Annotated in this window: 99 protein-coding genes and 1 pseudogene (2 of these 100 cut by a window edge); 46 read left to right on the top strand and 54 right to left on the bottom strand. The window is 60.5% G+C overall.

Translation table 11 applies throughout. The features are described from left to right. Positions 1-874 (bottom strand): annotated as a pseudogene (locus Aeroheme_RS12400) (electron transfer flavoprotein-ubiquinone oxidoreductase) (it extends 896 nt beyond the left edge of the window). A gap of 126 nt (positions 875-1,000) precedes the next feature. Here Aeroheme_RS12400 and Aeroheme_RS12395 point away from each other — a divergent pair. From Aeroheme_RS12395 to aroG, 5 genes are all read left to right on the top strand, one after another. After that, positions 1,001-1,753, top strand: coding sequence for an electron transfer flavoprotein subunit beta/FixA family protein (locus Aeroheme_RS12395; RefSeq protein ID WP_411165939.1), 753 nt, complete (start codon positions 1,001-1,003; stop codon positions 1,751-1,753). A gap of 103 nt (positions 1,754-1,856) precedes the next feature. Beyond that, complete coding sequence (locus tag Aeroheme_RS12390; RefSeq protein ID WP_411165938.1) at positions 1,857-2,786, top strand: electron transfer flavoprotein subunit alpha/FixB family protein; 930 nt, start codon at positions 1,857-1,859, stop codon at positions 2,784-2,786. A gap of 224 nt (positions 2,787-3,010) precedes the next feature. After that, complete coding sequence (serC, locus tag Aeroheme_RS12385; RefSeq protein WP_392417191.1) at positions 3,011-4,099, top strand: 3-phosphoserine/phosphohydroxythreonine transaminase; 1,089 nt, start codon at positions 3,011-3,013, stop codon at positions 4,097-4,099. 310 nt (positions 4,100-4,409) lie between these two features. Next, positions 4,410-5,690, top strand: coding sequence for a 3-phosphoshikimate 1-carboxyvinyltransferase (gene aroA / locus Aeroheme_RS12380; protein WP_408846881.1), 1,281 nt, complete (start codon positions 4,410-4,412; stop codon positions 5,688-5,690). A gap of 208 nt (positions 5,691-5,898) precedes the next feature. Then, the gene (gene aroG, locus Aeroheme_RS12375) at positions 5,899-6,954 is read left to right on the top strand and encodes a 3-deoxy-7-phosphoheptulonate synthase AroG (RefSeq protein WP_411165937.1); all 1,056 of its coding nucleotides are present in this window, start codon (positions 5,899-5,901) and stop codon (positions 6,952-6,954) included. An 83-nt stretch (positions 6,955-7,037) separates the two neighbouring features. On the opposite strand, the gene Aeroheme_RS12370 is transcribed toward aroG, so the two are convergent. Then, positions 7,038-7,760: a TerC family protein gene (locus Aeroheme_RS12370; RefSeq protein WP_404835121.1), complete on the bottom strand. Its 723-nt coding sequence runs from the start codon at positions 7,758-7,760 to the stop codon at positions 7,038-7,040. Positions 7,761-7,869: 109 nt separating this feature from the next. On the opposite strand from Aeroheme_RS12370, the gene Aeroheme_RS12365 reads away from it, so the two are divergent. The 3 genes from Aeroheme_RS12365 to Aeroheme_RS12355 all read left to right on the top strand — a co-directional run bounded on the left by Aeroheme_RS12365 (position 7,870) and on the right by Aeroheme_RS12355 (position 11,135). Then, on the top strand, positions 7,870-8,985 hold the full coding sequence (locus Aeroheme_RS12365; protein ID WP_163137017.1) for an ATP-NAD kinase family protein: 1,116 nt from the start codon (positions 7,870-7,872) through the stop codon (positions 8,983-8,985). 107 nt (positions 8,986-9,092) lie between these two features. Continuing rightward, positions 9,093-9,371: a YfcL family protein gene (locus Aeroheme_RS12360; RefSeq protein WP_111910930.1), complete on the top strand. Its 279-nt coding sequence runs from the start codon at positions 9,093-9,095 to the stop codon at positions 9,369-9,371. 99 nt (positions 9,372-9,470) lie between these two features. Beyond that, a complete protein-coding gene (locus Aeroheme_RS12355) occupies positions 9,471-11,135 on the top strand; it encodes an AMP-binding protein (RefSeq protein WP_411165936.1) in 1,665 nt (554 codons plus the stop codon). Between the two features lie 195 nt (positions 11,136-11,330). Here Aeroheme_RS12355 and cdd read toward each other — a convergent pair whose 3' ends face one another. The 3 genes from cdd to Aeroheme_RS12340 form a co-directional block, all read right to left on the bottom strand. Then, positions 11,331-12,212: a cytidine deaminase gene (gene cdd / locus Aeroheme_RS12350; RefSeq protein WP_411165935.1), complete on the bottom strand. Its 882-nt coding sequence runs from the start codon at positions 12,210-12,212 to the stop codon at positions 11,331-11,333. A 238-nt stretch (positions 12,213-12,450) separates the two neighbouring features. After that, a complete protein-coding gene (locus Aeroheme_RS12345) occupies positions 12,451-13,137 on the bottom strand; it encodes an LrgB family protein (protein WP_368169471.1) in 687 nt (228 codons plus the stop codon). Next, positions 13,134-13,493 (bottom strand): CidA/LrgA family protein, encoded by a 360-nt coding sequence (locus tag Aeroheme_RS12340; protein WP_106887037.1) that lies wholly within the window; start codon positions 13,491-13,493, stop codon positions 13,134-13,136. Before Aeroheme_RS12340 ends, Aeroheme_RS12345 begins: the two co-directional genes overlap by 4 nt. Before the next feature lie 130 nt (positions 13,494-13,623). On the opposite strand from Aeroheme_RS12340, the gene Aeroheme_RS12335 reads away from it, so the two are divergent. Next, a complete protein-coding gene (locus Aeroheme_RS12335; protein WP_411165934.1) occupies positions 13,624-15,339 on the top strand; it encodes a glycoside hydrolase family 36 protein in 1,716 nt (571 codons plus the stop codon). 58 nt (positions 15,340-15,397) lie between these two features. Here Aeroheme_RS12335 and Aeroheme_RS12330 read toward each other — a convergent pair whose 3' ends face one another. Continuing rightward, a complete protein-coding gene (locus Aeroheme_RS12330; protein ID WP_163137013.1) occupies positions 15,398-15,904 on the bottom strand; it encodes a hypothetical protein in 507 nt (168 codons plus the stop codon). A 146-nt stretch (positions 15,905-16,050) separates the two neighbouring features. Then, a complete protein-coding gene (sbcB, locus tag Aeroheme_RS12325; protein ID WP_411165933.1) occupies positions 16,051-17,478 on the bottom strand; it encodes an exodeoxyribonuclease I in 1,428 nt (475 codons plus the stop codon). A gap of 360 nt (positions 17,479-17,838) precedes the next feature. Here sbcB and Aeroheme_RS12320 point away from each other — a divergent pair, with 360 nt between their 5' ends. From Aeroheme_RS12320 to Aeroheme_RS12310, 3 genes are read left to right on the top strand one after another with little or no spacing between them, the layout of a single operon-like run. Next, positions 17,839-20,247: a dynamin family protein gene (locus Aeroheme_RS12320; RefSeq protein ID WP_042863746.1), complete on the top strand. Its 2,409-nt coding sequence runs from the start codon at positions 17,839-17,841 to the stop codon at positions 20,245-20,247. Further along, entirely contained in the window at positions 20,244-21,161 is a 918-nt protein-coding gene (locus Aeroheme_RS12315) for a YjcZ-like family protein (RefSeq protein WP_234568125.1), read from the top strand. The genes Aeroheme_RS12320 and Aeroheme_RS12315 overlap by 4 nt, the downstream gene beginning before the upstream one ends. Then, on the top strand, positions 21,146-22,216 hold the full coding sequence (locus tag Aeroheme_RS12310) for a patatin-like phospholipase family protein (RefSeq protein WP_411165932.1): 1,071 nt from the start codon (positions 21,146-21,148) through the stop codon (positions 22,214-22,216). Before Aeroheme_RS12315 ends, Aeroheme_RS12310 begins: the two co-directional genes overlap by 16 nt. A 104-nt stretch (positions 22,217-22,320) precedes the next feature. Here Aeroheme_RS12310 and Aeroheme_RS12305 read toward each other — a convergent pair whose 3' ends face one another. After that, on the bottom strand, positions 22,321-23,229 hold the full coding sequence (locus Aeroheme_RS12305) for a WYL domain-containing protein (RefSeq protein ID WP_411165931.1): 909 nt from the start codon (positions 23,227-23,229) through the stop codon (positions 22,321-22,323). Positions 23,230-23,329: 100 nt separating this feature from the next. Between Aeroheme_RS12305 and Aeroheme_RS12300 the strand changes: the two genes are divergently transcribed. Further along, complete coding sequence (locus tag Aeroheme_RS12300) at positions 23,330-23,551, top strand: hypothetical protein (protein ID WP_411165930.1); 222 nt, start codon at positions 23,330-23,332, stop codon at positions 23,549-23,551. A gap of 74 nt (positions 23,552-23,625) precedes the next feature. Continuing rightward, on the top strand, positions 23,626-24,285 hold the full coding sequence (locus tag Aeroheme_RS12295; RefSeq protein ID WP_411165929.1) for an ADP-ribosylglycohydrolase: 660 nt from the start codon (positions 23,626-23,628) through the stop codon (positions 24,283-24,285). A 29-nt stretch (positions 24,286-24,314) separates the two neighbouring features. Here the strand turns inward: Aeroheme_RS12295 and Aeroheme_RS12290 are convergent, their stop codons facing one another. The 5 genes from Aeroheme_RS12290 to Aeroheme_RS12270 form a co-directional block, all read right to left on the bottom strand. After that, positions 24,315-24,971 (bottom strand): HEPN domain-containing protein, encoded by a 657-nt coding sequence (locus tag Aeroheme_RS12290; RefSeq protein ID WP_234568118.1) that lies wholly within the window; start codon positions 24,969-24,971, stop codon positions 24,315-24,317. Between the two features lie 503 nt (positions 24,972-25,474). Beyond that, on the bottom strand, positions 25,475-26,194 hold the full coding sequence (locus tag Aeroheme_RS12285; RefSeq protein ID WP_411165928.1) for a metallophosphoesterase: 720 nt from the start codon (positions 26,192-26,194) through the stop codon (positions 25,475-25,477). 261 nt (positions 26,195-26,455) lie between these two features. Then, the gene (locus Aeroheme_RS12280) at positions 26,456-27,226 is read right to left on the bottom strand and encodes an ABC transporter substrate-binding protein (protein WP_411165927.1); all 771 of its coding nucleotides are present in this window, start codon (positions 27,224-27,226) and stop codon (positions 26,456-26,458) included. A 53-nt stretch (positions 27,227-27,279) separates the two neighbouring features. Then, positions 27,280-28,095: a carbon-nitrogen hydrolase family protein gene (locus tag Aeroheme_RS12275; RefSeq protein WP_411165926.1), complete on the bottom strand. Its 816-nt coding sequence runs from the start codon at positions 28,093-28,095 to the stop codon at positions 27,280-27,282. A gap of 8 nt (positions 28,096-28,103) precedes the next feature. After that, a complete protein-coding gene (locus tag Aeroheme_RS12270) occupies positions 28,104-29,255 on the bottom strand; it encodes a methionine aminotransferase (protein WP_411165925.1) in 1,152 nt (383 codons plus the stop codon). A 113-nt stretch (positions 29,256-29,368) separates the two neighbouring features. Between Aeroheme_RS12270 and Aeroheme_RS12265 the strand changes: the two genes are divergently transcribed. Then, entirely contained in the window at positions 29,369-30,259 is an 891-nt protein-coding gene (locus Aeroheme_RS12265; RefSeq protein ID WP_106887029.1) for a LysR family transcriptional regulator, read from the top strand. A 111-nt stretch (positions 30,260-30,370) separates the two neighbouring features. On the opposite strand, the gene araA is transcribed toward Aeroheme_RS12265, so the two are convergent. From araA to Aeroheme_RS12250, 3 genes are read right to left on the bottom strand one after another with little or no spacing between them, the layout of a single operon-like run. Beyond that, positions 30,371-31,870: an L-arabinose isomerase gene (gene araA / locus Aeroheme_RS12260; RefSeq protein ID WP_411165924.1), complete on the bottom strand. Its 1,500-nt coding sequence runs from the start codon at positions 31,868-31,870 to the stop codon at positions 30,371-30,373. Positions 31,871-31,885: 15 nt separating this feature from the next. Then, complete coding sequence (locus Aeroheme_RS12255; RefSeq protein WP_411165923.1) at positions 31,886-32,584, bottom strand: L-ribulose-5-phosphate 4-epimerase; 699 nt, start codon at positions 32,582-32,584, stop codon at positions 31,886-31,888. Then, the gene (locus tag Aeroheme_RS12250; RefSeq protein WP_411165922.1) at positions 32,581-34,257 is read right to left on the bottom strand and encodes a ribulokinase; all 1,677 of its coding nucleotides are present in this window, start codon (positions 34,255-34,257) and stop codon (positions 32,581-32,583) included. The genes Aeroheme_RS12255 and Aeroheme_RS12250 overlap by 4 nt, the downstream gene beginning before the upstream one ends. Positions 34,258-34,618: 361 nt before the next feature. Here Aeroheme_RS12250 and Aeroheme_RS12245 point away from each other — a divergent pair, with 361 nt between their 5' ends. The 4 genes from Aeroheme_RS12245 (at position 34,619) to araC (ending at position 39,261) form a co-directional block, all read left to right on the top strand. Next, positions 34,619-35,602, top strand: a complete 984-nt coding sequence (locus Aeroheme_RS12245; protein WP_411165921.1) for an arabinose ABC transporter substrate-binding protein — start codon at positions 34,619-34,621, stop codon at positions 35,600-35,602. A gap of 66 nt (positions 35,603-35,668) precedes the next feature. Beyond that, positions 35,669-37,165, top strand: coding sequence for an L-arabinose ABC transporter ATP-binding protein AraG (gene araG / locus Aeroheme_RS12240; protein WP_263685215.1), 1,497 nt, complete (start codon positions 35,669-35,671; stop codon positions 37,163-37,165). 50 nt (positions 37,166-37,215) lie between these two features. After that, positions 37,216-38,217 (top strand): L-arabinose ABC transporter permease AraH, encoded by a 1,002-nt coding sequence (araH, locus tag Aeroheme_RS12235; RefSeq protein WP_263685214.1) that lies wholly within the window; start codon positions 37,216-37,218, stop codon positions 38,215-38,217. A 132-nt stretch (positions 38,218-38,349) separates the two neighbouring features. Next, a complete protein-coding gene (gene araC, locus Aeroheme_RS12230) occupies positions 38,350-39,261 on the top strand; it encodes an arabinose operon transcriptional regulator AraC (RefSeq protein ID WP_106887022.1) in 912 nt (303 codons plus the stop codon). A 76-nt stretch (positions 39,262-39,337) separates the two neighbouring features. On the opposite strand, the gene Aeroheme_RS12225 is transcribed toward araC, so the two are convergent. Continuing rightward, complete coding sequence (locus Aeroheme_RS12225; RefSeq protein WP_411165920.1) at positions 39,338-39,958, bottom strand: bifunctional 4-hydroxy-2-oxoglutarate aldolase/2-dehydro-3-deoxy-phosphogluconate aldolase; 621 nt, start codon at positions 39,956-39,958, stop codon at positions 39,338-39,340. Continuing rightward, on the bottom strand, positions 39,942-40,904 hold the full coding sequence (locus Aeroheme_RS12220) for a sugar kinase (RefSeq protein WP_106887020.1): 963 nt from the start codon (positions 40,902-40,904) through the stop codon (positions 39,942-39,944). Before Aeroheme_RS12220 ends, Aeroheme_RS12225 begins: the two co-directional genes overlap by 17 nt. 314 nt (positions 40,905-41,218) lie before the next feature. Between Aeroheme_RS12220 and kdgR the strand changes: the two genes are divergently transcribed. Then, positions 41,219-42,013 carry a DNA-binding transcriptional regulator KdgR gene (gene kdgR, locus Aeroheme_RS12215; protein WP_234676949.1) on the top strand — a complete coding sequence of 265 codons (795 nt, stop codon included), beginning with the start codon at positions 41,219-41,221 and terminating at the stop codon, positions 42,011-42,013. 124 nt (positions 42,014-42,137) lie between these two features. On the opposite strand, the gene Aeroheme_RS12210 is transcribed toward kdgR, so the two are convergent. The 3 genes from Aeroheme_RS12210 to kduI form a co-directional block, all read right to left on the bottom strand. Then, positions 42,138-42,662 carry a YgjV family protein gene (locus Aeroheme_RS12210; protein ID WP_106887018.1) on the bottom strand — a complete coding sequence of 175 codons (525 nt, stop codon included), beginning with the start codon at positions 42,660-42,662 and terminating at the stop codon, positions 42,138-42,140. Between the two features lie 67 nt (positions 42,663-42,729). Beyond that, entirely contained in the window at positions 42,730-43,491 is a 762-nt protein-coding gene (kduD, locus tag Aeroheme_RS12205; RefSeq protein ID WP_404835106.1) for a 2-dehydro-3-deoxy-D-gluconate 5-dehydrogenase KduD, read from the bottom strand. Between the two features lie 80 nt (positions 43,492-43,571). Continuing rightward, positions 43,572-44,408, bottom strand: a complete 837-nt coding sequence (kduI, locus tag Aeroheme_RS12200; RefSeq protein WP_411165919.1) for a 5-dehydro-4-deoxy-D-glucuronate isomerase — start codon at positions 44,406-44,408, stop codon at positions 43,572-43,574. 280 nt (positions 44,409-44,688) lie between these two features. Between kduI and Aeroheme_RS12195 the strand changes: the two genes are divergently transcribed. Then, a complete protein-coding gene (locus Aeroheme_RS12195; RefSeq protein WP_111910953.1) occupies positions 44,689-45,021 on the top strand; it encodes a SemiSWEET family sugar transporter in 333 nt (110 codons plus the stop codon). Positions 45,022-45,174: 153 nt separating this feature from the next. Here Aeroheme_RS12195 and Aeroheme_RS12190 read toward each other — a convergent pair whose 3' ends face one another. The 7 genes from Aeroheme_RS12190 to Aeroheme_RS12160 all read right to left on the bottom strand — a co-directional run bounded on the left by Aeroheme_RS12190 (position 45,175) and on the right by Aeroheme_RS12160 (position 53,490). Beyond that, on the bottom strand, positions 45,175-46,008 hold the full coding sequence (locus tag Aeroheme_RS12190; protein WP_411165918.1) for a sugar phosphate isomerase/epimerase family protein: 834 nt from the start codon (positions 46,006-46,008) through the stop codon (positions 45,175-45,177). Between the two features lie 178 nt (positions 46,009-46,186). After that, on the bottom strand, positions 46,187-47,830 hold the full coding sequence (locus Aeroheme_RS12185) for an alpha-glucoside-specific PTS transporter subunit IIBC (RefSeq protein WP_234568084.1): 1,644 nt from the start codon (positions 47,828-47,830) through the stop codon (positions 46,187-46,189). 35 nt (positions 47,831-47,865) lie between these two features. Then, positions 47,866-48,939 (bottom strand): glycoside hydrolase family 105 protein, encoded by a 1,074-nt coding sequence (locus tag Aeroheme_RS12180; RefSeq protein ID WP_411165917.1) that lies wholly within the window; start codon positions 48,937-48,939, stop codon positions 47,866-47,868. Then, complete coding sequence (locus tag Aeroheme_RS12175; RefSeq protein WP_411165916.1) at positions 48,936-51,398, bottom strand: hypothetical protein; 2,463 nt, start codon at positions 51,396-51,398, stop codon at positions 48,936-48,938. Before Aeroheme_RS12175 ends, Aeroheme_RS12180 begins: the two co-directional genes overlap by 4 nt. A 545-nt stretch (positions 51,399-51,943) precedes the next feature. After that, complete coding sequence (locus Aeroheme_RS12170; protein ID WP_234689915.1) at positions 51,944-52,651, bottom strand: oligogalacturonate-specific porin KdgM family protein; 708 nt, start codon at positions 52,649-52,651, stop codon at positions 51,944-51,946. Between the two features lie 447 nt (positions 52,652-53,098). Beyond that, complete coding sequence (gene ykgO / locus Aeroheme_RS12165) at positions 53,099-53,224, bottom strand: type B 50S ribosomal protein L36 (RefSeq protein ID WP_411165915.1); 126 nt, start codon at positions 53,222-53,224, stop codon at positions 53,099-53,101. Continuing rightward, positions 53,221-53,490: a type B 50S ribosomal protein L31 gene (locus tag Aeroheme_RS12160; protein ID WP_411165914.1), complete on the bottom strand. Its 270-nt coding sequence runs from the start codon at positions 53,488-53,490 to the stop codon at positions 53,221-53,223. Before Aeroheme_RS12160 ends, ykgO begins: the two co-directional genes overlap by 4 nt. A gap of 255 nt (positions 53,491-53,745) precedes the next feature. Here Aeroheme_RS12160 and Aeroheme_RS12155 point away from each other — a divergent pair, with 255 nt between their 5' ends. Next, on the top strand, positions 53,746-54,000 hold the full coding sequence (locus Aeroheme_RS12155; RefSeq protein ID WP_025326722.1) for a DinI family protein: 255 nt from the start codon (positions 53,746-53,748) through the stop codon (positions 53,998-54,000). 125 nt (positions 54,001-54,125) lie between these two features. Here the strand turns inward: Aeroheme_RS12155 and Aeroheme_RS12150 are convergent, their stop codons facing one another. The 5 genes from Aeroheme_RS12150 to dcuC form a co-directional block, all read right to left on the bottom strand. Beyond that, the gene (locus tag Aeroheme_RS12150) at positions 54,126-54,890 is read right to left on the bottom strand and encodes a DUF2927 domain-containing protein (protein WP_411167241.1); all 765 of its coding nucleotides are present in this window, start codon (positions 54,888-54,890) and stop codon (positions 54,126-54,128) included. An 81-nt stretch (positions 54,891-54,971) separates the two neighbouring features. Then, positions 54,972-55,475 (bottom strand): M48 family metallopeptidase, encoded by a 504-nt coding sequence (locus tag Aeroheme_RS12145; RefSeq protein WP_111910960.1) that lies wholly within the window; start codon positions 55,473-55,475, stop codon positions 54,972-54,974. A 131-nt stretch (positions 55,476-55,606) separates the two neighbouring features. After that, positions 55,607-57,250, bottom strand: a complete 1,644-nt coding sequence (locus Aeroheme_RS12140; protein ID WP_162627260.1) for a hypothetical protein — start codon at positions 57,248-57,250, stop codon at positions 55,607-55,609. A 384-nt stretch (positions 57,251-57,634) separates the two neighbouring features. Continuing rightward, positions 57,635-59,296 carry a bifunctional metallophosphatase/5'-nucleotidase gene (locus Aeroheme_RS12135; protein ID WP_411165913.1) on the bottom strand — a complete coding sequence of 554 codons (1,662 nt, stop codon included), beginning with the start codon at positions 59,294-59,296 and terminating at the stop codon, positions 57,635-57,637. 100 nt (positions 59,297-59,396) lie between these two features. Beyond that, positions 59,397-60,749, bottom strand: coding sequence for an anaerobic C4-dicarboxylate transporter DcuC (gene dcuC, locus Aeroheme_RS12130; RefSeq protein ID WP_404840539.1), 1,353 nt, complete (start codon positions 60,747-60,749; stop codon positions 59,397-59,399). A 321-nt stretch (positions 60,750-61,070) separates the two neighbouring features. On the opposite strand from dcuC, the gene Aeroheme_RS12125 reads away from it, so the two are divergent. Continuing rightward, entirely contained in the window at positions 61,071-61,676 is a 606-nt protein-coding gene (locus Aeroheme_RS12125) for a DUF922 domain-containing protein (protein ID WP_168234941.1), read from the top strand. Positions 61,677-61,775: 99 nt separating this feature from the next. On the opposite strand, the gene mnmC is transcribed toward Aeroheme_RS12125, so the two are convergent. Beyond that, positions 61,776-63,791 carry a bifunctional tRNA (5-methylaminomethyl-2-thiouridine)(34)-methyltransferase MnmD/FAD-dependent 5-carboxymethylaminomethyl-2-thiouridine(34) oxidoreductase MnmC gene (mnmC, locus tag Aeroheme_RS12120; RefSeq protein ID WP_411165912.1) on the bottom strand — a complete coding sequence of 672 codons (2,016 nt, stop codon included), beginning with the start codon at positions 63,789-63,791 and terminating at the stop codon, positions 61,776-61,778. 90 nt (positions 63,792-63,881) lie between these two features. Between mnmC and fabB the strand changes: the two genes are divergently transcribed. Further along, positions 63,882-65,093: a beta-ketoacyl-ACP synthase I gene (gene fabB / locus Aeroheme_RS12115; protein ID WP_106887000.1), complete on the top strand. Its 1,212-nt coding sequence runs from the start codon at positions 63,882-63,884 to the stop codon at positions 65,091-65,093. Between the two features lie 62 nt (positions 65,094-65,155). Here the strand turns inward: fabB and Aeroheme_RS12110 are convergent, their stop codons facing one another. The 3 genes from Aeroheme_RS12110 to Aeroheme_RS12100 form a co-directional block, all read right to left on the bottom strand. Continuing rightward, positions 65,156-65,650, bottom strand: coding sequence for a GNAT family N-acetyltransferase (locus Aeroheme_RS12110; protein WP_171276030.1), 495 nt, complete (start codon positions 65,648-65,650; stop codon positions 65,156-65,158). 94 nt (positions 65,651-65,744) lie between these two features. Beyond that, positions 65,745-66,059 carry a DUF4377 domain-containing protein gene (locus Aeroheme_RS12105; protein WP_106886998.1) on the bottom strand — a complete coding sequence of 105 codons (315 nt, stop codon included), beginning with the start codon at positions 66,057-66,059 and terminating at the stop codon, positions 65,745-65,747. Positions 66,060-66,154: 95 nt separating this feature from the next. Next, positions 66,155-67,441, bottom strand: a complete 1,287-nt coding sequence (locus tag Aeroheme_RS12100; protein ID WP_041205909.1) for a citrate synthase — start codon at positions 67,439-67,441, stop codon at positions 66,155-66,157. A gap of 423 nt (positions 67,442-67,864) precedes the next feature. On the opposite strand from Aeroheme_RS12100, the gene sdhC reads away from it, so the two are divergent. The 8 genes from sdhC to sucD all read left to right on the top strand — a co-directional run bounded on the left by sdhC (position 67,865) and on the right by sucD (position 77,447). Then, positions 67,865-68,254: a succinate dehydrogenase cytochrome b556 subunit gene (gene sdhC, locus Aeroheme_RS12095; RefSeq protein ID WP_025326734.1), complete on the top strand. Its 390-nt coding sequence runs from the start codon at positions 67,865-67,867 to the stop codon at positions 68,252-68,254. After that, positions 68,248-68,592, top strand: a complete 345-nt coding sequence (sdhD, locus tag Aeroheme_RS12090; RefSeq protein ID WP_005326929.1) for a succinate dehydrogenase, hydrophobic membrane anchor protein — start codon at positions 68,248-68,250, stop codon at positions 68,590-68,592. The genes sdhC and sdhD overlap by 7 nt, the downstream gene beginning before the upstream one ends. A 1-nt stretch (position 68,593) precedes the next feature. Next, positions 68,594-70,360, top strand: coding sequence for a succinate dehydrogenase flavoprotein subunit (gene sdhA, locus Aeroheme_RS12085; protein ID WP_106886997.1), 1,767 nt, complete (start codon positions 68,594-68,596; stop codon positions 70,358-70,360). 17 nt (positions 70,361-70,377) lie between these two features. After that, entirely contained in the window at positions 70,378-71,094 is a 717-nt protein-coding gene (locus Aeroheme_RS12080; protein WP_025326736.1) for a succinate dehydrogenase iron-sulfur subunit, read from the top strand. 114 nt (positions 71,095-71,208) lie between these two features. Then, positions 71,209-74,019 (top strand): 2-oxoglutarate dehydrogenase E1 component, encoded by a 2,811-nt coding sequence (gene sucA, locus Aeroheme_RS12075; protein WP_411165911.1) that lies wholly within the window; start codon positions 71,209-71,211, stop codon positions 74,017-74,019. A 92-nt stretch (positions 74,020-74,111) separates the two neighbouring features. Next, positions 74,112-75,302, top strand: coding sequence for a 2-oxoglutarate dehydrogenase complex dihydrolipoyllysine-residue succinyltransferase (gene odhB / locus Aeroheme_RS12070; protein ID WP_411165910.1), 1,191 nt, complete (start codon positions 74,112-74,114; stop codon positions 75,300-75,302). A gap of 106 nt (positions 75,303-75,408) precedes the next feature. Then, positions 75,409-76,575, top strand: coding sequence for an ADP-forming succinate--CoA ligase subunit beta (gene sucC, locus Aeroheme_RS12065; protein WP_106886993.1), 1,167 nt, complete (start codon positions 75,409-75,411; stop codon positions 76,573-76,575). Beyond that, positions 76,575-77,447 (top strand): succinate--CoA ligase subunit alpha, encoded by an 873-nt coding sequence (gene sucD / locus Aeroheme_RS12060; protein WP_042649072.1) that lies wholly within the window; start codon positions 76,575-76,577, stop codon positions 77,445-77,447. Before sucC ends, sucD begins: the two co-directional genes overlap by 1 nt. A 149-nt stretch (positions 77,448-77,596) precedes the next feature. On the opposite strand, the gene Aeroheme_RS12055 is transcribed toward sucD, so the two are convergent. Continuing rightward, entirely contained in the window at positions 77,597-79,480 is a 1,884-nt protein-coding gene (locus Aeroheme_RS12055) for a DUF262 domain-containing protein (RefSeq protein ID WP_411165909.1), read from the bottom strand. 463 nt (positions 79,481-79,943) lie between these two features. Here Aeroheme_RS12055 and Aeroheme_RS12050 point away from each other — a divergent pair, with 463 nt between their 5' ends. Further along, positions 79,944-80,399, top strand: coding sequence for a YcgN family cysteine cluster protein (locus Aeroheme_RS12050; protein ID WP_411165908.1), 456 nt, complete (start codon positions 79,944-79,946; stop codon positions 80,397-80,399). A 104-nt stretch (positions 80,400-80,503) separates the two neighbouring features. Here Aeroheme_RS12050 and Aeroheme_RS12045 read toward each other — a convergent pair whose 3' ends face one another. From Aeroheme_RS12045 to phnR, 5 genes are all read right to left on the bottom strand, one after another. Beyond that, a complete protein-coding gene (locus Aeroheme_RS12045) occupies positions 80,504-81,910 on the bottom strand; it encodes an FAD-dependent oxidoreductase (protein WP_411165907.1) in 1,407 nt (468 codons plus the stop codon). Positions 81,911-81,928: 18 nt separating this feature from the next. Continuing rightward, complete coding sequence (locus Aeroheme_RS12040; protein ID WP_411165906.1) at positions 81,929-83,695, bottom strand: putative 2-aminoethylphosphonate ABC transporter permease subunit; 1,767 nt, start codon at positions 83,693-83,695, stop codon at positions 81,929-81,931. Beyond that, a complete protein-coding gene (locus Aeroheme_RS12035) occupies positions 83,692-84,786 on the bottom strand; it encodes a putative 2-aminoethylphosphonate ABC transporter ATP-binding protein (RefSeq protein WP_411165905.1) in 1,095 nt (364 codons plus the stop codon). Before Aeroheme_RS12035 ends, Aeroheme_RS12040 begins: the two co-directional genes overlap by 4 nt. A gap of 268 nt (positions 84,787-85,054) precedes the next feature. After that, positions 85,055-86,074, bottom strand: coding sequence for a putative 2-aminoethylphosphonate ABC transporter substrate-binding protein (locus Aeroheme_RS12030; RefSeq protein ID WP_106886988.1), 1,020 nt, complete (start codon positions 86,072-86,074; stop codon positions 85,055-85,057). 120 nt (positions 86,075-86,194) lie between these two features. Continuing rightward, on the bottom strand, positions 86,195-86,902 hold the full coding sequence (gene phnR, locus Aeroheme_RS12025) for a phosphonate utilization transcriptional regulator PhnR (RefSeq protein ID WP_139737217.1): 708 nt from the start codon (positions 86,900-86,902) through the stop codon (positions 86,195-86,197). A gap of 229 nt (positions 86,903-87,131) precedes the next feature. Here phnR and phnW point away from each other — a divergent pair, with 229 nt between their 5' ends. Genes phnW through phnX form a run of 3 tightly spaced genes read left to right on the top strand, consistent with a single transcriptional unit; the run spans position 87,132 to position 90,500 of the window. After that, positions 87,132-88,271, top strand: coding sequence for a 2-aminoethylphosphonate--pyruvate transaminase (gene phnW / locus Aeroheme_RS12020; RefSeq protein WP_411165904.1), 1,140 nt, complete (start codon positions 87,132-87,134; stop codon positions 88,269-88,271). Further along, positions 88,271-89,668, top strand: coding sequence for an aspartate aminotransferase family protein (locus Aeroheme_RS12015; protein ID WP_411165903.1), 1,398 nt, complete (start codon positions 88,271-88,273; stop codon positions 89,666-89,668). The genes phnW and Aeroheme_RS12015 overlap by 1 nt, the downstream gene beginning before the upstream one ends. Next, entirely contained in the window at positions 89,661-90,500 is an 840-nt protein-coding gene (gene phnX, locus Aeroheme_RS12010; protein ID WP_411165902.1) for a phosphonoacetaldehyde hydrolase, read from the top strand. Before Aeroheme_RS12015 ends, phnX begins: the two co-directional genes overlap by 8 nt. Positions 90,501-90,623: 123 nt before the next feature. Here phnX and pflB read toward each other — a convergent pair whose 3' ends face one another. From pflB to ycaO, 3 genes are all read right to left on the bottom strand, one after another. Further along, on the bottom strand, positions 90,624-92,906 hold the full coding sequence (gene pflB, locus Aeroheme_RS12005; RefSeq protein ID WP_025326749.1) for a formate C-acetyltransferase: 2,283 nt from the start codon (positions 92,904-92,906) through the stop codon (positions 90,624-90,626). Between the two features lie 41 nt (positions 92,907-92,947). Beyond that, on the bottom strand, positions 92,948-93,796 hold the full coding sequence (focA, locus tag Aeroheme_RS12000; RefSeq protein WP_106886983.1) for a formate transporter FocA: 849 nt from the start codon (positions 93,794-93,796) through the stop codon (positions 92,948-92,950). A gap of 381 nt (positions 93,797-94,177) precedes the next feature. Beyond that, entirely contained in the window at positions 94,178-95,938 is a 1,761-nt protein-coding gene (gene ycaO / locus Aeroheme_RS11995) for a 30S ribosomal protein S12 methylthiotransferase accessory factor YcaO (RefSeq protein WP_411165901.1), read from the bottom strand. A gap of 310 nt (positions 95,939-96,248) precedes the next feature. Between ycaO and Aeroheme_RS11990 the strand changes: the two genes are divergently transcribed. Further along, a complete protein-coding gene (locus Aeroheme_RS11990) occupies positions 96,249-96,947 on the top strand; it encodes a B3/4 domain-containing protein (RefSeq protein ID WP_106886981.1) in 699 nt (232 codons plus the stop codon). 81 nt (positions 96,948-97,028) lie between these two features. On the opposite strand, the gene sugE is transcribed toward Aeroheme_RS11990, so the two are convergent. Then, on the bottom strand, positions 97,029-97,343 hold the full coding sequence (gene sugE / locus Aeroheme_RS11985) for a quaternary ammonium compound efflux SMR transporter SugE (RefSeq protein ID WP_106886980.1): 315 nt from the start codon (positions 97,341-97,343) through the stop codon (positions 97,029-97,031). A 329-nt stretch (positions 97,344-97,672) separates the two neighbouring features. On the opposite strand from sugE, the gene asd reads away from it, so the two are divergent. Beyond that, positions 97,673-98,785: an aspartate-semialdehyde dehydrogenase gene (gene asd / locus Aeroheme_RS11980; RefSeq protein WP_139744376.1), complete on the top strand. Its 1,113-nt coding sequence runs from the start codon at positions 97,673-97,675 to the stop codon at positions 98,783-98,785. 127 nt (positions 98,786-98,912) lie between these two features. On the opposite strand, the gene cspD is transcribed toward asd, so the two are convergent. Further along, entirely contained in the window at positions 98,913-99,131 is a 219-nt protein-coding gene (gene cspD, locus Aeroheme_RS11975; protein ID WP_005300025.1) for a cold shock-like protein CspD, read from the bottom strand. A 228-nt stretch (positions 99,132-99,359) separates the two neighbouring features. On the opposite strand from cspD, the gene clpS reads away from it, so the two are divergent. Together clpS and clpA are read left to right on the top strand one after the other, a co-directional pair. Next, a complete protein-coding gene (clpS, locus tag Aeroheme_RS11970; protein ID WP_005325410.1) occupies positions 99,360-99,677 on the top strand; it encodes an ATP-dependent Clp protease adapter ClpS in 318 nt (105 codons plus the stop codon). Between the two features lie 60 nt (positions 99,678-99,737). Next, entirely contained in the window at positions 99,738-101,990 is a 2,253-nt protein-coding gene (gene clpA / locus Aeroheme_RS11965; RefSeq protein ID WP_106886978.1) for an ATP-dependent Clp protease ATP-binding subunit ClpA, read from the top strand. 69 nt (positions 101,991-102,059) lie between these two features. Here the strand turns inward: clpA and infA are convergent, their stop codons facing one another. The 3 genes from infA to aat are packed head-to-tail and all read right to left on the bottom strand — an operon-like array spanning position 102,060 to position 103,767. Beyond that, positions 102,060-102,377 (bottom strand): translation initiation factor IF-1, encoded by a 318-nt coding sequence (gene infA / locus Aeroheme_RS11960; RefSeq protein ID WP_231557514.1) that lies wholly within the window; start codon positions 102,375-102,377, stop codon positions 102,060-102,062. Then, positions 102,347-103,063: an arginyltransferase gene (locus tag Aeroheme_RS11955; RefSeq protein WP_139435447.1), complete on the bottom strand. Its 717-nt coding sequence runs from the start codon at positions 103,061-103,063 to the stop codon at positions 102,347-102,349. Before Aeroheme_RS11955 ends, infA begins: the two co-directional genes overlap by 31 nt. Next, positions 103,060-103,767 (bottom strand): leucyl/phenylalanyl-tRNA--protein transferase, encoded by a 708-nt coding sequence (gene aat, locus Aeroheme_RS11950; RefSeq protein ID WP_234689932.1) that lies wholly within the window; start codon positions 103,765-103,767, stop codon positions 103,060-103,062. The genes Aeroheme_RS11955 and aat overlap by 4 nt, the downstream gene beginning before the upstream one ends. 17 nt (positions 103,768-103,784) lie before the next feature. Between aat and Aeroheme_RS11945 the strand changes: the two genes are divergently transcribed. Next, positions 103,785-104,255: a glycine zipper 2TM domain-containing protein gene (locus tag Aeroheme_RS11945; RefSeq protein ID WP_234568032.1), complete on the top strand. Its 471-nt coding sequence runs from the start codon at positions 103,785-103,787 to the stop codon at positions 104,253-104,255. A 102-nt stretch (positions 104,256-104,357) separates the two neighbouring features. On the opposite strand, the gene Aeroheme_RS11940 is transcribed toward Aeroheme_RS11945, so the two are convergent. From Aeroheme_RS11940 to ald, 3 genes are all read right to left on the bottom strand, one after another. Further along, positions 104,358-105,599: a diguanylate cyclase gene (locus Aeroheme_RS11940; RefSeq protein ID WP_171276042.1), complete on the bottom strand. Its 1,242-nt coding sequence runs from the start codon at positions 105,597-105,599 to the stop codon at positions 104,358-104,360. Positions 105,600-105,655: 56 nt separating this feature from the next. After that, entirely contained in the window at positions 105,656-106,606 is a 951-nt protein-coding gene (trxB, locus tag Aeroheme_RS11935) for a thioredoxin-disulfide reductase (protein WP_289979620.1), read from the bottom strand. 181 nt (positions 106,607-106,787) lie between these two features. Next, positions 106,788-107,903 (bottom strand): alanine dehydrogenase, encoded by a 1,116-nt coding sequence (ald, locus tag Aeroheme_RS11930; protein WP_163149032.1) that lies wholly within the window; start codon positions 107,901-107,903, stop codon positions 106,788-106,790. 150 nt (positions 107,904-108,053) lie between these two features. Between ald and lrp the strand changes: the two genes are divergently transcribed. The 5 genes from lrp to serS form a co-directional block, all read left to right on the top strand. Beyond that, positions 108,054-108,545 carry a leucine-responsive transcriptional regulator Lrp gene (lrp, locus tag Aeroheme_RS11925; protein ID WP_005300047.1) on the top strand — a complete coding sequence of 164 codons (492 nt, stop codon included), beginning with the start codon at positions 108,054-108,056 and terminating at the stop codon, positions 108,543-108,545. Between the two features lie 192 nt (positions 108,546-108,737). Continuing rightward, a complete protein-coding gene (locus Aeroheme_RS11920; RefSeq protein ID WP_411165900.1) occupies positions 108,738-111,245 on the top strand; it encodes a DNA translocase FtsK 4TM domain-containing protein in 2,508 nt (835 codons plus the stop codon). Positions 111,246-111,314: 69 nt separating this feature from the next. After that, positions 111,315-111,923, top strand: coding sequence for an outer membrane lipoprotein chaperone LolA (gene lolA, locus Aeroheme_RS11915; RefSeq protein ID WP_411165899.1), 609 nt, complete (start codon positions 111,315-111,317; stop codon positions 111,921-111,923). Between the two features lie 75 nt (positions 111,924-111,998). Further along, positions 111,999-113,336: a replication-associated recombination protein A gene (locus Aeroheme_RS11910; protein ID WP_411165898.1), complete on the top strand. Its 1,338-nt coding sequence runs from the start codon at positions 111,999-112,001 to the stop codon at positions 113,334-113,336. A 287-nt stretch (positions 113,337-113,623) separates the two neighbouring features. Next, a protein-coding gene (gene serS / locus Aeroheme_RS11905) for a serine--tRNA ligase (protein WP_106886969.1) crosses the window boundary here: on the top strand, positions 113,624-114,476 show its 5' portion. 443 nt of this gene lie beyond the right edge of the window; 853 of the gene's 1,296 nt are visible here — the first part of the coding sequence; it begins with the start codon at positions 113,624-113,626; the stop codon falls past the right edge of the window.

Genomic DNA, 114,476 nt, shown 5'->3' with positions numbered 1-114,476 from the left:
AGGTCTGTGCGATGAGAGGGTGGTGCTTGAGGCGCTGGAACTCGTCGAACGGACTGAGCCAGGGATTCTGGTAGTTGAGATCGACGATGAGGCCGACCGCCACCTGGTTGTCCGCCAGGTGATAGAGATAAAAGCCCCCCTGACTCTTGCTGCCTCTCTGCTCCCCGAGCGGCCAGCCGCTGCCGTGCAGCACGCGGCCGGGATGAGACTGGCTGGCGGGCACCTGCCACAGCTCCTTGAAGCCGATGGCATAGTGCTGGGGTTGGTGCTGGGCGGTGTTTTCCAGACGGAATTGGGCGATCAGCTGCTTGCCGAGGTGGCCGCGGGCCCCCTCGGCGAACAGGGTGTAGCGGCCATAGAGCGCCATGCCGGGCACGTGATCCGCCTTGGGGTTGCCCTCTTTGTCGAGACCCAGATCCCCTGTCAGCACCCCTCTTATCCTGCTCTCTTCCACTATGAGTTCGCTCGCCGCGAAGCCGGGGTAGATCTCGACCCCGAGCGCCTCGGCCTCCCGGGCGAGCCAGCGGCAGAGGTTGCCGAGGCTGATGATGTGGCAGCCGTCGTTGTGCATCCGCGGAGGCACAGCCCAGTTGGGCAGTTGCAGGGCGCGTGACGCGCTTTGCAGCAGATGGACCTGATCATCTGTTACCGGTACGCCGAGGGGCGCCTCTTGCCAGCGCGCCGGCAGCAGCTCCTTGAGGGCGACGGGATCGAGCAGGGCGCCGGAGAGCAGATGGGCGCCCACTTCCGCCCCCTTCTCCAGCAGACAGACCGAGAGAGCCGGGGCCTGCTGCTTCAATGCGATTGCGGCACTGAGGCCAGCCGGGCCGCCACCGACGATGACGACATCAAATTCCATTGCTTCGCGTTCCATCTTGCCTCTGCGCTCGACTTGGCCTAGGGTAGTGCTGGTAGTTTACGTAAACGTAAACCATTTTGTCAGCATAAAAGTGTGAGAGTGCAAAATGGATTCACTCAACCGATACGAGGGATGACCGCCATGAAGCTGCTGGTCGCTGTCAAACGGGTCGTTGATTTCAACGTCAAGATCCGGGTCAAGAGCGATGGCTCCGATGTGGAGCTCGCCAATGTGAAGATGGGCATCAACCCGTTTTGTGAGATCGCGGTGGAGGAGGGAGTGAGGCTGCGCGAAACCGGGGTGGCCACCGAGCTGGTGGTGGTGACCCTGGGCCCCGAGGTGGCGGCCGAACAGCTGCGCCATGCCCTGGCGCTGGGGGCGGATCGGGCCCTGCACTATGTCACCGACGAGACCCTGACCCCGCTCACCGTGGCTCGCGCCTTGCAAAAGGTGTGCGAGCGGGAGCAGCCCAGCCTGGTGCTGCTCGGCAAGCAGTCCATCGACTCTGACAACAACCAGGTCGGCCAGATGCTCTCGGCCCTCTGCGACTGGCCGCTCGCCACCTTCGCCTCTGCCATCAAGCTGGTGGAGGGGGAGCTGCAGGTGACCCGCGAGATAGACGGCGGTCTCGAGACCCTCGGTATGGGGCTGCCCGCCGTGGTGACGGTGGACCTGCGCCTGAACGAACCTCGCTTTGCCTCGCTCCCCAACATCATGAAGGCCAAGCGCAAACCGATTGAGAGCGCCCCCTTTGCGGCCCTTGGGGTCGAGCCCGCCGGTCAGACCCGGCTGCTCAGGGTGATGGCGCCTGCCCCCCGGCGCGCCGGCATCAGGGTGGGCTCGGTGGACGAGTTGCTGGACAGGCTCAAGAACGAAGCCAAGGTGATCCCATGAACGCATGTCGGGTCACGGCCTATCTCGCGGGCCAGTTGGCTGCCGCCAGCGGGCGCGTTGGCGAACAGGCAGGAACAACAACGGACGACATCAAGGTGCTGCCATGAGCGTACTCATTATTGCCGAACATCATCAGGGCCAGCTGGCGGACAGCGCCGCCCGTCTGGTCACGGCGGCGACCCGGCTCGACGCCGAGGTCCACCTGCTGCTGCTGGGCCAGGGGCTGGCGGAGGCGGGGGAGCAGGCGGCCTCCTTGCAGGGGGTCACCCGGGTGCTGCTGGCCGAACATCCCATGCTGGCGGAAGGGCTCAATGACGGGATCGATCGGCTGCTGGCCCCCGTGGTGCGGGATTATCAGCACTGCCTGATGGCGGCGAGCAGCCACGGCAAGGATCTGCTGCCACGGGTGGCGGCCAGGCTGGGGGTGGAGATGATCTCCGAGGTGACGGATATAGAGGGGCCGGATACCTTCCTGCGCCCCCTCTATGCGGGCAACGCCATTGCCCGGGTGGCGAGCACGGCGCCCGTCAAGGTGCTCAGCATACGGGCATCGGCCTTCCCTTGCGCCGAGAGCGGGGGGGCTGAGGCCAGGGTCGAGCACCTTCCCGTCCCCGAGCTGGCCTGCCGCACCCGCCTCATCGAGCGGCGCGCTGTGCGATCCGCACGGCCTGAGCTTGGCGCGGCGCGGGTGGTGGTCTCAGGCGGGCGGGCGCTCGGCTCCAAGGCGCAGTTTGCCCTGATTGACGCCCTGGCCGACAAGCTGGGGGCCGCGGTCGGGGCCTCTCGGGCCGCGGTGGACGCGGGTTTTGTCGCCAACGATCTGCAGGTGGGCCAGACCGGCAAGATAGTGGCCCCCGAGCTTTACATCGCCATCGGCATCTCGGGGGCCATCCAGCACCTGGCGGGGATGAAGGAGTCCAAGGTGATAGTCGCCATCAACAAGGACCCGGAAGCCCCCATCTTCCAGGTGGCGGACTATGGCCTGGTGGGGGATCTCTTCACCCTGCTGCCGGAGCTCACCGCCAAGCTGTAAATTTGCCAAAAAGGGGCACAGGAAGCCATCTGTGCTGTCTCGCCCCCGTTTCCATGCATGTTCTCTGCAAGCCCTGGCCCGTTCAGGGCTTTTTCCATGGTGTCGGTGTCGGCCATGGGGGCAAAAGGTTGCGCCAGATCCCAAAAAGCCTTTGCCCCCACGGGGGCCTGTCGTGTAAAAACATTCAAGTCATCGATCACTCTCATCCATTCACGGAAAGCGTCATGAGCAAACAGATTTACAACTTCTGCGCCGGCCCCGCCATGTTGCCGGTTGAAGTCATGGAGCGCGCCCAGCGCGAATTTTGTAATTTCCAGGGGCTGGGAGCCTCGGTCATGGAGCTCTCCCATCGCGGCAAGCCCTATATGGCGGTCGCCGAGAAGGCCGAAGCCGATCTGCGTGACTTGCTGGCGGTGCCGGACAACTACAAGGTGTTGTTCATGCACGGCGGCGGTCGCGGCCAGTTCTCTGCCGTGCCCATGAACCTGCTCGGCGGCGCCAACAAGAAGGCGGATTATCTGCTGACCGGCGTCTGGGCCCAGAGCGCCGTGGATGAGGCCCAGAAATACGGGGACATCCAGACCTTCCAGGGGGTGGCGAAGAACGAGCAGGGGATAAGCCACCTGCTGCCGACCCCGGCGTTTCGCGCCGATGCGGCCTATGTGCACTACTGCCCGAACGAAACCATAGATGGCATAGAGATGTTCGACATCCCGGCCACCGGTGAGGTGCCCCTGGTGGCGGATCTCTCCTCCACCATCCTCTCCCGTCCCATCGACGTGAGCCGCTTCGGCATCCTCTACGCCGGTGCCCAGAAGAACATAGGCCCGTCGGGTCTGGCCATCGCCATAGTGCGGGACGACCTGCTGAACCAGGCGAGAGCCGACGTGCCCTCGATCTTTGACTACCAGCTCACCGCCAAGAACGACTCCATGTTCAACACCCCGCCCACCTACGCCTGGTATCTGGCCGGCCTGGTGTTCGAGTGGCTCAAAGAACAGGGCGGGCTGGAGGCGATGGAGGCGCGCAACAAGGCGAAGGCCGATTTCCTCTACGGCTACCTCGACGACTCCAGCTTCTACGGCAACAAGGTGGACCTGGCCTGCCGCTCCCGCATGAACGTGCCCTTCCAGCTCAAGAACGAGGCCCTGGACAAGCAGTTCCTGGCGGAGTCGGAAGCGGCCGGTCTGCTGGCGCTCAAGGGGCACCGCATCGTCGGCGGCATGCGTGCCAGCCTCTACAACGCCATGCCGCTGGAAGGGGTCAAGGCCCTGGTGAGCTTTATGGATGGCTTTGCCAAGCGCCACGGCTGAGCCGCCGCTCACGCGCTGGCTGCGACGCCGTGATCAAGGCTCATGTGCTGCGCGGAACCTCATTGATGGGTATCAACTCCGGTTCCTGTGCTGCGCTTCACCTTGCTGACGACCTCTCGCGACAGAGCGTGAACAGCCAGGGTATTGCCGTTGATGCAAGGCGCCGGGGACTCCCCGGCGTCTGTTTTTCCAGAAGATCCTGACCGCCAGCCCGGCTGCCCCGGTTTTGTGCCACAGACGGTCTTGCCGCGCGGGGCGCGGGCTGTTAACGTCCGGTCAGGTGATTTACTTGAGATTGCACAGGAAGTCTATGAATTCGTTGCGTTTGGAACCCATTTCTAGCGTGGCCGGGGTGGTCAATCTGCCTGGCTCCAAAAGTGTCTCTAACCGAGCCCTGCTGCTGGCAGCCCTGGCACGGGGCACTACCCGGCTGACCAACCTGCTCGACAGCGATGACATCCGCCACATGCTGGCGGCGCTGACCCAGCTCGGGGTCAAGTACAAGCTCTCCGCCGACAAGACAGAGTGCACAGTGCATGGCCTGGGTCGCAGCTTTGCGGTATCGGCACCGGTCAACCTCTTCCTCGGCAACGCCGGCACCGCCATGCGCCCGCTCTGTGCGGCGCTCTGTCTGGGCTCCGGTGAGTACATGCTGGGTGGCGAGCCGCGCATGGAAGAGCGTCCCATCGGTCATCTGGTGGATGCCCTGCGCGAAGCGGGTGCCCATATCCAGTACCTGAAAAAAGATGGCTATCCGCCCCTGGTGGTGGATGCCAAGGGTCTGTGGGGCGGCGACGTGCACGTCGACGGCTCCGTCTCCAGCCAGTTCCTGACGGCGTTTTTGATGGCGGCCCCCATGGCGGCTGGCGACACCCGCATCCACATCAAGGGGGAGCTGGTCTCCAAGCCCTACATCGACATCACACTGCACATCATGAAGCAGTTCGGTGTGGTCATCGAGCACGACGACTACAAGGTGTTCTACATCAAGGGCAACCAGACCTATGTCAGCCCCGGTGATTTCCTGGTGGAAGGGGACGCCTCCAGCGCCTCCTACTTCCTCGCGGCGGGGGCCATCAAGGGCAAGGTGCGGGTCACCGGCATCGGCAAGCACAGCATCCAGGGGGACATCCACTTCGCCGACGTGCTTGAGAAGATGGGCGCCCGCATCACCTGGGGTGACGACTTCATCGAGGCCGAGCAGGCACCGCTGCACGGCGTCGACATGGACATGAACCACATCCCGGATGCGGCCATGACCATAGCCGTCGCGGCGCTGTTTGCGAAGGGGCCCACCGCCATTCGCAACATCTACAACTGGCGGGTGAAGGAGACGGATCGCCTGCACGCCATGGCGACCGAGCTGCGCAAGCTGGGCGTGGAAGTGGAGGAGGGGCACGACTTCATCGTCGTCACTCCGCCGGAGCAGCTCAAGCACGCCGAGATCGATACCTACAACGATCACCGCATCGCCATGTGCTTCTCCCTGGTGGCGCTGTCCGATACTGCGGTCACCATCAATGATCCGGGCTGTACCTCCAAGACCTTCCCGGACTACTTCACCAAGCTGGCCAGCATCAGCCAGGCTTAAGTCCATCGGGCCCGCCTTGTGCGGGCCCGTTCGTTTCTGCCTCCCGCCTTCTTCCCCGGTTTGCCAACACCCTTAGCAGCATTATCCAAACTTGCAAGGTGTGCCGATAAAATTCCTTGTAGAAGAATGTAATTTTCTATTTACACCGTCCCGGTCGCGGGCTAGATTGAAGTTTCTTCATCGCAGTCATTTAGCAGGAAACTTGGTCATGCAGCATCAAACCGACGACGTTCGTATCAGTGAAATCAAAGAGTTATTGCCCCCGGTTGCGGTGCTTGAGAAGTTTCCGGCGACCGAGACCGCATCAAATACAGTGTTTGAATCCCGTCAGGCCATCCATCAGATCCTGGCCGGTGAAGATCAGCGCCTGCTGGTGGTGATAGGTCCCTGCTCCATCCACGATCCGGTTGCCGCGCTGGAATACGGCAAGCGCCTCAAGACCTTGCGCGACGAGCTCAAGGGCCAGCTGGAAATCGTGATGCGGGTCTACTTCGAGAAGCCGCGCACCACAGTGGGCTGGAAGGGGCTGATCAACGACCCCTACCTCGACAACAGTTGCCAGATCAACGACGGCCTGCGCCTGGGTCGCAAGCTGCTGCTGGATCTCAACGACATGGGGCTGCCGACCGCCTCCGAGTTCCTCGACATGATCACTCCGCAATACGTGGCGGATCTGATGAGCTGGGGTGCCATCGGGGCCCGCACCACCGAATCCCAGGTGCACCGCGAGCTGGCCTCAGGTCTCTCCTGCCCGGTGGGCTTCAAGAACGGCACCGACGGCACCATCAAGGTGGCCATCGATGCCATCGGCGCCGCCAGCGCCCCGCACCACTTCCTGTCGGTGACCAAGTACGGTCACTCCGCCATCGTCTCGACCGCCGGCAACCCGGATTGTCACATCATACTGCGCGGTGGCCGCGAGCCGAACTACAGCGCCGCCCACGTGGATGATGTGGTGAAGGGGCTGGACAAGGCCGGTCTGCCCCAGAAGGTGATGATCGACTTCAGCCACGCCAACAGCAGCAAGCAGTTCAAGAACCAGATGCTGGTGGCCGAGGATGTGGCCGGTCAGCTGCGCGCCGGCAGCAAGGCGGTGTTTGGCGTCATGGTGGAGAGCCACCTGGTGGAGGGTCGCCAGGATCTGGTGGAAGGGTGCGAACTCACCTTCGGTCAGAGCATCACCGACGCCTGCATCGGCTGGGCCGATACCGAGGTGCTGCTGCGCAATCTGGCCGATGCCGTCGCCACCCGCAACGCACTCTGAGGCCGGGGCGGGGATGCCCCGCTCACGGCAATAAAAAAGCGCGACCCCAGGGTCGCGCTTTTTGTTGGCTCAGGAAGAGGGGCTTACTTGGCCCGCTCCTGATGACCACGGAGGCGGATGTTGATCATCTCCACCACCAGCGAGAAGGCCATGGCGAAGTAGATGTAGCCCTTCGGAATGTGCATGTCCAGCCCCTCGCCGACCAGGGCGACCCCGACCAGGATCAGGAAGGCGAGCGCCAGCATCTTGATGGTGGGGTGCTCGTCGACGAAGTCACCTATGGCCTTGGCGGCAAACATCATGACGCCGACGGCGATCATGATGGCCAGCACCATGACGGGCACGTGATCCGCCATGCCGACCGCAGTGATGACGGAGTCCAGGCTGAAGATGATGTCGAGGATGGCGATCTGCACCAGTGTCGACATGAAGCCGGCGGTCTTGCTCACCATGCCGGGCTCCTCGGCGGCGCCCTCCAGGCTCTGGTGGATCTCGTGGGTACTCTTGGCGATGAGGAACAGGCCTCCCACCAGCAGGATGAGATCCCGGCCCGAGATGGCTTCATCCAGCATGCTGAACAGCGGCTCGGTGAGGCGCATCACCCAGGCCAGGGAGAGCAGCAGCAGGATGCGGGTGCCCATGGCAAGCCCCAGCCCCAGGATCCTCGCCTTCTGGCGCTGAGCCTCCGGCAGTCGCCCCACCAGGATGGAGATAAAGATGATGTTGTCGATGCCCAGCACGATCTCGAGCAGGGTCAGGGTGGCGAGCGCCACCCAGGCTGAGGGGTCAGCAATCCATTCCAGCATGATTGAACCTTGGTTGAATAATTTGAAGCAGCGCATTCTAGCAGGGGGTTATGGCTTGTCCCAGTAGCGCGAAAAGATAAAAATGGCAGCCATCCAACGGGAGGAAAACATGTTTCGATTAGGGCTCATCATCAACCCCATCGCCGGCATTGGCGGTGCGGTCGGTCTCAAGGGCAGCGACGGCATGGTGGCCGAGGCGCTGGCGCGGGGCGCCATGCCCAAGGCCCGGGAGCGGGCCCGTCAGGCCCTTCTGCCCCTGTGCTCGCTCACAGACCAGTTCGAGCTGCTGACGGTGGCGGGAGAGATGGGGGAGACGCTCGCCGCCGAGCTGCATTTGCCTCACCGCATCCTCTACCAGCCCGCCGGGGCCCAGACGTGCGCCGAGGATACCCGGGCCGCCGCCCTGGCCCTGCGCGAAGCCGGGGTGGATCTGCTGCTCTTTGCCGGTGGGGATGGCACCGCCCGGGACATCTGCGCGGCTGTGGGGGAGTCCTGCCATGTGCTCGGCATCCCGGCGGGGTGCAAGATCCACTCCGGTGTCTACGGTGTGACCCCGACGGCGAGCGGCCGGGTGGCGGCGCGGATGATCGCAGGGGAGCTGCTGAGCCTGGTGGATGCCGAGGTGATGGACATCGACGAAGAGGCGTTTCGGGCGGGCAAGGTGCGCGCCCGCCACTACGGCCAGCTGCTGGTGCCCGGGGATCTGCGTTACGTCCAGGCGGTCAAGCAGGGCGGGCGGGAGTCCGAGGAGCTGGTGCTCGCCGATCTCGCCGCCGGCGTGGTGGAGCAGATGGAGCCTGACACCCTCTATCTGATGGGGTCGGGGAGCACAGTGGCCGCCTGCATGGCGGAGCTGGGTCTGGAAAATACCTTGCTCGGTGTGGATCTGGTGGAAAATGGCCAACTTATCGGGCAGGATCTCAGCGCCGCCGAGATCCTGACCCGGATCCGCGGTCGTCGCTGCCGCCTGATCATTACCCTGATCGGTGGTCAGGGACATCTGTTCGGGCGCGGAAATCAGCAACTGAGTCCAGAGGTGATCCGGGCCGTCGGGCGAGACCATATTCAGGTGCTCGCCACCAAGTCCAAGCTGGCGGCCCTCGAGGGTCGTCCGCTGCTGGTGGATACCGATGACCCGGCACTGAACCGGTCGTTACGTGGTTATCTGCGCATAACCACGGGATACAAGGATCAGGTCATCTACCCGGTGGCCAACCCGGAATAGGACATCAAGGATGCGGCTGGCCTGGCGCCAGAGAGCCGCGATCAACCGGATCGCGGTTCCACTCCCCGAATTTTTTGCCGGCAATCCCGGAAATGAGGCTGCGTTAAATGACGATTCACGATTTTGAACACAAGTTGTTGGGACTGATCGACGCCATGGTCGCCACGGCCAGCGAGGACGAGCTGTTTGCGGGCGGCTACCTGCGGGGTCATATCTCGCTCGCGGTGGCGCGCGCCGAGCTGGAGGGCAAGACGCTGGTGCGGGACGTAAAGAGCTATGTGCTGCGCAGCCTGAACGAGGCCATCTTGCAGGGGGAGCTCTCCGAGCAGGATGAGGTGCTGGTACAAGCCATGTGGAAGCGGCTGCAGCAGCAGGCGGAAGCTTGATCCCATTCGCAATTCAAACAGAAGTTTAAGTAATCTGCTTCCCTGAGTGTTATCAAAAGGTTAATAATGAGGCTCGCCTTTTGTTTCAGGGATTAAACTATGGCCTCCACCTCACGCATTGCCACCAAACTGCCGCTCGAGATGCTCTATCACTGGGAGCGGCAGTGTCCCGACCGGATCTATCTTCGCCAGACCATCAACCGCGAATACGTCGACTTCACCTGGGGTGAGGTCGCCGACGAGGCGCGCCGCATGGTGACGGCACTGCGTGCCTTGGGGCTGGTCCCGGGGGACAAGGTGGCCCTGCTCTCCAAGAATTGCGCAGAGTGGTTCATCGCCGATCTCGCCATGCAGATGGGGCAGTACGTGAGCGTGCCCATCTACCCGACCGCCAACGTCGACACCATCGAATACGTGCTGCGCCACAGCGAGGCCAAGGCCATCTTCGTCGGCAAGCTGGACGACTGGAAGAGCCAGGAGGCGGGGGTGCCCGCGGATCTGCTGCGCATAGCGCTGCCCTATGACACCATGCCGGCCGCCCACCAGTGGGACGCGCTGCTCGATGCCCACGAGCCCATCCCGGACAGCCCGGTGCAGGCACCGGATGCCCTGCTGAGCCTGGTCTACACCTCGGGCAGCACCGGCAAGCCCAAGGGCGCCATGCTGAGCGTGGAGCGCTACGCCTGGTCCTGCGAGAAGCTGGTGGAGGCAGTCTCCCTGACGGCCGCGGATCGCGGCTTCTCCTACCTGCCGCTCGCCCACATCACCGAGCGGGTCTACATCTACGGCGGCAGCCTGTTCAGCGGTGCCACCATCGCCTTCCCCGAGTCCCTCGATACCTTCATCGAGGACGTCAAGCGCTGCCGACCCACCGTCTTCATCTCGGTGCCGCGGCTGTGGGCCATGTTCCGCATCAAGATCCACGAGAAGTTGCCCCAGAAGAAGCTGGCGCTGCTGCTCAAGATCCCGCTCATCTCGGGTCTCATCAAGAGCAAGCTGCAAAAGGGGCTGGGGCTGGATCAGGCGCGGGTGCTGGGCTGCGGCTCGGCCCCGGTGGCCCCGGCGCTGCTCGAGTGGTATCACAGCATAGGCATCGAGATCACCGAGGCCTGGGGCATGACCGAGAACCACGCCTACTCCACCCTCAACTACCCCTTCCGGGCGGACAAGATAGGCACTGTGGGCAAGGCGGGCCCCGGGGTGACCCTCAAGATCTCAGACGAGGGGGAGATCCTCTGCCGCTGCGACGGCATGATGCTGGGCTACTACAAGGATCCCGAGCACAGCGCCGAGGCCATCGACGCCGAGGGCTGGCTCCACACCGGTGACATGGGCAAGCTGGACAGGGAGGGCTACCTCACCATCACTGGCCGCATGAAGGACGTGTTCAAGACCGCCAAGGGCAAGTACGTGGCGCCCGTGCCCATCGAGGGGATGCTGGGGCAGGAGCCCATCATAGAGCAGCTGTGCGTCATCGGTTACGGCATGCCGCAACCGGTCGCCCTGGTGCAACTGGCCGAGAGCGCCATGAAGGGGGACAGGGGGGCGGTCGATGCCCAGCTGGAGGCCGCCCTGACCCGGGTCAACGGCCAGCTCGAATCCCATGCCCGCCTGCGCGGCATCCTGGTGGTCAAGAGCCCCTGGAATATCGAGAACGGGGTGCTGACCCCCACCATGAAGATCCGCCGCCACCTGCTGGAGCAAAAGTACGCGGACATAGGCGAGCGCTGGTCCGGTGCCAGGACCATCATCTGGGAGTCCTGACAGGGGCGTGCACTAGTTGGAATATCAATGAGATCAGGGGAGCTAGCGGCTCCCCTGATACATACTGGGCGCAAATCAGCGCGTCGAGGCCAGTGCAGACCCATGATCCGGGGTGCCTGGCAGGGGGCAAAAGTATTTGGAAAATTAATGCAAAAAGGGGAGCCAGTGGCTCCCCTAATACATTCCGGCGCCGGATCAGACCGCCAGATACTCCAGCTGGACGGATCCCAGGGCCTTGAGGGTCGACTGGGCCGAATCCCGCTGGCTGATCTGGCCATCCTTGCTCTCCAAGAGCACGGCGCGGCGCACCGAGGCGAGCTCCTCGCCATTGAGCACCGCATGGGCGCAGGCCATCTGCATGGGGGGCAGGCTTGGGTTGAAGGCGGCGTTCTCGGCGTAGCGACCGCAGAAGATGTGGCCATCCTCGAACTGCAGCGCCACAGCGGCATAGCCCTGGCTGTAGGGGGCATAGCTCTGGCGGGCGGCGGCCAGCGCGGCCTGCCACAGGGGGTCGTCGCTCTCGAGCACCAGCTCGTCGTGGGCCTGGGGGCTCATCAGGGCATCGGTGATTTCCAGATCGGCGGGGCCGAAGGAGTGGGGCAGGAAGGACTGCAGCTCGCTCAAGTCGTCCGGCAGGGAGACTTTCAGGGTCTTGGCGGTGCTCAGCTCGTTCATGAACTGGCGGCAGTGACCGCAAGGGGTGTAGTTGACGGTGATTTCACTGATCCCGGTCTCGCCGCCGAGCCAGGCGTTGGAGATGGCGGACTGCTCGGCGTGCACCGAGTGGAACAGCCCCTGACCGGCAAACTCCATGTTGGCGCCAAAATACCAGCTGCCGCTCAGGCCGCAGGCGATGGCGCCGACGAAGAACTTGGAGATGGGAGCGACCGAGCAGGCGGCCGCCAGCGGCAGCAGGGCCAGGCGCAGGGCCCGATCGTCGAGCCCGGTGGCGGCTTTCAGCGTCGCCACCTGCTCAGGGGTAAAACGGGCCTGGAAATCGTCCCCCAGCATGGGCAGCAGGGCGGCCTGGAGCGGGGCGGAAAGGGTCTCGAACGGCTTGGCAAAGCGGGGATGCATACTGTGTCCTCAAAGGCCAATTGGGGGGCCATTGTAGGGAGCAAGCGCGGCTAAATGTGTGAGCGCGCTCACGCCTTGATGGGCAAAGGGCCGGGGATGGTAAAGGAAACGTTTGTCTTTCGCAATCTGTGCGCTTGCTCGCAGCATCAGGGGCATGGCGGTGTCATATGGACTTCTTGAAGGGGCAAAGAGGCCATGGCCGCAGGGGGCGGCCATGGCAGAGGGCGTGGCGCCGGGCTCAGGTCAGCCAGTGATAGAGGGCAAACAGCAGGGGGGCGACGGCGGCGGTCAGCACGCCGCACACCACCATGGCGAGCGACGAGAAGGCCCCCTGGGTGACCCCCTGCTCGGCGGAGGCGGCGGTGCCGATGGCGTGGGCGCAGGCCCCCATGGCGAGCCCCTGGGCCTCGGGGTCGGTCACCCGCATCAGCCTGAGCAGGGGATAGCCTATCAGGGCCCCCAATATCCCCACCACCACCACCACGGCGGCGGCGATGGCGGGAATGCCGCCGAGGGACTGGCTGACGCTCATGGCGAGCGGCGTGGTGATGGACTTGGTGGCGATGGAGGCGAGCAGGGTCGGATCCGCCCCCATCAGGTGGCCAATGCCCAAGGTGGTGCAGACCGAGATGAGCACAGAGGTGAGGGTGCAGAGGACGATGGGCTTGAGCTTGTCCCGGATCTGGCGGGCCTGCTGATAGAGGGGCAGCGCCAGCGCCACCACGGCGGGCTCCAGCAGGGCAGTGATGGGGGCGGTACCCTGCTGGTACTGATCCAGCGGCAGATCCAGCCAGAGCAGCAGGCCTATGATGACGGCGGTGGGGATCAGCACCGGATTGATGACGGGCCAGGGCAGGCGGCGGTAGAGGGCCCGGGTCATAAAATAGAGCGCCAGGGTCAGGGGAATGGCCAACCAGAACATCATTGTCTGTTCATCCTCTGGTAGAGATGGCCGACGGCGCCCAGGATCAGCACTATGCCGAGCACGACGCAGAGCATGATGAGGCCGAAGGATTGACGCAGGGGCTCGAGCCAGGCCACCAGACCGACGGCGACCGGCACGAACAGGACCCCCATGTGACGCAGCAGCAGGCCGCCCCCCTGCTCGACCCAGGAGAAGCGGATCAGCTGCAAAGAGAGCAGCACGAACAGCAGCAGCATGCCGATGATGCTGCCGGGGAAGGCGAAGGGCAGCAAGGCGGCCAGGACCTTGCCCGCCAGCAGGCAGGCGATGATGACTAGAAAATCACGAAGGTAGCGCAAGGCGCGTTGCAACAACACGGGGGCCTCATCTTGGCAACTGTGAGCGAGGTCGCAGTTTAACAGGCACGGGGGGCATGGAACAGGGTCAACTGACCCACAGGGGATACAATGGCCCCGGCATCATCCCCATTCACAAGAAGGAGCTCCCATGTCGTACCCCTCTTTCCTGGCCAGATTGCGCCAGTTGCCCGCCGATCCCGCCCTGCCTCCCCAACTGCTGCAAACCCGTCAGTGGGACGGCCCCCTGTGTCGGGTGAGGCTGGACAATACCGGGTCCAGTCCCGAGGCTGTTCGCCACTGGCGGTTGTTTGAGGGGGTGCTTGGCCTCTCTCCCGATGCGGCCATCTACGGAGAGGGGTTCCAGATGCTGGCCCAGACCATGGGCAGCTGGCAGGCCCCCGAGCCGGTGGGCCGCTGCCCCGACGCCAGCGTCTATCGTATCACCGAGGACGACGGCTATCACACCGTCCACAACCTGCTGCTGGTGGCCTGCGAGGGGGGCTGGCTGCTGCTGGCGTTCGCGAGCTGCCACCGCTTCGGCGGCGAGTTCCGCCTCTATCCGGACGGCCGCCTGGAGATAGTGATGAACGCCGAAGGGCGCACCCTCGCACCCGGCCAGCACTGGCAGAGCGAGGCGCTGATCTGCCTGGAGGGGCCGGACAGGGAGGCCCTGCTGGGGTCGCTGGCGGACTATATCGAGGCCGAACACCCTTCGCTGGTGGCGGACCTGGCCGCGCGCCCGAGTGGCTGGTGCTCCTGGTATCACTACTATGCGGACGTGAGCGCCGCCGATATTCGCGAGAACCTGGCGGTGCGGGCGATGCGCTTCCCGGCCCTGCGTTACGTGCAGATAGATGACGGCTATCAGGCCAGGATGGGGGACTGGCTCACCCCTTCATCCAAGTTCGAGCAGGGGGTGGCAACCCTGGCCGGGGAGATCCGCGTCGCTGGCTGCGAGCCCGCGCTCTGGGTCGCCCCCTTCATCGCCGAGCCCGGCTCCGACGTGTTCCAGCAGCACCCTGACTGGTTCGTGAAGGGGGAGGATGGCCTGCCGCTGCCTTCTGAGCGGGTCACCTACGGCGGTTGGCGCTGCACCCCCTGGTATGTGCTGGACGGCACCCATCCCGAGGTACAGGCCCACCTCGAGCAGGTGTTTCGCACCCTGCGCGAGCAGTGGGGCATCCACTACTTCAAGCTGGATGCCAACTTCTGGGGCGCCATCCACGGGGGCAGCTTCCATGACCCCGCCGCCACCCGGGTCGAGGCCTATAGACGTGGCATGGCCGCCGTGCTGCGCGGGGCCGGGGAGGGGGCCTTCCTGCTCGGCTGCAACGCCCCGATCTGGCCTAGCCTTGGCCTGGTACACGGCATGCGGGTGAGCGATGACGTGGAGCGCCAGGGCCCCCGTTTTCGCCAGATAGCGCGGGAAGCCTTCTGCCGCGCCTGGCAGAACGACCGGCTCTGGGCGCTGGATCCCGACTGTGTCTGCCTGCGGGATATCCCTGGCCAGCACGCCAGCGAGTCCGAGTATCAGTTCCACCTGGCCGCCCTGGTGGCGAGCGGCGGCATGGTGCTGGCCGGCGACCGGCTGCAGGATCTGGACGAGGTGCAGGGGATGCACCTTGGCAAGCTGCTGGCCCTGTGCGCGGCGCGCACCCCGGCTGCCCGTTTCGATGACATGGGGTTTGGCCGCGGCCGGGTGGCCCTGCCCGGGGGCGGCGAGCTGCTCTGCCTGTTCAACTGGGGCGAGCATGCTGCACAGTTTGAGCTGCCAGCAGGGGGCACGGATTTCTGGGACGACACTGCCCTGGGAGAGACGCAGGAACTGGCGGGGGGCCAGGGGCGGGTGATCCGCTACTCCTGAATGCCGCACTCAGCAAAAAGGCTCCCTCGGGAGCCTTTTTATCGGGTGGGGTTGACCCCTAGAAGTGCCACTCCATCCCTATGGCGTAATTGGCGGAGCCATAACCCGGGATCTCGTTGCTGGAGGCGAGTGCCTTGAGGGTCAGACGGGCGCCCAAGGGAATGCCGAGCCCCATGCCGATGGCGACCTCGTCGCTCTGATCCCCCATCATGTCGACCCGCAGGGTGCGATAGAGGGAGAGATCCTGGCTCATCTGGGCATAGATCTGGGACGACTTGTTGTAGAGCTGACCGAAGATCTCCATCTGGAAGCCGTTCTGGGGCGTGATGGCCAGGGGAATGCCGGCGAAGCGATAGAGATCCGAGTGGTTGAAATAGCTGTTGGTGATCTGGGGGGTGAAGTCGGTCTGCTGATAGAGGGTGCTAAAGTTGCGCTCGATCAGCTGATAGGTCTGCTCCGGCAGACGCAGCAGGTAGTCCGGCACCTCGAAACGTACCCCGGCCAGGGTGGCCTGGGGCAGCAAGGCACAGACGACAAGGGTGAGAGCAGGCAGTGCTGAACGCATATAACGAAAGATCCCCAACAGTCGAGGCGCGGCATCCATGCCGGCAGCGCATGTAATCATCAAACTATCAGGAGCTTGGCTCCCCTGCTCATTATGTCGCGGGCGCGGGGAGCCGACAGGGTTTTAAGTGTGAAACGCCTCACATCTCATAGATCTTCCAGATAGTGATAGAGACTCTTTAGGATCGCAAAGTTCCGTTCGTTACTCTGATTCTGCTCCGCCAGCGCCTCGAGACGGGGCACATAGTCCGGCAGACGGCGGCTGAAGTAGTCGCTGCAGTGCAGGCGCCAGCGCTTCTGCTCCGCTTCGCTCAAGGTGTGGGGCCAGTTGCGGGCGCGGTAGCGGAACAACATCTCCGGCAGCCGCGAGTCGCTGAAGGCAAACTCCCGCTCCCCCAGCAGATCCGCCGGGGTGGCGCGCACCAGATCCATGGTGGACTTGTCGCCGTGACCGAAGAAACCGGCGTAGAGCTGGGTATCGGGATCGCTGTCATTGCTGCCGGCAAACTCCTGATTGAACACCTCCACCAGTTTTTCCCGCACCTCGGGATGGGCCCGCAGCAGATCCAGGCTCTTGCGGCACTGCTCCCGGTCGATGCCAAGCTGATCGGCCCGCTCCGGGGTCAGGGTGGCGGCCGGCGCCAGCACGGGGCACTTGTTGATGTGCACCAGCTTGACCGGAATGGCCGCCAGATCCCCGAGATCATCCTTCCTGGTGTAGAGGCGCTCGCGGATCTCCTCGCTGGTGAGCTCGACAAGGGGGGTCGGGTCACGGGTCAGATCCACCATGATCACCGCATTCTGGTTGGTCGGATGCCAGGCCAGCGGCGATACCCAGCTTGCGCACCCCTGCCAGGGGGAGAACATGCCGGAGACGTGGACCAGGGGCTTCATGGTCACCACATCGATGAGCGCCTTCACCTTGTTCTTGTTGCGCAGGGCAAACAGGTAGTCAAACAGCTTGGGCTGGGCTTTTTTCACCAGCTTGGCCATCTCTATGGTGGCCAGCACGTCGGAGAGCGCATCGTGGGCGTTGGCGTGGGTCACCCCGTTGGCCACCGTCAGCCTCTCCAGCTTGAAGCTCGGCTTGCCCTCGTCGTCGAGTGCCCACTCTATCCCCTCCGGGCGTAGGGCATAGCAGGCCCGCAGCATGTCGAGGATATCCCAGCGGGAGTTGCCGTTCTGCCAGGCGTAGGCATAAGGGTCATAGAAGTTGCGATAGAGGGTGTAGCGGGTCACTTCATCATCGAAGCGGATGCTGTTGTAGCCCAGCACGCAGGTATTGGGGGTCGCAAACTGTTCGTGGATCTGACGGATGAAGTCCGCCTCGCACAGTCCGTCCTTCATCGCCTTCTGCGGCGTGATGCCGGTGATGAGGCAGGCCTCGGGCTCGGGCAGGTAGTCCGCCGGCGGCTTGCAATAGATCACCAGCGGCTCGCCGATGATGTTGAAGTCGGCGTCGGTGCGAATGCCCGCAAACTGCGACGGCCTGTCCCTGGCGGGGCTGATGCCGAAGGTCTCGTAGTCATGGAAGTAGAAGGTGGGCTCGCTGCCGGGCTGTGCTGTTTTGCTCATGTTGCTCGAGGTGAGGTGTCCGATGGCGGCGCCATGGCGCCTGGGTGGGCGGTGCCATGCACCGCAGTTGCCAGCATGGTAAACCATAGCGCAGGCAGAGCGAAGCCCGGGCGCCCTGGCTGCCGGTTTATTGGGCGGAAAGTGATATGTGGTGGGTTCAGGTCTGGTATGCATGGTTCATGCTGACATGTGCTTGAAAATGTGACATGTGAGTCTGTACAGTACTTAAAATCCAGATTACCAATCTATATCATCAGACCATCACAGATTTGGCATGTTCGTTCGTCCAAGAGCGAATGCGTAAGAAAATGTTATCAGAGTGTGTTTTTGCATTAAAAATGAGCAAAATAAGGAAGAATAATGCACGAGAATAATATCGAGTTGTTGTGTCATGAAGCCGAAAGATTGTTAGAACTTAACATTGACTTGCTGCAAAAAATGCTCACAGAACCGAAAGTTCTGGGCGATAGCAATGCTCAATTGTTTGATCGCAGTAAAGCTGAAAAGAGAATTGAAGAGTTGCAGGGGGAGCAAAAAAAAATTCTCGGGAAAGAAATGGTCCTTGCAGTTGTGGGTACTATGAAAGCGGGTAAATCCACGACCATTAACGCGATTGTCGGCAAAGAGATCCTACCCAACCGCAATCGCCCGATGACATCGATTCCAACCTTGATTCGTCATGTGCCGCGTAAAATAATACCAGAGTTGCGACTCGATAATATTGAGCCTATCCAGAAACTGTTCGTGACGTTGCAGAAGAAAATCGATACTGAAGATGGTAAAAAACTACTCACTGAGCTGAAAAAAGATCAGGCACTATGGAAGTTGCTAGATATTATTGCTGATAATACATGGATTAAAGGCAATTACTATGGTGAAGAGGATATATTTTCTTGTCTCGCTTCGCTTAACGACTTGGTTCGTTTGGCTACAGCGTTACGTGTGGATTTCCCTTTTTCTGCCTACGAAGAAGTCCATAAACTCCCAGTAATTGAGGTAGAGTTTAGCCACCTTGTCGGAATGGATGATAGCCAAGGTACGCTGACACTCTTAGATACACCTGGCCCTAATGAGGCAGGTCAACCTCAGCTACAAGCAATGATGCGCGATCAGCTACAAAAAGCCTCCGCTGTTCTTGCGGTGCTAGATTACACCCAGCTGAAATCAGAGGCGGATCAGCAAGTACGTAAAGAATTAAACGCTATTGCAGAGGTTGCTGCTGGTCGCCTATTTGTACTGGTCAATAAATTCGATCAAAAAAACGCTAATAGCGACAACGCTGAGACCGTTAAACAGGCAATTCCCGCCATGCTAGATAGCGGCGCACTAAACAGTGATCGTGTTTACCCTGGTTCATCTCTTCGAGCTTATTTGGCAAACCGAGCGCGCAGTGTAGTAGATCAAGCAGGTAAACTCTCTGTCAGCGAAGAATGGGTTGATGATTTTGCCAAAATGGCATTTGGTCTCGACTGGAGAGAAGAGGAAGATGATGTTCTTGCTGATGTGGGCGTTGTGCTCAAAAAGGCAAACACAATCTGGCGTACATCACTATTTGAGAAACTGATTACTGAAGTGATCCAAGCTGCTCATGCGAAAGCCGCAGCGCTAGCAGTTGACTCTGCTGCAGCTAAGCTGGTACAGAATGCTGAAAATATCGACGAATATCTGTCGTTACGTCATCAGGGGTTGCAAGCTAGTATCCATACCTTACAGACACAAATTAAAGGCCTTATCAACGACATTGAGGAGGTTGCGGCTTGTCAGCAAGAAGTTGATAAGGAGGTGAAGTGTGTCATGGGGGAAATCACCCATGAAACTAAAAACTTGTTAAATAACGCTGAAAGCAAGTTGGAAAAAGAACTGGATAAGTACTTCCAAGAAGGGAAGCGCCAAGAAGAAGCGCTGAACAAGGAATTTGAACGTCATTCAAAACATGGCAAAAATAACAGTGGAGAAAGTGATAAACGAGGGGTTTTCGGCACTTTATTTGGGGCCTTGGCTGGAAGTGTTGGGCAGCAAACTCGTGATTTTGATCCAGAAAATCCAGAAGTTAAATTTTCTGAACATACTGAAGCAATGCAGTTTATTAAAAAGATTGAAGAGTCAGTTATTAGTATTTTAGCTGAAAAAGAAAAAGAAATTAAACCAATGTTGACCAAAATTGTGGGGGGCATTGAAGGCAGCTTTCATTCTAAAACAATGTTAGCAGTTGATAAGATTGCAAGCCAAATTAACTCACGTCTGGAGGAAGATGGCTTTACTGTGAAAATATCTTTCCCGAAAGTCAGTGAGTTGAAGACTCATCTTGCCACCGACACTCGTATAGCTAATCTGCTAGAGCAGAAAACATTTAGCGAAACACGGCATCGTCGATCCAGTGGCGTGTGGGGAACGTTATGCGGTTGGTTTAACACAGATGATTGGGGCTGGGAAACTTATAAAGAAGATGTCACCCGTAGTGTGGTGAATATTAATACAATTAAGAATGCTGTCAGAAATCAGACCAAAGAGCATTTTGAAAAACTGAATAACGCTATTGATCAGCAAGTCAACGCCCCAATTCTCAAAGAGATTGAAAGCTTCTTCATTACATTCAAAGGCAAGGTGGAGCAGCTTCGACATACTCTGATCCAGAGCACAGAAGATCATAAAAGTAGCCAGCAAGAACAAGAACAATTGACTGAGCGCCTTAGTGTTCTGAGAAAGCTAACACCGGAGATGATCAGTGACAGTAAGATACTCAAGAAAGAGTTGGAGCCGATGCTGTGATATCATCATTTACTGCAACATTTCCTAATAGCGAGGCATGCCAAATTCTGGCATGCCTGCCAGAGAAATTTATTGTTGACTTCGCCAATGGGATAGACGTGGTTCACGACCATGTGCGTCAACAAACGGATCAATCCTTTTTTCGGCGCATTAAAGAGGGATTCAGTGGACGATCATCCCAACGTCAACAAGCCATCAATGCATCGTTGCTAGATGGGGTGGAGGCCTCTCTCAATTGGCTTACCGAGTTAACGTCATCACTTGCTACCACCAACTATGCGCTTGCACAGGTGAACGATAGGGTCAGTTCGTTGATGCAGGATACCGCTACCATTGCGCACTATTCTGCAGACACTCGCGAACAGTTGAACATGTTGGCGACACAAGTTAATAAACAGTTACATCATCTGGAACAACAACTTCGTAGTGTCGATCGGTTGCAACGCGGCCAGCTGCATTTGGAACAAATATTTTCCATTTGGAAAGCAGGTCGATATTCACTCCTACCTCTGGCTGGACGTTGCTATGTTGCACTGGAAGAGCTGCGTTGGGGGGCATTTGGTGAAGTGATCCGCCATGGTGAACCGCAACAGGCAAAACAGTTACTGGATATTCTAAGAAATCGAGCAGTGGTTCAGCTTGCAGAAGACCATAACAGTCCAACATCGATGTGCCACGACACGCGTAGTTGGTTAACCTGGCAGGGTGAGCATGAGCAACACAGTGACTGGTCCGCAGCCGTTAACTGGTTGGCGGACTGGTGTAATGAAGATACTCATCCCATCATCTGGTCTACTACACAGTCATACAGTGCTCTGCCTATACGTATGCCACGGTTGTGTTCTGCAGAACGCATTGCTGGTGCGATGGTCGATGAAATCTTCAGCAAGGAGTTAGTATGGATCAGCCGATGAAAGTAGGGCTGGCGCTTTCCGGTGGAGGGGCCATAGGTGCTTATGAGGTTGGTGTGGTCAGAGCCTTGGCTGAATCAGGTACAGATCTTCATGTTGTTGCTGGTGCTAGTATCGGTGCACTAAATGGGGCTATTTTGGCCTCTTCAGATACTTTGGCTCAGGCTGCAGAAAGGATGACGGAAATTTGGTCGCATCTGGGCAATAGCAAGGTGCTAGAGCTAAACAAATCTATCTATTTCTCACTACTGACACAGTTTGGCTTAGGGTTCGGCACACCAGTACTAAGCAAAGCAGGAGGCATTATATTCGAGGCTCTCAGTCGTGCTGCATTGGTTACGGGGGGGGTAGGGCAGCAAAGTGACTCGTTGTTATCTGATCAGCCACTTATCGATTTGATGAACCGCTATCTGGATATCGATGCCTTATCTTCCGGATTGCCATTGTACGTTTCCTTATATCCTACAGAAGGTGGCATGAAAGATATTTTTAATTGCATAGCCGCCGAGTTTGGGGTCGGTACGACTCGTATTTCGGAGTTCCATCACGTACAAAGTTTACCTGTCAATCAACAGAAAGAGGCGTTGCTAGCCTCTGCCGCGTTACCCTTATTGTTTAAATCACGCGAGATTAATGGTGTGCTTTACAGTGATGGTGGAATGGGAGGCTGGCATACAATGCAGGGCAACACACCAGTAAAACCTTTGGTTGACGCTGGTTGCAATATGGTGATTGTCACTCACTTAAGCGATGGCTCGCCGTGGGACCGCCACAATTTCCCAGACACTACTGTGTTGGAGATTCGCCCGCAAAGTTCCTTAAAACGTCATGATGGTTTATTTGGAGGTGGAAAGGATCTGCTTGGCTTTACTGCCCAGCATATCCGTTCATGGATTGAGCAGGGTCACCATGACACAATGAGTGTAATAGGGCGAATCCAGAAACCTCTTCAAGCTCGACAGGCACTTCGTGCTTCGGAAGTGATCGTTTCAGACAGCCAAGACAGGAATATTCAAACTGGTATAGCGCTAAAAAGCGCTATGGATAGGTTGAGATAATCGCAAAAAGTTAATGTCGTTGAACTCAGATAAATTGGGTCATAGGCCTGCGACATTAAGACTAAAAATGTGAGAGGCGTCATGCCTCTCTTTTTTTGTCGTGGTTAATAATCTACATTTTTGAGCTTGAAGGTACAGCCTTGCTGAATTAGCACCTCCCGATTTTCCAACACTAGCGGGTAGAGCAGTGGATGCTGTTGGTGTTCGCCGTTATAGCTCACTTGCATCCGCTCCAGCGCGTAATGCATCAGGGGGATCCGCTGTGTGATCTGGAGGCTGCCATCCGTCATGGCGTAGTCGCTGGCGATGATGGCTTGCTGCCCTTCGCTGAGGCTAGGATTGGGGGTGACTACGGCGGTGACTAGGGTGTTCCACTCCAGATCCTGATCCCGGCCGTGAGGGGAGGCATCCAACAGTTCCGGCTCTCCGCGAAAACGGCTCATCACAAAATCCAGATATTCTCCCTTTTTTTCGCAATAGGCGCGTACATGCCAGCGGATCCCGTCATAGACCAGGGTGTGGGGCACGATATTGCGGCCGCTCTGCTCCTCTGAGCTCAGCGATACATAGTCCACATCCACCCGTAATTGGCCCCGAGCCGCTTGCACCAAACCACGTACGATCTTTGGATCGATATGGCGGTTTGGCACATCCAGGATCTCTATGTGGCCGTAGCGCAGATCCATCAAGGGTAGGGTTAGAACCCCTGATTCGTGCTGGCGTTGATATTGCTTCTCCCGGTGCAGCAGCATCAGGTACTCGTCCACCTTGCCTTCACTAAAGCGGGGCACAAATTGCTCGGTGGGTTTGTATCCCTTCAGACTTTTGTCATAGACCAGTCCCTCTGGCGAGTAGCAGGTCAGGTAGTGGTTGATATCCCGCGAGGCCTGTTGGCGGCCGATATTGAAGGCTTTCATCAGGTGATTGGTAGTCAGCCTCCCCTCCCACTGCAGCACGATCTCCAGCAGGCGAAAACGCAGGGTTTGATCCCAGGTGAGTTCTTTGGGTGTCATATGTGCTCCAAAATGCGACATGTGTATGTAACCAGTATCGTCATGAGTATACAGGCTACATATAATGAGTCCATCTAAAGCGGCGTCAAGAGAGTATGTCATGAACTACAAGCTGGTTCTCACCTACCACTGTCAAGCCTTGTGCCATATGCCATTGAGGGGGATTGTCGCTACAGCCATAGGCTCTCTGTTCATGTTTGGCAGGGGCAAGTATTACAGGGAGCAAAAAGTGTTTTACCTCAAGCATTTCGCGCTCAGGAAACCGCAAGCAGGAGGTGATCTGATACTCCAAAGTGCTAACACCCGCATCGCCACTACCTGATTTGGCCAGGTAGCGACATCGTTACCATCAGCAACCGCATCACTTATTTCAAACACCATCGTCACTGAGGTTCTATGAATTCAAATCTGATATTGGATCAGGCGGCAATGCCTCTGATCATGGGTATCTGTTGCCTGCTGCCAGCCGAGCAGGTCGGCGAACTTGTGACTGTGATTGCAGAAGAAGAGGGTCGATTGGGCGTTATGTCATTGACGGAGGCCGAGGGAACGCCTCACTGTATTGAGCTGCGCAGATTGACGCGTTTGGCTTTGCATATTGATCGGCATCGGTTGGATCGTACTGTTCTGCCCATCTATCAAGGGCGGGATCAACTGATGGCAGGGGCTGCTGCATTGTTGGATGGCGATGTGACTCTTGCATGTGGTGATGCCATGCGGTTATTGGCATTGCAGCTCGACAAGCTGTTGAGGGGAGGCCGTGGCAGTACACAGGCCAAACTGGACGGGCTAACCCTCAGTGTGATGGAGCAAAGAGCGCTGGCCGCCCAGTCCCCCAACACCGGTGCTGTGGTGCGGGGGAGCTGGCGCCGAAAATCACGTAATCAGCTTGGCCGAGGCAATTGGCTCGATGTGGTCGAAGCGGCGCTCTGGTGTTTTTGGCATAGCGACACCCTGCAAGATGGCGAAGCCCTGCTTGGTGCACTGCTGGGCGCAGATATCCGAGTGCGTGTTGTCTATGGCATGTTTGCGGGGGCCTTTTACCTGGCGGATTAGGCCAAGCTACGTAACCCCTCAGTGACGGACTAACTCGTCATTTCCACCACTGGATAGCAGGCGTCTCCCCACAGGGTTTGTGGATGGGCCATCATCAGCGCGATGATCACCGGTATAAGCTTGCCTAACAGGTTTGCACAATCTTTAAGTTGCTTGCGATTGACCGAACTATTCCAGGTGGCGCCGCCATGCATTAGTTGATTTCGCAGAGTATAGAGACGGTTAAATACGACACCCAGCAACTGCGGTGTATTGCTGCTTGCCAGTGCTTGGGATGCCATTTTCTTGCCCTGTGCCAGTCGTTCCTTCCATAGTGTTTCGCTTATCTTGCCACTGTGAAAATCCCAGAAGCCTTGGAGTACAAAAGGGGTATCCAGCAAAATACGGATACTCCCAGAAAATTCCTGCCACACGAGCTGCTCGATCTGCCTGTGCTCATCCAGCTCGCACAGTTTTTCAAGAAAGCCTTTGAAGGTTTCCTGCTCTGACAAGCGGCGATTGTCATCGATTTCGGTGGCATAGGCAGCGTTGAAGGCAATCCAGAGAAAAATGAAGCGGCCATCTTCATCTTCTGCCATCTCTGCCCGTTGCAGCCAGCTCAATGCGCGATGCACACGCAACTTTAGGTTGGCAGGTGAGTGTTCACGTATTTCACGGTGACGATTTTTCAGTTGTTCGAAATTCAACAATGATCTCCTTCTCCATCGGATGAATAGTCAGAATTCGAGGCCCTAAATTTGCTAACGGTATTGCGGGTGGGCCGTCTGACATGGGGCGAATCGGTTGGAATGGCAAACTTGAAATCAGGCTTACTTTCGGGCTGCATCCCGTATCTTGGCCATCGCCAGCTCCATCATGTTGGCAGGTGCTCTTTCAAGTGGTGAGTGACTGCATTTGGGGCATACCTCGAACCAGGAGAGGCCACACACAAGCGCGTCACTCTTAGGGACAACCGTCTTTTGCCAGCCGCATTGGGGGCAATGAAAAGTAAATGGAGGTGGAGGCACAGGCATGACATTCCCCAAAGAGGTTCCTTTGGGCCTAGCCTACCACGGTTCGATATTGATGGTCGCAGCCTTGGTCACAGACTTTCAGCGATATCTGCATCTTGAAGTGTGCTCATCATCCCGGACTGAATCGCCGCGGCTCCAATCAGTAAAAAGATCAACCCCTGATACAAAATATCTCCTCAGGGGTTACCACTGGGTGGGAGCGCCGGCATCAGGGTGTGCAGGTCGATCAGGGTGAAGTAGCCGCCTTCGTCGGGATACCAGCCGCCGGTGTCTATGTAGTAGACATTGCCAAGGCGGGCCGGGCGGCCTACCGGGGTGTGGCCCACCACCAGGGCGACGAGATCCTCGACGCCGCTCTCGTCCAGCCCCTCGATGCGGCGCCTTGACCAGAGGCAGACGTTCTTGATGGCCCGAAGTTTCCCGCCGCTCACCCCCGCATCCAGTTGGTCCAGCAGCCCCTGCCAGGAGGAGAAGGGGCAATCGGCGTGGAGCAGCCCGACCGGGCCGGCCGGGGTGGCCACTTCGATGGCGATGGGCAGGGTGCGGTAGTGGGCGGCTAGCGCCCCCTGCTCGCCCGGGGTCAGTTGCTGAAACCAGCCGCCGCCATTCTGGATCCAGTTCTCCCGATCGCAGCTCTCGTAACGGCAGACGTAGTCGTCGTGATTGCCGCAGACAGGGTGAAACCAGGGCTTGGCCAGCCAGTCGAGCACCGCTGTGCAGTCGGGGCCGCGATCCGTCAGATCGCCGACGGAGAAGAGGCGATCCCGAGCGGGATCGAATCCCGCCTGGTTCAGGGTCTGTTCCAGCCGAGAAAAGTAGCCGTGGATATCTCCGACGGCGAGATCCCGCCCCAGAGGATTGCGGGAGAAGCGTCTGATCAGCGGGGACGGGTTCATGGCTTGCCTCCTTGTCTGGTGTGACCGGCTCGCGGCGCCGCCGGATGACCTATGGGGGAGCCGGGGCTCGTGGACAAGTGCAGCATGGCATGCTCTGCCTCGCCATAGTAGAGGCAGATGGGGGGGCTTTCGCGTCGAGGTGACAGGCGCCTGCATAAAGGAGGGCCGTTTGCCGCGTTGCCGGCAGATCCCGGATAAAAAAATGCCAGTCGGTGTCGACTGGCATGCAAGGTATGGCCTGACGGATGCCCGTCGTCGGGATCAGAGCAGGTCTTCGAGCTGGTACTTCTTGAGCAAGGTGTCGAAGGTGCCATCGGCCTTGACGCTCTCGATGGCGGCATCGAACTGGCTCTTGAGCTTGTCATCGTTTTTGCGCAGGGCCACCGCTACCCCTTCTCCCAGGATCTTGTCCTGAGTGCCGTTGTACTGGGGACCGACGAAGGCGAACTGCTTGCCCATCTCCTTGTCGAGGAAGCCGACCTTCAATTGCACCATGTTGCCGAAGGTGTAGTCGGCGCGGCTGGACTGCAGATCCAGCATGGGGGACTGGGCGTTGACGTAGCGCTTGATCTTGGCCACGTAACCGTAGCGGGCGGTGATGAAGTTGTCCTGGGGCGTGCCTTCCTGCACCGCTATCACCTTGTCCTTGAAGTGCTCAGGGGTGTCGGCAAAGTCGGCCGCCTTGTCGCTGCGCCCCACGAAGCGGTTCTGCATCATGTAGTAGACCTGGCTGAAGGCGACCTTCTGGCGCCGCTCGTCCGTGATGTTCATGGAGGACATGATGGCGTCATACTTGCGCACCTGCAGGCCGGGGAGCAGGGCATCCCAGGGCTGGTTGATCACCTCGCACTCTGTCTTCATGGCCGCGCACAGGGCATAGGCCAGATCCACTTCGAAGCCGCCGAGCTTGCCGCTGCTGTCGACCATTTCGAAGGGGGGATAGGTGGCGTCGGTGGCGATCACCAGGGGTTTGGCGGCCGCCTGGCCGGCGGTGGCCAGGGCCAGCATCATCATCAGTGTGTTGAGTTTCATGGTCAGTCCCTTGAAGTGTGGTGTCATTCCTATGGTTCTAAATGGTGCCGGCCTCAAGGGCCGACGGCTATCTTGCGATGAGTGAGGGCCGGCAGCTGGCTGCGCACCTTGCGCTGGGCCGCCAGATCCAGGGTGGCGATGGCCAGTCCCTGACCCTCCTCTACCTGGGCTAGCACCCGGCCCCAGGGATCGATGATCATGCTGTGGCCGAAGGTGCGGCGCCCGCCGGGGTGCTCTCCCCCCTGGGCCGAGGCCAGCACGAAGGCGAGGTTTTCCACCGCTCTGGCCCGCAGCAGCAGCTCCCAGTGCGCCAGCCCAGTGGTGTGGGTGAAGGCCGCTGGCAGGGCGATGAAATCGGGGGTGGGCCCCAGGCGAAACAGCTCGGGGAAGCGCAGGTCGTAGCAGATCCCGAAGCGCAGCACGCCCCAGGGCAGGGGATGGCTCACCACCTCCCGGCCCGGGCTCATGGTCACGGCCTCGTCATACTGCTCCTGCCCGGTGCAAAAGCCAAACAGGTGCAGCTTGTCGTAGCGGCTTGCGAGCTGCCCTTGCGGGTCAATGAGCAGGCTGCTGTTGTGCATCTTGCCGGGCTCGTCGCTTTCAAGGGGCAGGGTGCCAGCCAGTAGCCAGATCCCGAGCTCCCGGGCCAGCCCCTGGGCCCAGGCCAGCAGAGGGTGATCGCTCACGGGGGCGGCCAGGGCCACCCGCGCCCGCTCGTCGGCAGGCATCAGGTAGAAATATTCCGGCAGCAGGGCCAGCTCGGCCCCCTCGGCCGCGGCCCGGCGCAGCAGCGCCTCGGCCTGGGCCAGGTTGTGGTCAAGCTGGTCCCCTGAAACCATCTGCAGGACGGCAACGCGCACAGAATCCATGGTGCCTCCTAGACGCCGCACAGGCGCTCGGCGCCCGCCAGCAGGGTGTCGTCATCCTTGGAGAAGGAGAGGCGGATGACCCGCTGATCCGTGCCGTCGTGATAGAAGGCTGAGACGGGTATGGTGGCGACCCCGTGGTCGCGGATGAGGCGCTGCACGAAGAGGCTGTCCGGCTCGTCGCTGATCCGTTCATAGCTCGCCAGCATAAAGAAGCTGCCGGCGGAGGGGAGCAGGGTAAAGCGCGAATCCCCCAGGGCCGAGACCAGCAGGTCCCGCTTGCGCTGGTAGAAGTCCGCCAGCCCCTGGTAGTGGGCCGGTTGCTGCAACAGGTGGGCGAAGCCGTACTGCATGGGGGTGTCGGCGGCGAACATGGCGAACTGGTGCACCTTGCGGATCTCCTCCATCAGGGGGCGGGGCGCCACGCAGTAACCCACCCGCCAGCCGGTGACGTGGAAGGTCTTGCCGAAGGAGAAGACGGCGACGGAGCGCTCCACCAGCTCGGGGTAACGGATCACGCTCTGGTGCAGGGCGCCGTCGAACACCACGTGCTCATACACCTCGTCCGAGAGGATCAGTATGTCGGTGCCGCGCACCAGGCGGGAGAGGTGCTCCTGATCCCCCGCCTGCCAGACGGTGCCGGTGGGGTTGTGGGGGGTGTTGAGCACTATCATGCGGGTGCGCGGGGTGATGCGGGCCGCCACCTCATCCCAGGGGATGGCAAAGTCCGGCGCCTTGAGGGCGATCACCACAGGGGTGGCCCCCTGCAGCTGGATCATGGGGCGGTAGCTGTCGAACGCCGGCTCGAACATGATCACCTCGTCCCCCGGGTGCACCAGGGCGGTGATGGCGCAGAACAGGGCCTCGCTGGCGCTGGCGGTGATGGTGATCTCCTCGCCCGCGTCATAGTGGTGGCCATAGCTGGTCCCTATCTTGGCCGCCAGTTGCTCGCGCAGGGCGGGCAGCCCCGTCATGGGGGCATACTGGTTCTCCCCGGCCAGCATGGCCTCGTGGGTCACCCGGATGAGCTCGGGATCGCAGGGGAAACTCGGGGCCCCCTGGGAGAGGTTGATGCTGGGATGGCGGGCAGCCAGATCCCCGATCACGCTGAAGATGGTGGTGCCCACCTGGGGCAGTTTGCTGACAATGCGGGGGGAAGACATGGCGCCGTCACCGATGTGTGTGAAAGATGTCCCTTTTTAGCCCTCGCTTCCTTGCCGGACAACGGATTATTCGGCATGTTATGCATGAGTTTTTCTCAAGCATGGAGGCTTGTATGTTGTCCAGCCAACCCCGCAGCCAGTTGCCCCTGTATGGCTTGCAGGTTTTCGAGTGTTCTGCCCGCCATCTGAGTTTCACCCTGGCCGCCGATGAGCTGTGCGTGAGCCAGGGGGCGGTGAGCAAGCAGATCGCCCAGCTGGAGGCGCGCCTCGGCCACCTGCTGTTCGTGCGCGGCACCCGCTGCCTCACCCTGACCCCGGCCGCCGAGCGCCTGCTGCCCTTCGTTCGCGAAGGGCTGGCCCGCATGGGGGAGGGGCTCAGCGCTTTGCAAACCCTGCCCCACGAGCAGGCCATCAGCATCAAGGTGCCCTCCTGCGCCAGCCGCTGGCTGTTGCGACGCTTGCAGGCGTTCGAGGGGGAGGCAGTCGAAGTGCGTGGCAGCCACAGCCACGGCATCGACTTCTCCCGGGAGTCCTTCGATCTCGCCATCGTCTATCAATCCTGTCAGGCCAGGTACCCCCATAGCCAGCCGCTGTTTCGGGAGCGGCTGACCCCGGTCTGTGCCCCCGCCTTTGCCGCCAAGCACCGCCTGTTCGAGCGCACCATAGAAGAGCTGCCCCGGCTGCCCCTGCTCCATGCCAGCGCGGATCGGCGGGACTGGCGCAACTGGTTTGCCACCTTCCTAGCCACCCCCTGGCAGCCCCAGGGTGGCCAGCTGTTCGATACCCTGGACCTGGCGATGAATGCCGCGCTGCAGGGATTCGGCCTCTCCCTCGGGGATCCCACAATCGTGGCCGAGGAGCTGGAGAGCGGCGCCCTGGTCGCCCCCTTTGCCCCCGTGCTCAGCACGGACCACGAGTACGCCCTGCTAGCCCGACCCGACAGCCAACGCCAGGGGGTGGCCCGCACCTGTCACTGGTTGCTGGAGAGCCGCGACCAGCCCTGATCGCCGTCAGTGCCTCCCCTGACAGAGTGATATCTTTTTGCCCCATCAAAAAAGAAACAGCCCCGCTGGCGGGGCTGTTGTCATTGTGGTGGCCGCTGGCCGAGTAAGGGGTCAGTGGCAGATCTTGTAGTAGACCTCGTTCCAGCGCAGGGTCTCCTTGAGCGCGGGGATCCGGGTGTGCTCGTCGATCACCACGAACTCTATGCCCATGATGTCGGCGAAGGTGCGCAGCTGCTCTATGTCCACCGATTGGGTGAACACCGAGTGGTGGGCGGCCCCCGCCAGGATCCAGGCCTCGGCACTGGTTTGAAGGTCCGGCATGGGTTTCCACAGTGCGCTCGCCACCGGGAGTTTGGGCATGGCCTCTGGCAGGTCCACCACTTCGAGCTGATTGACCACCAGGCGGAAGCGATTGCCCAAGTCGATGAGGCTGGCGTTGACCGCCTTGCCGGCCGGGGCCGCAAACAGCAGGCGGGCCGGTTCGGCCTTCTTGCCTATCCCCAGGTGCTGGGCGTCCAGCACGGGTTTGCCTGAGGCAATGGAGGGGCAGACCTCCAGCATGTGGGCCCCCAGCACCAGGTTGTTGCCCGCCTCCAGGTGGTAGGTGTAATCCTCCATGAAGGAGGCGCCGCCCGCGAGGCCGGCTCCCATCACTTTCAGGGTGCGCAGCAGGGCCGCTGTCTTCCAGTCCCCTTCGGCCCCAAAGCCGAAGCCTTGCTGCATCAGGCGCTGGCAGGCGAGCCCCGGCAACTGGTGCAGGCCGTGGAGATCCTCGAATGTGGTGGTAAAGGCGCCAAAGCCGCCGTCGGTGAGGAACTTCTTCATCCCCAGCTCCTGGCGCGCCGCCTCATACAGAGATGAGCGCAGCACCCCGCCCGCCTGCACCGCCTCGGTCAGGGTGTAGGTCTGCTCGTATTCGGCCAGCAGCGCCTCTATGTCGCTGTCGGACACGGCGTCTATGACCTTCACCAGATCGCCGACCGGGTGGTAGTTCACCTGATAGCCGAACTGGATCTGGGCCTCGATCTTGTCGCCCTCGGTGACCGCCACGTTGCGCATGTTGTCGCCAAAGCGGGCGATCTTGAGGTGGCGGCTGTCGTGGATGGCGGCGGCAACTCGCATCCAGTTGCCAATCTTCTGCCTGGCCTCTTCATCCTGCCAGTGGCCCACCACCACTGTGCGGGGCAGCCGCAGCCGGGCCCCCATGAAACCGAACTCGCGCCCGCCGTGGGCGGTCTGGTTCAGGTTCATGAAGTCCATGTCGATCTCGCTCCAGGGCAGATCCCGGTTGAACTGGGTGTGGAACTGCAGCAGGGGTTTTTGCAGCTGACTCAGGGCCGGGATCCACATCTTGGCGGGGGAGAAGGTGTGCATCCACACCATGAGCCCCACGCACTGCTCGCTGTGGTTGGCATCGCGAGCGACGCTGCTTATCTCGTCGAGTGTGGTGCCTGTGGGCTTGAGCACTATCTTGAGGGGCAAATTCGCCCCCTCGTTGAGCTGGCTGGTGATGGTGTGGGCGTGATCGGCCACCTGCTTCAATGTGGTGGCGCCATACAGGTGCTGGCTGCCGACCAGGAACCACACTTCCAGCTGTTTCATCAATTCCATCTTGGTGTCCTCTTTTTACGCTTTTGTCTGGCCGTAATAGGCGTGTTTGCCATGTTTGCGCTGGTAGTGCTTCTCCAGCAGGTAATGGGGCAGGGGGCGGGCTGCGGGGTTGATCTGGCCGGTGAGCCAGGCCATGCGGGCCACTTCTTCCAGCACCACGGCGTTGTGCACAGCATCATCGGGGCTCTTGCCCCAGCTGAAGGGACCGTGGTTGGCCACCAGCACCCCCGGCATGGTGAGGATGGGGGTCTGTTTGAGGGTCTCGACGATGAGATGACCGGTCAGCCCCTCGTAGTCCTCCTCCACTTCCCCCGGGGTGAGCAGGCGGGAGCAGGGGATCTCGCCGTTGAAGTAGTCGGCCTGGGTGGTGCCGAAAATGGGAATGGGGCGTCCGGCCTGGGCCCAGGCGGTGGCGTGGGTGGAGTGGGTGTGCACCACGCCGCCCAGTTCGGGATAGGTGCGATAGAGCACCAGATGGGTGGCGGTGTCGGAGGAGGGACGCAAGGATCCTTCCAGCTGCTTGCCCGCGAGATCCAGCACCACCATGTCCTCGGCCCGCATCCGCTCGTAGCTGACGCCGCTCGGCTTGATCACCACCAGACCCTGTTCCCGGTCTATGCCGCTCACGTTGCCCCAGGTGAAGGTCACCAGACCGTGGCGCGGCAGATCCAGGTTGGCGGCGAGCACCTGCTCCTTGAGGATGTTGAGGCTCATGCCAGTGCCCCCCGGTTGTAGAGGGGTTCGGCGGCGGCGCTCCAGGCGAGGTAGCGCTGGTAGAGCCGCTCATACTCGGCGACCCGCACCGGATCCGGCTGGTGGGTGCGCTCCACGGCGCTCGCCATATGGCGCTGGGCATCCGCCACATCGGCGTAGAGACCGGCCGCCACGGCGGCAAAGATGGCCGCCCCCAGGGCGCAGCACTGATCCGAGGCCACCACCTGGATGGGGCGATTCATCACGTCGGCGCAGGTCTGCATCACAGTCGTTGATTTGCGGGCAATGCCGCCCAGCGCAATGACCTGCTCCACCGGCACCTGCTGGCTTGTCATGCACTCCATGATGCTGCGGGCCCCGAAGGCGGTGGAGGCCACCAGGGCGCCGAACAAGTCGGGCGCATCGGTGCCGAGGTTGATGCCGGTGAGGGTGCCCTGCAGGCGCTGGTTGGCATAGGGGGTGCGGCGGCCGTTGAACCAGTCGAGCACCACAGGCAGGTGGGCGAGATCGCGCTGCTGCTCCCAGGCGGCGGCGAGGCTCGGCAACAGCTCCCGCTTGTGGGCCTCGATGGCGGTACGAAGCTCGGGGTATTGGGCGGCGAGGCTGTCCAGCGGCCAGCCGAGCTGGCGCTGATACCAGGCATAGATGTCGCCGAACGCCGATTGTCCCGCCTCCAGCCCCACCATGCCCGGCACCACGCTGCCGTCCACCTGACCGCAGATCCCGGCAATGGCGCGCTCGCCTATGGTGGCCTCATCCGCGATCAGGATGTCGCAGGTGGAGGTGCCTATCACCTTGACCAGCGCATTGTTGCCGGCCCCGGCCCCCACAGCCCCCATGTGGCAGTCAAAGGCGCCGCCCGCTATCACCACCTCGCAGGAGAGGTGCAGCCGCTCGGCCCACTCCGGGGTCAGGGTGCCGACCGGCAGATCGGCGGTCCAGCTGTCGGTAAAGAGGGGGAAGTCGAGATCCTGGGTCAGCAGCGGATCCAGGGCGTTGAGAAAGTCGGCGGCAGGCAGACCGCCCCAACTCGGGTGCCAGAGGGACTTGTGACCGGCGGCGCAGCGCCCGCGCTTGAGGGTCGCCGGGGCCTGGGTGCCGCTCAGTATGGCGGGCACCCAGTCGCACAGTTCGACCCAGTTGCAGGCGGCGGCGCGCACCGCCGGATCGGCACGGGAGACGTGCAGTATCTTGGCCCAGAACCACTCGGAGGAGTAGATGCCGCCTATGTAGCGGCTGTAGTCGGGGAACTGGCCGCCGTGGCACAGGGCCGTGATGGCCTCGGCCTCCTCGATGGCGGTGTGATCCTTCCACAGCACGAACATGGCGTTGGGGTTGTCGGCAAATTCCGGGCGCAGGGCCAGCACCCGGCCTTCCTCATCGATGGGGGCCGGGGTGGAGCCTGTGCTGTCCACCCCTATGCCGCGCACGGCGGTTCGCTGGGCGGGGGGGAGCTGGCTCACCACAGCCACCACCGCCTGCTCCATGGATTCGATGTAGTCGAGGGGGTGGTGGCGGAACTGGTTATGGACCGGCTGGCAGTAGTGGCCGGCCTGCCAGCGTGGGTAATAGACGACATGGGTCGCCAGCTCGGCGCCGTCCTGGCAGCGCACGGCGAGTGCCCTGACCGAGTCGCTGCCGAAATCGAGTCCGATGACGATGTGCTCAGACATATGTGCTCCTGACCATCAATGAGGGGTGACTGGGGAGGAACCATAGGAGATGCACCGGACGGACGGTTAGCCATTGGCTGCTGGAAATATGGATTTAAACGCTACAAGCGCAAGAGGGTGACCCTGGTCGAGGATTCTGTATGTAACGATTTTGCTAAATATATAGACAAAATGGCTGCAATCTCATGGCGTGATCCTGCTCTCCATTTTTCCATGTGAAAACGATTACAACTTGGTTCGCTCATCTAGCAACAACAATAACGTCATGTTTGGACATGTTTTTATGTGGCGGTCAGAGGAATGGACCCAATGGCTGCGTTTCATGGATACATGGATTGATGGAACATCTGGAGACACTCGCATGAACAAAATCGTTAAAGGCATGATCGCGATGGGGTTTGCCCTTGGTATGGCAAATTCTGCTTTCTCGGCCGAGGCGCTGAAGCTGGGCTACCTGGTCAAGCAGCCGGAGGAGCCCTGGTTCCAGACCGAATGGAACTTCGCCGACAAGGCGGGCAAGGATCTCGGTTTCGAGGTGATCAAGATAGCCGTGCCCGATGGGGAGAAGACCCTCAATGCCATCGACAGCCTGGCGGCCAATGGCGCCAAGGGTTTCGTCATCTGCACCCCGGACCCCAAGCTCGGGGCCGCCATCATGGCCAAGGCCAACAGCATGGATCTGAAAGTCATCACTGTGGATGACCAGTTCGTCAACGCCAAGGGGCTGCCCATGGAACAGGTGCCCCTGGTGATGATGGCCGCCACCAAGATTGGCGAGCGCCAGGGCCAGGAGCTCTACAAGGAGATGCAAAAACGCCAGTGGGACCTGAAGGCAACGGGGGTGCTGGCCATCACCGCCGATGAGCTGGATACCGCCCGTCGCCGGGTCGACGGCTCCTTGAGCGCGCTCAAGGCCGCCGGTTTCCCTGAAGGCCAGATCTACCGCTCCCCCACCAAGGCCAACGACATTCCGGGGGCCCTGGATGCCGCCAACTCCATGCTGGTGCAGCACCCCGAGGTCAAAAGCTGGCTCATTGTCGGCATGAATGACAACACAGTGCTCGGCGGCGTGCGTGCCACCGAAGGGCAGGGCTTCAAGGCCGAGAACGTCATCGGCATCGGCATCAACGGGGTGGATGCGGTGAACGAGCTCTCCAAGTCCAGTGCCACCGGCTTCCTCGGCTCTCTGCTGCCAAGCCCGGACGTGCACGGCTACAAGAGCATCCAGATGCTCCATGACTGGGTGGTCAACGGCGCCGAACCGGCCAAGTTCACCGAAGTGACCGATGTGGTGCTCATCACCCGCGACAACTTCAAGGTCGAGCTGCAGAAGAAAGGTCTGTGATCGCCAACCCCTGATACCCATGCCGGCATGGTGCCCTGCGCCGTGCCGGCTGGCTGGAGTCATGTCATGAATCAAGTTCCATATCTGGAGTTTTGCGGCATCAGCAAGGAGTTCCCCGGCGTCAAGGCGCTGCAGAACGTCTCCTTCTCCTGCCAGCAGGGCTCGGTGCATGCGCTGATGGGGGAGAACGGCGCAGGCAAATCCACCCTGCTCAAGATCCTGAGCGGCTTTCAGGCTCCCACCACAGGGGTGGTGAAGCTGGCCGGCCAGGAGAAGGTATTTCAAGACACGGTCGATGCGCTGGAGAGCGGGATCGCCATCATCTATCAGGAGCTGCATCTGGTCCCCGAGATGACCATCGCCGAGAACATCTACCTCGGCCAGCTGCCCACCCGGCGCGGGGTCATCGACAGGGAGAAGCTCTATCAGGATGCGGCGAAACAGCTGGCGCGCCTCGGCATGGATGTGTCGCCGGAGACGCCGCTCAAATACCTGTCGCTGGGTCAATGGCAGATGGTGGAGATCGCCAAGGCCCTGACCCGGGATGCCAGCGTCATCGCCTTCGACGAGCCGACCAGCAGCCTGTCGTCCCGCGAGATAGATCAGCTGTTTCGTGTCATTCGCCAGTTGCGGGACGAGGGCAAGGTCATTCTCTACGTCTCCCACCGCATGGACGAGATCTTCGCCCTGTGCGATGCCATCACCGTCTTCAAGGATGGCCAGTTCGTGCGCACCTTCGCCTCCATGGCCGAGGTGGACCGGGATCTGCTGGTCAAGACCATGGTGGGGCGGGATCTGACCGACATCTATGGCTACAGCCCGAGGGCACTCGGCGAGGTGGGCCTCAAGGTAGAGAACCTGATGGGGCCGGGACTCAAGGCGCCGGTGTCGTTTGAAGTGAAACGCGGCGAGATCCTCGGCATCTTCGGGCTGGTGGGAGCCGGTCGCAGCGAGCTGATGAAGCTTGTCTTCGGCGCCGAGAAGGCGCGTGGGGGCGAGATAGCCGTGTTTGGCAAGCCGGTGCCCATCCGCAACCCCATCGACGCCATTCACAGCGGCATCATGCTCTGCACCGAAGACAGAAAGGCGCTCGGCATCATCCCCATCCACTCGGTGCAGGAGAACATCAACATCAGTGCCCGCCGCCACAAGGCGTGGGGGGGCTTCTGGATCAACCAGAAGTGGGAGGACGAGAACGCCAGGCTGCGGATCCGCGACATGCGGGTCAAGACCCCGTCACCCCATCAGGCCATCATGAACCTCTCCGGCGGCAACCAGCAGAAGGCCATTCTGGGGCGCTGGCTCTCCGAAGACATGAAGGTGATTTTGCTCGACGAGCCGACCCGCGGCATAGACGTCGGGGCCAAAAACGAGATTTACAACGTGATTTACGATCTGGCCAAGGTGGGCATCGCCGTGGTGGTGGTCTCAAGCGAGCTGCCTGAGGTGCTGGGCATCGCGGATCGGATCATGGTCATGCGGGAGGGGGTGATAGCAGGGGAGCTCTCCCACGACGAGGCCGACGAGGTCAAGGCGCTCAATCTGGCCATGCCGGCCCGTTAATCCCCCGTGACTGCAACGGGATAGCACCCAGAATTTTTAGGAGAAATACAATGACAACAACTACCTCTGCCGGTCAGGCCACGACCGTCTCGGCGGCCACCGGCTCAAGAGTACAACTGGCCCGCGTCTGGGATCAGTACGGCATGCTGGTGATCTTCGCCATCCTGTTCCTGCTGGCCTGCGCGCTGGTGCCCAACTTTGCCAGCCTGATCAACATGCGCGGGCTCGGGCTGGCCGTCTCCATGTCGGGCATGGTGGCCTGTGGCATGCTGTTCTGCCTCGCCTCCGGCGAATTCGACATGTCGGTCGGATCCGTGGTGGCCTGCTCCGGCGTCGCCTGCGCCGTGGGCATCAACGCCACCGAGAGCATCACGGTCGGCATCCTGGCCGGCATGTCGGTGGGGGTGCTGTTTGGCCTCATCAACGGCATCGTAGTGGCCAAATTCAAGATCAACGCCCTCATCACCACCCTCGCCACCATGCAGATGGCGCGCGGGGTGGGCTACATCATCTCGGACGGCAAGGCGGTCGGCATAGTGGAAGAGGGCTTCTTCGAGCTCGGCAACTCAGCCCTGCTCGGGATCCCGACCCCGGTCTGGCTGACGGCACTCTGCTTCGTGCTCTTTGGCCTGCTGCTCAACAAGACCACCTTCGGCCGCAACACCCTGGCCATGGGGGGCAACGAGGAGGCCGCGCGCCTCGCCGGGGTCAACGTGGTGCGCACCAAGATCATCATCTTCACCATGACCGGGCTGATCGCCTCCATCGCCGGCATCATACTGGCGTCCCGCATGACCTCGGGCCAGCCCATGACCTCCATCGGCTTCGAGCTGGTGGTCATCTCCGCCTGCGTGCTGGGTGGGGTCTCCATGAAGGGGGGCATCGGCAAGATCTCCTACATCATCGCCGGTGTACTGATTTTGGGGCTGATGGAGAACGCCATGAACCTGCTCAACATATCCCCGTTTGCCCAGTACGTGGTGCGCGGCCTCATCCTGCTCGCCGCCGTGCTGTTCGACCGCTACAAGCAGGTGCGCAAGGCGCGCGTCTGAGCGGTTGCGCCCTCAGGCACCAGGTCGGCCCACGCTGGCCTGGTGCCTCCTTCGAGCAAGCTGTGAGCCAGTTCAATAAATTCACATCAGGCCGCTTGCGAAAATAGGTTGTTCCAACGCCGGATCTCTACAATGGCCCAAGCCGATTTTTTTACCCAAGCGCTGTTTTCCGCCATGTCTTCGATGCAAAAAGAGAAGCCGAAACAACTCAATCCCCTGTTGCCGGGTTACGCCTTCGACGTCTTCCTGGTCTCGGGCATGACCCCCATAGAGCAGGGGAGCGCCCTCGACTTCATCATCGACCGGCCTCAGGGCATGAAGGGTTTCATCGTCAACCTGACCATCAGGGGCAAGGGGCAGATCTTTCAGGGGGATCAGGCCTTCACCGTGGAGCCCGGCGACCTGCTGCTGTTCCCGCCGGCGGCCGTGCACTATTACGGCCGGGCGCCGGATGCCCGGGAGTGGTATCACCGCTGGGTCTATTTCCGGCCACGGGCCTATTGGGCCGACTGGCTCAAGTGGCCCCAGGTGACGGAGCGGGTGGGGCGATTGCAACTGGCTGACAGCCAGCTGCTCGCCGAGTTTGACGATCTCTTCCTCGACATCGAAGAGACCCACCAGCAGCTGCGACCCATGTCGGAGCAGCTCGCCATGAATCTGCTGGAGCGGCTGCTCATTCGCTGCTACGAGGCCTCCTCCCTCAGTGCCTACCCCACCATAGATCACAGAGTTCACCAGGCGTGCCAGATCCTGAGCGAGTCCCTCTGTGCCGAGATCTCGGTGGAGGCGCTGGCCGAGCAGGTCTTCTTGTCCCCCTCGCGCCTCGCCCACTTGTTCCGCGAGCAGGTGGGGGTGAGCATAGTGCGCTGGCGTGAGGATCAGCGGATCATGCGGGCCAAGCTGCTGCTGCAGACCACCCCCATGTCGGTGGCCACCATAGGCCAGCAGGTGGGTTATGACGATCAGCTCTACTTCTCCCGGGTGTTCAGGAAACGGGTCGGGGTCAGCCCCACCGAATACCGCAAGTGTGCCACCCCCCTGTGATGCCGGGCACGGCAAGCTCCCAGAGATGACAAAGCCCTCACAATGAGGGCTTTGTCATTCAGGTGCGGGCCTGGGTTCAGAGCGCCGCGATGGCCTCACGGACCAGGGCGCCTATCTTGTCCCACTCCTGTTTCTCGATGAGATCCGCCGGGACCATCCAGGTACCTCCGCAGGCAAACACCGAGTTCAGGGCCAGGTAATCCTTCACATTGGCGGGGCTGACGCCCCCGGTGGGCATGAAGCGAACCGGGTAGACGGCGCTCATGGCCTTGAGCATGGGCAGGCCACCGGAGGGCTCCGCCGGGAAGAACTTGAGGGTTCGCAAGCCCAGCTCCATCGCCTGCTCGACCAGGCTGGGGTTGTTGACCCCGGGGATCATCAGCACGCCGTGAGCCTGGCAATACTGGACGATGCGCGGGTTGAGGCCGGGGCTGACGATGAAGTCCACCCCGGCGTCTATGGCCTGATCCACCTGGTCCGTGGTGAGGACTGTGCCGGCCCCGATGATCATGGCGGGGAAGGCGGCCCGCAGCTGACGGATAGCCTCGGGCGCCGCCGGGGTGCGGAAGGTGATCTCGGCGCTCGGCATGCCGTTGTCCATCAGGGCTTGGCCCAGGGCCACGGCGTCGTCGGCGTTCTGGATGGCGATGACGGGGATGATCTTCAGGGTCGAGAGTGTTTCAAGCAAGGTTGACATGGGTTGCCTCAGCAGTGGGAAGGGGGGTTGTTGGCATCGCCGAGCCGGGAATGATGGCCCCGCGATGCTGGATGACGGTGCCGGCCAGCAGATGGGCATAGCGGGCCGCTTCGCTTGCCGCCTGCCCGGCGAGCCGCGTGGCGAGGTAGCCAGCGCTGAAGGAGTCGCCCGCCGCCGTGGTGTCGATCACCCGCTCCCTGGCCAGTGACATGGCAGGCACCTGGTCGTGCCGCTCGCCTTGTACTATGAGGCAGGGCGCGGCCCCGCGTTTGATGACGATCTCGCCGACCCCGAGTGCCTGAGTGCGCGCCACAACCTCAGCCTCCTGGCTGTCGCCCCACAGGGAGAATTCGTCGTCCAGGGTCAGGAAGGCGATGTCGGTGAGGGCCAGCATGGCACGGTAGGCCTGTTGCGCCGCCTCCTTGCTTTCCCACAGCCGTGGCCGGAAGTTGTTGTCAAAGGCGATCTTCACCCCCTTGGCCCGACACAAGGCCAGTTGCTGCAGCAGGCTGGCACGATCGGCGAGGGGGAGGATGGCGAGGCTGATACCGCTCAAATAGAGCCAGTCAACGTGCTGCAACTGTTGGCAGATTGACCCGGCGTTTTCGCCCTGCAACCAGTAGCGGGCGGCGGCATCATTGCGCCAGTAATGGAAGGTGCGCTCGCCCCGGGCATCGGTTTCGATGAGATAGAGACCGGGCAGTTTGTGCTCCAGCCTCTGTACCAGCTCTGTGTGCACCCCTTCTTGTTGCCACTGGGTCAGCATGGCGTCGCTCATGGTGTCGGTGCCAAGGGCAGTGACATAGGAGACGGCCAGCTCGGGGTTGGTACGTGTCAGGTAGACGGCGGTGTTGAGGGTGTCCCCTCCAAAATGACGGACTATGCCCGCCTTGCTCTCGGATAGTTCGATCATGCACTCGCCAATGACGGCAATCTTGGTCGGCATATGCCCTCCCGTGTTGATGACGCCGTTATTATATTTAATGTGTAACCTGCATCAAATAAAATAAAACATCATTTCATAAAAATGCGATGTGGCCCCGCTATGGGACTAATGGTGCGATCTTGATGTCGAGGGAGGGGGCTGCATGGCCGCCGTGCCGCCCGGTTGCAAGGGCGGCGGCGTCGGTCAACCGGGTCTGTGACCTCATCGGCAATGGCGCAGAGCCTGGGCGTTGCCGCCTGTGAAACACACCCATGGCTATGATTGGGCTTGCGTTTCAAATACACTGAAACGATGGAGCTTATAAGGAGAACCCTATGTCAGTGGTAGATACCTCGCCAGATTCCGTTTCATCCGTCCTGAAGGTCTTTGGCATCCTGCAGGCGCTGGGGGAGCAGAAAGAGATTGGCGTCACCGAGTTGTCCCAGCGGATCATGATGTCGAAGAGTACCGTCTATCGCTTCTTGCAGACGATGAAGACCCTGGGTTATGTCAATCAGGAGGGGGAGTCCGACAAGTACACCCTGAGCCTGAAGCTGTTCGAACTCGGTGGCAAGGCGCTGGAGCATCAGGAGCTGATCCCGATCGCGGATATCCAGATGCATCGCCTGGGCAAGCTGACCAAGGAGACCCTGCACCTGGGGGCCCTCGATGAGGACAGCATCGTCTATCTGCACAAGGTAGACTCCGAGTACAACCTGCGGATGTACTCCCGCATCGGTCGCCGCCGCCCGCTCTACAGCACTGCCCTGGGCAAGGTGATGATGGCCTGGCTGCCCGAGGAAGAAGTGCGCGGCATGTTGGCCAATGTGAGCTTTGAGCGCTTTACCGAACACACCCTGACCGACATCGACGCCTTGCTGGCCCAATTGGTCCTGGTGCGCGAGCAGGGTTACGCGGAAGACAACGAAGAGATGGAGCCTGGCCTGCGCTGCTTCGCCGTGCCCATCTACAGCCGCATGGGGCGCATCATCGCCGGGCTCTCACTGTCACTGCCCCTGGTGCGTTTCAGTGAAGAGAACAAGGAGGAGCTGGTGGGCTTGCTGCATGAGGCGGCGGCCCGTATCTCGGCCGAACTCGGTTTTCACGATTATCCATGCCTGGCCAGGTAACAGGGGATGAGTCGCGGCAGCCTGCCGCGCTCTTTCTCGAACCAAGCCGGTAGCGGGACTGTCTGACAGCAGTTCCGCCACCGGCTTTTTTGTCGCTTTCCGTGCTCGCCCGGGCACCAGGGACTTATAACTGTGGCGTGCTCGTGCATCTTCCCCGTCGCCGCGCCCTGTAGAGGCCGAGGATGATGTGGCCGTTGACGATGAAAAAGCTGCCTTCCAGCAAGATGCCTCCCCATGACCCCGCCCAGATGTTGTGGACAAGCCAGCAGACTGTGCTGCTCAACATGCACAACCGCAGCGCCATGCCCTCGAGCCGAAACAGGGCGTAGGTGCTCAAGGTGGTGCCGAGCAGCGTCAGCAACTGGATGGGGTGTATGACCTTGGGCATCACCAATAGCCAGGTCAGTCCCAGAAAAAACAGCATCACACCCAGGCCGCGATAATAGCCGGAGACCCAGGTCCGTACCGCACAGAGCAGGCAGTTGATGGCGGCGGCCGTGGCGCCGAGCAGCATGAAATGCGCTGTGAGGAGTGCACCGTTGAGGGTCAGGTGCAGCCGCAGTTTGCTGTCCTGAGATTGCAGGAAGGCGGTGATACCTATGGCACAGGCCAGCAGGCCAAGCAGTTGGGCCAGGGAGTCGAGCGGCATTGGATAGATCCCGAGACGAGATGAACGAAAAAAGGCGCCTGATGGCGCCTTTTGTATGGGTTAAGGGTTAGCGAGCCAGCCAGCCACCATCGACGGCAATGGTGTAGCCGTTGATGTAGTCGGAGGCGGGGGAGGCCAGGAAGACCACGGGGCCCATCATGTCATCCGGCACGCCCCAGCGTCCGGCCGGGATCCGCTCCAGAATGGCGGCGTTGCGATCCTCATCGGCGCGCAGGGCAGTGGTGTTATTGGTGGCCATGTAGCCGGGGGCGATGGCGTTGACGTTGATGCCTTTGTTGGCCCACTCGTTGGCCAGCAGGCGGGTGATCCCCATGACGCCGCTCTTGGATGCCGTGTAGGAGGGGACGCGGATCCCGCCCTGGTAGGAGAGCATGGAGGCGATGTTGACTATCTTGCCGCCCTGGCCTTGGGCGATGAACTGTCTGGCGACCGCCTGGGACATGAAGAAGACGCTCTTGATGTTGATATTCATCACGTCGTCCCAGTCCTTCTCGCTGAAGTTGATGGCGTCGTCGCGGCGGATGATGCCGGCGTTGTTGACCAGGATATCGACGCGGCCGAAGCGGGAGACAGCCTGATCCACCAGGGCGGGCAGGGTATCCACCTTGCTGACGTCGGCCTTGAGGCTCAGGAACTGGCGCCCGAGCGCCTCCACCTTGGCGATGGTATCCGTGGGCTCGACTATGTTGATGCCGACGATGTCACAGCCGGCTTCGGCCAGACCGAGCGCCATGCCCTGACCCAGACCAGTGTCACAACCGGTCACTATGGCAACCTTACCCTTCAAATCGAATGCATTGAGAATCATCTTGTTTCCTCTGCTGCCACCCGAAGTGGCAGGCATGATGGGGGAAAACGGGCAGTGCACACTGCCCGGCAAAGAGGGGATCAGCGCAGATCCCTGACAGCCACATGATCCATGTCGCCGAATACCTGGTTCTCGCCAACCATGCCCCAGATAAAGGTGTAGGCCTGGGTGCCGACGCCGGAGTGGATGGACCAGCTCGGGGAGATCACCGCCTGCTCGTTGTGAACCAGCAGGTGACGGGTCTCGTCTGGCTTGCCCATCATGTGGAACACGGCGGCGTCGTCCTTCATGTTGAAGTAGAAATAGACCTCCATGCGGCGCTCGTGGGTGTGGCAGGGCATGGTGTTCCACAGGCTGCCCTCTTCCAGCTGGGTCATGCCCATCACCAGCTGGCAGGTCGGCAGCACATCCGGCACCAGGTACTTGTAGATGGTGCGACGGTTGCTGGTGGCCGCATCTCCCAGGGTGGCCGGTGAGGCTTCTGCCCGGGTGACCTTGCGGGTCGGGAAGCTCACATGGGCCGGGGCGCTGTTGTAGTAAAACTTGGCCGGCTGCGCGGCGTCGACGCTGACAAAGCTCAGCTCGCGGGCACCCTGACCCACATAGAGCGCCTCGGCGTTGCCGATCTCGAAGGGGGTACCATCGACCACCACCACTCCGGGGCCGCCGATGTTGATGAGCCCCAGCTCGCGGCGCTCGAGGAAATAGTTGACGCCGAAGGTCTTGCCCAGCGAATCCGAGAAGGCGAGGGGGCTCTGAATTGGCATGATGCCGCCGAACACGATGCGGTCGATGTGGCTGTAGGTCATGGTCAGCCGATCGGCGCTGAAGATCTCTTCCACCAGAAACTCACGGCGCAGGCCCTGAGTGTCCAGCTGCCTGGCATGATCGCTGTGAATGCTTTGACGAATTTGCATGGTTAACCTCGATGAGCGCCGCAGGTTGGCAGTCGCGTTGTCTGTAGTGTCAATAATGATAACAAGTGAAAAATAAAAATCAAAACACTGTTTTGTATTTTTATTTGTTGAGATTAAACTTCGTGCCCGGTGTGGCTCATGGCCGTGCCGGGCCCGTGAAACCGGGCCACAAATCCTTTTGCCGCACCAGGAGACGCGCGCGGCCAAGAGTGGCTGCCTCCCTGCCGGGTGGTGGCGACAGGACATTCGTTGCCAATCTCATTCAATTACAGGTCTATCAATGAACAAGTGTGTTTCATCCAATCGAATCATCATGCTGGCCGGGGTGGCTGCCCTGAGCACAGTTCTGTTTGCCTTCGATACCGCTTCCCTCGGGCTCTGTGCGGCCTTCCTGACCACGGGATCCTTCTCCCTGCAGGTGTTCGACATCCTCAAGACGCGAGAAACCAAGGCGATCTCCACCAAGATGTACCTGGTCTTCATCAGCGGCCTGCTGCTCTGGCTGACCTATGGCCTGAAATCGGGCGACACGCCGCTGATCATGGCCAATGGCATCACACTGCTGCTGGCCAGCGCCGTCATGGTGCTGAAGTGGAGCAATGAGCGGGCCTGACCTAATAGCCGCGAAGATGACCATCCTCCACCGGGGATGGCCATCGGACGCGCCATCCATATCGGGGCTCAGCTCCCTCCCTCTGGTGGATGAACCAAGCGGCGCCCCGGGCGCCGTTTGTCGTAGGGGGCTCATCCTCTCCCGCATCCCGTGTTATCGACTCAAGTGGCGTAGATAGGCCACGCTCTCCCGCAAGGCGTCCCCCGTCAGCTCCTCAACGATGATGGGAATATGGGTCAGCTGACACTGCGCCAGCATGACCAGCACCTCGGCATAATCGATCAGCCCCTGCGCCAACCCCACCGACACCTTGTCACGTCCCGCCAGGATGAAGTTCTTGAAATGAAACAGCCGGATGTGCTCGCCATGCTGGTCGAGAAAATCCGCCAGGATCTCGCGCCAGTCCGCGGCGTTGTCGGCATCCAGCAGATTGGCCAGATCCAGGGTCACCAGGAAGTGCTCCCCCAGGCGCGCATTCAGCCGCGTCAGGCTCCGGGCGTCGTGAATGATGTGATCGCACACCGCCTCGACCAGAAAGTCGCAACCGGATTGCGCCAGATCGGGTTTTAACTGGGCCAGGGTCTGCTCCACCTTGTGAAAGGCGGCGGCGCCGTGGTTGTCCGGGTGCCGGGTCCAGTCATCGTCGTTCAGGGAGCCGGTTTCGCTGCCCACGGTGCCGATGTGGCAGCGCTGGGCGAGCTCGATGTTGAGGCGCACCCGCGCCAGCTCGCGCCCCAGGACGTCGGCGTCGGAGTGGGCGGGGTTGAAGTAGCTGGCCAGCAGGAAGAGGGGGAGCCCGGCCTCTTGCAACTGCTGGATGTGGGTAGTCAGGGCGTGGATATCACGGGCCTGATAGGCCTCGGGCCAGCTCTTGTGCACGGCCAGCTGCAGCCCGTCGAGGCCGAGCTCATGTGCCTGGGCGATCAGCGCCTGGGGCGTCTGATCCGCGAGATCATGGGCACGGGCCCCAATCTTCAATCTGTTCATGACATGCTCCTGTGGGTCATGGCTGTCTCTGACAGCGGTTTGGCACCTGGCGAGGGCCGGCATCAGAAACGGCTTGCGAGCCCACGGGGGCTCGCAAGTTCAAGAGGCAAGTAGCGTCGCGAATGGGCCCCTGCGGGGGGCGATGCGGGCGCTTGCCATCGGCACAATCAGTGCTTTATCAGGCGGCAGGGGCCGGGACGACGGCATCGGGTGCTGGCTGCGGGCCCTTGTTGTACTCCTGCTCGAAGTACTCACGCACCATGGGGGCCGACAGACCGACCACCACCTGCAGGTTCTTGCCCGAACGCATGACCCCCAGGGCACCGGCCTGTTTGAGGGCCTTGTCATCCTGCACCAGGGTCTGATCCTTCACCACCAGGCGCAGACGGGTCTGGCAGTTGCCTATGGTCTCGACGTTGTCACATCCCCCGACACAACGCAGGATGGCGGCGGCTCTGAGGCGATCCGGCTCCTGACCGGCCACGGCCTTGCCAGACTGCTTGTCGCGGTAGTCCTGCTTGGAGTAGAGACGCACGTCGTCTTCTTCCTCTTCATCGCCACGACCCGGGGTCAGGAAGTTGAACTTCAGGATCATGTAGCGGAACACGAAGAAGTTGATGGCGGCGAAGCCGAGGCCCAAGGCCAGGTGGATCCAGATGAGGTGAGCATGGTTCTTGGCGTAGAAGACCCAGTTGAACAGGATGATGTCGTTCAGACCGCCGCCCATGAAACCGACCACGCCGGACAGATAGAGCGCCACGCACAGGGTCGCGCCTATGACGGCATTGATGAGATAGAGCACAGGGGCCACGAACAGGTAGGTAAATTCGATGGGTTCGGTGATGCCGACCGCCATGGCGGTGATGATGGCTGGGATCACCAGGGCGGCTATCTTGCGCTTCATCTTCTGTTTGGCGGTGGCATAGATGGCAAGGCCGGCCCCCAGGGAGCAGAACACGCTGATGTTGCCGTACAGGGAGTAGCCGGCGGCCGGGAACTGCTCAACCAAAGGCACGGTGGAAGCCGCGTAGGTGGAGACGTTCTCGATCCAGTGGGTATAGAGGCCGCCGTCGACCACGGCCGGGCCGAAGAAGAAGGGGAAGTAGACGAAGCGGTGCAGACCGGTCGGCACCAGGATCCGCTCCACGAAGGCGAGCAGCCACATGCCGAAGGCATCGGCTTCCACATAGAAGCCCTGCATGGCGTTGATCCCCACCTGGACCTTGGGCCAGAACTCGCAGGTCAACCAGGCCATCGGCAACATGACGAAGAAGGAGATGATGAAGACCAGGCTCATGCCCTGGAAGATGGTGAGGTAATCCGGCAACTTCTTCTCGAAGAAACGGTTGTGGATCCAGGTCACCACGCCGCCGATGATGAGGGAGAAGACGATGCTGGTATCCAGCGTCTTGATGCCCCCCACCAGCGCCAGGCCACTGGAGCCGCCCACTTCCTGATTGAAGTTGACCCCAAACTCAGGCCCCCAGAAGGTGAGCATGCTGTTGGTGAAGTAGTTGTAGGCCATGTAGGCAAAGAAGGCGACCAGCGCAGCCCGGGCCTGACCCGTCTTGGCAAGACCCACAGGGAGCGCCATGCAGAACAGCAGGGGGAAATTGCGGAAGATGGTCCAGCCCCCCGACTTGATAATGGTCATCACCTTGAAGAAGTTGGAGTCTGGGTGCGCCAGATCCCCCATGATATCGGGCATGGTGAGCAGCCCGGTGATGGCGAGCAGCAGACCGGTAAAGGGTAGAAAGGCAATGGGGACAGCCATGGCACCGCCAAAGGTCTGGAAGGCCCCCATAAAGTTCCGTTTGGACATTAAGTTTTCTCCGAATGGTTACAGCAATAAAGTGTTCAGGCCAGCCACTGGCCCTGCTCCAGCTCGAGCAGCAGCAACATCGTCAGCGCCTGGGCATAGGGCACGGGCGCCATGGCAATGTCGCAGTAGTACTGATGGTCATGACCCACCATGGTGCCTTTGGAGGCCTCGAGGACGATGCCGTCCCCATCGATGCGCTGCCACACGGCACGGGCCGCCAGCAGCGCAGGTTCCACCGTGCTCTCATCCAGCAGGCCCAGACGGACACAGCGCAACATGCCATAGGCGATCCCCGCCGTGGCCGAGGACTCCTGGGGAGATAAGGGGTCATCCAGCACCGTGTGCCACATGCCGTTGTCGGCCTGCAGCTCGCACAGGGAGCGCACCTGGCGCGCCACCACCTGGGTGAAGTAGCGCCGCACGCCGGCATCCAGGTGCTCCCCCATCAGATCGATGAACTCGGGAATGGCCACGGTGATCCAGGCGTTGCCCCTGGCCCAGAAGGCCTCGGCATAATGGTGCCGGTCGAGGAAGGTCCAGCCGTGGTACCAGAGGCCGCTCTTGGGCTCGCTCAGGTAGCGGGTGTGCAACAGGAACTGGTAGACGGCCTCGTCGATCAGATCCTGCCGTGCAAGCACCCTTCCGGCGGTGCCGAGGAACAGGCAGGTCATGAAGAGGGTGTCATCCCAGAGCTGGCCGGTGTTGGGTTGCTCCTTCACCACGTGCTGGAAGCCGCCCTCTTCGGTTCTGGGCAGGTTGGCCAGCAGATCGTCGGCCCAGGCGTTGACCACCTCGCGCAGATCGGCTCGGCCGCTGTGGCCCGCCAGCAGCGCCAGGGTGATCATGGGGGCAGTGGTGTTGATCTGCATGGCGGGCAGCCCTTTGGCTATCTGCCCCTCATACCAGGCCAGCAACGAGGCTTGCAGTTCGGCGTCGTCCTTGTGCCTGGCATAGCGCCAGAAGCCGTAGAGCCCGACCCCGACTTCCCACTCCCACTGCTCGAACTGGATGGCCAGGCCCTGGCTGGCGGTCAGTTCGCCCATGCCTTTGAGCTGGCAGAAGCCGCGAACCACCCGCTCCAGGGTAGGGATGAGTGCTTGCTGTTTCATTGTGCCTCTCCACGATAGGTGACGATGGGATCGCATCCCGCCTCGGCGGGGAAGGAGTAGGAAACCCCCTCGATCAGGCAGTTGCCCTGCCAGTCCAGGCGCATAAGTTCGCCCTCTGCGGTACAGGCGATGGCCGTCTCGCCCTCGAGGCGGACCTCGAGCGCCGCCATGCGTTGGCAGAAGGCCGCGAAGGCCATGTCGTCGCCATGGCCGACCTCGATATACCAGGCCACCCGGTGCGCCTTGGCGCGATACTCGTTGCCGGCGGTCATCCCCGCCGTCACCGCGCACAGGAGGGTCGAGCAGCCGATGGCGGCGAAGGCATTCCCGGCCCGGATCAGGCAGCAGTGAGTCGTCACGATCACCTGATCGAAGGCCTCTGCCGGCAGATAAAGGTGGGTCCAGGGGAAGGGGTCATCCTCGGCCAGCTGATAGAGCTGCAGGGTGCGGTTTTCCACCTGCATCACCCGCGGCAGCACGCCGTTGCCGGACCAGTAGGAGGGGCGCTGCTCGCCGCCGGGCTCGGCTTCGCCCGGGTGGTTGACCCAGAACTTGGCGTCGTGACCGGAGGCGAACTGCACATCCACCAGATGCTGCTGATGGCCGCGCTGACCGGTGTTGTGGTCGACGCAGCTGGAGAGGCTGACGCCCGGCTCCTTCCAGACGACTATCTTGCCGCCTCCCGCCTGATAGCTGGCCGCCAGCGTGCCCTGTTGCAGGGTCGCGTAGCGGTCAGCCTCGAGGGGGGGCTGATAGTCGCTGGCGCAGAACAGCGGCAGTGAGGCGCACTTGCGGTTATACCAGCCGCCGCCCCAGGCGACGTTGCCGTAGGCCGACAGCTCGGTGAGCACGCCAGCCAGCAGCTCCTTCTCGTAGACCCGCCCCATGGTGCCGGCGGCGATCCCTGCCTGATAATGCAGGGAGCTGAGCAGCATCAGCCGATCGATGAGCGCCTTGGCGCGCTCGCGCACCCAGGCATCTCCCGCCAGCTGATAGAGCGCGAACAGGCCGATGTAGTCGACCGGGTAGTAGGGCGCCGAGTTCCACTCGACGAAGCCGTGGCGATCGATGGCATCGAACCACAGCGCCAGACGCTCTGCCGCGATGGCGCGTTGCTGCTCGCCGCTGCGTCCCGACGCCAGGAAGCGCTCATGGGGGAACAGCTGGCCGGCCAGGTATTGGGCGGTGTGGAAGCAGAGGGTATGGTTCTCGCTCCAGAACCACATCACGTCGTTACCCGGCTCATCCAGCCAGTAGCGATAACCGAGGATGGAGCTGCGCACCCGGCGCCACATGGCGGGCTGGAAGTGCTCGCCCTGATGGCGTTGCCAGATCCAGAGCAGCGGAACCAGGGAAAAATCGGAGCAATCCTCGCGGGCGCTGATCCGTGCCAGGGTATCGAGCAGCAGCTGATCGGCCTCGGCCGTTAACTCGCCGCAGTGCAGCATGGCCAGCAGGCGAGCGGTGCGATCCATGCCATGACGGGCGGTGTGGCGCAGCGCCTGCTGCTTGCGATCGCTCAGGCTGGCTGATTGCTCGGCTTGACCGAGGGGTTGCATGACGTTGACACCGACGCTGCGGCTGATGCTGACGCCGGCACAGTGCATGTTCAGCACGATCTGGTAGTGCGCCGGGCCTATGTCGGCGGGGAGCGCCAGGGTCAGCAGCTGGCTACCCGGCGAGAGGGTGCCGAAATCCACCTGACGCACCTTGAAATTGTCATTGCCCATGCCGTGGATCTCGCCTTGCAGGCGAACGGGATGAGCCGGTGCGGCCACGCCGAGCCGGATTCGGGCCTGGTTGTGCCAGGCGCTGAGTTCGGGGCGCATGGCGCCGGCAAACTGGCACAGCTCATCGAGCACGTTGGCATCGATATGGGGCAGCGAGACCCCAAGAGGCGCGTGACCACGGTAGATGAGTCGCAGCGCAAACACCGTATCCCGTTCGAACAGCTCTTCCAGATGGACAAGCAGGGTGTTCTTGCCCGCCTGCAAGGGCAGCATCAGCTCGCAGCTCTGCAGCTTGTTGCGGGTGAAGGGGGTGAACCGGGTGATGGCCACCCCGTCGCACCACAGGCGGGCCCCCCCACAAGTCGACAGCTGGAAGGGATAGTTGCCCGCCTCGTCGGCATGCAACTCCACCTCCAGCCAGCGCTGCACATGGAATGGCACACGCTGGAAGGAGGAAAAAGAGACGGTATCGCTCTCGCCGGTGAAACTCACCTGAGTGCGAGGCAGGGCTTCATCCGGTTCGACGGTGCGCTCGGCCATCTGCTGGCGGAAAATACGCCGGCAAAAGGCATCGTCTTGCGGCCCGGCACCATTCTGGAAGCGGTAATCCATGGCCATGTCCATGGCTTCACCGGCAAAAAACTCGGCGAATCGCTCCTCGCGTGGCTCAGATACGCAAAAACGGGTGAGTGCCGCATTTGGCTCAAGCACCCAATTTCCAAGCTTCATACAACTCTCCTTGAAGCTATTGACACCCATAGGGCTTTATTTATATTGAGTAACCAGACGAACCCCTTTTATGTAATTAAAGGGGTTCGTCACCTTAATGAATATAAAAGCGAATAGCAGTCTTCTTTAACGGCAGTCGATGAAAGTCATTGGGCCGTTTGACATCTGATTTCATCCCTCATTCAACGCAATGATGCAAACTGTGACCTGGGCGACAATATGTCACCAGCCAACCGGTTAATACTTCCTGAACTGGAGCATAACCATAATGCTTGTTCATTCAGTGACAGCAAAATGTCAATTTAAGATAAGTCAGTATTGCGTGACACAAGGCCCATATTCAGTGATGAATTGTCATTCGTAATGAATGTAAGGGGTCATTGGATTCCCTTTTTACTTCATCTCTCACGACCTTTTATTTGCCGTGTCATCGGACCAAATTGGCATCGACTTTCAAGGGTGCTGTCGTTATTCACTGACCCCAATGGCTCTTGATACCGCAGAGATGAACCTGGGGGCTCTGCCATGAGGGGGCAGGCTCAGGCTTAGAAGATGTACTCAATCCCGACGCGCCAGCGCCACTGCCAGTCATTGGGGTAGGGGTTGTCATCGGCCGGATCGTTGTATGATACGTAGCCGATTTCGGTGAAGGGGCGCCAGTTCTTGTTGATGGGCACGCGGATGGTGACGTTATTCAGATATGAATACTCTTCGCCATTAAAGTCAGGATAATCGAGCTTCTTATATTCGAAATCATAGGCAACAGACCAATTCTCTGCGTTATAACCAAGGTAATAATTCAACTGGAAATAATGACCGTTCTCCTTGTTGAGCGAATCGTCGTAGTTACGCTGACCCACCCGGAAACGTGCGGCAGTATAAAAGTTGGGATTGAACCAGTAAGTTGGTTTGAAATGAATACGCAGATCTTGCACATCATTGGTGATCTCGGTATTGAATCCGGCTTCCCACCACCATTTGTCATTGGGCTTGGCAAGATAGCTCAAGTCATATTCAGTGCCCGTGGTATGAAGTTCATCGAAAGCACCTTCGCCCTCACCTCCGTTGGTAAATTTGGATTCGACGCCAAATCCCCAACCATTATCGAAGCGGTGGGAAACCACCAGACGATCGCTTTGTTGATCCTGTTTTTCCAGGAACTCGTGTCGATAATTGAGGCTCCATGCATTTGCATTCATGCTGGTGAGCGCCGAGCAGACGGCGATGGCTGCACATGTGAATTTCAACGTCATAACGTTCGATCAATCCTATGAAAAAAAGCTACTGACAGTGGTCCCATTGCCAGATAGCGCATGTGGCTTTCAATCTGGGTTGGACTCGTTGGGGTCGAGTTTGGTGGCAAGGCACGGCCGTGGGTTGTGAAGGTCAGCACGCGCATCTGCGAGGACATGCCGACCAGGTTTCATCTCACCAGGCATTTTGCAATTTCAAAACGACGGTTCAAATATAGTTCATTTGGCGTTTCATTTACAATGGTGGCGACATGATCACATCCAAAAATGGGATCTGCATCTATATAAAATGAAACGATGTTTCTTTTATGGTGGTGGAGGGGGTTGACTGGAACTTGGAGGGGAACATTCATGGCTAGAAGACGAGCAGGCGGTGTTTGCGATGAGCCAGAAATGATCTGGCCCTCGGAAAGAGGGCCAGGGAGGATGGATAGTGTGTCTGCGTGTTTAGCCCTGGCGAGCCTTGAATCTGGGATTGATCTTGCAGATCACGAACAGCTTGCCGCGTCGATGAACGATCTGGCAATCCGGGTGGCGTGACTTGGCTGATTTCAGGGAGGCGAGCACTTTCATGATGTCTCTTTTCCTTTGTTGAAGAATTGGCCGAATCGCTGACCGAAGCGGGCGATTTGTCCTTCCTTGCCGACCTGCTTCTGCTTGCCGGTATAGAAGGGGTGGGAGGCACTGGAGACATCCAGCGTCACATAGGGATAGGTGTTGCCATCTTCCCATTGCCTGGTGCGATCGGTCTGCAAGGTAGATCCGATCAGGAAGCAGGTGTTGCTGGCCAGATCGTGAAACAGGACCTTGCGGTATTCAGGGTGAATATTGGGGCGCATGATTGTCTCTTTTTGTTATGTTATAACACAAGCTGATGATGCGATGAATGAGAACCAATATCAACCATTTTTTCTCCCGAGGTGGCTAGGCAGGATGCAACGCGCTCAACGAAGGGGAGCGGCAGGGAATGCGGATGTGGTCATGACAGGGAGAACGATGGATTGTTGAGCGATGGAGGTGGAACGAGAAGCTGAGCCTTTACTTTTGGTTTTTACTGTATAAAAATACAGTTAACCATCATGGAGACCTATCCTATGCGCCTGGAAATCATCATCGACAGAAAACATCAGATCCCCACTGCGACCATGGAGGCGCTGCGCCAGGAGTTGCTCAAGCAACTGGGCGAGCGATTCCCTGATCTGCATGTGCGGGTCGCCCCGGGCAGTGCCATGGCTCTGACGGTCAGCCGTGCCAGCAAGGAGGACAGGGAACTGGCCGAGACCATGGTGCAGGAAGTATGGGAGAACGCCGAGAGCTGGATGCCGGAGGCAGAAGGCGCCGAGGCCTGATCAGGGGCAGGTTGTCAATTTGCCTGTCCTGGTGAGGCTCTCACCCCGATTTGAACGAAACGCAGCTCAAGGCTGCGTTTCGTGTTTGTGGGCAGGGGGTCGGGAACTGAGCCAGGCCAGAAAAATCAGAGCCCGGCCCAGCGTTTGAGGCTGCCGCTCTGTACCCGCTGGTTGGCCCCTGCGATGTCGCCATTGGCGCGAAGCGCCTTGAGGGCAATGGGCAGGGCAGTGCGCACCTCGTCGGCCGTCATCCCTGCCTGGAGGGAGGGATGATAGGCGAGCTTGAGCAGCACATAGTCGAGGCCGGTGGGGAAGCTGTCGATGCTGTTGTCATTGAAGATGGAGGGAAACACCTTGTTCGAGTCGTTGGGCAGCCCCATCACCTGGGTGAGCTCTTCCACCACGCAATCCAGGAAGCGGCCCTTGGCCCGGCTGTAGTCCACCGGGATGATGATGGTGGCACGGGTGATCTCGTAGCGGGCATTGGTGGCGAAATTGGCCAGGCAGATCCCCTCCTTGAGGGCAATGCTGACGGAGTCATCCTGGCGCATGGTGCGGCCGGCCCAGCTGGCCATCTGCTGGTGCCTTGTCATGATGAGGGTGAGATTGGGGTTGTCGTTGACAAGCTGTATGGGGTGGCCGGTGATCCTGGCCAGATGCTGGCTCTGCACCTTGACCACCTCGGCCTGCAGCGCTTTGTCGCCAAATTCGTTGATGAGCTTGAGGCGGATGGGGCCTTGCCAGCGGGAGAAGCGTACCTGGGCCTCATGCCCATATTCCCGCTTCATGGCGACTTCCATGAAGCTCTGGACCAGATAGTCGTTGCTCTGCCAGCGTTCGGCGGCCTGCAGGGAGCAGGGCAGCAGCGTGGCGAGCCACAGGGCCAGCATCCGGCCTGGCGTGATATGACGACGGCTGTGCCCTGAACGAGTGTGCCCTGGGATCATCTTGCCTCCTTGCAATCGATAGGGTCAGCCCGAGGAGCGTTCGATGTCACGCCAGGTGAGCCAGAGCCTGAGATCGAACTCCAGTTGATGATAGTCCGGTTCCATGTGCTGACAGAGCTGGTAGAAGGCCTTGTTGTGATCCTTCTCCCGCAAGTGGGCCAGCTCGTGCACCACTATCATCTTCAGGAAGGCGGGATGCGCCTCCTTGAACAGGGCGGCGATGCGGATCTCGTTCTTGGCCTTGAGCTTGTTGCCCTGTACCCGGCTGACATAGGTGTGCAGGCCGAGGGCATCCTTGATCACATTGATCTTGCCGTCGAAGATCACCTTGGAGAGCGGCGCCGAGCTTTTCAGGTAGCGGTTTTTCAGCTCCATGGTATAGGCCAGCAGCGCCTTGTCACTCTGGACGAGGTGGGTCTCGGGGTAGCGTTTGGCCAGCATCTCGCCGAGTTTTCCCGCCGCGATCAACTGCTGTACCTGGCTCTTGAGCGGGTCAGGATAGCCCCCCAGATAGGTCAGTTCGGCCATGATGTCTCCCCCTTCACGCTAAAAAAGAGCGCCATTGTAATCATGATTGGCCCCCTTGAACACACGTCTGCACACCAATGAAAGGGGCCGTCGCTGTTGCCAGCGACGGCCCCGACTTTTGTCAACCGGTCTCAACGACGGCGATAAAGACCCGGATCCACCTCTTCGTAGCGGTCCGTCAGATATTGATAGAAGGCGAGGCTGGAGGGGGAACTCGGCGTTTTCAACTGCTCTGCCACCCGCTCCGGCTTGGCGATGATGAACTTGGGGTCCTGCCGCCTGATGTCGGCCAGCACCCGCTCGCGCACGTCATAGGGCGGGTTGACGTTGGCGAAGAACAGATAGGCGGAGGCGGGCTGGCGATCTGTCCACAGATAGTATTGCGGCTGTATGCCATCGACCCAGATCTTGTCGGCAGGCCCGGTCTCGGCCTTGATCCTGTCGACCCTTACCTGGGCCGGCGGATTGAACGGCTTGCCCTTGAGGTTGCCCTCCCAGGCGTTGTTGACCAGGAGTGCCAGCATGGCGAGCGACGCCAGCCAGGGGGTGGCGCTGCGTACATCCCAGGCGCGCCAGAGCGGTACCAGGATGAGCACCGGCAGGGCCCACAAGAGACTGTTGCCGAGCACTTCGCGCACTCGCGGCAGCGACCACTCCTTGGTGCTCCAGCCGTAACCGAGCTGCTGGGCCAGCAGCCAGCTCGCGGTCAGCACCACCAGGGAGATGCAGAGCAGACCCAGGGCATCGGACTGCTGCTCGCTGCGATCCAGCAGGCAGGCGAGTGGCAGCAGGCCAAGCTGCAGGTAGAGCACGTCGTAGTGATCGAACACGTGGCCGGAGACGGAGTTGGCGATCAGGGTGAAGAGCACGCCGAACAGGGTGGCGCACAAGGCGGGCAGATACCACTCCTGGCGGCGTCCCAGCATCAGCACAATGAAGGCCGGCAGCAGCATGACGAGGCCGGTACGCAGCAAGCCGACGGCCCCCACTTCCGGGGAGAAGCCGTTGCCGTAGCTCCCCTCGAAGAAGATGCCGAAGGCGTAGTATTTGAATTCGGCCAGCAACCCGTGGTGCTGGAAGTAGGCAAACAGCGGGCCGCCGATCAGGGCCAGCCCCAGCAGGCTGGAGCAGAGCAGACCGAAGGCGCAGCGCCACTGCTCACGCAGACACCAGTGGCAGAACAGCACCAGATACCAGGCCCCCCAGAAGGCGCCGTTGTTGGTACGCATCCAGGCCACTATGGCGAAAGTGAGGGCCGCCACCAGGGCCGGGCCCCAGCGAAACTGCTTGTCCAGCAGCAGGGTGATGAAGGCCCACTGGGCGATGAGGGCCAGGTGGAAGGTCCAGTCCTCGGTCATGTTGCCGTAGTAGTAGCGGGTGCTGTAGAGCGCGAGGAGCGCCAGCATGCTGCCGAGGCGGGCCCGCAGGGAGAGACCCAGCTGGGAGAACGCCTGCCAGCTGGCGAGCAGGCCGAGCCAGCAGAGGACCCACTCCAGCAGCCAGATCCCGAAGAAGCCCCCCAGATGGTAACCGAGGGCGTCGAGGGCGAAGATCATGGGGCCCTTGATGTCGATCATGTCGCGGTAGAGCACGCCCCCTTCGCTCCACATCTTGCCCATCACAGCGAACAGGGAGGCATCAAAGCCGGGCGCCATGCCGTGGAACAGCGGGTTACGCAAGCAAAACAGCAGCGCCATCAGGGCGGTGAGCAGGACAACCAGCGGCTTGAGCCCGGGGTTGTAGCGCTGAGGGGTAAAACGGATGGCGTGATTCATGGATGACCTGTTCCTGCGGGAAAGACGTAAAAGCGGGCCTATCTTGCCGAGGCCGGCAGTCCGATGCAATGGGCTGGGGTGATGTGTTTGAAATAATGTATAAAAGTAACGTTTTCAGTGCCTGCATTGCACAAGACGAACGGCGGTGCCTGGTGTTGCCGAGGCCGGCAGTCCGATGCAATGGGCTGGGGTGATGTGTTTGAAATAATGTATAAAAGTAACGTTTTCAGCGCCTGCATTGCACAAGACGAACGGTCAAACCAGGTATTGCCGAGGGTGACAGTCCGCTGCAATGGGGCTGGGGACTGTGCTCGAAAAATGTAATAAGCGCCGCTCTCACGAAGTAAAGCGGCGCCTTGACAGGGGATGGCCCGATGAGGGGCCTCAGGCCATGGGACTGGCGCCCTGGTATTCCACCAGCGGCGGCAGGGGGGCCAGCTCGGGCAGATGGCGGGCCCAGCGGATAAAGGCATCGGCCAGGGTGATGCCGAGCTCCTGATTGTGCTGGGTCAGGGTGCGGGCCAGGGCCGTGTAGCCCTCCTTGCCGGAGGCGGTGTAGGCGCTGGAGACCCCCCGATAGATGGCATCCATCTCGACGCTCTGCCACTGACCCGGGCTCGCCTCCCATTCGAGGCGGGTGATCCGGCTCCCCTTGGGCCTGTCTGCCTGATAACTGAAGCGCATCCCGGCGGTATAGGGGAAGCTGCCGCTGCCATTGCCGACCACGCCGTTGTTGGTGGCGTTGTCGATGGCCCCCTCCAGCGCCTCCGCCAGTTCATGGCCGTGCACCCGGTAGAGGGTGAGCGGGATGGCAAAGGGCAGCAGGCGCCCGGCGATGTCCGCCTCGCTTAAGGGCCCGGGCTCGAGAGAGCAGCGCACCCCCCCTGCGTTGTGCAGGGCAAAATCCACCTGACCCACCTGTTCGCGGGCACCGGCCAGCATGGCTTGGGCCACCAGGGGGGCGACCTGACTGCCGGCGGGCAGGGCGGCATCGGGCAGGCGCTGATGGTGCAGTGGCCCGGCGAGGCGGGTGACGATGCGCCGGGTCATGGTCTCGAGCTCGGGCCGGTAGCGCCTGGCCAGGTGCTGCTCGAGCTCGGGGGCCGGCTCGCAGAAATGGAGGCCTGCGGGCGGGGGCGAGGCAAAGGGCCAGGGCTGCCAGGGCAGCCACTCCAGCTGGCCGCGGCTTTGGCAAACTCGCCCGCGCTCATCAAATTCCAGCTCGCACACCCCGAGGCAGAGGGCGCTGTGGGCCGCATGCAGTATGGCGACCCCCTCGATCATCAAGGGGTAGCTCCCCTCGCTTATCAGCCCGAGCGGGGCCAGATCCCCCAGCTGGCTGTGGGTGTGGCCGCCGACAATCAGGCTGAGTTCGGGGAAGTGGGCCGCCAGCCGCTTGTCCTGCTCCAGCCCCAGGTGACTGAGCAATATGATGTGCGCTATTCCTTCGGCCTTGATCTCGCCGAGGGCGGCGCTGAGGGTCTCCTCTATGCCGTGGAAGCGGGTGTGGGGATCCGGGCTCGCGATGGCGGCCATCTGCGGCAAGGTGATGCCGAGCAGGGCGAAGGGGACGCCGTCGATGACGCGCCTGTGCCAGGGGCGGCTGGCATCGAACAGCTGTGGCAGGCCGTGCAGTCGCAGCGGGGCATCGGCCGGCTCCTGGCTGCTGTCGAGGTTGGCGGCCAGCACCGGATAGTCGAGCTGGCGCAGAAACTCCACCAGCGGGCCGTTGCCGAGATCGAACTCATGGTTGCCGATCACCATGGCATCCGGTCGCAGCAGGCCGAGCAAGTCGGCGTTGGCCCGCCCCTTGAAGCGGTTGAAATAGAGCGACCCCTGGAAGGTGTCACCCCCGTGCAGCAGCAGGCAGGTCTGGCCCGCGGCGGCGGCCTGCTGGCGCAGGGCGGTCAGCCGGGTCAGGATGCGGCCGTAGCCGCCACATTGGGTGCGCCACTCGGACTCACCCTCAGGGGAGAAGCGCATGGGCGCGCCATCGAAATGGGAGTGGCAGTCACTGAAGTGGGCAAGTTGAACCGTAATACTCAAGGCTCGGTCCTCCTTAGGGAAAAGAGCACCGAGTCTACTGCAAGGGGTGGGGGGGATGCCAGCCCGGCAGACGCCGGGCTGGAAAAGAGTCAGACGGTACTCAGGCAGGCACCAGGATCTGGGTGGCGAGGATCACCACCAGCAGGCCGACGGCGACCGGCATAGAGGTGCGTTTGACCACCTCGAACGGGGAGAGGTTGCCCATGCCCGCGCAGGCGACCACCACCCCGGAGACCGGCGAGATGGTGCGACCCAGATTGGAAGCCTGCAGCATGGGAATGACCAGGTAGGCGGGATTGACGCCCAGACTGGTGGCCAGGTGCGGGATCAGCTCCACGAAGGCGTAGAAGGGGGCGTTGCCCGAGCCGGTGGTGAAGGCGGCCAATGTGGTGATGACCACCAGCACCAGCATGATGATGACGCCGCCTGTGCCAAAGCTCTGGGCCAGATCCAGCAGGTTGGCGATGAAGCCGAGCCCCATCAGCCCCTGGGCGAAGACCCCGGCCCCCACCAGCAGCATGACCACGCCGGCGAAGGCGTCGGCCATGCTGCGCCAGCACACCTGCAGGCCGTCCAGCAATTCCTTGCCGTTGCGTTTGCGCACCAGCTCCAGCAAGGCGGCCAGCACCAGGCAGATGACGATGATGGTGACAATGTCGAGTTTGGGGCCAAGCTTGCCGTCAAACAGCAGCACGCCGATGATGGGGGTGAACGGCAGTATGGCGTAGAAGCCGGGGGCATCTGTGATGAGATCGCTCGGGGCGACCGCCTCGTTGTGCTCGCCGGACTTTCTGTCCAGATAGCGCTGCCAGAAGAAGTGGGTCACCGCCATGGCGGCTATGGCCGTCAGGGAGATGGGCAGGGTCAGCTTGAAGGCAAACTCGATGAGCTCCATGTTGGCGGCCTGGGCGGCCATCACCACGTCCCCCGAGGTGGGAGCCAGTATGATGGCGGCCGGGGAGGCGCACACCGCAGCCGCGGCGCCACGGGAGATCCCCATGTTGACCATCAGCGGGAACAGGGTCGCCATCAGCAGCACGCCGAGGCCGGTCGCCGAGCTCACCGCCAGCGACATGGCGCAGGCCACCAGGTAGGCGGCCACCAGCAGTATGTAGGGGGACTTGATGATGCCAAGGGGCTTGCTGGCCAGCTTCACCAAGATGGTGTTGGCGCCGATATGGCTCATGTAGCCGGCAAAGCCGCACAGCACCATGATCAGCATGCCGAGGCCGCCGCCCCTGTCCACCAGCAGGAAGCGCACGTACTCGAACACGTCGGTAGCCACGTGGCCGGTGGAAGCGACGCTGGCAGGCAGCACCGCCTTGCCCATCAGGGCGGTGATCGCCAGCAGCAGGAGGCCGCCGCTGAGCAGCACCCCGGTCGCCGAATAGCCCTTGAAGATGTAGCGACCCACGGCCAGGGTGACCAGGGTGCCAATAAGGAGTTCCATCATAAATAGGTTCCTGAGTATGGAGTGACGTCGGGCATCTAGCGGGCTGAGCAGAGGGTTGGACTGGCTAGCTCGACATGTGCCAACAAAAACGCCGGGATTATTACCTCATAAGGAGTAATTCACCATGGGGATGGTGGCTGGCTGTGATCTCCCTTGCAAATCCCCATCCGGAACAGGGTCGGATCCCGCCCCTTTGCCGCCCCCGGCACCGAGAGCAGGTGACAGCGCCCTTGATCGCGGTTAATCTCCCACACTGACTATTAATTCATTGATTATTAATTGAAATTACGCCGGACTCACAAGGAGCAAGGCAGCACAACGATGGGATTCTTCAGCAAGACAGGGGCGGTGGCGGCCCTCATATATGCCGCCTCAATCGGAGCGGCACCCTCCCATTATGCAGGTATTCGGGTGGCGCCCGATATCAAGGTCGATTTCCAGTTCTATCGGGTATCAGGGGCCGATGTGGCCGCCGTGATGCGCCAGATAGCCAGACAGGCACCGGCCCAGGCCGATGGCCATATCGGCAGGGCCAGCTATCAGCTCTCCTGGCAGTTGCAGACCAGGGCGACCCCGGCGCGCTGCGAGCTGGATCAGGCCAGCGTGACGGCCCGTATCCAGGTCAGGGTGCCGAACTGGATGGACAAGGGCAGGGCGTCCGCGGTGGAGCGGCAGAAGTGGGACAAGCTGGTGGCGGCCATGTTCGACTACGAGAGCCGTCACAAGGACATATTGCTGGAGAGCGTCAGCCAGCTTGGCATTCGGCTCGCCCAGCTGCCCGTCGCCCAGGATTGCGCCGCCTTGCAGTACCAGGGCTGGCAACAGGGGCAGGCAGTGCTGGAGGCAACCCGCGATCGATTCGCCACCCTGGCGCAGCAGACCGATAGGGGGCGCAAGCTCGGGGTCATCTGGCCAGAGGGCAGTTGAGCGTCATCGCCAATAAAAAAACGGGCTTCCCTGGGGAAGCCCGTTTTTTGTTGGCGCGCAATGGTGCGGCGGTCGGCAGCGGCCGCCGCGCCTCCTTGCCTAGTCCCGTAGCGGCTTGCCCTTGCGCAGCCTGCGCACCCAGTAGCGGGCCGGATGCAGCGCCTCCAGCAGATCGGCGGCCAGCGGCAGCGGATCACCGCAGATTTCGCTCGCGACCAGCTCACCGCAGAGCGGCGCCGAGCACAAACCCCGGGAGCCGAGGGCGCCCAGCACATAGAGACCGGCGTGCAGGGGCAGCGCGCTCTGCTGATCCGCGGGCGCTTTAGGGTCGTGATCCGCCAGGCTTGCCAATCTGGCGATTGACCCCACCACCGGCAGGTGATCCCGGCTGGCGCAGCGCACTCCCACTCGCGCCTCCTTGCCGCTCACATCCACCTCGGCAGGCCAGCTTTGAGCCGGCAGGCAGGCTTGCAGCCGCGCCTGGTTCTGGGCCTGCTCCTCGGCACTATACGCGAGGGTGCTCTGATTGCGGCCATAGCTGGCCCCGATGCAGTGCGCTCCGTCGTGGGCCGGGGTGAGGTAGCCGTCGTAACAGAGTACAGTCCTGAGCTGGCTTAACCGCGCCGTGGTCGGCACATGGCTGACTTGACCGCGCACCGGGTAGAGCGGCAACTCCGCAAAGGGGATCAGGGCGGGCAGCTGGTGACCGGCAGCCACCACCAGGTTGGGAGCCAGCCACTGGCGGCCATCCTGGCTCTCCACCTGCCAGCCGTCCGTGAGCTCGGTAATGGTGCTCACTGGTGTGTGGTACTCAAGGCGCAGCAAGCCGCTGGCTTGCGCTTCTTTCAGGGCGGCGCGGGTGAGATCCGCCGGGCAGAGCCAGCCCCCCAGGGGGTAGCTGACGCCACCATGGCCACAGGGCAGGCCGACCACCTGCTCAACTTCCGAGGCAGAGAGTGGGTGCATCAGCTCGGGGGGGAAGGGGCCCTGACCCATCTTGGCGAGCTTGGCGGCGGATTTCTCGTCATAGCCAAGCTGGGTGACGCCGCACAGGGAGAAGGCGACGGGATGGTGCGCGGCCAGGGCCAGCAGCCGCTGGCGAGCATAGCCGAAGGCCAGGGAATAGAAGCGCGACAGCGCATCGTGCTCCCCATTGAGCAGGGGATAGAGGGCCCCCTGGCGGTTGCCGGAGGCGCCGGTGGCGGGCTCGCCCTCTGCACACAGCAGGGTCACCTTGCGGCCCCGCTCCACCAGCGACAATGCCGTCATGGCGGAGGCGATGCCGCCGCCGATGATGAGCACCTCGCCGTCCCGGCCGACGGAACGGGCATACCAGGGGGAGATGCTCTGCTCGGGCGATTTGCCCTCCCGCATCCCTGCCAGCATCTCCCGCTTGCTGCCGTGCCCCTTCACCTTCTTCATGGCAAAGCCCGCGTCAATCAGGCCGCGGCGCACGAAACCGGCGCAGGTAAAGGTGGAGAGGGTCGCGGCGGGGCGGGCGAGGCGAGCGAGGCCATCGAACAGCGCTTGCGTCCACATTTCGGGGTTCTTGGCCGGCGAGAAGCCATCCAGATACCAGGCATCCACCAGACCCTGTGGCCCGTGAGGCACCTGGGGCAGCATCTCCTTGATGTCGCCAAGCCAGAGATCGAGGCGGATACGGCCGCCGGCAAACAGCAGACGGTGGCAGCCGGATACCGGCAGCGGCCACTGGTCGATGAGAGGCTGGCTTAAGGACGCTAGCTCGGGCCAGGCCGCCAGGGCCTTGCGCAGATCGGCCTGGGCCAGGGGGTATTTCTCGAAGCTGATGAAGTGCAGGCGCGAGCCGTTGCCGGATTGGGGCGCCTGTTCCAGGAAGGCGGCCATTGTCGCCAGAAAGTTAAGACCTGTGCCGAAACCTGTTTCGCCAATCACGAAACTGTCACTATCGTGGTGCGAAAATCGTGCCGGCAGGTGATTTTGCAATAAAAAGACGTAGCGGGTTTCACTTAGACCGTTATCATTGGAAAAGTACACATCCCCGAACTCACTGGAGACTGGAGTTCCCGCTTCATTCCAGTCCAATCGGGCATGATGTAAGGATGTTTGACTCACGTTTTCCTCTGCTCGCGTCATAAATTCGCGGGCATTCTACGTGAAAGCAGACCAGTTTGGCAGCCGAAAGCGGGTAGACTCGGTGCCAGTTTTTCCAGACGAGATGAATTAATGAGAAGAGCAGTGATCACCGGTATCGGCGTCATCTCCAGTATCGGCAACAACAAGGAAGAGGTGCTGGCCTCCCTGAAAGCAGGCAAATCCGGCATCACCTATTCCGAGCAGTTTGAACAGTACAACCTGCGCAGCCGTGTCTGGGGTAACATCAAACTCGATCCGTCTGAACTGATCGACCGTAAAGTCATGCGTTTCATGGGTGACGCCGCGGCCTATGCCTATCTGTCCATGGAGCAGGCCATCGCTGATGCGGGTCTGCCAGAGGATCAGGTCTCCAACGAGCGTACCGGCATAGTGGTCGGCTCCGGCGGCGCCTCCGGCAAGAACACCTCGGAGTCTGCGGACATTGCCCGTGAGAAAGGGGTCAAGCGCGTGGGTCCCTACATGGTGCCGCGTACCATGTCCTCCACCACCTCTGCCTGCCTGGCCACCCCGTTCAAGATCAAGGGTGTCAACTACACCATCAGCTCCGCCTGTGCCACCTCTGCCCACTGCATAGGTCACGCACTGGAGCTGATCCAGCTTGGCAAGCAGGACATCGTCTTCGCCGGCGGCGGCGAGGAGCTGGACTGGTCTTCCACCATACAGTTCGATGCCATGGGCGCCCTCTCCACCAAGTACAATGACACCCCGGAAAAGGCGTCCCGTACCTATGATGCGGACCGCGACGGTTTCGTCATCTCCGGTGGCGGCGGCATCCTGGTGGTCGAGGAGCTGGAACATGCCCTGGCCCGCGGTGCCCATATCTACGCCGAGATCACCGGTTACGGTGCCACCTCCGACGGCTACGATATGGTCGCCCCGAGCGGTGAAGGCGCTGTGCGTTGCATGAAGATGGCGATGAAGGACGTCGGCTCCGTGGACTACATCAACACCCACGGTACCTCCACCCCGGTCGGTGATACCAAGGAGCTGGAAGCCATCCAGACCCTGTTTGGCAGCAATGCGCCCAAGCTCTCCGCCACCAAGGCGATGACGGGTCATGCCCTGGGCGCCGCCGGTGTGCACGAGGCCGTCTACTCCCTGCTGATGATGGAACACGGCTTCATCGCCCCCAGCATCAACATCGAGAACCTGGACGAGAAGGCTGTGGGTCTGCCCATAGTGCGCGCCTACGAAGCCGCCGATCTCAATACCGTCATGTCCAACAGCTTCGGCTTTGGCGGTACCAACGCTTCCCTGGTCTTCAGCAAGTTCAAGGCTTGATGAACCGATGAAGTGAAAAAAGGCGCCGAAAGGCGCCTTTTTTATTGGGCTTGAACTGGGCCTCAGGCCGGTTCGGCCAGGGGTAGCCGCATATAAACGGCGCCCTCGCCGTACTCCTCCAGCGACTTGGGGGTCCTGGCTGGCACGAAGCCCTGCTTGCGCCAGAAGGCCGGGGCATCCTGCACCGCCACCAGCCCGGCATGCTGGTAACCCTCATCGCTGGCAAAGGCGAGAGCGGTAGCGAGCAGCCGCTGGCCCACCCCCAGGCCTCGCGCCTCGCCACTGACAGCGAGATCGTGCAGGTAGAACTCCTCGTGGTCGGTGAGGGGCTGCAAGGGTTGCGAGAGCGGAGGAGGGCAGTGGGCGCGCCAGGGATGGCAGAGCAGGTAACCGAGTACCCGGCCCTGACGCTCGGCGACCCAGCAGCAGGCGGGGGCGAGCTCTGCCTTGTTGCTCATCACCTCGAGGGGCTCGGGCTCCAGCTGGTGGTAGCACTCGCTCTGAATGGCCATGATGGCGGGCCAGTCTGGGGGCCGTATGGTTCTTATCTTGATCATCGTACTGGAGGGCGTGCGCCCCTGGTCAACCCATGAAAGAAGGGGGTCAGCATAACCCAAGGGGCGCGCAAACGGAACCGGGGTCCCTCAAGGCTCAGCGAACGGCCTGCTTGCTCACCACCTTGATCAGCTGATAGCGCACCGAGGAGGCGTCCGCCGGCACGTCGGTGAGCTGCTCGGTGCGCACTTCCAGCTGATAACGGAAACCGGGCTCGAAGGTGAAGCCTTCGATCTGCTGGTAGAAGAGGGTCCAGCTTTCACCAGGTTGGCTGCGCACCTGCATGCACTTCATGGGGGCGACACCGACGCAGTCGGCCAGCTTGTCCTGGATATAGAGGGTCTCTGTGGTCGGGGTGCTCTGGCAGGCGCTGAGCAACAGGGCGGAGCAGAGGAGCAGGGGAGCTTTCATGACGGGTGTCCTTGGCGTAAAAGGGCGCGATTAAACCCTCAAATGAAAAGGCGGTCAATGACCGCCTTTGTAACAAACCATGACAACTTGCCGGATCAGCGTTGATCGAGCGGAGTGAAATCCCGTTGGGCCAGGCCGGTATAGAGCTGACGCGGGCGACCGATCTTCTGATCCGGGTCCGAGTGCATCTCGTTCCAGTGGGCGATCCAGCCGATGGTGCGGGAGATGGCGAAGATCACGGTGAACATGGACATGGGGATGCCGATGGCCTTCATGATGATGCCGGAGTAGAAGTCCACGTTCGGGTAGAGCTTCTTCTCGATGAAGTAGGGGTCGGAGAGCGCGATGCGCTCCAGCTCCATGGCCACATCCAGCAGCGGATCCTTGATCTGCAGCTCGGTCAGTACCTCGTGGCAGGTTTCGCGCATCACTGTGGCACGGGGATCGTGGTTCTTGTAGACCCGGTGACCGAAGCCCATCAGACGGAAGGGGTCGTTCTTGTCCTTGGCCTTGGCAATGTACTCGGGGATGCGATCCACGGAGCCAATCTCTTCGAGCATCTTGAGGCAGGCTTCGTTGGCACCACCGTGGGCCGGTCCCCACAGGGAGGCGATCCCCGCGGCGATACAGGCAAACGGGTTGGCACCGGAGGAGCCGGCCAGACGCACCGTGGAGGTGGAGGCGTTCTGCTCGTGATCCGCATGCAGGGTGAAGATGCGATCCATGGCTCGTTCGACGATGGGGTTGACCTTGTACTCTTCGGTCGGCACGCCAAACATCATGTGCAGGAAGTTGCCGGCATAGGAGAGGGCGTTGCGCGGCTGCATAAAGGGCTGGCCGATGGAGTACTTGTAACACATGGCGGCCAGGGTCGGCATCTTGGAGAGCAGACGGAAGGCGCAGATCTCGCGATGCTCTTCGTTGTTGATGTCGAGGGCATCGTGATAGAAGGCGGACAGTGCGCTGACCACACCGCACATGATCGCCATGGGGTGGGAGTCACGGCGGAAGCCGCGGAAGAAGAAGGCGATCTGCTCATGCACCATGGTGTGGCGGGTGACCAGGCGTTCAAATTCCGCGTATTGCGTCTTGGTGGGCGCCTCGCCGTACAGCAGTATGTAGCAGACTTCCAGGTAACTGGCCTGTGTGGCCAACTGGGCGATGGGATAACCACGGTGCAGCAAGACACCCTGATCTCCGTCGATATAGGTAATGGATGATTTGCAAGCACCGGTGGCCATAAAGCCAGGGTCGAAGGTGAAATACCCTTGCGCGCCCAGTTTTCTGACATCGATTACATCGGGTCCAACAGTACCGGACAGGATCGGTAGTTCTACCGGCTCTTTTCCGGGCAGATGTAGGGTGGCTATCTTATCAGCCATAGCACGTCTCCTTTGCTCTTTTATAATTTGGTTCCAGTCCTACTTTATTACGACTTTCATGACGCTGGCAAAGGTTCTTACCCGTACCACGGCGGCTGGAGCGCCTTATTTGAACCAGAGAACCACCTTCTTGTCAATTTTCTTGAATGATCATTAATGACTTGTTAAAGCGGTTGTGAGATCTGGTTTACGGTTTTGGGTTTTCTATGTAGCTAATTGATTGTCATTGGTTAAGGCCGCCGATATACTGCGCCTCGTGGGTGATGGCCGTCGGTGTTTGAAACGCTTTCGCAAAGCCAGATGTGATATCTAAAATGTTGTTTTTGGCTTTTCCGAGTTGTTTTGGTAACAAAAACCTAACAAATGCCACTCCTAGCCCTCAAAGCGTGTGAAAACAATAACTAACGTGCTCAATGGAGCTGAGTGGGCAAAGCCGTGAAAAATAAACAGAGACCTGTAAACCTCGACCTGCAAACGATCAGCTTTCCTGTCACCGCCATCGCTTCCATCTTGCACCGTGTCTCAGGGGTCATCACCTTTGTGGCGCTGGCCATCTTGCTGTGGATGCTTGGTACTTCACTCTCCTCTCCCGAAGGATTTGAAACCGTCGTTGCCATCATGGACAACTTCCTGGTCAAGTTCGTGTTGTGGGGGATCCTGACTGCGCTGGCATACCACATAGTGGGCGGCCTGCGTCACCTGGTCATGGACATGGGGCATTGGGAAGAGCTGGATTCCGCGAATCAGAGTGCCCGGGTGGGCTTCGTGATTACCGGGATTCTGGCGGTATTGGCGGGGGTACTGGTATGGTAACCAATTCTGCAACTTTCGGGCGCAGCGGTGTTCATGATTACATCCTGATCCGCGCCACCGCCCTCATCATGACGGCTTACGTCCTCTACCTGGTCGGCTTTGTCGCCTTCAACGACATTACCTACGAGGTGTGGACCGGCTTCTTCGCCACAACCTTCACCAAGGTCTTCACCCTGCTGACGCTCTTGTGCGTCCTGATCCACGCCTGGATCGGTCTGTGGCAGGTGCTGACCGACTATATCAAGCCGGTCGGGCTGCGCGGTGCGCTGCAGTTTGCGCTGGTGGTGGTGCTGTTCGTCTATCTGATGACGGGTTTCGTCGTGCTGTGGGGTGTGTAAGGTGACTATTCCAACTCGTGAATTTGATGCGGTCGTGATCGGTGCCGGTGGTGCCGGCATGCGCGCCGCGCTGCAGATTGCCCAGTCCGGCAAGAGCTGTGCACTGCTTTCCAAGGTTTTCCCGACTCGTTCCCACACGGTTTCCGCCCAGGGCGGGATCACGGTCGCCCTGGGCAATGCCCATGACGACAACTGGCAGTGGCACATGTATGACACCGTCAAGGGCTCCGATTACATCGGTGACCAGGAAGCGATTGAATACATGTGCAAGACCGGCCCCGAGGCCATCTACGAGCTGGAGAACATGGGCTTGCCCTTCTCCCGCTTCGACAACGGCTCTGTCTATCAGCGCCCCTTCGGCGGTCAGTCCAAGAATTTTGGCGGCGAGCAGGCGGCCCGTACCGCGGCGGCTGCCGACCGGACAGGTCACGCCCTGCTGCATACCCTGTATCAGCAGAACGTCAAGAACAAGACCACCGTCTTCTCCGAGTGGTATGCCCTGGATCTGGTGAAGAACCAGGACGGCCACATCGTCGGCTGTACCGCCATCGACATGGAGAGCGGCGAAGTCGTCTACTTCAAGGCCAAGGCCACGGTGCTCGCCACCGGCGGCGCCGGTCGCATCTACCAGTCCACCACCAACGCCCACATCAACACGGGTGACGGCGTCGGCATGGCACTGCGTGCCGGGGTCGGCGTGCAGGACATGGAGTTCTGGCAGTTCCACCCCACCGGCATCGCCGGGGCAGGGGTACTGGTGACCGAGGGTTGCCGTGGTGAAGGCGGCTATCTGCTCAATAAAGATGGCGAGCGCTTCATGGAGCGTTATGCGCCCAACGCCAAGGACCTGGCCGGTCGCGATGTGGTGGCTCGCTCCATCATGATCGAGATCCGCGAAGGTCGTGGTTGTGACGGTCCCTGGGGCCCGCACATCAAGCTCAAGCTGGATCACCTCGGCAAAGAGGTACTGGAATCCCGTCTGCCGGGCATCTGCGAGCTCTCTCGCACCTTCGCCCACGTGGATCCGGTCAAGGAACCCATTCCCATCATCCCGACCTGCCACTACATGATGGGCGGCGTGCCGACCAGCGTGAACGGCCAGTGCCTGACCCAGGATAAAGACGGCAACGACGTCCCCGTGGTCGGCCTGTTCGCAGTGGGGGAGATAGCTTGCGTCTCAGTGCACGGTGCCAACCGTCTGGGGGGCAACTCCCTGCTGGATCTGGTGGTGTTCGGTCGTGCCGCCGGCATGCACCTGGTGGAGACCCTGGGCGAGATGGATCATGGCCGCGATGCGTCCGAATCCGATATCGCCGCGGCGCTGGCCCGCTTCAATCGCTGGGAGAACAACCGCGATGGCGAGGATCCCGCCGAGATCCGCCGTGACCTGCAACGCTGCATGCAGAACAACTTCTCCGTGTTCCGTGAAGGGGACGCCATGGCAGAAGGGCTGGCCGAGCTGAAACTCATCCGCGAGCGCCTCAAGAATGCCCGTCTGGACGACACCTCCAAGGAGTTCAACACCCAGCGCATCGAGTGCCTGGAGCTGGACAACCTGATGGAGACGGCGTTTGCCACCGCAGTTGCCGCCAACTTCCGTACCGAGAGCCGGGGTGCCCATAGCCGCTTCGACTTCCCGGAGCGTGACGACGAGAGCTGGCTGTGCCACAGCCTCTATCATCCGGACACCGAGTCCATGACCCGTCGCGCGGTCAACATGTCACCCAAGACCCGTGAGGCGTTCCCGCCCAAGGTCCGGACTTACTGATTGCGGAGCCAAGCACAATGAACGTCACATTCTCGGTATATCGCTATAACCCGGACGTTGATAACGTCCCGCATATGAAGGAATATCGTCTTGATATTCCTGAAGGTTCCGACATGATGGTGCTCGACGCACTGATCCAGTTGAAAGAGCTGGATCCCACCCTCTCCTTCCGCCGCTCGTGCCGCGAAGGGGTCTGTGGATCAGACGGTCTCAACATGAATGGCAAGAACGGTCTTGCCTGCATCACCCCGCTCTCCGATCTGCTGAAGAAGGGCAACAAGGTCGTCATCCGGCCCCTGCCTGGTCTGCCGGTGATCCGCGATCTGGTGATCGACATGACCCAGTTCTACACCCAGTGGGAGAAGGTCAAGCCCTTCCTCATCAACGATGAAAAACTGCCGCCCGTGCGTGAGCACCTGCAATCCCCCGAAGAGCGCGCCAAGCTGGATGGCCTGTACGAGTGTATTCTCTGTGCCTGCTGCTCCACCTCTTGCCCCTCCTTCTGGTGGAACCCGGACAAGTTCATAGGCCCGGCCGGGCTGCTCGCCGCCTACCGCTGGCTGGCGGACAGCCGCGACACCGCCGCCACTGAACGACTGGGCAACCTGGATGACGCCTTTAGCGTGTTCCGCTGCCACGGCATCATGAACTGCGTGAACGTCTGTCCCAAGGGCTTGAACCCGACCAAGGCCATCGGTCAGATCAAGTCGATGTTGCTCAACCGGGCTGTTTGATACCAGGGCCAGGGCGCCTTGCGCCGGGCCCGACCTCTGGATAGCCATCCCGCCCCGGGATGGCTATGACCCTACAAGCTGCGCTGCAGTGAACAAGATGTACAAGGGATAGAAATGCATAACGGCGTGATGAAGGCCTGGTTGGAGTCATCTCACCTGGCTGGTGCGAATGCAAGCTACATTGAGGATTTGTACGAATCCTTCCTGGAAAACCCCGACTCCGTGGCCGATGAGTGGCGCAGCCTGTTTAGCGAGCTGCCCCAGGTCAATGGCCATGCAGTTGAACAACCCCACTCCCAGGTTCGCGACTATTTCCGCCGCCTGGCCAAGGATCCCTCCCGTTACAGCGCCCCTGTCTCCGATCCCCAGGTGGATGCCAAGCAGGTGCGCGTACTGCAGCTGATCAACGCCTTCCGCTTCCGCGGTCACCAGAATGCCAATCTGGATCCCCTCGGCCTCTGGACCCGTGAAACCGTTGCCGAGCTCGACCCGGCATTTCACAACCTGCAGGGCGCAGACATGGAGGCCACCTTCAATGTGGGCTCCTACGCCATAGGTCGCGAGACCATGGTGCTCTCCGATCTCTACGCCTCGCTGAAGAAAACCTACTGCGGCAGCATAGGTGCAGACTACATGCACATCACCTCCACCGAGGAGAAGCGCTGGCTGCAAGACCGTCTTGAATCCATCGAAGGGAAGGGGACCTATACCCTCGAAGAGAAGACCCGCTTCCTCGAGAGCCTGACCGCCGCCGAAGGGCTGGAAAAATACCTGGGTGCCAAGTTCCCCGGGGCCAAGCGTTTCTCCCTGGAAGGGGGCGATGCCATGGTGCCCATGCTCAAGGAGCTGATCCGCCGCGCCGGTGAGCAGGGCTGCAAAGAGGCCGTCATCGGCATGGCCCACCGGGGTCGCCTGAACGTGCTGATCAACGTGCTGGGCAAGCGCGCCCAGGAGCTGTTCGACGAGTTCGCCGGCAAGCACGGCGAATCCTGGGGCACAGGGGATGTGAAGTACCACATGGGCTTCTCCTCCGACTTCGCCACCCCGGGCGGCAACGTCCACCTGGCGCTGGCCTTCAACCCGTCCCACCTCGAGATCGTCAACCCCGTGGTCATCGGCTCGGTCCGTGCCCGTATGGACAGACGCGGTGACAAGGACGGCTCCAGCGTCTTACCCATCACCATCCACGGTGACTCCGCCATCGCGGGGCAGGGTGTGGTGGCCGAGACCTTCAACATGTCCCTGACCCGTGCCTACGGCGTCGGCGGCACTGTGCGCATCGTCATCAACAACCAGGTCGGTTTCACCACCTCCTATCAACGTGACCTGCGCTCCACCGAATACTGTACCGACATCGCCAAGGCGGTGCAGGCACCTGTACTGCACGTCAACGGGGATGACCCGGAAGCCGTGGTGCTGGTGACCCAGATTGCGCTGGATTACCGCAACACCTTCAAGCGCGACGTGGTGATCGAGCTGGTCTGCTACCGTCGTCACGGTCACAACGAGGCCGACGAGCCGAGCGCGACCCAGCCCCTGATGTACCAGAAGATCAAGCAGCACCCGACGCCGCGCAAGATCTACGCCGATCAGCTGATTGGCGAAGGCACCATCACCCCTGAGCTGGCCACCACGCTAGTCAACGACTATCGCGATACCCTGGATCGGGGCGAGCGGGTGAGCAAGGAGTGGCGTCCCATGGAGCTGCACTCCGTGGACTGGACCCCGTACCTCGGTCACGACTGGGCCATGAGCTACGACAGCACTGTGCCCATGGATCACCTCAAGTCCCTCGGCGAGCGCATCAGCCAGTACCCGGCGACCCATGTGCTGCAACGCCAGGTCGAGAAGATCTACGAAGACCGCCGCCTGATGGCCGCTGGCGAGAAGCTGGTGGACTGGGGCTTTGCCGAGACCCTGGCCTACGCCACCCTGGTGGACAAGGGCGCGCGCATCCGCTTCACCGGGGAAGACTCCGGCCGTGGCACCTTCTTCCATCGCCACGCCGTGCTGCACAACCAGATCGATGCGAGCACCTACACCCCGCTGTGCAACCTGCACGACGAGCAAGGTCCGTTCGAGATCTACGACTCCGTGCTGACCGAGAATGCGGTACTGGCGTTCGAATATGGCTATGCCAGCGCCGAGCCGGCCGGTCTGACCATCTGGGAAGCCCAGTTCGGCGACTTCGCCAACTGTGCCCAGGTGGTGGTGGATCAGTTCCTCTCCTCCGGCGAGCAGAAGTGGGGCCGGATGTGCGGTCTGACCATGCTGCTGCCCCACGGTTACGAGGGCCAGGGCCCTGAGCACTCCTCCGCCCGTCTGGAGCGCTATCTGCAGATGTGTGCCCAGCACAACATGCAGGTGTGCGTGCCCTCCACCCCGGCCCAGGTGTTCCACATGCTGCGCCGCCAGGTGGTGCGCCCGATGCGCCGTCCGCTCATCGTGATGACGCCCAAGTCCTTGCTGCGCCACCCGCTGGCGGTGAGCAAGCTCGACGAGCTGGCGACCGGCACCTTCCAGAACGCCATTGGCGAGATCGATGCCCTGGATCCCAAAGCCGTCAAACGGGTGGTCTTCTGCTCCGGCAAGGTCTACTACGACCTGCTCGATGCCCGTCGCAAGGCGGAGCAGCAGGATGTGGCGCTGGTACGGATCGAGCAGCTCTACCCCTTCCCGGAAGAGGAAGTGCGCGCCATCCTGGCCGATTATGCCCACGTCACCGATTTCGTCTGGTGTCAGGAAGAGCCGCAGAACCAGGGCGCCTGGTACAGCACTCGTCATCACTATGACAGCGTGCTGCCAAGCAATGCCCGTCTGCGTTACGCCGGTCGCCCGGCCTCGGCCTCACCGGCCGTCGGTTACATGTCTGTCCACGCCAAGCAGCAGAAAGCCCTGGTGGAAGACGCGCTGACCCTGGAATAAACGAGTTGTGAAGGGGAGGGGGCACTGTGAAGCCGACCCTCTCCGTCTCTGGAACAAGCCTGCTGGCCAAGAAGTAACAAGGAACTGATTACATGACTATCGAGATCAAGGTACCGGACCTGCCGGAATCAGTGGCGGACGCCACCATCGCCACCTGGCACAAGAAACCGGGTGATCTGGTTGCCCGTGACGAAGTACTGGTTGACATCGAAACCGATAAAGTCGTGCTGGAAGTCCCCGCGCCGGAAGCCGGCGTACTGGGCGACATCCTGCAACTGGAAGGCGCGACCGTGCTCTCCCGCCAGCTGATCGCCATCCTCAAGGCGGCCCCTGTGGCCGGTGAAGAGACCAAGGAGAAGCCGGTGGAAGTGGCAGCCGATGACGCTGCCGACGGTTTGAGCCCCTCAGTGCGCCGCCTGGTAGCCGAGCACGACATCGACGTGGCCAAGCTGACCGGCACCGGCAAGGGCGGTCGCGTCACCAAGGAAGACGTGGATGTCTTCATCAAGAACCTGGGCAAGCCGGCAGCCCCCGTCGCCGCCGTGGCAGCCGCACCTGTTGCGCCCATAGCCCCGCTGGCCGGTCGCACCGAGAAGCGCGTGCCCATGACCCGTCTGCGCAAGCGCATCGCCGAGCGTCTGCTGGAGGCCAAGAACACCACCGCCATGCTGACCACCTTCAACGAGATCAACATGGCGCCCATCATGAAGCTGCGCAAGCAGTACGGCGAGATCTTCGAGAAAAAGCACGGCATCAAGCTCGGCTTCATGTCCTTCTACGTCAAGGCCGTGGTCGAATCCCTCAAGCGCTACCCGGAAGTGAACGCGGCGCTGGATGGTGATGATGTGGTGTACCACAACTACTTCGACGTCAGCATCGCCGTCTCCACCCCCCGTGGTCTGGTGACCCCTGTGCTGCGTGACTGCGACAACATGAGCCTCGCCGACATCGAGAAGGCCATCAAGGATCTGGCGGGCAAGGGTCGTGACGGCAAGCTGACCGTGGACGAACTGACCGGCGGCAACTTCACCATCACCAACGGCGGCGTGTTCGGCTCCCTGATGTCCACCCCCATCATCAACCCGCCCCAGAGCGCCATTCTGGGGATGCACAAGATCCAGGACAGACCCATGGCCGTCGACGGCAAGGTCGAGATCCTGCCGATGATGTACCTGGCGCTCTCCTACGATCACCGCATCATCGACGGCCGCGAGTCCGTGGGCTTCCTGGTCTCCATCAAGGAGCTGCTGGAAGACCCGACCCGTCTGCTGTTGGATGTCTGAGCAAGAGTGACTGAAAGATAACGAGGGGCCGCCCAGGCCCCCATTCACAGGGGATTGAGAAACACGAGCCCCGGACGGAAATACCTACAACACGGATAGAGCATCTATGAATCTGCATGAATATCAGGCAAAACAGCTGTTTGCCGAGTATGGCCTGCCGGTCTCCGAAGGTTATGCCTGCGCTACCCCGCAGGAAGCGGCCGAAGCGGCCGACAAGATTGGCGGCAACACCTGGGTCGTCAAGTGCCAGGTCCACGCCGGTGGGCGTGGCAAGGCGGGCGGCGTCAAGCTGGCCAAGAGCAAGGACGAGATCCGCGCCTTCGCCCAGAACTGGCTCGGCAAGAACCTAGTGACCTATCAGACTGACGCCAATGGTCAGCCGGTCACCAAGATCCTGGTAGAGTCCTGCACCGACATCGCCAAGGAGCTCTACCTCGGCGCCGTGGTTGACCGTGGCAGCCGCCGCGTTGTCTTCATGGCCTCCACCGAGGGTGGCGTGGACATCGAGAAGATCGCCCACGAAACCCCGGAACTCATTCACAAGGCTGCCATCGATCCCCTGGTGGGCCCGCAGGCTTATCAGGCCCGCGAGCTGGCCTTCAAGCTGGGTCTGGTCGGCGATCAGATCAAGCAGTTCACCAAGATCTTCATGGGTCTGGGCCAGATGTTCCTGGACTGCGACTTCGCCCTGCTGGAGATCAACCCCCTGGTCATCACCGACAAGGGCAACCTGCACTGCCTGGACGGCAAGATCAACATCGATGCCAACGCCCTGTACCGTCAGCCCAAGCTGCGCCAGATGCACGATCCCTCCCAGGATGACCCCCGCGAAGCGCACGCCGCCCAGTGGGAGCTGAACTATGTGGCGCTGGATGGCAACATCGGCTGCATGGTCAACGGCGCCGGTCTGGCCATGGGCACCATGGACATCGTCAACCTGCACGGCGGTTCCCCGGCCAACTTCCTGGACGTCGGCGGCGGCGCCACCAAGGAGCGCGTGACCGAGGCCTTCAAGATCATTCTGTCTGACAGCAAGGTACAAGCCGTGCTGGTCAACATCTTCGGCGGCATAGTGCGCTGCGACATGATCGCGGAAGGCATTATCGGCGCGGTCAAGGAAGTGGGGGTCAAGGTGCCCGTAGTTGTGCGTCTGGAAGGCAACAATGCCGAACTGGGTGCCCGTAAACTGGCCGACAGCGGCCTCAATATCATCGCCGCAACGAGTCTGACTGACGCAGCTCAGCAAGTGGTTAAAGCAGCGGAGGCCAAATAATGAGCGTTCTGATCAACAAAGACACCAAGGTGATCTGCCAGGGCTTCACCGGCGGTCAGGGTACCTTCCACTCCGAACAGGCCATTGCCTACGGTACCCAGATGGTCGGCGGCGTGTCACCGGGCAAGGGTGGCACCACCCACCTGGGCCTGCCGGTGTTCAACACAGTCCGTGACGCCGTGGAAGCCACAGGCGCCACCGCCTCCGTCATCTATGTTCCGGCCCCGTTCTGCAAGGACGCCATCCTGGAAGCCATCGATGCGGGCATCAAGCTCATCGTCACCATCACCGAAGGCATCCCGACCCTGGACATGCTGCAGGTCAAGGTGAAGCTGCAGGAAACCGGTGTGCGGATGATCGGGCCCAACTGCCCGGGCGTGATCACCCCGGGTGAGTGCAAGATCGGCATCATGCCGGGTCACATCCACAAGCCGGGCAAGGTGGGCATCGTCTCCCGCTCCGGCACCCTGACCTACGAAGCGGTCAAGCAGACCACGGACGAGGGCTTCGGCCAGTCCACCTGCGTCGGCATAGGTGGTGACCCCATCCCGGGCTCCAACTTCATCGACATCCTGGAGATGTTCCAGAACGATCCAAAGACCGAAGCCATCGTCATGATCGGCGAGATAGGCGGCAGCGCCGAAGAAGAGGCGGCGGCCTATATCAAGGCCCACGTCACCAAGCCGGTGGTCTCCTATATCGCGGGCGTCACCGCTCCGGCTGGCAAGCGCATGGGTCATGCGGGCGCCATCATCGCCGGTGGTAAAGGCACGGCAGCAGAGAAATTTGCCGCCCTGGAAGATGCCGGCGTGAAAACCGTGCGTTCCCTCGCCGATATCGGCAAGGCCCTGCGCGAAGTAACCGGCTGGTAAGTTAGTTAGCCTGTTATCTCAGATAGCAAAATGCCGCCCGATGGGCGGCATTTTTATGTTTTTCTCACATATATTCAGCACTGTTCTACCATTCCAATCACTTTATAGATCGGTGATGAGATTGCAAAATGATGCAGCTATAAAGCCTTTCATTCAAGAATGGAATCTATATCCCAAATTTTTCTTATTATATTAATATAAAGCACTTCTCTACTATTTAATGCCGCTTTGTTAAATTTTTCATACGATTGAAAACCTAATCTCGAATCACTTACAAAACGTTCTACCTGCGGGTTGTTTTCATAAAAGTCTTTGCCAAGTGATTGGGCTAACACATTTTCACTCATATACTTAGAAAGTTTATTCAAGTAAGGCTTGTCTTTTAAACTTCTATTCCTAGATCTAGGAAGTAGAATCAAACCGCCTAATTTATTTCGCTCTCTCCTATATTCTAAAGGAGATGAAAAATCATTTTCAGAGGAGGTCGATGATTGTTCAAAAACATTGTAATCGTCACACAGAATGTGTTCAATATCGTATGTACGACTACTTCTTTTTCTATCTACGTAGGAAGGAAATCCTACAGAATTTGTTTGTTCTATTCCATCTTCGATGTAATATGCAATTCTTGCTAGAATATGGAGAATATTTTTTGTTTGTGCTTTTTCATATGTGAAATTCTCGATGGTAGTAACACCGAATTCTAGTTCATCAGCATGTGCACGTAGTGTTTGTCTTAGGGTTAATATATCTTTATCTCTAACTTTTACCGTCAGACTAAAGAATAAGTCCCTCAAATTATCATAAGTGTTTTTCTTATTGTTTATTAATCTTGCCGTTGTATAGAAATCTATATATTTTGAAACAATATCAATTTTCTTGTCAATTACTGCATCAGGATCATCTAGACGTATACTAGATAGAATGACCATATTCTGAAGAGAAATTTCCTTGCTTGCGTTGTAATATACGGCTTCATATCCTTTTGTGAATTCACATGCGTATTTTTGTAATCTTAAGTATATCTTTGAATATCTATCATAGTTGTCTAGAACAAAGCTTTGATAATTGTCACCTGTGTTTAACCCTATTGATTCACGGTTTTCATGAAGCCACCTGTGATAAGAATCACCAATGTTTTCAAAGTCTCCTTTTTCTTCTCCAACAGACTTACCTCTAATTGAACTTGCATATTTTGCTCGAAGCCAGTTTCTGATGAAGTTTGAGTCTTCTTCATGATCAATTTTTTTGAGCTCTCTAGTCCTATCTTGCCAGAGTTGGTGTGCTTCTTGATGCTTTATTTGATTTGATATTTTAGATAAAAGAAAACCTTTAAGCATTTCTGCTGGCGTTAAATTAAGACCTCGATCGTTCATGGTTACAAATACTTTATGGGCGTCATGCTCCGTTGGGACAACAATCTCAAAAAGAATTACTTTTTCAGCTACCCAATCAGCAAAGTATGAAAAATATTTATTTTTTATATCATCATCTAAAACATCTTCAATTTCATTATATCTTTCAAAGATATTTTTTGTTCCAGAGTCAGCATTATCAACAAAGTCAAAAGCCGAGTTTTCTTCTGAACCGTCATTTTCAACCAATAGATTTATTAATTTTGAACGGTCATGATCAGACTCGAAATTTAACACAGGGGTTCCGAAGGATTCAGTTTTTATCAAGCTTGTGAAATCTGTAACTTTTAACGCCGCAGATAGGTTTCTTTGCTTAAGTGCGTATATAAAAAACAAAGTTAAAGATGTCAGTCTTTGTTGACCATCAACGATTATTTTTCTTGATGTTTGCTGATCTGTTGTAGTCAAAATTGCGCCAAGAAAATAGCTTTTATATTGGGCGACTTGATCTCTTCCATGTGTTTCATCAAAATGCTGTAAAAACTCATCTTGCAAATCTGTAAATAGCTCTTCAAATTGCTTTCTTTTCCAGCGGTATTCTCTTTGATAAAATGGAACTTTATATGTCTTCGATAAAACCTCTTTTATCGTTCTCAAGTGGTGATTGATTTCTGTCATCTTGAACCATCCAAAGTTTGAGAGGTGGTGCTTTTTTATAAAAGCATGTGCATATATTACATCTTACATAAAGTAAGATCTTTCATCGTTTATATCATATTGACTGACTTGCGCAAGGTAATAAACTGGTTGTTAGAATAATATTATAGAGTCAGTGCGTTTGACACAGAAAATCTGTGAAATCCACTTTTTGGTATCTCTCGGGACATCCACCTCCTGGGTAGAGAAAACTAGGATATTGAATTAGGGGGCTCGATCTCAACGAACCCGTCATACTCGGTTATGCTCCGACGTCTAGTACATTCCTGTATCCACTGTTGACAGCATCCACTGTTGACAGCATCCACTGTTGACAGCATCCACTGTTGACAGCATCCGCTGTACTGTGCGCCGTAGTCTTGAAAAATCGGGCCATAGGGCGTATAACCACGCGCTTGTCAGTGTATTGAGTGAGCCAATTTTTATGCAGCAGAGTGAACCCGTGCAGAACGCCCCCTTTTGGCAGGTGAAGAGCCTGCAACAGATGACCATGTCCGAGTGGGAGTCCCTGTGCGATGGCTGCGGTAAATGCTGCCTGAACAAGCTGATCGACGAGGACACCGACGAGCTGGTGTTCACCAACGTGGCCTGCAACCTGCTCAATACCAAGACCTGCCAGTGCTCCGATTACGGCAACCGCTTTAAAAAAGAGCCGGATTGCCTGCAGATCACCTTCGACAAGATTGCCGAGTTCGACTGGCTGCCGTCGAGCTGCGCCTACCGCCTGCTGGCAGAGGGGCAGAGCCTGCCTGAGTGGCATCCGCTCATCACCGGCAGCCGCAGCGCCATGCATCAGGCCGGCCAGTCGGTGCGCGGCAAGGTGGTGCACGAGGCCCATGCCGGCGACTGGATAGATCACATCATCACCTGGGCCAGCTAACGCCAGAGCCTTTTTCGGGCCAGTTGCCGAACCGTAGCAACAACGAAGGGGCAGGGGAGTCATACTCTCCTGCCCCTGCTGCATTCTGGCGTGCCAGGCGGCCCCTATTTGTCCGCCTTGCCCGCCGCATCCGCCAACCGGGCCAGCTGTTTGTCATACCAGGCCACAGGGCGGTTTTCATCTTCCGCTCGCTCCTTGCGCCGGATGGCGTTGCGTACCACCATGGCCCCCAGCCAGCGCAAGGGCTCCGGCGGGAAATAGCCGCGCGGGCCGCTCACCAGGGCGCATTCGCGCCATGGTTTATCCGCTTCCCGCACATCATCTCTCACCAGGGCCGCCAGTATTTGACCGCCCATCCAGCTCTGGGCCACTCCGTTGCCCGAATAGCCGAGGCCATAGACGACGTTGGGCTGCGCGCGCCAGTGGCCGAAGAAGGGAAGGCCATCCACCGAGCGATCGGAGGCGCCGCACCAGCTGGCGGCGACGGGCACCTCTGCAAGGGCCGGAAAGAAGCGGCGCAGGGTGCGGGTGAGGGGGGCAAGATAGCGGCTGGGGGAATCGAACTCGGCCAGATGGCGGTTGGCAAAGGCGAAGGTGTTGCCCCCCTTGCCCAGCATCAACCGCCCTTGCGGGGTGGATCTGTAGTAGTGCACGAAGGTGCGGCCATCCACCACGGAGCGACCGTGCGCGAGTTGCTGGGCGGCCAGTGCCTGTGGCGCCGGGTCGGTTATCACCATATCCGAGGAGACCAGCACTATGCTGCGGCGAAACTCGCGAAAGTGCGCCGTCATGGCGCTGTTGAGGGCCAGCACCACCTTGCGGGCACGCACCTCACCCTGCGGCGTTTGCACCCGCACAGGCTGGCCTGCGTCGAGGCGCTGCATGGGGGAGCCTTCATACACCTCGACCCCGAGTTCCCGTGCCACCCGCAGCAGGCCGCGCACCAAGAGTGCCGGTTGCACCGAGCCCGCGTGGGGGCTGTAGAGCCCCTCCAGATGAACGTGGGAGCCGCTCTGGCTCGCCAGTTTATCCTCTTCAATCGCCTGCCACTGGTTAAGGTCCGCTCGCTTTAGTTCCCGCAATACCGGCTCCATCAGACCCCGCTGGGCCTCGCTGGTGGCTGTGTAGCAGGTGCCCTCGACCCTCAGTTCCGCCTCTATCTGATGCGACGCGCAGAAGCGGGCGATCTCGTATACCGCCTGCTCGGAGCTTCGCACCAGCCAGGCGGCCTGCTGCTCCCCAAACAGGCGCTTCAGGGTCAGGTATTTGGCCGACCAGGTGAGCAGGCAGCCGCCGTTGCGCCCGGAGGCCCCGCTGCCGCACAGATCTTTTTCCAGCACCAGGATGCGCAAGTGAGGCTCGGCCTGTTTAAGGGCGATGGCGCTCCAGAGTCCGGTAAAACCGCCGCCGATGATGCAGACATCCACCTCGTGGTTGCCGACAAGGGGCGTGGAGGGGGCGGGTTGTTCGGTGGCCAGGGCCTCAGCCAGCCAAAAGGGGCGAGTGGACATAATGACTCCTCGATAAGGTTATTGGTGGCGCCAGCGCTGGGTGCGATCCAGCAGGGCGCGGCTCAAAAAGAGCTGGAGCAGCTTGACGGTGGCGGCGGCCAGCAGGATCAGGGTTGCCATGGCGGCGGCTGCGGCGGTATCGCCGGAATCCTCCATGTTCAGCACGGCGATGGAGGCGAGCACGCTGTCACTCGAATAGAGGAAGATCACCGCCGAGGTGGTGGTCATGGCGTTGACGAACAGATAGATGAAGATCTCCAAGAGCGCCGGCAGGGAGGCGGGTAGGGTGACGCGCCAGAACGCCTTCCAGAGCGGAATACGCAGGGAGATGGCCACCAGCTCCAGCTCTCTGGGCAGTTGTTTGAGGCTGGTCAGTGCCGTCATATGGCCCACCGTGTAGTAGTGGATGACGCAGGAGAGCACCATGAGCGGCAGGGTGCCATGGAGGCTGCCAAACAGCGGATTGCCGTTGAAAAAGAAGATGTAACCGAGCCCCAGCACCATGCCGGGTACCGCCAGCGACAGCATGGCGAGTAGATGCAGCAGCTGGCGCAGCGGCGCGAAGTGGCGCCCCTTCTCCTGTGCCCAGGCCAGCACCATCACCAGCACTGTGCCCACCAAGGCGGTATAGAGGCCAAGTTGCAAGGTGTTGGTAAAGGGCTGCCAGCCATAGACGCTGTTGCTGTCAAAGGCGTAGTGATCCAGCGTCAGTCCAAGGTTGTAGGGCCAGAACTGCACCAGGGAGCCGTAGACCGCCATGCCCACCAGCGCCAGAAACAGCAGGGCCCAGAGAGTGCACCAGCCGAGCGCAAGCAGATCCCGCAGCCGATGGGGCTTGGGGCTATAGGGCACCGCCTTGGTGCTGCTCTGCTCCTGCATCTTGCTGCGCGCCCTGTGCTCCAGCGCAAAGCTCAGCAGCGCCGGCAGCAGCAGGGTGACGCTGGCAACGGCGCCGAGGGAGAAGTTCTGCATCCCAATCACCTGGCGGTAGATATCGGTGGCCAGCACGCTGTACTGGCCGCCAATCACCTTGGCCACCCCGAAGTCGCAGATGGTGAGGGTGAAGACGGCGATGGCGGCGCTGAGCAGGCCATAGCGGGCGGTGGGCAGGGTGACGGTGACAAAGGTGCGCCAGCCGCTGCTGCCCAGCACCCGGGCCGCTTCATAGAGGCGGGCATCGCTCTGACCTAGCGCCGTGATGAGGATCATCAGGGCGTGGGGGAAGCACCAGAAGCCCAGACCAATGACGATGCCGATGGGGCCGTAGATGCTCTCGCCGCCGAGCAGCCCCTTGGCGATCCCCTGATTGCCAAACCAGTAGACCAGACTGATGGCGGGCAGCAGGGAGGGCATCAAGAGCGGAATAAGGCCGATGAGGCGAAACAGGCTCTTGCCCGGCATGCAGGTGCGGGTGAGGGCATAGGCGTAACCGAAGGCGATGGTCACCACCAGGGCTGTGATCAGCACCCCGAGCCAGAGGGTGTTGCCGAGGGTTTGACCCAGATGAGGGGAGTCGATGTAGGCTTTGACGTTGGCAAGCCCCACCCAGAGGCCATTTTCGTCTTGCAGGCTTTTTTGCAGCATGGTGAGCAGCGGCAGCAGCAGGCCGCCGGTGAGCAGGGCAATACCTAGCAGAAGCAGCAGGAGTTGCAGCAGCTGATCCCGGCTCCAGCCGGAGCAGAGCCGCTGCCACAAGGGGTAGCGAGGCTGGGGCTCTTGGGTTGCCTGTTCTGATGTTGCCTGTGCTGGGGTTGCCAGTGCCGGAGTGGAGAGATGAGGGCTCATGGGCGTTCCCCTTCAAACAGCTGCATGGCCCCGGCGGGCCAGTGCAGGGAGCAGCGCATGCTGCTTCGCCAGCCACCCTGTTCGTGGTGGGGCAGCTCCTGGGTCGGGCGCTCCACCAGAATTTGCTGCGGGCCCAGATAGGTGTCGGCGGTGCAGATAAGGCGCTGGGCGGCGCCGAGAAACTCTACCTGATCGATCTGCGCTTCTACGCCATGTTGACCTGGATAAGGCTCATGGGGGGCGCCCAGGGTGATCGCCTCGGGGCGTATGGCCACCTGCAATTTGCTGCCGGCAGCGGCCCGGTTGGCGAGCGTCAAGGGCTGTTCGTTGAGGCGCACCTGAGTGGGGCCGAGCACCAGGGTGTCGAGGAAGTTCATGGTGCCGACGAAGCTTGCCACGAAGCGGCTCGCAGGCTGGTGGTAGATCTCTTGCGGTGTGCCCACCTGCACTATGCGGCCGCCTTCCATCACTACTATGCGGTCCGCCATGGTCAGCGCCTCTTCCTGATCGTGGGTCACCATGATGGTGGTGATGCCAAGGCGCTGCTGCAGGGCGCGGATCTCGCTGCGAAGGTGGGTGCGCACCAGGGCATCCAGGGCGCTGAGCGGTTCGTCCAGCAGCAGCAGGCCGGGGGAGAGGGCGAGCGCCCGGGCCAGCGCCACCCGTTGCTGCTGGCCGCCGGAGATCTGGCTCGGGTACTTGTGGGACTGGGCACCGAGATCCACCAGACCCAGCCAGTGATCGACCCGCTCCTTGATGGCATCGCGCGCCAATCCCTGATTCTCAAGGCCGAAGGCGATGTTCTGGGCCACCGTCAGGTTGGGGAAGAGGGCATAGGACTGAAACACTATGCCAAAGTCGCGCTCTTGAGGCGGCAGGCGGGAGATATTGCGCCCCCCTTGCCAGATCTCGCCGCTGTCCGGCAGATCCAGCCCGGCGATGGCTCTGAGCAAGGTGGTCTTGCCGCAGCCGGAGGGGCCGAGAAAGCAGATAAACTCCCCCGGCTCAATGGTCAGAGAGATCCCCTTGAGGGCCTGGAAGGCACCGAACTGCTTGTTGAGATGTTGAATGTCCAGATAGGGCTGGGTCATGATTCGACTCGCTACTGATTTGGTATATACCAGTTTGCGGGTGAAGTGTGACGGTCAGGTGATCGCGGGATGACAGCTCGATGACAGTCAGATGACGGCGGGCATTCGGCAGGTGGCTTGGCCGCGTGCAGACGGGCGGGGAGCTGCCCATTGAGGACGACACAAACATGGATACGAGGCAAAAAAAGAAGGCCAACACCTGTTGGCCTTCGGCAAGGGGTTGATTGGCAGCGGTTTGTCTGGGGTGCACAAACCGCTCCTGTCACTGTTACTGTTTGGCTTCCGACTTGCCGTCGAAGCTGGCGCTCCACTGGGTCAGGATGGCGTTGCGCTCGCGGGCAGCCCAGGCAAAATCGTTGTCGATCATCTGCCCCTTGATATCTGCCGGATAGCCCGCTCTCGGTTGGGCGACCCCAGGGATGGCGACCACGGCGAACGACTTGTTGTAGAGGGCGTTGGCCTGCTCGGTGGCGGCAAAGTCGAGCAGCTGCTTGGCCGCATCCAGCTTGGGGGTGCCCTTGATGATGGCGGCGGCTTCCATGTCCCAGCCCGAGCCTTCGCTCGGGAACACCACCTCTATGGGGGCCCCCTTGGCCTTGAGGCTGGTGGCCGGGAAGTCAAAGGAGATGCCGATCACCGTCTCGCCGCTGGCGGCCAGCTTGCAGGGGGCCGAGCCCGAGTGGGTGTAGCGGTCTATGTTTTGGTGCAGGCCGTTCATGAACTGCCAGCCCTGCTGCTCGCCCATGGTCTGCAGCCAGCCCGCGACGCTCAGGTAGCCGGTGCCGGAGGAGCTGGGGTTGGGCATGATCACCTTGCCCTTGTAGATGGGCTTGGTGAGATCGGCCCAGCTGGTCGGCGCCGGTATTCCTTGCTTCTCTGCCTCTACCTTGTTGAAGCAGATGGCGCTGAAGAAGGCGTCCAGACCAATCCAGTGGGGCTCGGCCTTGCCGTCACGAAAACGGCTGTCGAGCTTCTCCAGCCCCTTGGGGGCGTAACCGGTCAGCATCTGCTGCTGATCGAGCTGCATCAGGCTGGTGGCCGCCAGTCCCCACACCACGTCGGCCTTGGGCTGGGCTTTTTCAGCCAGCAGCCTGGCGGTGACCACCCCGGTGGAGTCACGCACCCACTTGATGTTGATATCCGGGTGCTGGCGCTCAAACGCCGTCTTCAGCTCGCCGAGCTGCTCCGGCTCGAAGGCGGTGTAGACGGTGAGATCGGTCGCGGCCAGTGCCGGGGCTGTCATGGCGGCCAGCACGGCGGCGGCCAGCAAATGGGTTCCCTGTTTCATCCTCTTCTCCATTTTGGTTGGCTTGGTATAAACCAGATTGGTCGAAGCAGAGGCTAGGGGAACTTTATGACGGTACGGTGACGGCCCCGTGACGTTTTGCCGTACTTAACTTGTCTGTTCCTAATCCTGGGTATCCACCTCTATCTCCAGGCTGTCGTGGCGCCAGTACTCCAGATCGAAGTCGAGCACCCGGCCGTGCTGATCGAAGTTGAGTCGCTCCAGGCGCAGGGCGGGTAGCCCGGCGGTGGCCCCCAGCGCCTTTGCCACCTCGTCCGGCAGGGCGGTGGGGAAGAAGCGCACCTGCATGCGGGCGTAGTGAAGATCGTAATGGGCCTGGTAGATCTCGGTCAGGCTGCCGGCAAGATCCAGCTCCAGCAGACCGGGAACCCGCTCTGGCAGGCAGTGGTTTTCGCAATAGCAGATGGCGCGCCCGTTGGCATAGCGCAGCCGCTTGAGCAGAAACAGGCTGTCGAACGGCTTGAGCTGCAACTGCGCCATCAGTGCCGGGGGCACCGCCTGGCGGCTTTTTTCCAGCAGCTCGGTGCGCGGCTCGCCCCCTTGTTCGCGCACTATCTGGTGAAAGTTGGAGGTGCGCCTGGGGTTGAGGCGAAAGCGCGGCGGGGTGACGAACCAGCCCCGGCGATCCTCCCGATAGATGAGGCCATTGGCCTCCAGCTGCACCAACGCCTCGCGGATGGTGACCCGGGTGGTGCCGTAGAGTTCCCCCAGCAGCCGCTCGGAGGGGAGTTTGTCGTTGGGGGCCAAGCCCCCCGCCAGGATCTGGTTGGCGAGGGCATCCTTGATCTGCAGGTATTGGGGTTTGCTCATGAAAATCCTTGGCTGGGCAGTGGTTGGGGTGCAGGTCCGGTCGCTAAATGGAGACGGTATAATGCATTGGTAGATACCAGTGTTGCCCCTGTTGTTCAGGCTTCCTAGATTATCGCGATCCCGGCGCCGAAAATGAATTTTTTGTTGCACGTGGCCCCACCCCTTTGACCTTGGCGGGGTAGTTACCCACAATGCGCTCATTCTGGTATATACCAAAAGGAGCGAAGTCATGACCCATATTCCTGCGGCCCCCGCCGCCGTCGATTACCTGCTGCTGACCCCGGGCCCCCTCTCGACCACCGCCACTGTGCGCGCCGCCATGCTGCAAGACAGCTGCACCTGGGATGCGGACTACAACCTCGGTGTGGTGGAGCCCATCCGCCGCGAGCTGGTGCGGCTGGCCACTGGCCCGGAATATGAAAGCGACTACAGCGCCGTGTTGCTGCAGGGAAGCGGCAGCTATGTGGTGGAGAGCGTGCTGGGCTCGGCGATCGGCGCCGACGAGTGTCTGCTCATCATCAACAACGGCGCCTACGGTGCCCGCATGGGTGAGATGGCCCGCTGTCTTGGCCTGCGCCATCATGAGCTCGACTGCGGCGAGACGACCCGCCCCGAGCCTGCCGCCATCGACGCCATGCTGGTGCGCCACCCCGAAATAACCCATCTGGCCATAGTGCACTGCGAGACCACCACCGGCATGCTCAACCCCCTTGAAGAGGTGGCTGAACTTTGCCAGCGCCGCGGCATTCGCCTCATCGTCGATGCCATGAGCAGCTTTGGCGGCATCCCCATCGACATGGGGCGCCTTGGCATCGAGTTTCTCATCAGCTCCGCCAACAAGTGCATTCAGGGGGTGCCGGGCTTTGGCTTCGTCATCGCCCGCCGCGCCGCGCTGACGGCCTGCGCCGGTCGTGCCCGCTCTGTCTCCCTCGACCTGCACGCCCAGTGGCAGACCATGGAGCAGCAGGGGGGCAAGTGGCGTTTCACCTCACCCACCCATACGGTGCTCGCCTTTGCCCAGGCCCTGCGCGAGCTGGATGAAGAGGGGGGCATTGCCGCCCGCCATCAGCGCTACAGCGAGAACCAGCGCACGCTAGTGGCGGGGATGGCTGAGCTCGGCTTTGCGCCGCTGCTGCCAGAGGAGTGGCAATCCCCCATCATCACCGCCTTCTACTCCCCGGCTCACCCTGACTACCGCTTCGCCGACTTCTACCAGCGGCTCAAGGGGCAGGGCTTTGTCATCTACCCGGGCAAGGTCTCCCAGGCCGATTGCTTCCGTATCGGCAATATCGGCGACGTGACCCCAGAGCGGGTACGAGCCCTGCTCGCGGCCATGACCAGCGCCTGCTACTGGCAAGGGGAAGCGTGATGATGATGCGCGATGCTCTTCACGGCAGCGGCCGGGCCGACAGCGAAGGGGACATCAATCTGGGGGAGGGGCGCGTGCGCTGGTGGGCAGACCAGAGCGAAGCGGTGCAGGCGGGATTGGCGGAAGATAGCCGCTACTTCCTCCATCAGGCCCTCTCCAGCCCCTGTCTGGATCTGCTTGAGGGGGCGCAGGGGAGCTGGCTGACCAGCGTATCGGGCGCGCGTTACCTCGATTTTCACGGCAACAGCGTCCATCAACTGGGCCACGGCCACCCCAAGGTGGTGGCCGCGGTGCAGCAGCAGCTTGCCGATCTGCCGTTCGCGCCTCGTCGTTACACCCATCAGGTCGCCATCGACTGCGCCCGCACCCTGGCCGAGCTGGCCCCCGGCGATCTCAACCGGGTGCTGTTCGCCCCTGGTGGCAGCGAGGTGGTGGGTATTGCGCTCAAGCTCGCCCGCTTTATCACAGGCAACAGCAAGGTGGTGTCCCTGTGGGATGCCTTTCACGGCGCCTCCCTCGATGCCATCTCGGTCGGCGGCGAGGCCTGCTTTCGCGCCGGTATGGGCCCCTTGATGGCCGGGGTGGAGCGCATCCCGCCCCCCACCCGCTATCGCGGCGTCTGGTATCGCGGGGAAGGGGACGACCTGCACTACGCCGATTATCTGGAGTACGTCATCGAGAAGGAGGGGGGCATTGGTGCCTTTATCGCCGAGCCCATCCGCAACACCGATGTGCAGGTGCCCTCGAAGGCCTACTGGCGGCGGGTGCGGGAGATCTGCGATCGCCACAAGGTGCTGCTGATCGTCGACGAGATCCCCAATGCTCTGGGTCGCACCGGCCACTGGTTCAGCTTCGAGGAGTTTGGCATAGAGCCCGACATCATCTGCCTGGGCAAGGGGCTGGGGGGCGGGGTGGTGCCCTTTGCCGCGCTTATCACCCGGGATCGCTTCAATCAGTCTGCGGCTATTTCGCTCGGTCACTACACCCACGAGAAGAGCCCCATCGGCTGCGCGGCGGCCCTCGCCACCATAGCCACCATCCGTGAAGAGGGGCTGCTGGCCAAGGTGCAGGAGGATGGCCGCTTTATGGCGGCAGAGCTCGCGGCGCTTGCCGAGCGCCACCCGTTGATCGGCCAGGTGCGCGGCATAGGTCTCTTGTGGGCGCTGGATCTGGTGGTCGATCACCAGAGTCGAACGCGCAATAACCAGGCCGCCGAGCGGCTGCTCTACCGCTGTCTGGAGCTCGGGCTCAGCTTCAAGGTCTCCCAGGGCAATGTCATCCAGCTCTCGCCACCGCTCAACATCGCCCGCGCCGATCTGGTGCGCGCCATCACCATTCTCGATCGCGCCCTCGGCGAGATCGCCCTTTCACCGGAACAGGAACATCACCATGACTGATTTGCAGATTGCCGCAGCCCCGAGCACCGACGTGGAGGCACTGATCCTCGACTGGGCCGGCACCGTCGTCGATTTTGGCTCCTTCGCCCCCACCTCCATCTTCGTCGAGGCCTTCGCCCGCGCCTATGACTTCCCCGTGAGCCTAGACGAAGCACGCCAGCCCATGGGCCTTGGCAAGTGGGATCACATCGCCGCCCTGGGCCGTCTGCCCTCGGTGGATGCGCGCTGGCAGGCCCGCTTCGGCCACCCCATGAGCCACGCCGAGGTGGACCACATTTATCACACCTTTATGCCGCTGCAGATTGCCGCCGTGACCCGCTTCGCCGCCCCCATACCAGGTGTGCTGCCGGTGCTGGAGGCGCTGCGAGCACAAGGGATGAGGGTCGGTTCCTGCTCCGGCTATCCCCGCCCGGTGATGGAGGCGTTGGTGCCGGCGGCAGCCGAGTACGGCTATAGCCCCGATCACTGGGTTGCCACCGACGATCTCAAGGCCGGCGGGCGCCCCGGCCCCTGGATGGCGCTGGCCAACCTGATTGAGCTGGGAGTGAGTGCAGTGCATCGTTGCATCAAGGTCGATGACGCCGTGCCGGGCATCAGCGAGGGGCTGAACGCTGGCATGTGGACTGTGGGGTTGTCGGTTTCCGGCAACGAGTTTGGTGCCACCTGGGAAGAATTTGATGCCATGAGCGAGGTGGAGATCGCCGCCAAGCGCGCGCCGGCAGAGGCCAAGCTGCGGGGGGCGGGGGCCCACTATGTCATCGATACCCTGGCCGACATAGCCCCCGTCATCGCCGACATCAACCGCCGTCTGGCGGCAGGGGAGCGGCCCTGAACAAGATGGTATGAGGGAAGGGGAGGCTTGGGTTGTCATCGGCCTTGCAAGCCGCTGGGCCCTGAAGAGCAGACATAAAAAAACCGGCGCCTTGGGCGCCGGTTTTTGTTCACCGAGATTCTATTACAGAGAGGCGGTGAAGGTACGGGTGATGACGTCTTGCTGTTGCTCTTTGGTCAAAGAGTTGAAGCGAACGGCATAACCGGATACGCGGATGGTCAACTGCGGATATTTCTCCGGGTTTTCCATGGCGTCCAGCAGCATTTCACGGTTCATCACGTTGACGTTCAGGTGCTGACCACCTTCCAGGTTGGCTTCATGGTGGAAGTAACCATCCATCAGGCCGGCCAGGTTGGCTTTCTGGGCTTCCATGTCTTTACCCAGGGCGTTCGGCACGATGGAGAAGGTATAGGAGATACCATCTTTGGCGTAAGCGAACGGCAGCTTGGCGACGGAAGTCAGGGACGCAACGGCACCCTTCTGATCACGACCGTGCATCGGGTTGGCACCCGGGCCAAACGGCGCACCGGAGCGACGGCCATCCGGGGTGTTACCTGTCTTCTTGCCGTACACCACGTTGGAGGTGATGGTCAGCACGGACTGGGTCGCCACGGCGCCACGGTAGGTGTTGAGCTTCTGAATCTTCTTCATGAAGCGCTCGACCAGGTCACAGGCGATGTCATCGACGCGAGCGTCGTTGTTACCGAACTGCGGGTACTCGCCGTCGATTTCGAAGTCGATGGCAACGCCATCTTCGTCACGAACCGGCTTGACCTTGGCGTACTTGATGGCAGACAGGGAGTCAGCCGCCACGGACAGACCGGCGATGCCGCAAGCCATGGTGCGATAGACGTCACGGTCGTGCAGCGCCATCAGGGAGGCTTCGTAGCTGTACTTGTCGTGCATGTAGTGGATGATGTTCAGGGCGGCGACGTACTGCTTGGCCAGCCAGTCCATGAAGTGATCCAGCCTGTCCATCACGTCGTTGTAGTCGAGGTACTCGGACTTGACCATTTCGGTTTTCGGGCCGACCTGGATCTTGAGCTTCTCGTCCATGCCGCCGTTGATTGCATACAGCATGGTCTTGGCCAGGTTGGCACGGGCACCGAAGAACTGCATCTGTTTGCCGACGATCATCGGGGACACGCAGCAAGCGATGGCGTAGTCATCGTTGTTGAAGTCCGGACGCATCAGATCGTCGTTCTCGTATTGAACGGAAGAGGTCTCGATGGATACCTTGGCGCAGTACTTCTTGAAACCGACCGGCAGCTTCTCGGACCACAGTATGGTCAGGTTCGGCTCAGGGGACGGGCCCATGGTGTACAGGGTGTTCAGCATACGGAAGCTGTTCTTGGTGACCAGGGTACGGCCATCAACGCCCATACCGGCCAGGGTCTCGGTTGCCCACATGGGGTCGCCGGAGAACAGTGAATCGTATTCAGGAGTACGCAGGAAGCGAACCATACGCAGCTTCATGACCATGTGGTCCATCAGCTCCTGGGCTTCTTGCTCGGTCAGCAGGCCTTTCTTCAGGTCACGTTCGATGTAGACGTCCAGGAAGCTGGAGGTACGACCGAAGGACATGGCGGCACCGTTCTGGGACTTGACTGCCGCCAGGTAGGCGAAGTAGGTCCACTGCACGGCTTCTTTGGCGGTCTTGGCCGGCACTGAGATGTCGCAGCCATATTTGGCGGCCATCACCTTCATCTGGGCCAGGGCACGGTGCTGCTCGGAGATCTCTTCGCGCAGACGGATGGTGGCTTCCAGGTTGACACCGTTTTCCAGATCAGCCTGCAGGGACTTGAACTGGGCCAGTTTGTCGGCCATCAGGAAGTCGATACCGTACAGGGCAACACGGCGGTAGTCACCGATGATGCGGCCACGGCCGTAGGCATCCGGCAGACCGGTGATGACGCCGGATTTACGGCAGTTCAGGATGTCCTTGGTGTAAACGTCGAACACGCCCTGGTTGTGAGTCTTGCGGTACTCGGTGAAGATCTTCTCGACCATGGGGTCAAGTTGACGACCGTAGACTTCGCAAGAGGTCTTGACCATCTTGATACCGCCGTTGGCGATGATGGCGCGCTTGAGCGGCTTGTCAGTCTGCAGACCGACGATTTGCTCCAGGCTCTGATCGATATAGCCGGCATCGTGAGCGGTAATGGTGGAGGGCAGGTCGGTATCAAAATCGACCGGCGCGTGAGTGCGGTTCTCGATCTTGATCCCTTCCATGACCTTGTCCCACAGCTTGGTGGTAGCTTCGGTCGCGCCAGCCAGGAAGGACTCGTCACCTTCATACGGGGTGTAGTTCTTCTGGATGAAGTCACGGGTGTTGACAGAGGTCTGCCATTCACCGGCCGCGAAGCCTTCCCATGCTTTTTGGAACTGTTCGTTAAGTTCTGCCATTTTCATTACCTCTCAAGGTATTTATGTGTCTGCCGCCATCCTTAATGATGGCGACGGAAGATAAACCAGTAAGTCAGACCAACCATGACGCCGCCACCAATGATATTACCAAGGGTGACCGGAATGAGGTTGTTTAGGACGAAGTTGGATACGGTCAAGTCGGCGAACGATGCCGGGTCCTGGCCGATGGCCTGCCAGAATTCCGGGCCTGCTACCGCATGGATGGCGATACCGACCGGGATCATAAACATGTTTGCGATGCTGTGCTCAAAGCCGGAGGCCACGAACATGGCGACGGGGAGCAGCATCACCATCACCTTGTCGGTGGCAGTGCGGGCCCCGAAGGCCATCCACACGGCGAGACACACCATGAGGTTGCAGAGGATGCCAAGGGCCAGGGCCTCGAAGAAGGTGTGATGGATCTTGTGCTGGGCCACTTTCATGGCATTCAGCCCCCACTGACCATCCGCCGCCGTGTATTCGGCCGACATGATGATGAGCGCGACTATGATGAGCCCGCCGATGAGGTTGCCAAAGTAGACCAGACCCCAGTTCTTGAACAGCTGAGCCCAGCTGATGCGGTTGGCGGCCTTGGCCACCAGGGTCAGGGTGGTGGAGGTGAACAACTCGGCACCGAGCAGTACGCACAGGATGAGACCGAGGGAGAAACAGAGACCGCCGACCAGCTTGGACATACCCCAGGCCATGCCGCTCGATCCCGTGGTGACGGTGATATAGAAGACGAATGCGATGGCGATGAAAGCACCTGCCGTGATGGCCAGAGGAATGACCTTGTGGGCGGGCTTGGTTGCCTTGGCATAGGTAATGTCTTCAGCCAGCGCGGCTATGGCTTCGGGCTTCAGACAATCAAAGGGAGATTCTGCTTTCAATTCTCAGTACCTGCATATTTTGCCTGTGGAAATCATAACAAAGGGGCTGATCCCCAAAATTGACTCCGATCAAGAATTACAGATTGTGAATGTAATTTTACTACAGGTTTTTTCTTCATCCGGAAGCTTGACTTTACACCAGGTTTCAGGTGAAACAGAAATGGGGCTGTTTTTAATTTCATGATTTTTAAGAATTTATATCTTCCTCATCAAAAAAAGCACCGGCAATGCACCTTTACGCCTCCCGAGCATGATGAATCTCGAATTGACAACCCCCTAAGAGGTATTTTTTGTTATTTATTTCATCTTTGAGTAAGGGCCCGCCAAAGCGTAGACCATAAAACAGAAGGGGCCATCAGGCCCCTTCGTCACACTAGCATATCAGTTCCACGTATGGATTCGTTTGGCTTTTTGCAGTTTCTCGTAGGCCGCGAGCAATTTCTGATGCAGCGGGAACTGGGAGAGGGACAGATCGGCCGCCTCCAGCCCGTGGAAACGCGCCTCGCCGCGGGCATGGGCCCAGGCCTTGGCCAGGGTCTCTTCCCCGAACATGCGGGCGAACACCGGGCGGTACTGCTCGGGGTCACGCTCTTCATCCAGGAACAACTCGACGCAGGCGCGCAGGGCGCGGTAGTAGTTCGCGCGATCCGCCGGGAACACCGACTGGTTGAACTCCATGGTCCAGTCGATGAGATCCAGCGCGCTTTCCAGCTCACCAGCGGCCAGCGCCAGCATGGCTTTGAGCTCACCAACCCGCAGGGTGTGCAGGGCTGTGCCCTTGGCGGCGGCGATGCCGAGCAGCTCGCGCACCCGGGTGCGCTCGTCGTGACCCTCTTCATCCAGCTGATCAAAGAGTGCCATGTACTGCTCCGCGTCCCACTCCAGGGACGGCAGGGCGAGGATGATTTCCCGCAGGTGGGCGCCCATGGTGTTGTTGGCCAGCAGCAGATCCTCGACCGGATAGATGTCGGACATGCCCGGCACCAGGATGCGGCAGGCGTAGACGCCCAGGTGCTCGTAGTCGGCGATGTAGACCGGCTGCTCCAGCTCGTGGAAGATGCCGATCAGGTGATCGAACTCCTCCTGGGAGGTACCGCGGAAATCCCAGTCGGCAAATTCGAAGTCGGACTCCTGCTTGAACAGATCCCAGCTGATGAGGCCGGAGGAGTCGATGAAGTGGGTCTCCAGATTGTGGTGATCCGCCACCTGCTCGTTATCGAATGACGGCGGCACGAAGACGTCCAGATCCTTGAGGCCACGGCCCTGCAGCAGTTCGGTGACGGTCCGCTCGAAGGCGACCTCGAAGCGCGGGTGGGCGCCGAAGGAGGCAAAGCAGGTGCCGTTGCTCGGGTTGAGCAGCACCACGCAGATGACCGGATAGCGGCCACCCAGCGAGGCATCGAAGCTGTAGATGGGGAAGCCTTCGGCCTCCAGCGCATCGATGGAGGCCTTGATGCCGGGGTAGCGGGCGATCACCTCGCTCGGGATCTCGGGCAGGCTGATGGCCTCGGCGATGATCTTGTTCTTCACGTGGCGTTCGAACACCTCGGACAAGCCCTGGGTGCGGGCCTCGGTCCTGGTGTTGCCGGCGCTCATGCCGTTGGAGACATAGAGGTTGCCGATGATGTTCATCGGGATATAGACGGTCTGATGATCGGACTGACGCTCGAACGGCAGCGCGACTATGCCGCGCTCTTCGTTGCCGGATTGCAGATCCACCAGCATGTCGGCAGTCACTTCGCCATCCGGGTTGTAGAACTTGCGGGTGAAGCTGTCGAGCAGACCGGCAGGCAGTTGGTCACCCTGGATGGGGAACCACTTCTCGTTCGGGTAGTGGACGAAGTCACCGTTCGCCACCTGCTCCCCCAGATAGAAGTCGGCGAAGAAGTAGTTGGTGGAGAGACGCTCGAAATACTCCCCCAGGGCTGACGCCAGGGCCGCCTTCTTGCTGGCTCCCTTGCCGTTGGTGAAGCAGAGGGCGCACTCTTTGTCCCGGATGTGCACGGACCAGACGTTGGGCACGGGGTTGAGCCAGGAGGCCTCTTCGATATCAAACCCCAGGGCCTGCAACTTGGTCTGGAACCGCTCGATGGAGTCTTCCAGCGCCGCGTCCTTGCCGGGAATAAAAGTGTGGTCGGTCATCACAATATCCTGATTTTTAATGGCTCATGTTCGGTCGCAGATAATAGCATGAGTGGCGGGAAAAGCGGCCAGGACAATCCCCTGCCAGGTGCGGGTCAGGTTGCCGTCGGTGGCCGGCATAGTCTGGGTTATTAGCTCTCCTGAACAATATTAAGAAAAAGTAGTTTTTTTTATGTCATGCCGCCGTCCATTATGAGGCCGACTTGTTTCTTCGTGGTGACAAGCATCACGCGCTAGCCCTCTGGGCATGGGTCACCTGGCCTCGTCTGCCGTTATCGCCTTCGCCACGATTCACCCATTGGGAGTTGCTATGCCATTCATGACACCACAGATTGATGCCAGGGTGACCAGCCTGGCCCCGGGATTCCGGGCCCTGAGCATCCAGGTCGACGGGGCCACCATGGTCGATCGCGAGGTCGGCGCACAAGCGCTGGCGCGGGCCTGCCAATCCGTTGCGGCGGGCGGTGCACCCTGGGCACAGGCTCATCTGTCCGCCTGGGGTGAGGTGTTCAAACGCTTCGGCGCCAAGCCCCAGCGGACCCCCTGCTCGGCCCAGGCGCTGCTCAAGCGGGTGCAACGGGAGGGCAGCCTGCCCTGCATCGATCCTGTCGTCGATCTCTACAACGCCATCAGCATCGAATACGCCATCCCCGTCGGTGGGGAGGATCTCACCGCTTATGAGGGGTCGCCCCGGCTGATCATTGCCGATGGCACCGAGTTGTTTGACACCATGAAGGAGGGGGCCCCTGCCCACGAGACCCCCGAACCTGGCGAGGTGGTCTGGTGTGATGACAGAGGCGTGACCTGTCGCCGCTGGAATTGGCGTCAGGGGACCAGAACCCGGCTCAGCGCCGAGTCCGGGCAGATGTGGTTCATCCTGGAAAGCTTGCCTGAAATGCCGCTGGCGGCGCTGCAGGAGGCCGGTGATCGGCTGATCGAGGGGTTAAGGCAGATGATGCCGGGCGCCCGGATTGAGAGTGTGCTGATAGGAAGCCCAGACGGGGCATGAGGAAAACATAATGGCCACCCTGGGTGGCCATTTTTAATACGCGCTGCTGGGGCGCCGCTGGGCTGCGCTTCCATCTCGTTATCAGCCGATAAACTTGAGTCCCAGAATACCGCCGATGATCAGCAGCAGGCAGAGCACCCGGGCCAGGGTGGCTGGCTCGTTAAACAGCCAGATCCCCATCAACACAGTGCCGACCGCGCCTATGCCGGTCCAGACCGCGTAGGCTGTGCCAAGCGGCAGTTGTTTGACCGCCATGGCGAGCAACAGCACGCTCACCCCCATGGCAGCTAGGGTAAGCAGGGTGGGGAGGGGACGGCTGAAACCGTCGGTGTACTTGAGGCCGATGGCCCAGGCGACCTCGAACAGGCCGGCCAGTAGCAGGAGTAACCAGGGCATATGAGTATTCCACGCGGGGCAGGGTCGTCCCTGCGAGTCAAGGAGGCCTTGGGGTCGTCCCCAGGGGGCAGTGGTTGCCAGTCGGACATCATGATGCCTGACCGATGGGGAGTCCGCCAAGCGTGGTAGCCCGGAACCCATGGTTATTGCGGCAAATGACACAGATTATTGCGCAATTCGACTTGCGCCTGTCGCCACAATCCGTAATGTGGACAGACGCATTATTTACACATCATGCTTGTGGCCAATTTGTGAACGGACCCGCGTCCGGCAAGGGATCACGGCGTATGAGACTTCATTTTTACAGCAGCTATCCAGGGTAGGACATTATGAAAAAAGTTGGTTTGGTCGGTTGGCGTGGCATGGTGGGTTCGGTACTGATGAGCCGGATGCAGGAAGAGAAGGATTTTGCCCGCATTCAACCCACCTTCTTCACCACCTCCCAGGCCGGTGAGGCCGCCCCCAATTTCGGCGTCGATGCCGGCACCTTGCAGGACGCCTTCGACATCGAGGCGCTGGCCGCACAGGAGATCATCATCACGGCTCAGGGTGGCGACTACACCAAGGATGTCTATCCCCGTCTGCTGGCCTCCGGCTGGCAGGGTTACTGGATTGATGCCGCCTCCTCCCTGCGCATGGAGAAGGACGCCGTCATCATCCTGGATCCGGTCAACGGCGACGTGATCGACGAGGCGCTGGACAAGGGGATCAAGACCTTCGTCGGCGGCAACTGCACCGTCAGCCTGATGCTGCTGGCCCTGGGTGGCCTGTTCAAGGCCGATCTGGTGGAGTGGGTGAGTGTGGCCACCTATCAGGCCGCATCGGGCGGTGGCGCGCGCCACATGCGCGAGCTGGTCACCCAGATGGGGCTGCTGCGTGACGAAGTGGCGGTGGAGCTGGCGGATCCCGCCTCCGCCATCCTGGACATTGAGCGCAAGATCACCGAGAAGACCCGCTCCGGCACCCTGCCGGTGGACAACTTCGGCGTGCCGCTTGCCGGTGGCCTCATCCCCTGGATCGACACCAAGCTCGACAACGGTCAGAGCCGCGAAGAGTGGAAGGGCCAGGCCGAGACCAACAAGATCCTCGGCATCGAAGATGCCGCCATTCCGGTGGATGGCCTCTGCGTGCGCATCGGTGCCCTGCGCTGCCACAGTCAGGCCTTCACCATCAAGCTGAAGAAAGACGTGCCGCTCCCCGAGATCGAGGCCCTGCTGGCCGCTCACAACGACTGGGTCAAGGTGATCCCGAACGATCGCGACATCACGGCCCGCGAGCTGACCCCGGCCGCCGTCACCGGTACCCTCAGCATCCCGGTAGGCCGTCTGCGCAAGCTCAACATGGGCCCGGAATACCTGGCGGCCTTCACCGTGGGTGACCAACTGCTGTGGGGCGCCGCCGAGCCGCTGCGCCGCATGCTCAACATCCTGCTGGCTCGCTGACAGGGGATAGCTCGCAAGGGCACACAATAAGGAAGGCCCGGCCTTTCTTATTGTGTCGGCACAACGAGTGACATAAAAAAACGGCATCCTTGCGGGATGCCGTTTTTTAATTGATCCAGTTTGACTCTTACATGTTTTGTGCTTCGTTTGGCACGATGACAGAGGCGTGATTTCCTTTCGGCCCCTGCTGCAGTTCAAAGTTGACTGCCTGACCCGCTTTCAAGGTCTTGTAACCTTCCATTTGAATCGTGGAGTAGTGAGCGAAGATGTCTTCACCACCGCCTTCCGGACAGATAAACCCAAATCCTTTTGCGTTGTTGAACCACTTGACTGTTCCGGTTGCCATACATCTACATCCTTTTATTGATTACCCTGAAGTCGTTGAGTAACCTGCGCCAGCCTTATATAACTAGAGCATCACCCCGTAGCAGACGGGCGCCGATTAGCAAGTAACCAATCTAGTCCAACTTTTAAGCGAGTCAAGAAGTTGTTAACAACCGATGTGATCTGGTTAACAAGTCTATTGACAATCTTGAGCGAGACGGTAGTAATCTAGAGGTACCAAAGCGCAACTATGAGCAAGCAGAAAGAACTCTTTGCTAATGAAGAGATTGCAGAAGCAGAGAAAACGAAGCTGCAACCGCCACCCATGTACAAGGTCGTCTTGAACAACGATGACTACACACCGATGGAATTCGTGGTGGAGGTGCTGCAAAGGTTCTTTGGTATGGATCTGGAGAAGGCCACTCAGGTCATGCTGAGCGTGCATTATAGTGGTAAGGGAGTCTGCGGCACATTTACCGCCGAGATTGCCGAGACCAAAGTGGTCCAGGTCAACACCTATTCACGTAACAACGAACATCCACTGCTATGTACCATGGAAAAGGCTTGAATCTGATGACTTGATGGCGATAACGACACCGCATTGTTGCTGTACTGAGGGGAGGTGCCTATGTTGAACAAAGATCTAGAAAAGACGCTGAACGAGGCTTTCAAACTGGCCCGTGACGAGCGCCACGAATTCATGACCGTCGAGCACCTGTTGTTAGCCCTGCTGGATAACAGCTCAGCCCATGAGGCGCTGAGTTCGTGTGGTGCGGATGTGGAGCAGATGCGCAAGGAAATTCGCGCATTCATCAATCAAACGACCCCGCTCATCCCCCGCGATGACGAAGACAGAGAAACCCAACCGACCCTTGGTTTTCAGCGCGTGTTGCAACGTGCCGTGTTCCATGTCCAGTCGTCGGGCAATACCGAGGTAAGCGGCGCCAATGTGCTGGTCGCCATCTTCAGCGAGCAAGAGTCCCAGGCCGCCTACTTCCTGAAAAAAGCCGAAATAAGCCGCCTGGATGTGGTGAACTTTCTCTCCCACGGGGTGCGCAAAGACAGCAAGCCCGAGAGTGGCGGCAACAATGCCGAGTCCGATGATGAGGTCTCGTCCGCCCAGATCGAGAGCTTCGCCACCAACCTCAACCAGCTGGTGCTGGAGGGGCGCATCGACCCGCTGATCGGTCGCGATCAGGAGCTGAGTCGCACCATCCAGGTGCTCTGCCGTCGGCGCAAGAACAATCCCTTGCTGGTGGGGGAGGCTGGCGTGGGCAAGACCGCCATCGCCGAGGGGCTCGCCTATCGTATCGTCAAGGGTGACGTGCCCGAGGTGATAGCTAACAGCACTATATATTCCCTGGACATGGGCTCCCTGCTGGCAGGCACCAAGTACCGCGGTGACTTCGAGAAGCGTCTCAAGGTGCTGCTCAAGCAGATCGAACGCCAGGAAGGGGCCATCCTCTTCATCGACGAGATCCACACCATCATTGGGGCGGGTGCAGCCTCCGGCGGTCAGCTGGATGCGGCCAACCTCATCAAGCCACTGCTCTCCAATGGCTTGCTGCGCTGTGTGGGATCCACCACTTATCAGGAATATTCCCAGATCTTCGAAAAAGATCGGGCTCTGGCGCGCCGTTTCCAGAAGATCGACATCGTCGAGCCGAGCATAGACGACACCACCCGTATCCTGATGGGGCTCAAGAGCCGCTATGAGGCGCACCATGGCGTGCGTTATACCGTCAAGGCCATCCGTGCCGCGGTCGAGCTCTCCGCCAAGTACATCAACGACCGCCACCTGCCGGACAAGGCCATCGACGTGATCGACGAGGCGGGGGCGGGGCAACGTTTGTTGCCGGTCAGCAAGCGTAAAAAAGTGATCAATGTGCCGGAGATCGAGGCCATAGTCGCGAAGATTGCCCGCATCCCGGAGAAATCAGTCTCCTCTTCCGACAAGGAGGTGCTGAAGAACCTGGAGCGCAACCTCAAGATGGTGGTGTTCGGCCAGGACAAGGCCATCACCGTATTGACCGATGCCATCCGGCTGTCACGCTCCGGCCTTGGCAACGAGCGTCGCCCTGTGGGCTGCTTCCTGTTTGCCGGCCCGACCGGGGTGGGCAAGACCGAAGTCACCCAGCAGCTCGGCAAGGCACTTGGGGTTGAGGTGCTGCGCTTTGATATGTCCGAATACATGGAGCGCCATACCGTCTCCCGGTTGATTGGGGCACCTCCCGGCTATGTGGGCTTTGAGCAGGGTGGCTTGTTGACCGATTCTGTGCTCAAGCATCCCCATTCGGTGGTGCTGCTGGACGAGATCGAGAAGGCGCACCCGGATGTCTTCAACTTGCTGCTGCAAGTGATGGACAACGGCACCCTGACGGACAACAACGGGCGTAAGGCAGATTTTCGCAACGTGATCCTGGTGATGACCACCAACGCGGGGGTGCAGGAGACCCAGCGCAAGTCCATTGGCTTCCAGCAGCAGGACATGAGTCACGATGCCATGGCGGTGATCAACAAGACGTTCAGTCCGGAGTTCCGCAACCGGCTCGATCACACCATCTGGTTCAACCATCTGGACATGACGGTGATCCATCAGGTCGTCGACAAGTTCATCGTCGAACTGCAGGTACAGCTGGATGCCAAAGGGGTGTCACTGGAGGTATCTGAAGAGGCGCGCCACTGGTTGGCCGAGAAGGGTTATGATCGGGCAATGGGTGCAAGACCCATGGGACGGGTCATTCAGGAGCACCTCAAGAAGCCGTTGGCCAATGAGATCCTGTTCGGCTCACTGGTCGATGGCGGAGTGGTGAGAGTGGAGCTGGTGAATAACAGCCTCAGCTTTGACTTCCAGGTCAATGTTGAAGCTGTCTCTCACTAAATGTGATTGAGGCCAGAAACGACAAAAAACCCCAGCCGAGAGGCTGGGGTTTTTTGCTGAATTCCTGGCTTAGCGAGAGCGGAAAACAATACGTCCCTTGGAGAGATCGTACGGAGTCAGAGCCACCGTTACTTTGTCCCCAGTCAGGATACGGATGTAGTTTTTGCGCATCTTGCCGGAAATATGAGCGATAACCACGTGACCATTTTCCAGTTCCACACGGAACATGGTATTGGGCAAGGTTTCGAGAATGGTACCCTGCATCTCAATACTGTCTTCTTTAGCCATTGAATCCTCTTGATAAGCCACAACAAAAAACCGCTGGATCATGCCGGATTTAAGGCTATGTGTAAAGTTTACTCGGGCTTGGTGTCGATATTTTTCCATTCTCCCTGCACCAGCAGCTCGTGGGGCAGGTATTGGCGTTTGTAATTCATCTTGCGACAGGCCTCCACCAGATAGCCCAAATACAGCCAGCTGCGACCCGTGCGCCTGGCCAGTTCCAACTGGCTCAGAATGGCAAAGGTGCCCAGAGAGCGGTCGGCATAGTCAGGATCGAAGAAGGTATACATGGCGCTCATGGAGTGGGGGAGCAGGTCCGTGGTGGCCACCCCGATGAGCCGTCCCTCCTTGCGTATCTCCATGTAGAGCGGTGGCATCCAGTCGCAGTGCAGGAATCCCTTGTACTGGGTCCGACTCGGCGGGTACATGCTGCCATCGTGGTGGCGCTCGCGGATGTAGCGCTCATAGAGCTGGTAATACTCGGGTTTGTCGTCGTAACTCAGCACCAGCTCGAGATCCCGGTTCAGCTGACGCACGCGTTTCTGACTGCGGTTCGGCACGAAACGCTCGCTGTGGATGCGCAGGGACTGGCAGGCACTGCAGGCCGGGCAATGGGGGCGATAGATGTCGTTGCCACTGCGCCTGAATCCTGCCGTCAGCAGTCGCTCATAACCGGCCGCATTGAGCAGCTCATGATCCATCAGTACCAGCAACTGCTCCTGCTCATGGCCGAGGTAGCTGCACGGGTGTCTGGGGGTCAGGCCTACCTTGAGGATCACTTCTTCTGTCATAGGCTGATTCTCCTCTGCTGCCAGCAACCGTCCTGCAGTGGTTGCCTGGTCAGGCGCGCCAATGTGGTCAGAAACCGGCTTCTTGGCCACTCCTGGACCCCCAGGGTGGCCAGGAAGTCGTTCTGCATCTGGCAATCGATGAGGGCACCCCCATGGCGTGAAAAGTGACGACAGAGCGCCACCATGGCCAGTTTGGCGCCGTTATCGATGCGGCTGAACATGGATTCGCCGCAGAAGAGGCGGCCAAGGGAGAGGCCGTAGAGCCCCGCCTGCAACTCCCCGTCCTGCCAGATCTCGACGGAGTGGGCATGGCCCAGGCGGTGCAACTGCCGATAGGCGTCGATCATGGGGGCGCTTATCCAGGTGCCGCTGGCGCTGCGACGGGGGGCGGCGCAGGCCGCTATCACCTCATCGAAGGCACTATCGACGGTAATGTCGAAGGGGGTGCGGCGCAGATACTTCTGCAGGCTGCGCCCTATGTGCAGCTCATCGGGCACTATCACCCCCCTGGGATCCGGCGACCACCACAGCAGTGGCTGGTGTGGCTCATTCCACGGAAAGATCCCGCTGTGATAAGCTGCCAGCAATCGAGCAGGAGAGAGATCTCCCCCAATCGCCAGCAGGCCGTTGGGCTCTTCCAGCGCATGGCTGGGGGAGGGAAACCAGCACAGCTCATCATCCAGTTCGGTGAGATAGCGAGACATAAGACAGAGGTTCACAGATGAAGGCCATTATCCTGATAGTATCCAGCTTGCTGGGCTTTGTCACGGCGCCCGCCTGGGCTGCACCCTATGAGCGCAATACGGCGCGCCCCGTCGATCAGGTGGTGTTTGGCCAGGTGGATACGGTGCGCAACATCACCCAGCGTCAGGTGCTGGAATCCGAGCATACCGGCTGGAAAACCCTGGGGGGCGCCGTGTTGGGGGGGCTGCTCGGCAACCAGTTCGGCGGCGGTCATGGGCGGGAGATTGCCACCGCCGTGGGGGCATTGGCGGGGGCGGCCGCGGTGCAGCACTACCAGTCAGGGGGCAGCGTGGTGGAGAACAAGCTGGTGGAGCTGCTAATCCGCAACGAGCAAGACGGGCTTATCAACGTGATCCAGGATTACGATCCGGCCATGGTGTTTGCGAGGGGGGACAAGGTGCGCATCCTCTATTTCAGCGATGGGGTGCGGGTCGACAAGACCTATTGAGGAAACCCGTGAACGGGCAGGGAGCCATGAGGAGGGGGAATAACCCGGCGGCCGCAAGGGGCGCCGGGCGGTACTACACGAAGCGTCTCACTCGAGACGTGCTCAGGCGTCCTGGGAGACTATCTTGTCACGACCCGTGTTCTTTGCCTGATACAGCTGGCGATCTGCCTCGCAGAGCGCCTCGTCCATGGAGAGCCGCCCGACGTTGATGACGCCAAAACTGGCGCGCACGAACAGCGGCACTTCCCGTGACAGCGGCTGCTGACGCAGCTGTTGGCGCAGCCCTTCCAGCCGCTTGAGCAGCACGGGAACCGGGCAATGGGGCACCATCAGGGCAAACTCCTCTCCGCCGAAGCGGGCTATCATGGCATCCGGGAAGAACTGGGAGAGCAACCGGGTCAGGTGGCAGAGCAGCTCATCGCCGATGGCATGGCCCCAGTGATCGTTGACCTGCTTGAAATGATCCACATCGAGCACGCACAGGGCGAGCTGCGCCTGCTGACGCTGATGCTCCTCGAACCACTTCTGCCCCTCGTTGAACCAGTAACGCCGGTTGTAGAGCCCGGTCAGGTAGTCGCGATTGGCGGATTCCTGGATGCTGTTGAACTGCTCAAGGGCCTCCAGATTGTGGCTGACCCGGCACTGCAGCTCCTCGGGCTCGAACGGCTGGTTGAGAAAATCGTTCGCCCCTTGCTTGAGGTAGCGGGCAGAGAGGCCGTGCTTGTCCGACACCGAGATGCCGATGATGGCGAGCTGCTGCTTGCTGTAGCGCTCCCGCAGCATCCGCACCAGGCTGATGCCGTCGATTTCCGGCATGTAGTAATCCACCAGCATCAGGCGAATGGCCGGGTGCTGCTCGAGCAGGGCCAGGGCATCCCGGGCGCAGGTTGCCTCGTGCACCAGCAGCAGCTGCTTGCGCAATTGGGCGGCGGTGCGATGACGGGAAGTGAGCGAATCATCGACCACCAGCACTTCTATGGCCTGGTTGAGGTAGAGGCGGTGCACCAGGCTGACGGCGTATTGCAGGGAGTGCCGTGAATCCTTCATCACGTAATCCAGCACCCCGGCCTCCAGCCAGGCTTCCCGTTTCTCCTCGCTGATGTCGGCGGTGAGGATCACCACGGGCAACCCTCGCGCCAGCAACACGTTGACGGCTTCTCCGCTCGGGGCATCCGGCAGGGTGAGATCCACCAGGGCGACCACGTACTCTTCTCCCTGGCAGTCACGGGCGCCCTCCAGGGTATCGAACGCATCTATCTCCAGCCCGGTTTGCTGCGCAATGGCCTGGGTCAACATGCGGCGCACCGTCAGGCTGTCTTCCACAATCAATATTTTCCGTTTCATCCGGCTCCTTAAAAGAAAAGGGCATGCCACTTGGCATGCCCTTTATATCCTTGTGCTTATTGTGCGTCCAGATATCGCTCGGCATCCAGGGCCGCCATGCAGCCGGTACCGGCTGAGGTGATCGCCTGACGGTAAACGTGGTCGGCCACGTCGCCGGCGGCAAACACGCCCGGGATGCTGGTCTGGGTCGCGAAGCCTTCCAGGCCGCCCCGCACCTTGAGGTAGCCGTTTTCCATTGCCAGCTGGCCTTCGAAGATCTGGGTGTTGGGCTGGTGACCTATGGCGATGAAGACCCCCATCAGCGGCAGCTCGGAGGTGGCGTCGTCCCGGGTGCTGCGCAGGCGCACGCCGGTCACGCCCATGTTGTCACCCAGCACCTCGTCCAGGGTCTGGTGAGTGTGCAGCACTATGTTGCCGCTCTCGACCTTGTCATTGAGGCGCTTGATCAGGATCTTCTCGGCGCGGAACTCGTCGCGGCGGTGGATCAGGTGCACCTTCTTGGCGATGTTGGCCAGATAGAGCGCCTCTTCCACGGCTGTGTTGCCGCCGCCGACCACGGCCACTTCCTGATTGCGATAGAAGAAGCCGTCACAGGTGGCACAGGCGGAGACGCCACGGCCCTTGAAGGCCTCCTCGGAAGGCAGCCCCAGGTACTTGGCGGAGGCGCCGGTGGCGATGATGAGCGCGTCGCAAGTGTATTCACCGTTGTCACCCTTGAGACGGAAGGGGCGCTGGGTCAGCTCCACTTCATTGATGTGATCAAAGAGGATGCGGGTATCGAATTTTTCCGCATGCTCTTTCATGCGCTCCATCAGGGCCGGGCCGGTCAGCCCTTCCGCATCACCTGGCCAGTTTTCCACCTCAGTGGTGGTGGTCAGCTGACCACCTTGCTGCATGCCGGTGATGAGCAGGGGATTGAGGTTGGCGCGGGCGGCGTAGACGGCGGCGGTGTAACCCGCCGGGCCTGACCCCAGGATCAGCAGTTTGCTATGAATGACTTGGCTCATGATGTGATTTCCGAGACGTGATGAGTTTGCGCGATTGTAGGTAATTCGTGATCCGGGGTCAAAGGCCAGGGCATCGATTGTGGCAATCGCCAAAGAGGGGGAGGGGGCCGGATTGCGCCATAAAAAAACCGCCCATCGCGGGCGGATTTTCACTCATCGACGCACCCTTGCGGGGGCGGGATCAGTTCAGCAGGGTCAGGGGATCCGTGTAGGCCAGGTTGTGCGCCACGGCGACCTCCTTGCAGGTGATCTTGCCCGCCATCACGTTCAGGCCGTGCAACAGGTGGGGATCGCTGAGCAGTGCACCGCGATAGCCCTGTTCCGCCAGCTTGATGATGAAGGGCAGGGTGGCGTTGTTGAGGGCCACTGTGGAGGTGCGGGCCACGGCGCCTGGCATGTTGGCCACGCAGTAGTGCACCACCTCGTCGACGATGAAGGTGGGATCCTCATGGGTGGTGGCGTGCGAGGTCTCGACGCAGCCGCCCTGATCGATGGCCACGTCCACGATGGCGGAGCCCGGCTTCATGCGTGCAATGTGGTCACGGCTGACAAGTTTTGGCGCAGTGGCGCCCGGCACCAGCACGCCGCCGATGACCAGATCCGCCGCCAGCAGGTGGCGCTCCAGGGTCTCGCGATTGGAGTAAACCACCTTGGCTGCCCCCTGGAACTCGCTGTCGAGACGGCGCAGGGTGTCGATGTTGTTGTCGAGTATGGTGACGTCGGCACGCAGGCCGATGGCCATGCGGGCTGCGTTGGAACCCACCACGCCACCGCCGATGATCACCACCTTGGCCGGTTCGACCCCGGGCACGCCGCCGAGCAGCACGCCGCTACCCCCGCGGGACTTCTCCAGCGCCTGGGCACCGGCCTGAATAGACATGCGTCCGGCCACTTCCGACATGGGTGCCAGCAGGGGCAGACCGCCACGGCCGTCGGTGACTGTCTCGTAGGCGATGCAGACGGCGCCGCTGTCGACCAGTTCCCGGGTCTGGGCCAGGTCTGGCGCCAGGTGCAGGTAGGTAAAGAGGGTCTGGCCCGGACGCAGCATGGCGCGCTCGACCGCCTGGGGTTCCTTGACCTTGACGATCATCTCCGCCTTGGCGAAAACGTCTGCTGCGGAGGCCAGGATCTCGGCTCCGGCAGCCAGATAATCTGCGTCACTGAAGCCAATGCCATTTCCTGCGCCGCTTTGGACGAAAACGGTATGGTTTCGTGCTGTCAGTTCACGTACACTGGCCGGAACCATGCCTACGCGATATTCATGGTTTTTTATTTCCTTAGGTACACCGATAATCATGCTATCCCTCGTCTATCGATTGGTGGTTTATGTTGCCCAGATGTTAAGCAACATTTGCGCCTAGTATATTCAGGTATTGACAGGATTTGTGACCATTATTATAAAATGACTGGTGATTCTTACCAAAAAATAGCCAAAGGATGGAATTAAATGATGGAAGCTAAGAGTCGGCTAAAGGATTTGGACAGGATTGACCGCAACATTCTGAATGAACTGCAAAAGGATGGCAGGATTTCGAACGTTGAGTTGTCCAAACGAGTTGGCCTGAGTCCCACACCGTGTCTGGAACGGGTTCGTCGCCTCGAGCGTCAAGGCTATATCGAAGGATATGCCGCTATTCTGAACCCTCATTATCTGGATGCGTCTCTGCTGGTGTTCGTGGAAATTACCCTCAATCGTGGCGCCCCCGACGTGTTCGAACAGTTCAACAAGGCTGTTCAGGTGCTCGAAGAGATCCAGGAGTGCCATCTGGTGTCCGGTGATTTCGACTATCTGCTCAAGACCCGCGTCAGCGACATGTCGGCCTATCGCCGCCTGCTGGGGGAAACCCTGCTGCGTCTGCCCGGCGTCAATGACACCCGTACCTATGTGGTGATGGAAGAGGTCAAGCAGAGCAGCCGTCTGGTGATCAGCACCCGATAAGCGGGATTGTGCTGTGACTTGCAAGCACCACGACGAGTCACGATAGTCAGAAACGAGCGGCCGGTCCGCTCGTTTCTTCTTATTACTGTATTCATGGCCCCGCCCTCAGGCACTGGCTGACAATCGGTGGGCTTTTCAGGGATACTAGGCCCCCTATCCCCGCATTACATGTTTTCAGAAAGGAGCCGGAGTTTGGCCGATAAAAAGCTGTTTACTCCTTTGTCAGGTACGCAACGGATCTTCGAGGCCGTCTTGATCGCCATCACGCTGATGGCTGCCTATCTCTTGCTTGCCCTGTTGACCTACCATCCCGCCGATCCAGGTTGGTCCCAGACCTCCTGGCAGGGAGAGGTGAAGAACCTGGCGGGCAGCGCCGGGGCCTGGCTCGCCGACATCACCATGTTCACCTTCGGGGCCTTCTCCTATCTGGTGCCTCCTCTGGTGGTGCTGCTCGGCTGGAGCCTGTTCTGGCGCCCGAGCCGGCTGCTGGAGGTGGACTATCTCACCCTGTCGGTGCGTATCATCGGCTTCGTGCTGACGGTGCTCGGCATGTCGGCCATTGCCAGCATGAACTTCAATGACTTGCAGAATTTCTCAGCAGGCGGCCTGGTGGGAGACGTGATCGCGTCCGCCGTGGTGCCCCTGTTTGGCGGGGTCGGGGCCAACCTGATGTTGCTCTGCTTCGTGGCCACCGGCATCACCCTGTTCACCGGCTGGTCCTGGCTCACCATAGTCGAGCGGATCGGTGCCACCTGCACCGGCAGCGTCAGCGCCATCTACCATTTCCCGACGACCCTGGGTCGCTGGCTGACCGGCGGCTGGCGCCAGCCCCGTTTTGAGGGGCCGGATCCCCTGCTGGAAGGGGGCGTGGGAGCCCTGGATCTCGACGAGGAAGAGGACGAGCCCCATAGCAGCTGGACGCGCAACCCCAAGGCCAAGGGGAGCCAGAAGTCAAAATCTGACGAATGGCTGCCGGAGCTCGATGACGATACCTTCCAGTTCGATCCGCAATTCGATGATGAAGAGGACGAGCCGGCGCCCGTGGCCAGACCCAAGCGCGCCGCCGTTGCCCATGCCCGCCGTCAGCCGGCCCTGGCCGATGACGGGGATGACGAGCTCGATCTGCCCTGGGCGGAAGGGGAGGAGGCTGCCGCCGCCCCTGCGGTCGCCGCACCGGTCAAGCCCAAGCGTCGCCCCCAGCCCGCCATGGCGCCGCTGCCGAGCATAGATCTGCTGGACAGACCGCCCGCCAAGACCCAGATGATGAGCAAGGACGAGCTGGACCGCATGGGCCGGCTGGTGGAGGCGAAACTCGCCGACTACAACGTGCAGGCCAAGGTGGTCGGTGTCTATCCGGGCCCTGTGATCACCCGCTTCGAGCTGGATCTGGCACCGGGCATGAAGGCGAGCAAGATAACCAACCTGTCGCGGGACTTGGCCCGCTCCCTCTCCGCCAGCAGCGTGCGGGTGGTAGAAGTGATCCCGGGCAAGACCTTCGTCGGCATCGAGCTGCCCAACCGGGTGCGCCAGACCGTCTACCTGCGGGAGACCCTGGACTGCGAGGCCTTCTCGGGCAGCCACAATCCGTTGACCATGGGGCTGGGGCAGGACATCGCGGGGGAACCCGTGGTGGTCAACCTCGCCAAGATGCCCCACCTGCTGGTGGCCGGTACCACCGGCTCGGGCAAGTCGGTGGGGGTCAACACCATGATCATCTCCATGCTCTACAAGTCATCCCCCGATGATCTGCGCTTCATCATGATCGACCCCAAAATGCTGGAGCTCTCGGTCTACGAAGGTATCCCCCATCTGCTGACCGAGGTGGTCACCGACATGAAGGACGCCGCCAACGCCCTGCGCTGGTGCGTAGGAGAGATGGAGCGTCGCTACAAGCTGATGTCCGCGGTCGGGGTGCGCAACCTCAAGGGTTACAACGACAAGGTGCTGGCCGCGGCCGCCGAGGGCAAGCCTTTGCGGGATCCCCTGTGGCGTCCGGGTGACTCCATGGATCAGATGCCGCCTGAGTTGGAAAAACTGCCCCACATAGTGGTGGTGGTGGACGAGTTCGCCGACATGATGATGATCGTCGGCAAGAAGGTCGAAGAGCTGATTGCCCGTATCGCCCAGAAGGCGCGGGCGGCCGGTATTCACCTGATCCTCGCGACCCAGCGCCCCTCTGTGGATGTCATTACCGGCCTCATCAAGGCCAACATTCCGACCCGGATCTCCTTCCAGGTGTCGAGCAAGATCGACTCCCGTACCATCCTGGATCAGGGCGGTGCCGAATCCCTGCTCGGCATGGGGGACATGCTCTACATGCCGGCCGGTACCTCCAACCCGACCCGGGTCCACGGCGCCTTCGTCGATGACCACGAGGTGCACAAGGTGGTGGCGGACTGGAAGTTGCGCGGCGAACCGAACTACATCGAGGAGATCCTCTCCGGTGAGTCGGACGGCGAGGGCGGTGGCGGCGAGTACGGCGGCGGTGGTGACGAGGAGCTGGATCCCCTGTTCGACGAGGCGGTCGCCTTCGTGGTGGAATCCCGCCGTGGCTCGACCTCCAGCGTGCAGCGCAAGTTCAAGATTGGTTACAACCGGGCGGCCCGTCTCATCGAACAGATGGAAAACCAGGGCATCGTCAGCTCTCCGGGGGGCAACGGCCAGCGCGACGTGCTGGCACCGCCCCCGGTGCGTGATTAAGCCTTCATATCATCCTGGCCATGTCTGCGGACATGGCCTTTTATCTGACCCTCTTCAACGGGAATCGCGATGAAAAAAGCATTATTGATGGGTTCTGTACTGCTGCTCGCCAGCAGCCAGGTGTGGGCCGATGCGGCCAGCGATCTCAAGCAGAAGCTGACGGGCGTCAGCCTGTTCTCGGCCAAGTTTGCCCAGACCGTCTATGACAGCAAGGGCAAGGAGCTGCAGAAGGCGAGCGGCTCCCTGCTGGTGCAGCGCCCGAACCGCTTCAACTGGCACACCACTGCCCCGGACGAGAGCCTGATAGTGGCGGACGGCAAGGATGTGTGGGTCTATGACCCCTTCGTCGAGCAGGTCACCGCCCTCAAGATGAAGGATGCGGTGCTCAACACCCCCTTCGTGCTGATCGCCGGCAACGATGTCGGGCTCTGGAAGAATTACGACGTGACCCAGCAGGGTGACGTCTACACAGTCACCAGCCGCAACAAGGATGAGCTTATTGCCTCCTTTCGCATCACCTTCGACCGTCAGAACAACATCAGCCGGTTCGACGTGAAAGAGGCCCAGGGGCAGTGGAGCGAATTCACCTTGAGCAGCTTCAACCGCAAGCCGGTGCTCAAGGGCAACGAGTTCGTGTTCAAGATACCCAAGGGGGTCGTACTGGACGATCAGCGCTGATGAGCAAGCGGTCGTTGGATTTCTCGTCAGCCCGTCTGTCAACGGCGACGGGCGTGACGCCGGGGGTCAATACAGATGAGTAACTTGTCGCTTGATTTCTCGTCGGACTTTCGTCCGCTGGCGGCCAGGATGCGGCCGCAGAACCTGGATCAATACATTGGCCAGCAGCACATCCTGGGGGCCGACAAGCCCCTGCGCAAGGCGATCCTGGCGGGGCACTGCCACTCCATGATCCTGTGGGGGCCGCCCGGTACCGGCAAGACCACCCTCGCCGAGCTGATGGCCCACTACTGCCAGGCCGAGGTGGAGCGGCTCTCCGCGGTCACCTCCGGCATCAAGGAGATCCGCGCCGCCATCGACAAGGCGAAGGAGAACAGCTGGCGCGGGGTGCGCACCATCCTCTTCGTGGACGAGGTGCACCGCTTCAACAAGAGCCAGCAGGATGTGTTCCTGCCCCACATCGAAGACGGCACCATCACCTTCATCGGCGCCACCACCGAAAACCCCTCGTTCGAACTCAACAACGCACTGCTCTCCCGGGCCCGGGTCTACCTGCTGAAAAGGCTTGAGGAAGACGACATCCTCGCCATGCTCGATCAGGCGATGCAGGATCCGCGCGGTCTCAATGACCCTAACCTCACCTTTGCCCCCGGAGTGAAGGCGGCGCTGGCCAAAGCCGTGGATGGAGACGGGCGCAAGTCCCTCAACTACCTGGAGCTGTTGGCCGACATGGCCGAGGCCAATGGGACAGGGGAGAGGGTGATCGACAGCGCCCTGCTCGCCGCCGTGGTGGGGGAGCACGTGGCACGTTTTGACAAGGGCGGGGATCACTTCTACGACCTCATCTCGGCGGTGCACAAGTCCATTCGCGGCTCGGCGCCGGATGCGGCCCTCTACTGGTATGCCCGCATGGTGAGTGCCGGTTGCGATCCCCTCTATATTGCCCGCCGCTTGCTGGCGATTGCCTCGGAAGATGTGGGCAACGCCGATCCCCGCGCCATGCAGGTGGCGCTGTCAGCCTGGGACTGCTTCCACCGCATAGGCCCGGCGGAAGGGGAGCGGGCCATCGCCCAGGCCATCGTCTACCTCGCCTGCGCCCCCAAGAGCAATGCGGTCTACACCGCCTGGAAGGCGGCGCTCAATGACGCCAAAAACCTGCCGGACTTCGAGGTGCCGCCGCACCTGCGCAACGCGCCGACCAAGTTGATGAGCGAGCTCGGCTATGGTGCCGAGTACCGCTATGCCCACGATGAACCCGGCGCCTATGCCGCCGGCGAGGAGTACTTCCCGCCTGAATTGGCTGGCAAGCACTACTACCAGCCCACCGAACGGGGTCTCGAGAAGCAGATCGCCCAGAAGCTCGACTATCTGCGCGAGCTGGACCGCCAAAGCCCGCGCCAAAGAGAGAAGTAAGGGCGCCTTGCCCGGGCAGCATGGCGATAGCTCGGATCGGCGAAGATAAGCCTGCCGATGCCGTCAAACTTGGCAAAAACGACAGCAATACGCCCTGTTCGGGCGGGGGGGCGGTCTGCTACACTGCCCCTCTGACCCCGCTTGTCTTGGCCTTGCACCATCTTCTTGATTTAGAAGGCCCGATTCCGAAGACATAGGGGTGCGCCAACCGATGTTAACTTCCGGATCTGTTTTCTCGCCAGGGCGGATGACCCAGGCCCAGATCCCATTAAAAAAGTAGGTAAACCATGCTGGATCCCAAATATCTGCGCAGCGATATCGAAGAGGCCGCCGCTCGTCTGGCTGCACGTGGCTACACGCTGGACGTAGCGGCTGTCAACGCTCTGGAAGAGAAACGCAAGGATCTGCAGTCCCGTACCCAGGAGCTGCAGGCCGAGCGCAACGCCCGCTCCAAGTCCATCGGTGAGGCTGCCCGTCGCGGCGAAGATGTGGCTCCCCTCAAGGCCGAGGTGACCAAGATCAACGACGAGCTGGAGACCAGCAAGGTCGCGCTCGAGGCACTGCTGGCCGACATCAAGGCCATCTCCGACGCCATCCCCAACCTGCCGAGTGACAGCACCCCGGTGGGCCGCGACGAGAACGACAACGTGATCGTTCGCCACTGGGGTACCCCGCGCGAATTCAGCTTCCCGGTGCGCGATCACATCGATCTCGGTGAAGCGGCCAAGGGCGTGGACTTCAAGAACGGCGTCAAGCTCTCCGGTGCCCGCTTCGTGGTGATGAAGGGTCAGATTGCCCGCCTGCACCGCGCCCTGGCGCAGTTCATGCTGGACCTGCACACCCTGCAGCACGGCTACACCGAATGCTACGTGCCCTACCTGGTGAACCCGGACAGCCTGTACGGCACCGGCCAGCTGCCCAAGTTCTCCCAGGACCTGTTCAACACAGGTATCGAGGGCGAAGGGGAAGACGAGGGCAAGGTGCGCAAGTTCTCACTGATCCCGACCTCCGAAGTGCCGCTCACCAACATGGCCCGCGACGAGATCTTCGACGAGCAGGAACTGCCCATCAAGATGACGGCCCACAGCCCCTGCTTCCGCTCCGAAGCCGGCTCTTATGGCCGTGACACCCGGGGTCTCA

The sequence above is a fragment of the Aeromonas sp. DSM 116730 genome (assembly GCF_046581335.1).
GTDB lineage: Bacteria > Pseudomonadota > Gammaproteobacteria > Enterobacterales > Aeromonadaceae > Aeromonas > Aeromonas rivipollensis.
The sequence above is the reverse complement of the archived record's forward strand: the minus strand, read 5'-3'. Positions and strand labels throughout refer to the sequence as shown.

Excerpts from the sequence above, each read along its gene's own strand:
- Aeroheme_RS12395 (WP_411165939.1), top strand. The coding sequence starts at position 1,001 with ATGAAGCTGCTGGTCGCTGTCAAACGGGTCGTTGATTTCAACGTCAAG.
- Aeroheme_RS12390 (WP_411165938.1), top strand. The coding sequence starts at position 1,857 with ATGAGCGTACTCATTATTGCCGAACATCATCAGGGCCAGCTGGCGGAC.
- serC (WP_392417191.1), top strand. The coding sequence starts at position 3,011 with ATGAGCAAACAGATTTACAACTTCTGCGCCGGCCCCGCCATGTTGCCG.
- aroA (WP_408846881.1), top strand. The coding sequence starts at position 4,410 with ATGAATTCGTTGCGTTTGGAACCCATTTCTAGCGTGGCCGGGGTGGTC.
- aroG (WP_411165937.1), top strand. The coding sequence starts at position 5,899 with ATGCAGCATCAAACCGACGACGTTCGTATCAGTGAAATCAAAGAGTTA.
- Aeroheme_RS12370 (WP_404835121.1), bottom strand. The coding sequence starts at position 7,760 with ATGCTGGAATGGATTGCTGACCCCTCAGCCTGGGTGGCGCTCGCCACC.
- Aeroheme_RS12365 (WP_163137017.1), top strand. The coding sequence starts at position 7,870 with ATGTTTCGATTAGGGCTCATCATCAACCCCATCGCCGGCATTGGCGGT.
- Aeroheme_RS12360 (WP_111910930.1), top strand. The coding sequence starts at position 9,093 with ATGACGATTCACGATTTTGAACACAAGTTGTTGGGACTGATCGACGCC.
- Aeroheme_RS12355 (WP_411165936.1), top strand. The coding sequence starts at position 9,471 with ATGGCCTCCACCTCACGCATTGCCACCAAACTGCCGCTCGAGATGCTC.
- cdd (WP_411165935.1), bottom strand. The coding sequence starts at position 12,212 with ATGCATCCCCGCTTTGCCAAGCCGTTCGAGACCCTTTCCGCCCCGCTC.
- Aeroheme_RS12345 (WP_368169471.1), bottom strand. The coding sequence starts at position 13,137 with ATGATGTTCTGGTTGGCCATTCCCCTGACCCTGGCGCTCTATTTTATG.
- Aeroheme_RS12335 (WP_411165934.1), top strand. The coding sequence starts at position 13,624 with ATGTCGTACCCCTCTTTCCTGGCCAGATTGCGCCAGTTGCCCGCCGAT.
- Aeroheme_RS12330 (WP_163137013.1), bottom strand. The coding sequence starts at position 15,904 with ATGCGTTCAGCACTGCCTGCTCTCACCCTTGTCGTCTGTGCCTTGCTG.
- sbcB (WP_411165933.1), bottom strand. The coding sequence starts at position 17,478 with ATGAGCAAAACAGCACAGCCCGGCAGCGAGCCCACCTTCTACTTCCAT.
- Aeroheme_RS12320 (WP_042863746.1), top strand. The coding sequence starts at position 17,839 with ATGCACGAGAATAATATCGAGTTGTTGTGTCATGAAGCCGAAAGATTG.
- Aeroheme_RS12310 (WP_411165932.1), top strand. The coding sequence starts at position 21,146 with ATGGATCAGCCGATGAAAGTAGGGCTGGCGCTTTCCGGTGGAGGGGCC.
- Aeroheme_RS12305 (WP_411165931.1), bottom strand. The coding sequence starts at position 23,229 with ATGACACCCAAAGAACTCACCTGGGATCAAACCCTGCGTTTTCGCCTG.
- Aeroheme_RS12300 (WP_411165930.1), top strand. The coding sequence starts at position 23,330 with ATGAACTACAAGCTGGTTCTCACCTACCACTGTCAAGCCTTGTGCCAT.
- Aeroheme_RS12295 (WP_411165929.1), top strand. The coding sequence starts at position 23,626 with ATGAATTCAAATCTGATATTGGATCAGGCGGCAATGCCTCTGATCATG.
- Aeroheme_RS12285 (WP_411165928.1), bottom strand. The coding sequence starts at position 26,194 with ATGAACCCGTCCCCGCTGATCAGACGCTTCTCCCGCAATCCTCTGGGG.
- Aeroheme_RS12280 (WP_411165927.1), bottom strand. The coding sequence starts at position 27,226 with ATGAAACTCAACACACTGATGATGATGCTGGCCCTGGCCACCGCCGGC.
- Aeroheme_RS12275 (WP_411165926.1), bottom strand. The coding sequence starts at position 28,095 with ATGGATTCTGTGCGCGTTGCCGTCCTGCAGATGGTTTCAGGGGACCAG.
- Aeroheme_RS12270 (WP_411165925.1), bottom strand. The coding sequence starts at position 29,255 with ATGTCTTCCCCCCGCATTGTCAGCAAACTGCCCCAGGTGGGCACCACC.
- Aeroheme_RS12265 (WP_106887029.1), top strand. The coding sequence starts at position 29,369 with ATGTTGTCCAGCCAACCCCGCAGCCAGTTGCCCCTGTATGGCTTGCAG.
- araA (WP_411165924.1), bottom strand. The coding sequence starts at position 31,870 with ATGGAATTGATGAAACAGCTGGAAGTGTGGTTCCTGGTCGGCAGCCAG.
- Aeroheme_RS12255 (WP_411165923.1), bottom strand. The coding sequence starts at position 32,584 with ATGAGCCTCAACATCCTCAAGGAGCAGGTGCTCGCCGCCAACCTGGAT.
- Aeroheme_RS12250 (WP_411165922.1), bottom strand. The coding sequence starts at position 34,257 with ATGTCTGAGCACATCGTCATCGGACTCGATTTCGGCAGCGACTCGGTC.
- Aeroheme_RS12245 (WP_411165921.1), top strand. The coding sequence starts at position 34,619 with ATGAACAAAATCGTTAAAGGCATGATCGCGATGGGGTTTGCCCTTGGT.
- araG (WP_263685215.1), top strand. The coding sequence starts at position 35,669 with ATGAATCAAGTTCCATATCTGGAGTTTTGCGGCATCAGCAAGGAGTTC.
- araH (WP_263685214.1), top strand. The coding sequence starts at position 37,216 with ATGACAACAACTACCTCTGCCGGTCAGGCCACGACCGTCTCGGCGGCC.
- araC (WP_106887022.1), top strand. The coding sequence starts at position 38,350 with ATGGCCCAAGCCGATTTTTTTACCCAAGCGCTGTTTTCCGCCATGTCT.
- Aeroheme_RS12225 (WP_411165920.1), bottom strand. The coding sequence starts at position 39,958 with ATGTCAACCTTGCTTGAAACACTCTCGACCCTGAAGATCATCCCCGTC.
- Aeroheme_RS12220 (WP_106887020.1), bottom strand. The coding sequence starts at position 40,904 with ATGCCGACCAAGATTGCCGTCATTGGCGAGTGCATGATCGAACTATCC.
- kdgR (WP_234676949.1), top strand. The coding sequence starts at position 41,219 with ATGTCAGTGGTAGATACCTCGCCAGATTCCGTTTCATCCGTCCTGAAG.
- Aeroheme_RS12210 (WP_106887018.1), bottom strand. The coding sequence starts at position 42,662 with ATGCCGCTCGACTCCCTGGCCCAACTGCTTGGCCTGCTGGCCTGTGCC.
- kduD (WP_404835106.1), bottom strand. The coding sequence starts at position 43,491 with ATGATTCTCAATGCATTCGATTTGAAGGGTAAGGTTGCCATAGTGACC.
- kduI (WP_411165919.1), bottom strand. The coding sequence starts at position 44,408 with ATGCAAATTCGTCAAAGCATTCACAGCGATCATGCCAGGCAGCTGGAC.
- Aeroheme_RS12195 (WP_111910953.1), top strand. The coding sequence starts at position 44,689 with ATGAACAAGTGTGTTTCATCCAATCGAATCATCATGCTGGCCGGGGTG.
- Aeroheme_RS12190 (WP_411165918.1), bottom strand. The coding sequence starts at position 46,008 with ATGAACAGATTGAAGATTGGGGCCCGTGCCCATGATCTCGCGGATCAG.
- Aeroheme_RS12185 (WP_234568084.1), bottom strand. The coding sequence starts at position 47,830 with ATGTCCAAACGGAACTTTATGGGGGCCTTCCAGACCTTTGGCGGTGCC.
- Aeroheme_RS12180 (WP_411165917.1), bottom strand. The coding sequence starts at position 48,939 with ATGAAACAGCAAGCACTCATCCCTACCCTGGAGCGGGTGGTTCGCGGC.
- Aeroheme_RS12175 (WP_411165916.1), bottom strand. The coding sequence starts at position 51,398 with ATGAAGCTTGGAAATTGGGTGCTTGAGCCAAATGCGGCACTCACCCGT.
- Aeroheme_RS12170 (WP_234689915.1), bottom strand. The coding sequence starts at position 52,651 with ATGACGTTGAAATTCACATGTGCAGCCATCGCCGTCTGCTCGGCGCTC.
- ykgO (WP_411165915.1), bottom strand. The coding sequence starts at position 53,224 with ATGAAAGTGCTCGCCTCCCTGAAATCAGCCAAGTCACGCCACCCGGAT.
- Aeroheme_RS12160 (WP_411165914.1), bottom strand. The coding sequence starts at position 53,490 with ATGCGCCCCAATATTCACCCTGAATACCGCAAGGTCCTGTTTCACGAT.
- Aeroheme_RS12155 (WP_025326722.1), top strand. The coding sequence starts at position 53,746 with ATGCGCCTGGAAATCATCATCGACAGAAAACATCAGATCCCCACTGCG.
- Aeroheme_RS12150 (WP_411167241.1), bottom strand. The coding sequence starts at position 54,890 with ATGCTGGCCCTGTGGCTCGCCACGCTGCTGCCCTGCTCCCTGCAGGCC.
- Aeroheme_RS12145 (WP_111910960.1), bottom strand. The coding sequence starts at position 55,475 with ATGGCCGAACTGACCTATCTGGGGGGCTATCCTGACCCGCTCAAGAGC.
- Aeroheme_RS12140 (WP_162627260.1), bottom strand. The coding sequence starts at position 57,250 with ATGAATCACGCCATCCGTTTTACCCCTCAGCGCTACAACCCCGGGCTC.
- dcuC (WP_404840539.1), bottom strand. The coding sequence starts at position 60,749 with ATGATGGAACTCCTTATTGGCACCCTGGTCACCCTGGCCGTGGGTCGC.
- Aeroheme_RS12125 (WP_168234941.1), top strand. The coding sequence starts at position 61,071 with ATGGGATTCTTCAGCAAGACAGGGGCGGTGGCGGCCCTCATATATGCC.
- mnmC (WP_411165912.1), bottom strand. The coding sequence starts at position 63,791 with ATGACGCGAGCAGAGGAAAACGTGAGTCAAACATCCTTACATCATGCC.
- fabB (WP_106887000.1), top strand. The coding sequence starts at position 63,882 with ATGAGAAGAGCAGTGATCACCGGTATCGGCGTCATCTCCAGTATCGGC.
- Aeroheme_RS12110 (WP_171276030.1), bottom strand. The coding sequence starts at position 65,650 with ATGATCAAGATAAGAACCATACGGCCCCCAGACTGGCCCGCCATCATG.
- Aeroheme_RS12105 (WP_106886998.1), bottom strand. The coding sequence starts at position 66,059 with ATGAAAGCTCCCCTGCTCCTCTGCTCCGCCCTGTTGCTCAGCGCCTGC.
- Aeroheme_RS12100 (WP_041205909.1), bottom strand. The coding sequence starts at position 67,441 with ATGGCTGATAAGATAGCCACCCTACATCTGCCCGGAAAAGAGCCGGTA.
- sdhD (WP_005326929.1), top strand. The coding sequence starts at position 68,248 with ATGGTAACCAATTCTGCAACTTTCGGGCGCAGCGGTGTTCATGATTAC.
- Aeroheme_RS12080 (WP_025326736.1), top strand. The coding sequence starts at position 70,378 with ATGAACGTCACATTCTCGGTATATCGCTATAACCCGGACGTTGATAAC.
- sucA (WP_411165911.1), top strand. The coding sequence starts at position 71,209 with ATGCATAACGGCGTGATGAAGGCCTGGTTGGAGTCATCTCACCTGGCT.
- odhB (WP_411165910.1), top strand. The coding sequence starts at position 74,112 with ATGACTATCGAGATCAAGGTACCGGACCTGCCGGAATCAGTGGCGGAC.
- sucC (WP_106886993.1), top strand. The coding sequence starts at position 75,409 with ATGAATCTGCATGAATATCAGGCAAAACAGCTGTTTGCCGAGTATGGC.
- sucD (WP_042649072.1), top strand. The coding sequence starts at position 76,575 with ATGAGCGTTCTGATCAACAAAGACACCAAGGTGATCTGCCAGGGCTTC.
- Aeroheme_RS12055 (WP_411165909.1), bottom strand. The coding sequence starts at position 79,480 with ATGACAGAAATCAATCACCACTTGAGAACGATAAAAGAGGTTTTATCG.
- Aeroheme_RS12050 (WP_411165908.1), top strand. The coding sequence starts at position 79,944 with ATGCAGCAGAGTGAACCCGTGCAGAACGCCCCCTTTTGGCAGGTGAAG.
- Aeroheme_RS12045 (WP_411165907.1), bottom strand. The coding sequence starts at position 81,910 with ATGTCCACTCGCCCCTTTTGGCTGGCTGAGGCCCTGGCCACCGAACAA.
- Aeroheme_RS12040 (WP_411165906.1), bottom strand. The coding sequence starts at position 83,695 with ATGAGCCCTCATCTCTCCACTCCGGCACTGGCAACCCCAGCACAGGCA.
- Aeroheme_RS12035 (WP_411165905.1), bottom strand. The coding sequence starts at position 84,786 with ATGACCCAGCCCTATCTGGACATTCAACATCTCAACAAGCAGTTCGGT.
- Aeroheme_RS12030 (WP_106886988.1), bottom strand. The coding sequence starts at position 86,074 with ATGAAACAGGGAACCCATTTGCTGGCCGCCGCCGTGCTGGCCGCCATG.
- phnR (WP_139737217.1), bottom strand. The coding sequence starts at position 86,902 with ATGAGCAAACCCCAATACCTGCAGATCAAGGATGCCCTCGCCAACCAG.
- phnW (WP_411165904.1), top strand. The coding sequence starts at position 87,132 with ATGACCCATATTCCTGCGGCCCCCGCCGCCGTCGATTACCTGCTGCTG.
- Aeroheme_RS12015 (WP_411165903.1), top strand. The coding sequence starts at position 88,271 with ATGATGATGCGCGATGCTCTTCACGGCAGCGGCCGGGCCGACAGCGAA.
- phnX (WP_411165902.1), top strand. The coding sequence starts at position 89,661 with ATGACTGATTTGCAGATTGCCGCAGCCCCGAGCACCGACGTGGAGGCA.
- pflB (WP_025326749.1), bottom strand. The coding sequence starts at position 92,906 with ATGGCAGAACTTAACGAACAGTTCCAAAAAGCATGGGAAGGCTTCGCG.
- ycaO (WP_411165901.1), bottom strand. The coding sequence starts at position 95,938 with ATGACCGACCACACTTTTATTCCCGGCAAGGACGCGGCGCTGGAAGAC.
- Aeroheme_RS11990 (WP_106886981.1), top strand. The coding sequence starts at position 96,249 with ATGCCATTCATGACACCACAGATTGATGCCAGGGTGACCAGCCTGGCC.
- sugE (WP_106886980.1), bottom strand. The coding sequence starts at position 97,343 with ATGCCCTGGTTACTCCTGCTACTGGCCGGCCTGTTCGAGGTCGCCTGG.
- asd (WP_139744376.1), top strand. The coding sequence starts at position 97,673 with ATGAAAAAAGTTGGTTTGGTCGGTTGGCGTGGCATGGTGGGTTCGGTA.
- cspD (WP_005300025.1), bottom strand. The coding sequence starts at position 99,131 with ATGGCAACCGGAACAGTCAAGTGGTTCAACAACGCAAAAGGATTTGGG.
- clpS (WP_005325410.1), top strand. The coding sequence starts at position 99,360 with ATGAGCAAGCAGAAAGAACTCTTTGCTAATGAAGAGATTGCAGAAGCA.
- clpA (WP_106886978.1), top strand. The coding sequence starts at position 99,738 with ATGTTGAACAAAGATCTAGAAAAGACGCTGAACGAGGCTTTCAAACTG.
- infA (WP_231557514.1), bottom strand. The coding sequence starts at position 102,377 with ATGGAAAAATATCGACACCAAGCCCGAGTAAACTTTACACATAGCCTT.
- Aeroheme_RS11955 (WP_139435447.1), bottom strand. The coding sequence starts at position 103,063 with ATGACAGAAGAAGTGATCCTCAAGGTAGGCCTGACCCCCAGACACCCG.
- aat (WP_234689932.1), bottom strand. The coding sequence starts at position 103,767 with ATGTCTCGCTATCTCACCGAACTGGATGATGAGCTGTGCTGGTTTCCC.
- Aeroheme_RS11945 (WP_234568032.1), top strand. The coding sequence starts at position 103,785 with ATGAAGGCCATTATCCTGATAGTATCCAGCTTGCTGGGCTTTGTCACG.
- Aeroheme_RS11940 (WP_171276042.1), bottom strand. The coding sequence starts at position 105,599 with ATGAAACGGAAAATATTGATTGTGGAAGACAGCCTGACGGTGCGCCGC.
- trxB (WP_289979620.1), bottom strand. The coding sequence starts at position 106,606 with ATGAGCCAAGTCATTCATAGCAAACTGCTGATCCTGGGGTCAGGCCCG.
- ald (WP_163149032.1), bottom strand. The coding sequence starts at position 107,903 with ATGATTATCGGTGTACCTAAGGAAATAAAAAACCATGAATATCGCGTA.
- lrp (WP_005300047.1), top strand. The coding sequence starts at position 108,054 with ATGATGGAAGCTAAGAGTCGGCTAAAGGATTTGGACAGGATTGACCGC.
- lolA (WP_411165899.1), top strand. The coding sequence starts at position 111,315 with ATGAAAAAAGCATTATTGATGGGTTCTGTACTGCTGCTCGCCAGCAGC.
- Aeroheme_RS11910 (WP_411165898.1), top strand. The coding sequence starts at position 111,999 with ATGAGTAACTTGTCGCTTGATTTCTCGTCGGACTTTCGTCCGCTGGCG.